This window comes from uncultured Brachyspira sp. (genome assembly GCF_910588665.1).
Classification (GTDB): domain Bacteria; phylum Spirochaetota; class Brachyspiria; order Brachyspirales; family Brachyspiraceae; genus Brachyspira.
Window position 1 is genome coordinate 1 of record NZ_CAJUPR010000001.1, and the last position, 115,343, is coordinate 115,343.

The following is a 115,343-nucleotide window of genomic DNA, read 5'->3' on the forward strand; positions in this document are numbered from 1 at the left end:
TAATAATTATTAATTCAAGAATGATGATGAATTATAACATAAAAGATATATTATTTCTATGCTTATGCTTTGCCGATAAAGACTATATTTTTTAGATGCTAAATTTTTATTATTTCATACTTTTCTGCTTTTCTTTTTTATCTTTCATAGACCTTCCTGCAAGCTCATGTTTTATATCATTTATAGTTATATTTTTTTCAGCCATCAATACTAATGTATGATATAATAAATCTGATATTTCATATATAGTTTCTTTATTAGAGTTATTTTTAGCCCCTATTATAACTTCAGTGCATTCTTCACCTACTTTTTTTAGTATTTTATCTATTCCGCTTTTAAAAAGATATGCAGTGTAAGAGTCTTCCATATTGTTAATTTTTCTTTCTTTTATTAATTCGTATAATTTATCAATGGAAAAATCTTTATAATCTTCTTTTGAATATAAGTCGTTAAAAAAACATGACTGCGAAAGAGTATGACATGCAGGACCTTCTTTTATAACTTCTATAACTAATGCATCATTATCGCAGTCAGATTTTATGCTTTGTATATGCTGATAATTTCCAGATGTCTCTCCTTTTCTCCATAGTTTTTGCCTGCTTCTGCTGTAGAAACAAGTTTTTCCTTCTTCAATAGATATTTTAAGACTTTCTTTATTCATATATGCAAGAGTCAATACTTCTTTTGTATAGTAATCTATAATAATGGCTGGTATTAATCCTTTATTATCAAATTTTAAATTTTCTATATTAGCTGAATTTTCCTTCATAAAAATAAATCCTTTTAAATATTATTAATAGTATGCTATAATTATAATTTTTTGCAATATTTTTTGATAATTTTATTTTTGTATTTAAATATTATAAAAAATTTTTTTTATTTAATTTTTTTTATTAAAATGATTAATAAAATTTCTACTTAAAAAATCATTTTATTTTAAAAAAATAAAAAAAATTAATAAATTATTATTGATTTTTTTATTTTGTTGCTTTATAATTTTCTCACTTTCATAAAAACGATTAAAGCGTATAGTATGTTTTCTCATTATTAATTAGTTTTTAATACTATAAATTGCTCAGTTTTGTAAATACTGTTTCGTGTTTGAAGTTTTAATTTTACAAATATTATTGCAGTCATTACTTTAAGTAATGTATTGGCTTATAAATAAAAAAAAATTAGAGGTTTTGTATTTTATGCCTACAATTAATCAATTAATAAGAAAAGGTCGCAAGCGTATAATAAATAAAACAAAATCGCCTGCATTAATGAAATGTCCGCAAAGAGAAGGGGTGTGCACCCGCGTAACAACAACTACGCCTAAGAAACCTAACTCCGCTATGCGTAAAATTGCCCGTGTAAGAGTTACAAACGGTATGGAGGTAACAGCTTATATATCAGGTATAGATCATACGCTTCAGGAGCATAACCGTGTTCTTATAAGAGGCGGACGTGTTAAGGATTTGCCGGGATGCCGTTATCATATAGTCAGAGGAAGCAGAGAAGCTACAGGTGTGGAAAAAAGAATGAAGGCTAGAAGTAAATACGGTACTAAAAAGCCTAAGGCTTAATGGAGTAAATTAATATGGCTAGAAGAAGAAGAGCACAAACTAGAAAAATAGATGCAGATCCTGTTTACGGCAGTGTTGTTATAAGTAAGTTTATTAATAAGCTTATGTATGACGGTAAAAAAAGTAAAGCTGAAAATATATTTTATAAAGCTATGGATTTGGTTAAAGAAAAAACTGGTAAAGGCGGTTTAGAAGCTTTTAATGAGGCTATAGAAAATATCAAGCCCCGTGTAGAGGTGAAATCAAGAAGGGTAGGAGGATCCACATATCAGGTTCCTGTTGATGTTAGACCTGACAGGCAGAATTCATTAGCCTTTACATGGCTTATAGACGCTTCAAGAAAAAGAGGCGGAAGAAGTATGATAGAACGTTTATCAAATGAAATAGTTGATGCTATAGGCGGCAAAGGTCAGGCAGTTGCTAAGAGAGATACGGTTCATAGAATGGCTGAAGGTAATAAGGCATTTGCACACTTTAGGTGGTAGTTTTTAAGGAGAGAGTTTAGTGGCACGTCAAATTTCATTAGAGAATACGCGTAATATTGGTATTATGGCGCATATTGATGCGGGTAAAACTACTTTAAGCGAACGCATTCTTTATTTTACAGGTAAGACTCATAAAATCGGAGAAGTTCATGAAGGTGCGGCGGAGATGGACTGGATGGATCAGGAAAGAGAAAGAGGAATCACTATTACATCTGCTGCTACAACATGTTTTTGGAACGGCAACAGAATTAATTTAATAGATACGCCGGGACACGTAGACTTTACTGTGGAAGTGGAAAGATCTTTAAGGGTTTTAGATAGCGCTATAGGAGTTTTTTGCTCCGTAGGCGGAGTTCAGCCTCAAAGCGAAACTGTTTGGAGACAGGCAAGCAATTATAAAATTCCCAGAGCTATTTTTGTTAATAAAATGGACAGAATAGGAGCTAATTTTTATGCTGTCTTAGATCAGACTAGGGACAGATTAAAAGCCAATAGTCACCCTGTGGTTATACCTATAGGTGCGGAAAGTAATTTTGAGGGTGTTGTTGACTTAGTGAATATGAAAGAAATAATTTGGGTTTCTGAAGACGGTATGAAGATTGAAGAGAAAGAAATCAGACCTGAATTAAAAGAAAAAGCGGAAGAATATAGAAATTCATTATTGGAAGCTATTGTTGAATATGATGATGATGCTATGAATAAGTTTTTTGAAGGTGAGGAAATTGATGTTTCTACTATAAAAAGACTTATAAGAACAGCAACATTAACTGCGGATTTCTTTCCGATGTTCTGCGGTACTGCATTCAAAAATAAGGGTATTCAGGTATTGATAAATGCCATAATTGATTATCTGCCTTCTCCTTTAGATAAATCAGAAATAGAAGGCACAGACTTAAACGGGAATGAATTAAAAAGAAAAATATCTGATGATGAAAAATTCAGCGCATTGGCATTTAAAATAATGACGGATCCTCATGTAGGAAAAATAGCTTTTTTCAGGGTTTATTCTGGAGTATTGGAAGCTGGTTCTTATATATTTAATGCTACAAAAGGTAAAAGAGAGCGTATAGGAAGAATACTTCAGATGCATGCAAATAAAAGAGAAGAGATAGATACCGTATATGCGGGAGATATAGCGGCTGCGGTTGGTCTTAAGGAAACAACAACAGGTGATACATTGTGTCCTGAAAATGCTCCTATAATACTGGAGGCTATAAACTTTCCCGAGCCCGTAATCAATGTAGCTATAGAGCCTAAAACAAAAGGCGACAGAGATAAAATGTCGGTGGCTTTGTCCAGACTTGCCGAAGAAGATCCTACATTCAAAGTAAGTTTTGATGAGGAAACAGGTCAGACAATCATAGCAGGTATGGGTGAGCTTCACTTGGAAATTATCTGCGATAGAATGAAAAGAGAATATAAAGTTGAGGCGAATGTGGGGCGTCCTCAGGTATCTTATAGGGAAGGTATTAAGAAAACTGTTGAAGTTCAAGGTAAATTTGTGCGTCAGTCTGGCGGTAAGGGTCAATACGGAGATGTATGGCTTAGAATAGGGCCTAATGAGCCTAATGCTGGATTTAAATTTAATAATGAAATTGTAGGAGGAGCTGTTCCCAGAGAATATATACCTGCTGTGGAAAAAGGCTGCGCAGAATCTATGAATACTGGGGTTCTTGCCAATTATCCTATGCTTGATGTTGTTGTATCTGCTTATGACGGTTCTTTCCATCCTGTGGATTCTTCTGAAATGGCATTTAAAATAGCGGCTTCAATGGGATTTAAAGAAGGCTGTAAAAAAGCAGATCCGTTTTTGCTGGAGCCTATGATGACTGTAGAGGTTGTAACCCCTGAAGATTATATGGGTGATATTATAGGCGATTTAGCTTCAAGAAGAGGTCAGGTTCATGGATTTACTGATAAATCAGGATATAAATCTATCAATGCTACAGTGCCTCTTGCCGAGATGTTCGGTTATACCACAAGTATAAGAAATGTTTCTCAGGGAAGAGCCAGCTATACTATGCAGTTTTCTCATTATGAAGAAGTGCCTAAAAATGTGGCTGAGGAGATAATAGGTGCTAGAATGGGTAATAGTAAATAATTAATTAAAATTTTATAAATTATAAAAAATAAATTTCCTAAAGTATAAATAATTGGAGGATTAAAATGGCTAAAGGAACTTACGAAGGTAAAAAGACACACGTAAATGTTGGTACTATCGGACACGTTGACCATGGTAAAACAACATTAACATCGGCAATAACATCAGTATCATCTGCTATGTTTCCTGAAACAGTGCAGAAAGTTGCTTATGATTCGGTAGCAAAAGCTTCTGAAAGTCAGGGAAGAAGAGACCCTACAAAAATATTGACAATCGCAACATCTCATGTTGAATATGAATCAGATAATAGACACTATGCCCATGTGGACTGTCCAGGTCACGCTGACTATATTAAAAATATGATAACAGGTGCTGCTCAAATGGACGGTGCTATATTGGTAGTATCTGCCGAAGACGGTGTAATGCCCCAGACAAAAGAACATGTGCTTCTTTCAAGGCAAGTAGGTGTAAATTATATAGTAGTATTTTTGAATAAATGTGATAAATTAGATGATCCTGAAATGGCTGAAATAGTTGAAGCAGAGGTAATAGATGTATTGGATCATTACGGTTTTGACGGTTCAAAAACTCCTATCATTAGAGGTTCTGCCATTAAAGCTATTCAGGCTATTGAAGCAGGTAAAGATCCTAGAACAGATGCTGATTGTAAATGCATATTGGATCTTTTAAATGCTTTAGATACATATATTCCTGATCCTGTACGCGAGGTTGATAAAGACTTTTTGATGTCAATTGAAGATGTATACTCAATTCCGGGAAGAGGTACTGTTGTTACAGGAAGAATTGAGAGAGGCAAAATCAAAAAAGGCGATGAGGTTGAAATTGTGGGTATCAGAGCTACTCAGAAAACAACTTGTACAGGCGTAGAAATGTTCAAAAAAGAAGTTGAAGGTATAGCTGGTTATAATGTAGGCTGTCTTTTGAGAGGTATTGAGCGTAAAGCTGTAGAAAGGGGTCAGGTATTAGCTAAGCCTGGTACTATTACTCCTCATAAAAAATTTGAAGCTGAAGTTTATATTTTGAAAAAAGAAGAAGGCGGAAGACATAGTGGTTTTGTAACAGGATACAGACCTCAAATGTATTTCAGAACAACAGATGTAACAGGCGTAATTAATTTGCAGGAAGGTGCTCAAATGATTATGCCAGGAGATAATGCCAACTTAACTATTGAACTTATCACTCCGATAGCTATGGAAGAAAAACAAAGATTTGCTATCCGCGAAGGCGGTAAAACAGTAGGCAACGGTGTTGTAACAAAAATATTAGAATAATAAATTAATAAATAAAAAGGGTATGCCTTTTATAAAGATATACCCTTTAATAAATTAAGAGAAAGCGAGTAATTCAAACTATGAAAGAACAGAAAATACGAGTTAAACTAAAAGCCTTTGATATTGAGCTTATTGATCAATCGGCTCAGTCTATAGTAGCCAGTGTAAAGAAAACTGGTGCCAGAGTGTCTGGACCTATACCATTGCCTACAAGCATACGAAAGGTAACAGTAATAAGAAGTCCGCATGTAAATATTAAATCAAGAGAGCAATTTGAGATGCGTATATATAAAAGATTAATAGATATCTTTGATGTTACATCTCAGACAACGGAATCTCTTAAAAAATTGGCGCTTCCTGCTGGGGTTGATGTTCAGCTTAAATAGGCGTTTAATTAAGGTATTAAGATAAAGCTTTACTACGTTTTATCTGTAATAGTTTGAAACAATGGAAAAGTAGTAAGTAAAATCATTATAGAGGATTCGCCGATGGTAGGAATAATTGGCAGAAAATTGGGTATGACGACAGTTTTTGATGAAACTGGAAATGCTATAGCAGTAACAGTTGTAGAAGCTGGTCCATGCACAGTTATGCAGATAAGAGATAATGAGAAAGATGGCTACAGTGCTATTCAATTGGGTTATGGTGCCGTAAAAGAAAAGCATTTAAAAAAGCCACAGATAGGTCAATTTAAAAAAGCAAATTTAGAGCCTAAGAAATATTTAAAAGAATTCAGAATGGACAATACTAGTTCATATACTGTAGGTCAGGAAGTTAAAGCGGATATATTTCAAGCAGGCGATTTTATAGATGTTAGTTCTTTGAGTAAAGGTCGCGGTTTTGCGGGAGTAATGAAAAGACATAATTATGACGGAGGTCCTATGAGCCATGGATCTAACTTCAGAAGAAGAGCAGGTTCTATAGGATGCAACAGTTATCCTGCAAGAGTCTGGAAAGGTAAAGGTATGCCTGGACACTTAGGTGATACATTAACTACTATACAAAATTTGAAGGTAGTTGAAATAAGACCTGATGATAATTTAATTATGATTAAAGGAGCAATACCTGGTGCAGTTAATAGTATAGTAAAATTAACATCAGCTGCTAAAAAACGCAATAAGAAAAAGAACTCAATGAATTGATTTATAGCAATAACAGGATGATAAAATGGAAGTAGTTATACTAAATGAAAATGGAGATAATGCAGGCAATTTGGAAATTGTTGATGAGATATTTAAGTCGGAAGTTAACAATAATCTGCTTTATGAAGCAATTAAAAATGAATTGGCTAACAGAAGACAGGGGACTCACTCTACAAAAACCAGAGCGGAAGTTTCAGGAGGCGGTAAAAAGCCTTGGAGACAAAAAGGTACAGGAAGAGCAAGAGCTGGTTCCACAAGATCTCCGATATGGGTGGGAGGAGGTAAAACTCATACTCCTAAGCCCCGTGATTATAGTTATAGATTGCCTAAAAAGATGAAACGCAAGGCTCTTCTGTCTGTTTTATCTTTGAAATATGGAAGTAATGTTCTTAAAGTTTTTGAGGATTTCACTTTTGATGCCCCTAAAACAAAAAGAATGGCTAGTTTTATAAGTAAGGTTAAAGAACCAAGCACAAGAAAAGTGGCGTTTGTAGTAGGTAAAGATGAATCTTTAGGTGATAATTATAATAGATTATTATTATCTTTAAGAAACATTAAGGATTTAAAGCTTGTAAATGCAGACAGCATGTCTATACATCCTTTATTTTATGCCGACGAAGTATATTTTACTAAAACGGCTTTATCTAAATTAAATGCTAGAATTAAGGGTTAAAAAATATGAGTATGTATTCACTTTTAATCGAGCCTATACTTACAGAAAAAAGTAATATGCTTAGAACCGAGCCTAGAGGAACAGAGAAGCGTTATTATGTATTTAAAGTAAGACAGGACGCTAATAAGCGGGAATTAATGAAAGCGGTTGAAAAAATATTTAATGTGCATCCGCTGGATTGTAAAATAATAAATGTTAAGCCTAAAAAGAAAAATCGAAGAATGAGCAGACGCGGATATACCCGCAGTTATAAGAAAGCGATTATAGTTCTTGACGGCAAAGAATCAATAGATATAGTAAAATAATTAAGGATAACCGATGGCTATTAAAAAATTTAAACCGACAACACCAAGTTTGCGTTATCGTACTGTAGTGGATTTTTCGGATATTACAACAAATGAGCCTTGCAAATCATTAGTATGCGGTAAAAAGCGTATAAGCGGACGCGGTTCTAACGGGCGTATAACTATGCGTCGTAGAGGAGGCGGGCATAAAAAACTTTTTAGATTTGTGGATTTCAGAAGAGATAAACATGATGTGGAAGCTAAAGTTGTTTCTATTGAATATGATCCTAACAGAAGTGCTCATATAGCGCTGCTTCATTATACAGATGGCGAAAAGAGATATATAATACAGCCATCAGGATTAAATGTAGGCGATAGAGTGGTAAGCGGCGAGAATGCAAAAGTAAAAATAGGATGCAGTTTGCCGTTGAAAAAAATTCCGTTAGGCACTATAATACATAATATTGAAATAACTCCTGGAAAAGGCGGTCAGCTTGTAAGGGCTGCAGGCGGTGGTGCTCAGATAACTGCAAAATCCGGAGGTTATTGCGTAATAAGACTTCGTTCTGGAGAAGAGAGAAGAATATTGGAAAATTGCTATGCCACTATAGGGCAGATTGGAAATTTAGATCACTTTAATACAACAGATGGAAAAGCAGGCACTACAAGACATAAGGGCAGAAGACCTAAAGTAAGAGGTGTTGTAATGAACCCTGTAGATCACCCTCATGGCGGAGGCGAAGGCAAAAGCGGACAAGGTAATCCGCATCCCGTTTCTCCGACTGGCATACCTACTAAGGGTTATAAGACTAGAAAAAAACATAAATATTCTGACAGATTAATAATTAAAAGAAGAGGGGGTAAAAAATAATGTCTCGCTCTATTAAAAAAGGACCTTTTGTAGATAAAAATCTATTTAAGAAAATACAGGCTGGAGATAATAAGCATCAGATAAAAACATACAGCCGTGCTTCAACAATTATTCCAGAAATGATAGGCTTCACTATAAATGTTCATAATGGAAAAACATTTGTAGCTGTTTATATACAAGAGAATATGATAGGTCATAAATTAGGCGAATTTGCACCGACAAGGAAATTTATATCTCATGCAGGTGCCGCTAAAGTAGGTAAGAAATAAGGATTTAGACTATGGATTATAAAGTAAAGGTACGTTATTTACGCATTGGTCGCAGAAAAGTGGCAAGGTTGCTTCCGTTTGTTAAAGGTGAGTATGTAAATCATGCTGTATCTAATCTTACAGTTATGCCGCAAATGTCATCGGTAGTTCTAAGAAAAGCTATTAAGAGCGGAATAGCTAATGCTATATTCCAATCAAGAAATATTAACCCTGATATATTATGGATAAAAACTGCTTATGTGGATAAAGCTCCTACATTAAAGCGAATACGTGCAGCAAGCAGAGGAAGTGCAGATCCTATATTAAAAAGACTTTCACATATTACTATAGTGTTAAGTGATGATAAAAAACCTGAAAAGAAAAAAATTAAAGCTAAGAGTGCTAAAGCGGAAGAAGCACCTAAAACAGCGGAGGTATAAACTATGGGTCAAAAGGTTAGTCCAATAGGCTTAAGACTCGGAATTAATAAAACTTGGTCTAGTAAATGGTTTGAAGATAACAGAACTTATGCTGACAGCCTGCATGAGGATTTATCTATCAGACGATATATAATGAATTATTATTATAAAACATTAAAAGAAGAGCAAAAGAAAATCGGCGGAAAAAAAGAGTCGTTTGATCCTGCCATATCCGATATACAAATAGTGCGTTTTCCTGATAGAATCAATATTTTCATATCTACTGCAAGAGCAGGGGTTGTGATAGGACCAAAAGGTCAGAGAGTTGAAACTATAAAAACAACGGTTCAGAAAATAGTAAAAAAACCTGTGCATTTTTCTATTACAGAAATAAGAGATGCAGAACTGGATGCAGCTTTAGCAGCTCAGAATGTTGCCCGTCAATTAGAAATGCGCATTGCTTTCAGAAGAGCTATGAAAAGTGTTATAACTCAGGCTATGAAGAAAGGCGCTAAAGGTATAAAAGTAATGTGTTCAGGACGCTTAGCAGGAGCCGATATCGCAAGAACAGAACAATATAAAAATGGTTCAGTACCATTACATACATTAAGAGCTAATATAGATTACGGCACTGCAGAAGCGCTTACTACTTTCGGTATTATCGGAATAAAAGTGTGGATCTATAAGGGGGAAATTCTTGATAAGAAAGAACATAGACAAGATGATGCAGGTAAAGTTATCAGTGCCAAAGGAGATAGATAATGTTACAACCTTCAAGAATGAAATATCGTAAGCATCATAGAGGCAGAATGAAAGGTAAATCTAAGAGAGGAAGCAATTTAACTTTCGGAGATTACGGCTTAATGGCATTAGAACCTGTATGGCTTACCGACAGGCAAATTGAAGCTGCCCGTATTGCCGTATCAAGACATGTGAAACGCGTGGGTAAGATGTGGATAAAGGTATTTCCTGATAAGCCTTATACTAAAAAACCTGCTGAAACCAGAATGGGTAAAGGTAAAGGTAATGTTGAATATTGGGTGGCTGTAGTTAAGCCAGGAAAAGTAATATTTGAAATAGCGGGTGTTCCTGAAGAGTTAGCTCAATCGGCTTTCAGATTAGCAGGCTTCAAGCTTCCTATCAAAACAAAGTTCATTAAGAGGGAGGCTATATAATGGCTAAAGATAAAAAAGATTATAGATCATTGTCTTTAGAAGAACTTAAAACTGAACTTCTAAAATTAGAGAAAAAATATCAAGATCATAGATTTGAAAAAGTTGTAGGCGATGCAAGACAAACTCATCAGCTTAAAAAAGCCCGTAAAGATATAGCCAGAGTTAAGACATTTATTCGTCAGCATGAACTTGGCATGAAAAAATAGTGAGGTATTACTGTGGAAAGCAAAGCAAAAAAATATAAAAGAGTACTTGAGGGAATTGTGGTTTCTGATAAAATGGATAAAACCATAGTTGTAAAAGTAGAAATCAGGCAGAAACACCCTCTTTACGGTAAAACTATTAGCAAAAATAAACGCTATAAAGCCCATGATGAAAAAAATGAATGCCATGAAGGTGATTTGGTAAGAGTAATAGAATGCAGACCTATTAGTAAAGATAAAAAATTCAGATTGACAAAAATAATCAAGAAATCGGATCGTATAGAAAAAGATTCTATAGACAGCGATGTAGAGAATGTATTAAAACGTGAAAAACATGCTTCTGAATCGGCAGTTTCTTCACAGGTTGAAGGAGAGTAATAATTATGATACAGGTACCAAGTACTCTTAATGTAGCCGATAATACCGGTGTTAAAAAGCTAAAATGTATTAAGGTATTAGGCGGAAGCAGACGCAGATATGCTACTTTAGGCGATATAATTGTTTGCTCTGTTACGGATATAATACCTACTTGTTCTATAGAAAAGGGTAAAGTTGTTAAAGCTGTAATTGTAAGAGTAAAAAAAGAAGTTAGACGCCCTGATGGTTCTTATATAAGGTTTGATGAGAATGCTGCTGTTATAGTGGACGATAAGAAAGAACCTAGAGGAAAACGCATATTCGGACCTGTTGCCCGTGAACTTAGGGACAGAGGCTTTATGAAGATAGTATCACTTGCACCAGAGGTAATATAATTATGATAAAAAAACAAGATTTAAGTAAGACAAAATATAAAGTAAAAAAAGGCGATACTGTTGAAGTAATAGCAGGCGAACAAAGCGGAGAACGCGGCGAAGTATTATCAATAGATAGAGCAAGAGGAAGAGTTTTAATTAAAAATATAAATATGGTTAAAAAAACTATGCCTAAAAGTCAGGAGAATCAGAAGGGCGGTATAGTTGAAAAAGAAGCTTCAATACATATATCCAATGTAATGGTAGTAAGTAAATCTGGTAAAACTACTAGAGTTGGAAGAAAAGAAGTAGACGGTAAATTAAAAAGATATGCCAAAAAATCGGGTGAAGTTCTTGATAAGTAAGTAGGAGAAATAAATTATGTCAGTATTGAAAGATAGGTATGAAAAAGAAATTAAGCAGTATCTACTAAAAGATATGAATTTAAGTTCTGTAATGGCTATTCCTAAAATTGAGAAAATAATAATCAATATGGGAATAAGTCAGGCTGTAACAGATAAAAAATACGTTGATTCTGCTGTAGAAGAACTAAGCCAGATAGCTGGACAGAGAGCCGTTGTAACAAGAGCCAAAAAGTCTATAGCCAACTTCAAATTAAGACAAGGTATGCCTATAGGATGCAGAGTAACTTTAAGAGGCGATAGAATGTATGATTTTCTTGAAAGATTAATATTTATAGCATTGCCTAGAGTAAGAGATTTTCAGGGTATTCCTAGAAAAGGTTTTGACGGTAATGGCAATTATAATTTGGGAATAAAAGAGCATACTATATTTCCAGAGATAAGTTTTGATAAAACAGATGCCGTAAAAGGCTTAAATATAACAATAGTAACTACTGCAGATAATGATGAAATGGGACGTACTTTATTGGAAAAAGTCGGACTGCCGTTTCGTGCTGCACCTAAAACTCAGGAGAATAAATAATGGCTAGATTGGCACTTAAAGTTAAAGCTGAAAAAAAACAAAAATATAAAACAAGACAATATAATCGCTGCCCTATATGCGGAAGACCCCGCGCTTATATAAGACAATATAAGATGTGCAGAATATGTTTCAGAGATTTAGCAAATAAAGGTTTGATACCAGGGGTAACTAAATCTAGTTGGTAATTTTAAGGAGAATTATAAATGAGCGTACATGATCCAATAGCAGATGCTTTAACTATAATAAGAAATGGATGTAGAGCAAAAAAAGATTCTGTTACTATACCTTTTTCTACAAAAATGGAAAATATACTTGCAATTTTGAAGAAAGAAGGATATATTAATGACTTCAAAAAAGCAGAAGTAAAAGATAAAAATTTTTTCCGCATAGAAATAGATTTGAAATATTATGAGGGAAGTTCTGTAATAGAAGGCATTAAAAGAGTATCAACTCCGGGCTTGAGAGTTTATACATCGGTAGATACTATACCTCAAGTTAAAAACGGTTTCGGTATATCTGTAATATCAACAAGCAAAGGCGTAATGACAGACAAGGAAGCTAAAAAAGAAAATGTCGGCGGCGAAGTTTTATGCTACATTTGGTAATAAATTATTTAGAGGGTATTGATAATGAGTAGATTGGCAAATAAACCTATAGCGATTCCTCAAAATGTTGAAATAAAAATAGATGGAAATAAGGTAATCGTAAAAGGTAAAAGAGGGGAGTTGACAAGAGAGTTTTTTGATTATATAATAATTAAACTTGAAAATAATTCTATTTTTGTTAAACCTCCTAAGATTGACAGTACTGATGAAACAGCTATTAAAGAAAATAGAACTAAATATTCCGCACAGTTAGGTTTAGTGTGGAAGCTTATTTCTAATATGATAGAAGGTGTTAGCAACGGATATAAAAAAGTTCTTCAGTTGGAAGGTACAGGTTATCGTTCTAATGTTCAGGGTGATATTATAACATTGCAGTTAGGCTTTTCAAGCGATATTAAGATGAAAATACCTGAGGGCATAAAAGTAACGGTGGAAAAAGACACTAAAATTATTATTGAAGGCAATGATAAAGAACAAGTGGGTGAGCTTGCTATGAATATCAAAAAGAAAAGACCTGTTGAGCCTTATAAAGGCAAAGGCGTCAGATTTGAAGGCGAGTATGTAAAATATAAAGAAAGTAAAAAAGCTGCTAAGTAAGGGGTGGTTTATGAGTTTAAGAGAAAAAATTAAAGCTCAGCGAGAAAGAAGAAAAAGAAGCATTCGCATTAAAATAGAGGGAAGTTCAGAGCGTCCTAGACTTACGGTTTATAAAAGTCTTAAATATGTTTCCGCTCAGATAATAGATGATAGCAAAGGATTAACTTTAGTATCGGCATCTTCTCAGGAAAAAGATTTAAAAAGCGGTAAGAATACGGATATAGCTAAAGAAATAGGTAAAGTTTTGGCTGTCAGAGCAAAAGAAAAAAATATAAATGAAGTTGTCTTTGACAGAAACGGCTATATATATCATGGAAAAATAAAATCCTTAGCTGACGGTGCCCGCGAAGCAGGATTAAAATTTTAAGGAGTATAACTTTGGCACACGATATAAATAATAACGAAGAAAAAAGTATGTATGAAGAGCGTCTGATAACTTTAAATAGAGTTGCTAAAGTTATGAAAGGCGGAAGACGTTTTAGATTTGCAGCTTTAATGGTTTTAGGCGATAAAAATGGTCATGTAGGCTTAGGTTATGGAAAAGCTAATGAAGTGCCTGATGCTATCAGAAAAGCTATAGAACAGGCTAAAAAAAATATGATAGAAGTTAATTTGAAAGGTGAAACTATACCGCATAATACTATTGGAGTTTTTAGAAGCAGCAGAATAATAATGAAGCCCGCTTCAAAAGGTACGGGAGTTATTTCGGGCGGTCCTGCACGTGCGGTATTGGAATTGGCAGGAGTTAAAAATATTCTTTCAAAATCTTTAGGTAATAATAATTCTATGAATCTGGCTAAAGCTACTTTTGAAGGCTTAAAATCTTTGAAAACAGTAAAGTATATGGCTAATAAAAGAGGCATAAGTATAGAACAGATTTATGGGAGGGCAAAATAATGGCTAAAGTTGTAATAACATTAGTTAAATCTCCTATAGGTTATGAAAAATCTCAAAGAGATACTGTTGTGGCATTGGGTTTTAAAAAGAAAAAAAGAGTTGTGGAACATGAAGCAACTCCTCAGATAAACGGAATGATAAATAAAATATCACACCTTCTTAAAGTAGAGTATAAGTGAGGTCTTAGAAAATGGCACAGGAAAATACAAAAATATTAAGAGCTCCTAAAGGATCAAGCAAAAAGCGTCACAGAGTTGGAAGAGGACAGGGTTCAGGCTGGGGATGCACTGCAGGCAGAGGTAATAAGGGTGCTCAATCCCGTTCTGGATACAGCAGAAGAGCAGGTTTTGAAGGCGGACAAATGCCTTTACATAGAAGGATTCCTAAAAGCGGTTTTAGTAATGCTGCTTTTAAAAAATGTGTTGATATTATTAATGTCGGTGATTTGGATTCAATAGGCACTAATGAAATAACAAGAGAAACTTTAATAAAATTAGGATTTTTATCTTCTAAGAGAGATTATATAAAACTTCTTTCTATGGGTGAGGTAAAAAATGCAGTAACTATTACAGTTGATATGGTTAGTAAAAAAGCTATAGAAAAAATTGAGAAATCAGGCGGTAAAGTTATAATACATGAGCGTAAAAAATATATTAGAAAAAAAGAAGATAAAAAATCTTAAGGTAAATTATAATGCTGAAATCATTAACTAATATATTTAGAGTACAAGAGTTAAGAAGCAGAATTCTATTTACTATTGCAGCAATATTAGTTTATAGAATAGGCAGTCATATCCCAACTCCCGGCATAGATCCATCGGCTCTTTTAGGCTTTCTTTCATCATCGCAGGGCGGTGCGGGTCTTTTAACTATAATGGATCTATTTTCAGGAGGTGCTTTATTTAGATTTTCTATATTGGCGCTTGGTATTATGCCTTATATTTCCGCTTCCATTATAATGCAGCTTCTAGGCGTGGTAATTCCATCGCTTGAAAGAATGCAGAAAGAAGGAGAAAGCGGACGTAAGAAGATAAATCAGTATGTCAGATATCTGACACTTGTTCTTTGTATAGTACAGTCTGCAGCTATGGCTAGCTGGATTCAAAGTATAAATGAAGGTACTATGATATTTATGAGTCCGGGAATAGGCTTCATAGTTCTTGTAGTTGTAACAGCTACTGCCGGTACCATGTTCTTAATGTGGCTAGGTGACCAGATTACAGAGCGCGGCCTTGGTAATGGTATATCTGTTATAATTTTTGCAGGTATTGTTGCGCGTATTCCTGCAGGCGTTTATGATGTTATACAGAAAAGAGATAGTGAATATATGAATTCTTTAGTTATAGTTCTTTTCTTTATAATTTTTGCAATAGTAATATTCTGTGTGGTTTATGAAGAAAGCGGACAAAGAAGAATTCCTGTTCAGTATGCTAAACGGGTGGTTGGAAGAAAGGTTTTGGGAGCTCAATCAACTCATATACCTTTTAAAATTAATCCGTCTGGTGTTATACCTATAATATTTGCTTCAGCTTTAATGGCAATTCCTGCGCAAGTAGCTAGTTTAACTAGAGGGGTTCAATGGAGATGGCTTGATGCTTTGCTTAGATTCTTTTCTTATGGAAGCTGGGCATATATAATCCTTTATTGTCTTTTAGTTATAATGTTTGCTTATGTTTATACATCTGTACAGTTTAATCCTGATGATATAGCTGAGAATCTTAAAAAATCAGGAGGTTTTATACCAGGATATAGACCAGGTACTCAAACTGCGGAATATTTAAAAACGGTATTAAGTAGAATTACTATAGGCGGTTCAATATTTTTAGCTGCTATAGCAGTATTTCCAGATTTGATGTCTAAGATTCCTGTATTTGCTCCTTTTAGAGGTACAAATAATTCGCTTGTATATCTAATGGGAGGAACTTCTGTAATGATTAGTGTAAGCGTTGCTGTTGAATTATTAAAACAAATAGAATCCTATCTGCAAATGCATAATTATGACGGTATATTAAAAAAGTCTAAAGTGAGAAGGTAATAATATGGCTGAGAGAGAAACTATAGAGGTTGAAGGTACGGTTGTAGAACCTCTTCCGAATGCCACTTTCAGAGTGGAATTAGAAAATGGTCATAAAATATTGGCTCATATATCAGGTAAAATGCGTATGAATTTTATCCGCATACTTCCCGGTGATAAGGTAACTATAGAAATGTCTCCCTATGATTTAACAAAGGGCAGAATAATTTATCGTTATAAGTAATAAATTAAATGGAGATTAGTTACAATGAAAGTAAAAAGTTCTATAAAAAAGCGCTGTAATGACTGCCAAATAGTTAAAAGAAAAGGCATCGTTAGAGTAATATGTAAGAAAAACCCAAGACATAAACAAAAACAGAAGTAATTAATTTAAGGAGATAATTAATATGGCACGTTTAATGGGTGTTGAAATAAGAAATAATAAAAGAATAGAAATAGCCCTTACTGATATATATGGTATAGGACGCACTCTTGCTCATGTTATTTGTGATAAAGCCAATATAGATTATTCTATTAAAGCTAAAGATTTAACAGATGCACAAATTACAGCATTAAGAGATGCAATAGAAGCCACCACTAAAGTGGAAGGTGATTTGCGTACAGAACTTTACAATAATATAAAACGTCTGAAAGATATTCACTCATATCGAGGTATGCGTCATATTAAAAGGCTTCCTGTACATGGTCAGCGCACCCGTACTAACTCTCGTAATGCCAGAGGCGGCGGTGCAAGAAAGGCTATTGCCGGTAAGAAAAAAGCACCGGGTAAAAAATAATTAATGGGGGATAATAGTGGCTACTCAGAAAGGTAAAAAAAATTTAAAAGATAAAAAAATCAGAAAAGATAGAAAAGTTGAAGCTTTTGGTATAGTACATATAAAAGCTAGTTTTAATAATACAATAGTTACTATAACAGATAGAAACGGAGACACTTTATCTTGGGCTAGTGCAGGTTTGGATGGAGATTATAAAAGCAGTAAAAAATCAACTCCTTTTGCAGCTCAGGTTGCAAGCGAAAAGGCATCTAAAAAAGCTTATGATATGGGTGTTAGGGAAGTAGAGGTTTATGTAAAAGGTCCTGGAATGGGCAGAGAAAGCTCTGTAAGAGCAGTTGAAGCTTCAGGTCTTAAAGTTAAACTTATTAAGGACGTTACACCAATGCCGCATAACGGCTGTCGTCCTAAAAAAAGAAGAAGAATATAATAGTTAATTAATAATTGTATTTATAGGAGATGAATAATTATGGCAAGATATAGAGACGCTAGCTGCAGATTATGTCGCCGTGAAAAAATGAAGCTTATGTTAAAAGGCGATAGATGTCTTACTGCTAAATGTGCTATAACAAAAAGAAGAGATGTACCAGGTCCTAGTAACCGTAAAATGAAGCAGTTATCAGAGTATGGTATTCAGATGAGAGAAAAGCAAAAAGTTAAAAGAATTTACGGAGTTTTAGAAAAACAATTTAGAAATTACTATCATGAAGCTATAAGAATAGCTGGCGTATCAGGAGAAAATTTGCTTAGATTATTGGAACTTCGTCTTGATAATGTAGTTTACAGACTTGGACTTGCTAAAAGCAGAAATCAGGCTAGACAATTCATAACTCATGGTTTCATATCCGTTAATGGCAGAAGAATGACTATTCCTTCATATTGTGTTAAAGTAGGGGATAAAGTTTCCATAACTGAGAGAGGAAATGCAGTATCTGAAGTAAAATCAATAGTGGAAGTTTTAAAAAGCGAATATGTTCCAGCTTGGCTAAGCTTAGACCTTTCAAGTAAAACAGGTGAAATAGTAACTTTGCCTATAAGAGAGCATATAGAGTATCCTATTAATGAACAGCTCATTATTGAGTATTATTCTAAATAATGGAACTCTTTTATAAGGGGTATTATAATAATGGCATTAAAAGAAATATTAGAATCTATTAGACATCCTCATAGAGTTACTTTTGAAAAAAAAGATTTAACTCCTACTTATGGTAAATTTATAGCTCAGCCTTTTGAAAGGGGATATGCAGTAACGGTCGGTAATGCTTTAAGGAGAGTGCTATTGTCTTCTATACCCGGTTATGCTATTACTACTATTAAAATAGATGGTGTTAGCAATGAATTTGAAAATGTACCGGGAATGAAAGAGGACACTATAGTGATGATCATGCATCTTAAAAATGTTGTAGTATCTCTTCCTAATCATTTGGATACTAAAACTATTCATATGAAAAAAGAAGGTCCCTGCATTATTACAGCAGGAGATTTAGCTGCAGATGATGCAGAAGTTCAAGTGCATAATCCTGATTATTATATAGCAACTATTGCAGAAGGATATACTTTTGAAATGGATATTCAAATTGAAGGCGGTTATAGTTATGTTCCTGCTGAAATGAATATTGAATTATTGGAAGATATTAATGCTATAGCTATAGATGCTATATATTCGCCTATCGTGAGTGTTAAATATAATGTTGATCCTATAAGAGTCGGTCAGCGTATAGACTATGGAAAACTTACCCTTGAAATAGAAACTAAAGGAAATATAGCTCCTGATAAGGCTTTATCTCAAGCCGCTAAAATTTTAAGAGAAAATCTAAAGCATTTTATGGATCCTGAAGAGGCTAACGGAGATGATGAAAAAATTGAGGAAACTCCTAAAGATTCGGTTCTGGATTATCTTAAGGGGAAGCATATTGAAGAGGTTGAATTTTCTGTTAGAACAGCTAATTTCTTAATGGCTTCCGATTTAAAAACTTTAGATAAAGTAGCTGAAAAAACAGATACGGATCTATTAAGACTCATAGGTTCAAATGAAATGATTATAGAAGAAATTAAAGAGAAATTAGCGGAATATAATGCTCATCTTGGTATGAGGGGTTAACGATTAATATAGAAGTTAATAAACTTTAAGGATAGTAAAATGAGACATAGAGTTACAGTAAAAAAATTTAATAGAACAAGCGCACATAAAAAAGCTATGCTTTCAAATATGCTTACTTCTCTTTTTAAATATGAGAAAATAGAAACAACTAAAGAAAAGGGCAGAGCTATAAAGCAATTAGCCGATAAAATAATATACAGAGCTAAAGTTGATAATGTTCATAATAGAAGAACTATTTCAAAATATGTTAAAGATAAAAATGTACTTGCTAAGCTTTTTAAAGATATAGCTCCCAGATATGTTAATAAAGGCGGCGGTTATGTAAGAAAAATTTTATCGTATAAAAGATTTGGTGATGCTGCCGATATGTGTGTAGTAATGCTTTGTGAATCTGACGGCTCTTCTGTTAAAACTGAAAATAAATAAAATATAAATCAAGTTTATAAATCTAATATAAGCAAGTCAAGATAAATCTTACTTATGTGTTTTAGTTATAGCGATTATTCGCTATAGCTTTGCATAGTTAATTTTATCGGAGGAATTATTATGCCTTTTCAAACTAAAAAACACATTAAAGCTTTAGGCAAAAATGAAGAATTAGATACGCCTCAAGTTGTTAAAGTTAAAAGCGTAAGAAAAAAAGTAATTAAGCAAACAGCAGGCTCTTCTGAAACTATTAATGCTGAAGTTGAAAAATCTAAAAATGAAATAAATAATAATGAAGAGAGCAAAACTATTGAAGATATTAAAAAAATAAACAGACCGCATAATATACTTTATATCAGTAAACTGAGTGTTTTAACTTTTGAAGAATTATTAGAGTTTGCAGAAGCTTACGGAATAAGAAAAGATGCCAATAATAATATTAGAAGACAAGAACTTATGCATGCTATATTAAAAGCTCAAATAGCATTGGAAGGAAAGATAGTAGCAGAGGGTACATTAGAAACTTTACAGGACGGATTTGGTTTCCTTCGTTCTAAAAATAGTAATTATTTGGTTGGACCTGATGATATATATATTTCTCCTGCCCAAATAAGACTTTTCGGACTTAGAACAGGAGATCTTATTACAGGAGAGGTAAGACCTCCTAAAGATAATGCAGGAGAGAAATTTTTTGCATTACTTAGAATAGAAACCGTTAATGGAGAAGAGCCTAATAATCTTTATAAAAGACCCCATTTTGATAAACTTACTCCTATTTTTCCTAATGAGCGTATAGATTTAGAATTTGAGTCTAATAAAATTTCAACCCGTATTATTAATTTAGTTTCTCCAATAGGCAAGGGACAAAGGGGGTTAATTGTAGCACCTCCTAAAGCTGGTAAAACTATGATGCTTCAGGAAATTGCAAACTCTATTTGTAAAAATTATAAGGATATAAAGCTTTTTATACTTCTTATAGATGAGCGTCCTGAAGAAGTTACCGATATGAGAAGACAGGTTCCAGAAGCTGAAGTTATTGCATCTACTTTTGATGAAACTCCAGATAAGCATTGTCAGGTTTCTGAAATGGTACTTGAGAAAGCAAAAAGATTAGTAGAAAATAAACATGATGTAGTTATTATACTGGATTCTATTACAAGACTTTCAAGAGCTTATAATTTAGTAGTTCCTGCAAGCGGTAAAGTTTTAACAGGTGGTGTTGATTCTAATGCGCTTCATAAACCAAAAAGATTTTTCGGAGCTGCCAGAAATATAGAAGAAGGCGGTTCTCTTACCATTATTGCTTCTGCTTTAGTTGATACTGGAAGTAAAATGGACGATTATATTTATGAAGAGTTTAAAGGTACAGGAAATATGGAGCTTCATTTGGACAGAAAGCTTGCAAATAGAAGACTTTTTCCTGCTATTGATATTGATTCTTCTTCTACCAGAAGAGAAGATTTGCTTCTTACAGATGAAGAAAAAACTAAGATGTGGGCTTTGAGAAAGTTTATGCAGGCTCAGGGTATAGATGAGGATCAGTTAATAGAAACTGTTGTTGATAAAATGAATTCTACTAAAGATAATGCCGAGTTCTTAAAATTATTAAACTCATAAAATTGTTATTTAGGATTTATTATCATGTCAAAAGATTCTGAAGAAGATAAAAGACTATTTTTATTTTATTTAGAACATGGATATTTTCCTGATGAAAAAAATACAGAGCATAACAGTAAAAAATATGTAAATAAAAAAAATAAAGAATATAAAAAATATTTAAAAGAAGAATTAGCTTATACAAAAGAAGATGAAGATATGTTTTTAAATGCGGTTAAAAATCTTGACTGCACCAATCATTCTAAAAAATATATTTATGACAGAAAAATTAATACTAAGTTCAAACCGAATATTAAAAATGCGGTTCCTAAAGACAGAATTGATTTGCATGGATTTACAAGTGAAGCTGCTTTAATAGAAATTAAGAGTTTTATTTATGGATGTATGAAAAATAAGTTAAGCCCTGTATTAATTATACATGGGAAAGGTTTTGGAAGTGAAAATAAAATACCTGTACTTAAAAATTTAGTTGAGTATTATTTAGCAACTGATGGTAAAAATTATATAAGATATTCTTCAGACGCTCCAATACATTTAGGAGGAAGCGGGGCTAAAATAGTTTATTTGAATATATAAAATTAATATTTATTATAAGAAATTAAACTAAATCCTTTTTTCTTAATAGGAAGTATTAATTTTGAATGTGTTTTATGATTTTCATCATATATTTTTAAATGATCTTTAGGCTCTAAATTCTGATTAAAAAGTCTTAAATCGCATAATGCAAGTCCAAACCCTGCACTTTCAGTATTATCTAATTGTTCCGTAAAAAAATTTTCTATTAAATTCTGCATATAGTATTCTTTAAAAGTTAATCTTTTTGAGTCTATTCTTGTTCTGCTTATCATAGTGAGAGGAGCATCATTAACTATTTCTAATTCTATATTATTTTTATTTAATCTTATTATTAAATTTATTGTGAGTTTCTTTTTTTCATCGCAGCTGCATAATAATAATTTGGAATATTTATTTTTATCTATCTTTATATTATTGTCTATATCTTTAATAAGTTTATTTTCTAATTTTATGAATTCTTTTAGTTCTTTTAACGATTCTTTGTCTTTAATTATATTAGAATACTCTCCCATTATCTCATAATCATTAAAATATTCTCCGTTGTCTATTTTTACTAAGAAATCAGGAAATTTACTTATTAGTTTATTTATAGTAATAATATGAAGATATCTTGCTTTTATAGCATTGGAAATAAGCTCCATTATAATATATATGCAGTCGTCTTTATATCTGCTTATATTATATTTTTTTAATATTTCTTCCAATATGAAACTTATTCTATGCTTAGCTGTATTATTAAGCCAAGTAATATTAAACTTAATCGGACTTTTTTTATGATTTTTAATATATTTTTCTATTTCTTCTATACTAGTGTGAGTATCTATCATTAATTTATAATCTCTTTTGCTATACGCTCAAGCACATTTTTCTCGCCTAAAGTTTCTCTAACTCTAAGCAGATTATTGCTTGTTTTTCTGTAATATTCTTTATCAGTTAAATATTTAATAATATGACTTGCAATAGCATTAGGATTGCAATCGTTTTGAAGAAGTTCAGGGGCAGCTTCCTCATTAAGAAGAACATTCGGCATACCCACATATTTTATATTGGTAAGCAATTTTCCTAAAATAAAAGTAATATAGGATATTTTATAGCATATTACCATAGGCTTACCGTAACATGCAGCTAAAAGGCTGGCAGTACCGCTTGACATTATAAGAGCATTAGAATAAGAGTATACATATTCCTTTTCTTCTTCATATAATAGAGAATATGAAATTCCTTTAAGCAAGTCCTTATATTCATTTAGAATTTTTTTGATAGGTTCCACATATTCAGGGTATGCAATTGGTATTATAAATCTTATATTTGATAAGAGCGTGTCATTGAGTATCTTCATAGATTTAATAAATACTGGGGCTAGTTTTCTTATCTCCTGATTTCTGCTTCCGAATAGAACTCCTACAGTATATTCTTTTTTAGGCATATTTAATTCTGGTATATCTTTATTATAATCCAAATCGGCAAATGGATGACCACTGTACATTACATTACAGCCGTATTTTTTATATACTTCATAATCAAATAAAAAAGGCGTAATTAATTTTTTAGCCGAAAGCAGTCTTTTAGCATTCCAAGCTCCCCATATTCCTACATGCGGTGGAAAATAATAAATGTAATCTATTTTATTAGCCTTGCAGTATTTGGCTAATAAAAGATTAACGCCTTGATTATCTACAAGAAGCATAATATCAATTTTATTTTTTTTCAGATAATCTTTTAATATATTAAAAGAACCAAGTTTTTTAAAAGCTGTTTTAGGATTAACACCTTCGAATATTCCTATAGTGGATAATGTTGACATATCGGATAATATATTAACATTTGCCTTTTGCATTTCAACTCCGCCGAAACCGTCTAAAACTATATTAGGATTTAACTCTTTTATTTTTTTTGCTAATAAGGCACCTTGAATGTCGCCCGATACTTCGCCTGTAGCTATAAATATTCTCATACGGTTTTTCTGGGAGTTATTCCTCTTTTGGCTTTAGATATAAACTCTACAATATTTTTAGCTATATCATTTAATGAATCGTTATTTAAATATGTATCTAAGAATTCTTGTTTAGTTTTATTCCAATTATACCACATATCATAAGCCTCTTCAGCCTGAGAAATTTGCTCGGATGTAAAACCTGCTCTTCTCATTCCGACTAAATTAAGTTTATAAACAATAGCTTCCCCGGCATGGGAGGTTAATGCGAAAGGAAGTATATCTCTTCCTACAGCAGACATACCGCTGATCATAGAATATTGTCCTATGGCGCAGAATTGATGCACAACACAGTTTCCAGATATAAAAGCTCCCTTTTCAGCTCTTACATGTCCTGCAAGCAAAGCACCGTTGCAAATTATAACATTATCATGTATTTCGCAGTCATGGGCTATATGACCAGTAGCCATTATATAGCAGTTATTTTTTATAATAGTTTTTCCGTTTTCTTTACTGGCTCTATGCAAATTGGCAAATTCTCTGATTTCATTTCCATTTCCTATTTCAAGAAAGCTTACAGTTTTTCTATTAAAGCTTATATCCTGCGGTAAATTTCCTATTACTGCATGATCATGTATTATATTATTTTTTCCTATTGAGGTATATTCTTTTATTACGCAATGAGAGCCTATAATAGTATTTTCACCTATATTTACTTCTCCTTCTATAACAGCATAAGGACCGATTTCCGCACTGTCTGCAATTTCAGCAGAATCTGATATTACAGCCGTTTTATGTATATTATCTGACATTTTTGTTTCCCGCTTTTTTAATTTAAAATAAAAATTATTTTTATATTTTCATAGCTTCTTTATCTACCAAAAATAAGCCTAAATCTGCAGAGCATGCTAATTTATCATTAACTTTTACCTCGCCATGTGTTTTAAGCAGATTGCTGCTGAATGCCTGAACTGTAACAAACATATCCATTATATCTCCGGGTATTACGGGATTTTTAAACTTTACATTATCTATTTTGGCAAAAAACATAAATTTTTTTCCGTATTCATTTTCTTTTAATATGTTGATATAGCAGTATATTCCTGAAGTTTGTGCTAATGCTTCCACCATTAATACACCAGGCATAATAGGGCTTTCTGGAAAATGCCCTGTAAATTGAGGTTCATTAAAAGTTACATTTTTAACCGCATGAATTTTTCCGTCTTCAATACTTTCTACTTTATCAACAAGCAGAAAAGGATATCTATGAGGTAATAATTCCATTATTTTATTTATATTGATTTTTTCCATTTTTTATAATTCCTAAATAATATAATAATTAAAATATTTATACAGCAGAATTATATCATAAGAATAGTAAAGTTACAAGTATAAAAAATTATATTATACTGCCTATTTATAAATAGTTTTCACTGTAAATAAAACTCTGATATTATGCCGCAGCATTTTATTATAAATAATTAAATATTAGCCGTTTTAAAAATATTATAAACATCTTCTCTATTTAAAGCTCTGAAATGATTAAACTTAAGCTTTCCGTCTTTTATGCATCTTCTTGTTAGATCTTCAATTACTTCTTCGCTTTGAACTCCTATTCCCAATTCTGTAAAATTTGTAGGCATATTTATCTGCTTAAAATATTCTATAGTTTTTTCTATTCCTTTTAATCCCGTATCATCATCATTTATACCCCAGACATTTTTTGAATATTGAATAAATCTTTCTTTTTTGTCTTTTAAGCAGTATTTAGCCCAAGAGCCCCAAACAGCGGAAAGACTTGCTCCATGCGCACAATCGAATTTGGCGCTTAATTCATGACCGAATTTATGAGTAATAAAATCTGAAGATAGTCCTAATCCAGTCAAAGTATTATGAGATAAACTGCCTAACCACATAAGCTCGCTCATAGCATCATAATTAGTTTTATCTTTCATAGCTATTAAGCCGTTTTTTAAAATAGTTCTTAAAACTGCTTCCGCTATTGCATCGGTTGTCTGATTATTATCTCCGTTTACAGAACCTTCGCTGTCGCCGAAATATCTGTCAAGCGTATGCATAAGCATATCTGTTATACCGCATCCTATTTGATAATAAGGCAAAGTAAATGTAATGCATGGATTCATTATTGCAAATTTAGGGCGGTTAAACTCAATTGGAAGTCCTCTTTTATCTAAAGTTTCTTCATTTGTAAGAACTGCCGACATACTTGTTTCGCTTCCTGCTGCGGCTATTGTAAGTATGCATCCTATAGGAAGGCTTTTTTTTACTTCTTTTAATCCCATCCAAAAATCCCATATATCATCATTAGGATTTGCAGCTCCATGCGCTACAGCTTTTGCCGTGTCAATAACGCTTCCGCCTCCTATGCCCAATATAAAATCTGCTTTAAAATTTACTGCTTTTTTTATTCCTTCTCTGGCATAGGATAATGTCGGATTTGCTCTTACATTTCCGAATAATTCATATTCTATATTTTCATTTTTTATTATGTTTTCTATTTTTTTTAATAATCCGCTTTCTTTTATGCTTTTAGAACCGTATACTATAAATACTTTTTTACCTCCGAAATTTTTTATTTCTTTTGCAGTATTTTCTTCAGCATCTCTTCCGAATATTACTTTTGTAGGATTGTTATATATGAAACTCTGCATATTATTTTCCTTAAATAATAGTTATCAAAAATATTATATGCTTTTTTGTCTATAATACAACACTAAAAGAATATTATTATTAATGAATTATCAAAATGTATATCAAATTTAAAAAAAAAATTATATATTGTACTTGATTTTGTATTATACTATATTATATTATACTTAGGCTGCAAGTGTACTTTAAGGATATTTGATTATGAAGAAAAACAATGTTACTTATTTGTTTATCTATTTAATGATATTTTTAGTGTTATTTAATTTTTATGCATGTACAAAACAATCAGCCGTAAATCCTATAAATACTCCTAATAAAACTTTGGAAATAATATTTGTAGATGATAACGATAATATTTCTAAAAATAAAACTAATAATATACTAATGCAATTAGAAGATGATGATAGCGGGTTTTATATGTTTTCTACAAAAAAAGATGATAAAGATTATGTAGCATATTTAATTGATTCCAAAAATAATTCTTCAATATCAATGTATTATGAAAACGGCTCTTTATTTCCATATAAAATAATGCTGGTTCAAGGCAATGAATCTTTAGTTGGATATACTTCAAAGCATCGCAGAGATAGTGAGGACTTTGATATTATTTGGTATTCAGAATATGGATCAGACGAAACTGTAAAAAATATACCTTTAAAAAATTCTATATATGATCATAGTCCTAGTGTAGGAGTTGAGTCGGATACTGATTATCAAATAAAAACTATAAAAATTAGTCTTAGAATATCTGATGCTATTAATAAATATGTTGATAATAATGATACAATTAAACCTATGGCTAGATCATTGTTCAAATCTTTTTCTAATTTTTGGAAAAAAGTATTTGCTGCAATTGTAATAGTTGTTGCGGTAGTTATTGCTATTTTTGTACCTCCGCTAGCTCCTACTATGATAGAAGTTATAAGTAATGCTATGGAATATATAAAAGTTCTTGATATAAAAGCAGTGGAAGAAGATAAAGAGAAAGCAGCTTCAGGAGTAAAAAAATTATTTATATCAAAAAAAGTTGATGATATTTCTGAAGTTAATTTATATAAAAATAATGATGAAATACGCCTTGATAGATTAGGAGACAGCTTTTATATATTTTTTGATATTGTAGAAGCCGAGATTGATAAATTTAAAATTAAAGCTGAAATGGAAAATGAGCCTAATGGATATAACCTTATAGGTGCTTATTATAAAATAAGTAAAGATAATGATGGTAAATGTTATTCTGTTGATAAAGATAATGTTTTATTACCTGAAACAAAATTTAACAATAATCAAGACTTTTATATAAAAATAGAAAAAGCGTACAATGATGTTGGAAATAATAAAATATATATGGATATTGAGGTTGGTGCTAGTACTATGATAAATGGTAATGCAGCATCTTCATTTAGATTAATATTAAAACCTTAAATTAAAAAGGACAATTTATGAAAAATGTACTTTTAATGTTTCTTTTGGCATCAAACATTATATTCGCCTCTTCATTTGAATTTGATTTTTCCGTTTCTTCAGGAGCTACATTTGATTTTAGTTATCAAGATGGAAACTTTTTAAATGATTTAGATGGTTTTAGAATAGATTCAGGCCTTTCCTTAAGTATATTGTTGTCATTAGGAAGAAATGATAAAATTAATAATAATATTTTAACCAGTATAAGCAGTATGATTGAAACAGGATATAATTATTATATGAGGGAGAGAAGGAGATATAAAGATTATTATACCGATCAGGATTATTATATATATGATTATCATAGTATTATTTTAGGCTATTTGCTTAGATTAAATTTTCACAATAAAGTTTCTTTAGGTATAGGAGGCGGAATTTTTATTCCTTTATACAGCACAGCTAATAAGGAAGATTATTTCCTTGGTGTTTACGGCAAGACTACAAATTTTAGTAAAAAAGATATTGATTTTGTGTATAAGCTTCCTTTTATGCCTTATGTGAAATTAAATGTTGTAAGGTATTTTTATTTTTCAGACAGATGGTCTTTTAAGATAGGAGGAAATTTAATATATAATTTCGGTATGGAGCTTGATTTTGATAGATTGGGTGCTTATCCGTATAATGCTTATGATAAATATAATTTTTCTGCTTTCGCTGTAGAAATTTATGCTGGTATTTCTTTCGGAAGGTATAAATAATTGCTTTATATAAATAATTATTATTTCTGAATTTTAATTATTAATTTTTTATTGTACTTGATATTTATTTATTATCTAATATACTTAAATATATTATTTATTTCCTAAGACAGGAGTATGAAAGGTGAAGCATATTAATTTTTTAGTTTTATTTTTAACTTTGAGCTATTGTGTATTTGCATTAAATACTAATGAAGCTGATTTATTTAATGCTGTTAATGAAAAAAATTTTGATAATGTGTCCAATATATTAAATAATTCTATTGATATAGATATAAATGTATTGGATAGTGAAGGATATACACCTTTGCATAGAGCTGTTTATAATAGAGATTTAAATACCGTAAATACTCTTTTGAAAAATACAAATATAAATATTGATTCTAAATTAGATATGAAAGTAAGTATAGACGGCTGGTATTTAGGAGGTGCTAGCTCTTTAATATTGGCTTCATATATAGGCGATTTGGAAATAGCTGAAGTTTTGCTTAATAATAATGCGGATATAAAAGCTAAAGATAATGTTGACGGAAGTATGGCTGTACATATGGCTTCGGCTAACGGAAATAATGACATTGTAAAACTTCTCCTTTTAAAGGATCCTTCAGTTATAAATGATGTGGATAATAGAGGAAATACCCCTTTGCATTGGGCTGCTATGAAAGATAAGCCTGATACTATAAAATTATTAATGGAAAACGGGGCAGATATAGAAGCTAAAGACGAAGACGGGTGGACTCCTCTTCATTATGCCGCTGCTTTTTCATCTATTCAAACTGTACAGACTCTTGTAGATTTGAATGCCGATAAAGAGAGTATTACTAAAGACGGAAATATACCAGCATATTATGCAATACGAGATGATATTAAAAATTATCTTACAGGCAATAATAATATATCAAGAGAAATTTCAGACATAGATAATAATACCAAAGAAGAAATTACAGATAAAGATGTTCAAAATGAAATAGATACTGAATCGGTTTATGATAATTCTATACAGAAAAGAGGAGAATCATATAAGGAAAGCGGGGATTTAGATATAAAACAGCTTGAACTTTTAGTTGCCGTAAAAAATAATGATTTAATAGCATTAAATACTTTGATTAAAGAAGGAGTTAATCCTAACTTTGCAGATGAAAGCGGATATTATCCTCTTCATTTGGCTGTTATTAATAATAATTTGGATTCTGTAGAGATTTTGCTTTCATATAAAGATATAAATAAAGAGGCAAAGCTTCCTTATGATGCAGTTTTGGATAATTGGTATTTAGGAGGAGCTACTCCTTTGATAACTGCTTCCTATATAGGTAATTCCGATATAATTCATACTCTTATTAATGCAGGCTGCAATATAAGAGCGAGAGACGATATAGACGGCGCTATGCCTATACATGTTGCTTCTGCAAACGGCAATGATGATGCTGTTATATTATTATTAGAGAAAGATAATACATTAGTTAATGAAACGGATAATAACGGAAATGATACTCCTCTGCATTGGGCTGCTATGAAGAATAAGCCTTCTGCAGTTGATATTCTTTTAAAATATAATTCGGATGCTGAAATAAAAAACTCTGACGGAAATACTGCTTTGCATTATGCTTCAATGTATGCCGATTCTGGTATTGTAAGAAGTATAGCCTCTTATAATAAATCTATTGTTAATACGGCAAATAACGAAAATATGTATCCTATTCATTATGCTGCTTTGGAAGACAATGCCGATTCTTTAGCTGTTTTAGTTACAGAAGGAGGCGCCGATGTTAATATAAAGGATTCAAATAATAATACTGCTTTGCATTATGCATCAGCTTACGGAAATATGAATAGTGTTGCTGTTTTGGTTGAAAAATGCAATGCTGATAAAACTTTAAAAGATAAAGACGGATATACAGCTGCCGATTTAGCCTACAATAATGGTTATGAAAATATAGCTTCTTATCTGAGAGGCAATTCGCAGTATATTCCTAAAAATACCAATGAAAATATTGAAAATATATATGAACAAGAATTAATGCTTCCTGAATATAAAAGAAAGCCCGATTTGAATAAAAAATGGTGGTAATTAAATTAATATAGCAATTATAAATAGGCTTGATATTTTTAATAGATTTCAAGTCTATTTTTATTATTAAATATAAAAAATATAGTATTAAAATTTGCAATAGAAATAAATATATAATACAATAGATGCAATATATTAATTTAAGAGGAATGAAAAATATGTTTAAAGGCACTACTATATGTGCAGTATGCAGGAACGGAATTACGGCAATAGCGGGAGACGGACAGGTTACATTAGGCGAAACGGTTATGAAGCCTAATGCAGTAAAATTAAGAAAATTATACGGCGGAAAAGTTATATCTGGTTTTGCAGGATCCACTGCAGATGCTTTTACATTATTTGAAAAATTTGAGAAAAGACTTCATGAATTTTCAGGTGATTTAACAAGAGCCGCCGTTGAACTTGCCCGTGAATGGAGAACGGATAAAATGCTTAGAAATTTACAGGCTTTGATTATAGTTGCCAGCAAAGATAAAATGCTTTTACTTTCAGGTAATGGCGATGTTATAGAAAGCGAGAATAATATTCTGGCTATAGGAAGCGGAGGTCAGTATGCTAAAGCCGCCGCTATAGCTTTGAGTGAAAATACAGACCTTTCAGCACAAGAGATAGCAAGAAAATCTCTTGAAATAGCTTCTAAAATATGTATATACACTAACAGTAATATTTCTTTGGAGGTAATAGAGTAAATATGTTATTTGACGCAAAATTAGAAAGCGAACTTACACCTAGAAAAATAGTAGAAGCGCTTGATCAATATATAATAGGACAAACGGAAGCTAAACGCTCGGTTGCAATAGCTTTAAGAAATAGATATAGAAGAAGACATTTGCCAGAAGAATTAAAAGATGAAGTGGCTCCTAAAAATATTATACTTATAGGTCCTACAGGAGTTGGAAAGACCGAAATAGCCAGACGGCTTGCCAAATTAGTTAATGCTCCTTTCATTAAAGTTGAGGCTACTAAATATACGGAAGTCGGTTATGTGGGACGAGATGTTGAGAGTATGGTAAGAGATTTGGTAAATGTTGCCGTATTTGATTTAAAAACTTTTATGATGAAAGAAGTTGAAAAAGAGGCTACCGAAATAGCATTAGATAAATTAGCTAAGCTTCTTCTTCCTTCTATAAAAAAAGAAGATGATGAAAATATATCCGAAGAAGATATGGAAAAGAAAAAGTCAGCTAAAGAACAGATAAAAAAGCGTATAGCAAACGGCGATTTTGACGATAATTATGTTGAATTAAAAATATCTGGCGGCAATAATAGAATGTTTGGTATAATTCCGGGTATGGGCTTTGAAGAAAGCGATATGATTCAGTCTATGGTAGGAAGTATTATGCCTCAAAGTAAAAAAAATAAGCGTCTTAGAGTTAAGGAAGCAAAAAAGTATCTTATTAATGAGACTTCAGAATCTCTTATAGATATGGATAAAATTACTTCAGATGCTTTAAGTATTACTGAAAATATGGGTATAATATTTTTAGATGAAATAGATAAAATAGCCAGCGGAAGCAAAACAGACAGCTCTGATGTTGCACGTCATGGGGTTCAAAGGGATTTGCTTCCTATAGTAGAAGGTACTACAGTTAATACAAGATATGGTCCTGTAAAAACAGATCATATATTATTTATTGCTGCCGGAGCTTTTCATATAAATAAACCTTCGGATTTGATTCCTGAACTTCAGGGAAGATTTCCTATAAGAGTGGAATTAAAAGCCTTATCTAAGGAAGATTTTAAAGATATACTTATTAATCCTAAAAATGCCATAACTAAGCAATATCAGGAGCTTTTGAAGACGGAGGGAGTTGCCATAGAGTTTGATGATGCCGCTTTAGAGTCAATAGCGGATATGGCTTATGATATTAATTCTAATGTAGAGAATATAGGTGCCAGAAGACTTTATACTATTATGGAAAAAGTTTTTGAAGAAATTTCTTTCAGTGCAGATGAACATAAAGGTGAATTTATAAAAATAAATGCCGATAATATTAAAGATGCTATGAAAGATATAGAAGATAATAGAGATATAAGTAGATATATATTATAATACTGTTTTTTTATACAAAATAGATTTTTTATTATTTTTTTATAAAATAGTAAGATATAATAAAATAAAAAAGGAGTGAATGATGGATAATAACGAACAAGAAGAGGCTGCCGTATTTATAAAATGGGTGCCTTTATATGAAACCAGACATAAACTTATAGACAGCCAGCATAAAGAATTAGTTAATATTGTTAATGAACTTTATTTGGCGACAACCAATAACGGAGACAATACTAATGAAGCATTTATCAAAGCTATTAAAAAATGCATAGACTATACTCAGTATCACTTTAAAACAGAAGAAAAAATAATGGATTTGATTAATTATTCAGATGCTAAGAATCATAAAGCTATGCATAAAAGTTTTTATTTGGAAATAGTGGATCAAATTAGAAAATATGAAGAAGGTCAGCCTTTTGTAGCTAATAAGTTTATTAAGTTTTTAAAAGATTGGCTTTTAGAGCATATAGGCTTCCAAGATAAAAAATTTGTAAATGAGATAAAAGAAGCTTTGAAGAAAAAAGAAGGTAATTGATAAAGTACTGCTTATGAATATAGTTTTGTAAATATCAGATATTTATATTTTGTTATTGCCCCTTTTGAGTAATATTGCAGTGAATAAAAAGTGGAAGGGATTTATTAAGTGTCGAAAAGTAATTCATATATAGTTGGCGTAATTATATTAAGTATCATAAGTGCCGTTCTTTTATCTTTGGCTTTTCCTCCTTTAAATTTATTTCCAATATCTTTTATTGCTTTATTGCCGCTTAATATAATAATATATAAAGCAGATAAACTTAGATATTATGCGGCGGCATCGTCTGTATTTGTACTTTTATTTTTCGGCTATCTTTTAATGTGGATAACTTCTTTTATGCTTAAGGAAACAGGGGCTGTCATTTCTTTTTTAACATTATTTACCATATTGTTTTTAATGATATTTTTGTTTTATTTTCCTGCAATGCTCTTAAGCGGTTTCCTTTCTAAAAAAATTCCTAGTTTCAGATTTATAATTGTACCGATTGTATTTACATTTATGGAATATATGCGTAATATAGGATATCTTGCTTTTCCTTGGGGAATTATCGGATATTCTCAATGGAATTTTTCTTTATTTATACAGTCTGCTGATATATTCGGTGTATTAGGAATTAGTTTTTTTATTTATTTTAGTAATTCCGTTATTGCTCATTATCTGCTTTTATATGCCGAGAAAGACAAAAAATATAAAATATCATATATTCCTGCATTAGTTTTTATATCATCATTTTTATTGATTATTATATACGGAGCTATTAAAATAAATATTGAGGAATCAAGAAGAGTTTTTCAGCCTAAAACATCTATAGCTCTTATACAGCAGGCTTTTGATCCTAATATTCCATGGAACAGTATATATACGGGTGAGCCTTTAATAAAATCACATAAGGGTATACAAGGTGTTGCGGAAAAATTTCTTCTAAGATCCGATAAATTTAAAAATGAAGAGAAACCTGACGGATCTACTCAAAACGGCACCATTTGTATGCAGAGAATAGCCAAGCTTGTAGAAGATGCATCTTTATATGAACCTTCTTTAATAATATATCCTGAATCTGCTATTGCTGACGGATATGGTTTTTATATTAATGAATACAAAAAATTTTTTGATTATAATACATATCCGAGTTCTGCATATTCTGGAATACATAATATATATATTATTTATGATATGATTAAATATACTCAAACCTATCATTTACTTGGAACTACAATTATAAAAGAAAATACAAATAGAGACGCCTATAATAAATTTACATATTATAATGGTATAGAGTTCGTTAATAATATGGGTAATGTGATAGATGAATATTCTAAAATAAAGCTTGTACCCGGGGGAGAATCATATCCTTTTCAGGATAATGAATTTTTGCTTAATACATTTCCTTTTAAAAATATAATTAATTTTATGTATAATCAGTTTGATAAAGCAGGGGCTAATAGATGGAGCAGAGGAAAAAAAATTACGGTATTCAATCATCCGAATGGTTATAATTTTTCCAGTGTAATATGCTTTGAAAGTGCATTCGGAGATTTTGTAAGAAAATTTGCCTATGATGGAGCTCAGACTTTGGCAGTTATTACCGAAGATTCTTGGTCTTACAGCGACGAATCATTAGTTCAGCATTTTAATATGTCAATATTCAGAGCTGTAGAAAATAGAAGAGATATTGTGCATAATGGAAATTCAGGAGTAACAGGGCATATATCAAGTACAGGTAAAATTATTTCAGCTCTTCCTTTTTGGAAGCCAAGTTATATGATTGCTAATGTTGCCCTTAATGACAGAATTACAATATATACAAGATTTGGAGAGTGGTTTGTATACCTTTGCATTATAGGGATTTTACTCTTTATATTTATTTCTGCCGCAAAAAGCTTAATTGAATTAAAGGAAAACATAAAAAAACATTTCTTTGCCGCCGCAAAAAATGATGCCGTACTGCCTTCGTATAAAAGAGTTGATGAATATATTAATGATGATAATAATTATAATTTGCCTAGCTTGGATGATATAGAATATTCTGTTAATAAAAAAAGGAAAGATAATAATGAAATTAAAGATAATGTATTAAAAAATACTGATAGATTTTCGGATTATACTAAAGATAGGCAGGAGATAAAAAACGGCTCTGAAAATTATAATATATTTGATGATAATCGTTTTGCATCGGACATATCTTCTGTTTTAACTAAGATAATAGAAGAAAATGAGGAAAGTATCGGCAGTAAAGATATTAAGAAAAATAAAAGTAATTTGAAAAAAAGATAATTAAAGGTTTTGTATATGTTGGGATCTATTAGAGTGCTTATAGCTGAAGATTCTAAAATGGTCAGTGTACTATTAAATGATGTGCTTTCTAATCATTATAAAATAGAAGTTGTATGTGCAGTAAATAACGGCATAGACGCTTATAAATCTATAGTATCATTAAAACCTGATTTTGTAGTAATGAATATAGATTTGCCTTTAATGGGAGGCATAGAGCTTCTAAGACTTCTGAAAAAAGAAAAAATAAAATCTAACATTTTAATTATGAGTTCTTTAGCTAAGGATAAAGATTTATCTTCAAGAGCTTTATATTTAGGGGCCTCTTATATGATATATAAGCCTAGAAACATGTCTGCGGATTTTATTAAAGAAAATATAGTTCCTAAGATAATTGAATGTGCAAAAAATAATGAAAGCGGCAAAATATCGGATTTAGATTATAATATAGGTATTTCAAATGTCAGCAATAATTCTAAAGATACATTAATAGAAGAAGATAAAAAAAATTATATGGATAAATTTGACGACAATATAAAAATTATTCCTTATGATCAAAAAGAAGTGGCATTGGCTTTAAGCAAATCTTTAAGAGCCGATTTTAAAGTTCCTGTTATAGTTGCTATAGGTATATCTACAGGAGGCCCCAGAGCTCTTAGAATAATGCTTCCTAGTATTCCTAAAGATTTTCCTCTTCCTATACTTATATCTCAGCATATACCCAAAGAATTTTCATCTTCTCTTATTTCCAGTCTGCAGGATATATGCAAAATTAAAATAAAAGAAGCTCTTGTAGATGAAGAAATACTTCCATCTATTGTATATATATCGCCAGGAGATAAAAATATGGGCGTATATATGGATAGTGCGGGAAGGCTTAGAATAAAATTCTATCCTGATATTAATAAGGAGTTTATATATACGCCTTGCATAGATTATTTATTTAATACAATTTTTAATGTGCTGAAAGATAAGGCTATTCTAATTATAATGACAGGTATGGGAAATGACGGCACTGACAGTATGATTAAACTTCATAATGCTAATAATTTAACTATAGCTCAGAATAAAGCAACTTCCACAGTTTTCGGCATGCCTAGAAATGTTATAGAAAATAAGGCTGCATATTTAGTATTATCGCTTTATGATATTGCAGAATTTTTAGTACAATACCTGAGGGGTAAATTGCAGTGAAAAATATTTTTATTATAATATTATTTATTTTTGCATCTTCATGTAAAAAGGAATATAGTACCGAATACAGTCTTTATGAATATGAAAGCTATATATCTTCTTTAATATCAAATAAGGATACTTTGGAGTTTACTTCAAATTTTATTCAAAATTTAGACGGCAATATAATAAACACTTTAAATGAGATGAGTTTAATATATGAGCTTACGCCTATTAATATTATAGAGTCAGTAAAAAATAGGGGAGCTTTATATCAGAGAATATTTTCAGATAATGACGATTCGCTTTGCAATTATCTGCCTAAAGACGGCGGATATTATGATGTTAATATTACTTATAAAAAATATAAAGATGTTATAATTGCTCAAATTGAATATCCTTCTTTTAATAAAATTTCTGAAAATTCCATAGAGCTTGTTGCCTTGTATTCAAATAATAAATGGAATTTGATTACCATTAATTTTTTAAATATTTAATTTTGAAAATAGGATTTTTTTAATGAAAAAATTTTTTATTATATTTATTTTTGTATTATCGGTTTTTGTATCTTGTTTGGAAGATTTAGACAGTATTAGGAAAAAAAAATTATTTGAATTCTATGATAATATTAAGTCTGAAATATTAAATGATAATATAAATTGGATAGAGAAAAACTCTGATATTGAAAATATTGAGGATATGAAAGATATATTAATAAATAATAATGATTCTTTAAAAAAATTCATATTATCTTCAAATGGAGAATATTCTGTAACTGTAAATTATACAATAGGAGACAGCAGCAATTCCTACAGCGGATATTATATTATTAGAAATACGGAGTTTTATCCTGTATACTACTATATAAGGCTTGTTTATAAGTCTAATAGATGGGTAATAGAATCTGTAAATAAACTTCCTTTAGAAAAATAAAATAGCTTTATAAATATATTCAAGAAATAATAAATATACTTCAGCAAATATAATTATTTTTAAGGAAAATATATGCCTGTAATAAAAGCCCCATGCAAAATAAATCTTTCTCTTGATATAACTTCAAAAAGAGAAGACGGCTATCATTTAATAGAGTCTTTATTTCATACTGTAAATTTATATGATATTATAAGTATAGAAAAATCTTATAAATATAATATATCAACTTCTGGAAAGTTTGCATTGCAGGATAAAACGGAAGATAATACGGCAACAAAAGTATTTAATTATTTTAAAAGCAATATGAATCTTAAAGATAATTATAATATTCATATAGAGAAAAATATCCCAACAGGTGCAGGACTTGGCGGAGGATCTTCCGATGCTGCATCTATTATTAAATTTTTTTTAGGAGAACTTAATATAGAAATTACTGACGGTTTAATAGAATCTTTTTCAAAGTTTGGGGCAGATATACCTTTTTTTATAAGGGGAGGCTGTGCTTGGGTTTGCGGAATAGGAGAAAAAATAATAAATTATGACTTTACACTGCCTTATAATATTATTTTAATATATCCTAATATTCATATACCCACAAAATTAGCTTATTCAAGATTTGTAAAAGAAGACTTTTCTAAATCGGATATTTTTTCTATAAAAAAAATGCTTGACAGTAAAGATATTGATTTTAATAATATAGTATTTAATACTTATAATATATTTGAAAAAAATGTTTTTAATTTAGAAAAAAAAATAGAGGAAATAAAAATACAAACTGAAAATATAATAAAAAGAAAAGTTTCTATGAGCGGTTCTGGTTCTTCTCTTTTTTCTTTATATGAAAAAGATGATGAAAGACTGGATATAGATTTCAGAAAATTAAAATCAGAAACTGATATGAGTATTTATAAATTAAGTTTGATTTAATGCTTTATTATGATATAATCATATATTATAAAAGAGAATTGCAGTAAAAATGATTAAAAGAACATTTGCTTTATTATTGATATATGCTTTCCTATTTCATTCAAAGCATTTATTTTCGGTATCTTCAAAGCATTCTTTATCTGTTTTGGAAACAAGCAGTACAAGGTCAAGAGGAATGATGAACTCGGGTTTTTTAACAGGAAACGATTCATCTGCCGTATTTTTGAACTCATCATCTCTTATGAATGTTTTAAGAGACAGTATTAATTTAAATTATACCTTATCTTCAAATCCTGAAAATGAGTATATATTTAATGCTTCCTATGCGCATATAGGAGCCTCTTATGCTGTAGGAATTGGCTTTGCATCCGAGATTAATAAAATATATTCTTATGATAATTTTGGAATTAAAAAAAATAATATATATAATGGGCTTTATTTAATAAATCTGTCTGCCGCCTATGCTGTCAGCGAAGGCTCTTTTATAGGGGCTAATATAAAAAGCATTATTAATAACAGCAGAAGAGATAATAATTTTGGAATGTTTTTTGATTTATCATATATGCAGTCTGTTTTTACTCCTAATTTTAAATTAGGAATGGTTATTAGAAATTTTGGATTTTATGATAATGTATTTGCAAAGGTAGATACCGAGATAACGGCTTCTTTAGCATATATAAAAAGCGATAATAGTTTTTCAATATCTGCTCAATATACAATATCCGTTCCTTCAGTAAGTCATAATGCATCATTGGGACTTGAGGCTATGATTGTAGATTTTAATAAATTGGGATTATTTGAAGAGAAAACGGCTTGGTATGACGATTTACCTGAAGAAGTATTGGATAAAAAAAGATTTTCATCTAAATTGCCGAGCGGTATTTTAGCAAGAGTCGGAGTGGGAAATAAAGGCGTTTCTTTGGGCTTATCTGTTTATGTGAAATTGTTCAGACTTGATTATGCTGTTATTTTTGATAATTTCAGCAAGGATAATATTTCGCATGATATAGGCATGAGTTTTATTTTTTAATTTAAGTATTTAATTATGGCTATTTGTAAAAGAATTATATCTAATACTGGAAACTGCAGCAGGGAAGAGTATAAAGACGGTTTATGTATTATTCATCATAACAGTAATGATAAACCTGAAGGACTTTTCAGAAGAATTATAAGAGATGATATTTATAGAGGTTTTTATAACTTTTCTTATATGATAAGCTATGACGGATTTAATTTTGAAGGGTTAAAAATAGAAAAAAATTCCGATTTGCTTTTTAGAAATTCATCTTTTTACGGTCCTTTTATTATAAGAAATTTTGATTTAAATGCCTCCTTAGATTTTACAGATTCTGATTTTGACAGCGGTATTATAATTAATATGTCTAATGTGCATAAAAAAATTATAATGAAAAACTCTAAAATTAATATAGATTTTAATATGTCTTTATCAAATATTTATTCTCTTGATATTGATAATATAAATACAGAGTGTAATTTCAGTATATCCAATTGCAATATAATAGATAATCTTAAATTTAATCATATTCGCTTAAAAAATAATCTGAGTTTTCTTAATTCAAGTTTTCAGGGAGATGCATACTTTGAAAATATTATTATAGAAGGCGATGCAGATTTCAGAAATATAAAGTTTTATAAATCGTTAAAATTTGAGAATGTTGAAATAAGAGGCATCACAATACCTAAAGAACTTATGCAAAATAAAAATATAGAGTTTATAAATACGGCTATAAACGGAGTTTTTATAAAAGATAATCAAAAAGAAAAAAAAGACAAAGAAAAGAAAGAAAAAACACTGAAAAAAATAAAAGAAGCTAAAAATAAAAAAATATAGCCTGAATATGATGAAAATAAATAATAATATTTTAATTTAAGTTAAAGTAAATTTCTATTATCTTTCAATTCATCTTTTTCTCTTATATCTTTTAATATTTCTTTAATTTTAGAGTCTTCATTATTAGGATAAATTAAAAGCACATTGTCGGATTTTACTATTGTAAGATTATGAATTCCATCTGCCGCTATAAATGTTTTCTTATCATCATTTATTATAATATTGCCGTTTGATTCTTTTGCATACACATTTCCTACTATTACATTTTTATTGCTATCTTTATTATGTATTCTTCCAAGCGCAGAAAATGCTCCTAAATCGTCCCAAAAGAAATGAGATTTTATGCATATAATATTTGTTAATTTTTCCATTATGCCGAAGTCAAAAGAGATTTTATCTATAGTATTGAATATTTTCAGCTTTTCATCATCATTTTTATTTTTTAAAGTTTCTATTATTTTATTATATGTGTCAGGGATTAATGTTTTTATCGATTTAATTATATTATCTATAGACCATATAAACATGCCGCTGTTCCATAAATAATTTCCGTCTTCTAAGAATCTGCATGCATTTTCATAATTAGGTTTTTCTATAAATTTATCAACATTATAAACATCATAAGCAATATTATCTTTTATTTTAATATATCCGTATCCTGTTTCCGCTCTGTCAGGATTAACACCTATTATAACGATATTATTAGTATTTCGGCTTATATCAATTGCATTTTCTATAGCTTTTATATATAAATCTTCTTTTCTTATAATAGGATCTGCAGGAAGTATTGTAATAATGGCATTTCCTATTTTTTCTTCTATTAAGATCATTGCTAAACCTATTGCAGCAGCCGTGTCTCTACCCGCAGGTTCATATATTATATTTTCTTTTTTAAATGACGGTATATATTTGCTGAATGCCTCCTTATATCTTTTTCCTGTAACTATAAATATGCTGTCTTCGTCTGTAATTCTTAATGCTCTGTCTATTGTCTGTTCTATTAAAGTTTTATTTTCTACAATGGTTAAAAATTGTTTAGGTTTGTTTTCTCTGCTTAAGGGCCATAGTCTTTCGCCTATTCCTCCGGCAATTATAAGTACAGCTTTTTTCATTATATATACCTTTTAATGATATTTATTTTTTAATTATATCTAAAAATTAATTAAAAAACAATAATATTTTTATGCATAAAATATAATTCTTAAACTGCGTTAATAAATGAAATGCTTATTAACATAAAAGATAATTTTTATATTTTTATTTGACAAAAACTATATTATATATTAATCTTGTACGGGTTATTTTACTTTGAGAGGTTATATGAATAATATTGAAGAGTTAATATACGATGATGATGATATGCTGTCTCCTATTGATGCTGCTGAGATTGTGGGGGTTTCAAGAACCACTGTTAACTATTGGATTAGACATTACGGATTAAAAGCTGATGTTACGCCCGGAAAAAGATATAAAATACGCTATGCTGACTTAAAAGCATTTTTGGCTTTTAATAAAAAAGAAAAAAGAATAAAATTAAAAAGAAAACAATCTAAATATAAGATTGCAATAATGGAGCCTATGGATATTACAAGAAAAAATTATCTTGAATGGCTTAAAGATGATTATGATGCTGTCTGCATTGCAAATTTACTTAATCCTCTAAAGGAGCTTAAAAAATTCTCTCCCGATGTTATTTTAATGGATATTAATTTAGCTGACGGTAAAGATTATTTTTATTTATTAGATGAAATAAAGAATGAGATATCTTTAAGAACTGCATTAATAATTATCATTACAAAAAAATATAATGAAGACGATGTTGTAAACGGACTTGAGAAAGGCGCCTGCGATTATGTGAAGAAACCTGTGGGACAAAATGAGCTTAAAGCAAGAATAAAAAATGTAATTAGATTTTATGTAGATATTTGAGTATATTAAAGCATATTTATAGGATCTATGTCTATTTCTATGTAATTTCCGTTTTGAGCTTTAAAAGTATTTTTTAATTTATAAAAGAAGTCTTTTAATAAAGAATGAGACGGTGTTTTTATAAGAATATTCCATCTGTAATATTTATTTAATTTACTTATAGCGCATGCCGAAGCTCCTAATATTATAATTTTATCTGAATATTTATAAGTTTCCATTCTAAGCATATCTGCTATAATATTCGCATCGCTTTCTGATTTTTTTTCATCTATTCCCCTTATGACAAGTCTTACTAGTCTTGAAAAAGGAGGATAATTTAAAGGAGCTTTTCTATTTTCTATTTCTCTATTATAAAATGATATATAATCATGATTTTTAGCACATTCTATGGTGTAATTATCAGGAGTATAGGTTTGAATATATACGATTCCTTTTTTTTCTCCTCTTCCGCTTCTTCCTGCAACCTGAGTTATTAAATTAAAAGTTCTCTCAGCACTTCTGAAGTCTGGTATATGAAGAGACATATCGGCAAGCAGTACACCCACTAAAGTTACATTAGGAAAGTCAAGTCCTTTAGCTATCATTTGAGTGCCTATCAATATATTTATTTCTCCTTCAGAGAATCTTTTAAATATTTTTTCATAATTTTTAGTTCCTCCTACGGTATTCTGATCCATTCTTTCTATTACCGCATTTGGAAAGAGTATATTTAAATTTTCTTCAACTTTTTCCGTTCCGCCTCCTATCCGTTCAAAATGACCTATCCTGCATTCGCTGCAGAGATCTTCTAAAAACTGAGTATATCCGCAGTAATGACACATAACAACATTCTTCTTCTTATGATATGTCAAAGAAACGGAACAATTAGGGCATTCCAATACTTTCTGACAATGCGAGCAGCTTACAATAGGGGCATATCCTTTTCGATTTAAAAATAATATTATCTGTTCTTTTTTTTCCAGTTTTTTATTTATTTCTTCAACTAGTTTTTGAGTGATCATAGGAAAAACTTCTGCTCTTTTTTCTTTTTTTAAATCTAATATTTTTACTTCGGGCATATTAACAGAAGCGGCTCTTTTATTTAAGCTTACAAGATCTATTTTTCCGCTAAGCGCATAATAAAAACTTTCTACAGAAGGTGTGGCGCTTCCTAAAATAAGTGTGGCATTTTCATGATTTTTTCTGTAAAATGCAACCTGTCTGGCATGATATCTTGGAGTATCGCCCGCTTTATAGCTGGTTTCATGTTCTTCATCTATAACTATTATTCCTAAATTTGAGGCAGGTGAGAATATGGCGCTTCTCGCTCCGATTACAATCTTTATCTCATCTTTTTTTATCATCTGCCAGTATTTGTATTTAGATGCAGGAGATAATTTGCTGTGAAGAACAGCTATTTTTCCTTCAAATCTTTCTGCAAATTTTTTTATAGTCTGAGGAGTCAGAGAAATTTCAGGAAGTATAACTATAGCCTGCTTACCCATATCAACTGCTTTTTTAATTGCCTGAATATATACTTCGGTTTTTCCGCTTCCTGTAACGCCATGCAGCAGAAAAGTTTTTGATAAATTAGATTCTATGCTTTTATTTATTTCTTTCAGTACATTTTGCTGTTCATCATTAAGTTTCAGATATGGTTTTTGCTTTGCGGCAATGAGCTTTGCTTTTTTTTCTTTTTTAGCAGGAGTTCCTACTGGAAGAGCTGCAAATAGAGCTTCTCCGAAAGATGAATGATAATAATTACTCATCCATTTAGCTAAATTAAATTCTTTATCCGAACATATAGGTTCAAGATCAATTCTAGCCTTGATAGGATATATTTTATAGTTACCCTCAGCTGTTTCTGTTTCTTCTATGACAATGCCTTTATTGTTTTTTCCTTTAATAGGAGCAATAACCCTACATCCTATCAAGCTATCATTAATCTCATCTGGTTTTTTGTATGTAAGTATTTTGTCTATAGGCAGATTAAAAATAACTTTAACATACATTTTTACATTTTTTCTCGTCGTTTTTTATCTTCATATTTAGACATACAATTTACGCATCTCAAAGTATACGGCAATGCTGTAAGTCTTTCTTCGTTTATCTCTTCTTTACAATCAATACATTTTCCGTAAATGCCATCTTCTATTCTTTTGAGAGCATTATTAAGCATTTCTAATTTATCTTTTTCTTTTTGAGAGAAATTCATTAAATTTTGTTTTTCATAAGCCTGAAATGCTATGTCTACCACATCTCCGTAAGAATCATCTTTAAGAGCTTCATAAGTTTCATTTCCGCTTAATAACTCATCTAAAGTCTTTCTCTTTTCTTCCAATAACAAATCTTTAAATTTTTTCAATTTTTTAGCAGTCATATAATAAAACCTTTAAGCAATAGTAACTAAAATAGAAGTTTAACGTTTTGAGAATTGGAAACGCTTTCTAGCGCCTGATCTTCCGTATTTTTTACGCTCAACAACACGGGGATCTCTGGTAAGAAATCCGTTTCTTTTTAATGTAGTTCTGAAATCCTGACTTTCGCCTACTAAAGCTTTGGCAATTCCATGTCTTACGGCATCAGCCTGAGCCGAAACTCCGCCTCCATGTACATTAGCAAGCACATCATATTTTCCAAAATTACCGGTTACTTTTAAAGCATCTTCAACTACCTTAAGAAGAGCCGCTCTGCCTGAAAAATATTCTGTATAGTTTTTTCCATTTATTAAAATTCTTCCGCTTCCTAAAGTTATGCGTACTCTGGCATTAGCTGTTTTTCTTTTGCCTGTAAAAATAGTTAATTGTTTAGCTGCCATGATTATCTCCTAATTATATATTTACTATGGTAGGTTTATTAGCTTCATGAGGATGCTCGCTTCCTGCATACACTTTTAACTTTTTAAGATGAAGTCTTCCCAACGGATTATGAGAAAGCATGCCTTTTACAGCTATTTTTACCATTCTTTCAGGTTTTTTTTCTAATAATTCTCCGTAACTTACGGCTTTAATACCGCCCGGATAACCTGTATGTCTGTAGTGAATTTTATTTTTCTTTTTGTTTCCTGTTAAAACTATGTCTTTAGCATTTATTATAATAATATAATCTCCATTATCTAAGTTATAGGCATAGTCAGTTTTATGCTTGCCTTTAAGCATATAGGCTGCCCTGCTTGCCACCCTTCCTAATGACTTACCTTTAGCATCAATTATAAGCCAATTCTGCTTAATATCTTTTTGCGATAAGACATAGGTATTATTTTTTGTTTTTAATGTTTTTTTATCCATAACATACACACCTTGATTTAACTTTTTAAAAATTTGGTAGTTTCATAAAATATTAAAATGTAACGGTTGTTTATTATAACATGAAATGATTGTAAAGTCAAATTCCATATATAAAATATTTTTTTAATACTTTATATAGAGAATTTATTATATATAGTTAAAAATTAATATAAGTATTATTTTTTTCTCTTTATTTTTACTCCGAATCTTTCTTCAACTAACTCTATAAGTTCTGGTAATTTCTGTTCGGCAATCATTTTTAATTTTTCTCTATTTATATTTTGGGCTGGAACTCCAAGCATTATAGAATTTGAAGCTATTTTTACATTCGACATTACGCCTGATCTTCCTCCGAATATTACTCTGTCTCCTACGCTTACATGATCTGCTAAAGCAGCTTGTCCTCCCAATATGCAATGATGCCCTATTTTAGAACTTCCTGCAATTCCGACCTGAGATACAATAATAGAGTGTTCTCCTATATCACAGTTATGAGCTATTTGTACTAAATTGTCTATTTTTACACCCTCTCTTATGATTGTTGAGCCCAAAGTTGCCCTGTCCACGCATACATTTGCCCCAAGTTCTGCATCATTTTCTATTATGACATTTCCTCTCTGAGGTATTTTCATCTGCTTTCCATTGACTTCAAAAAATCCGAAACCGTCATTTCCTATAACAGAAGACGAGCCTATAATGACTCTGTCTTTTATTATGCATTCGTCATGTATAGAAACATTTGAATATATAATGCATTTTTCTCCTATAACAACATTGTCGCCCAAAAATACATTGGCCTCTATAACGGTTCCATTTCCGACTATTGTATTTTTTCCGATATGCACATTATCTCCTATATAGGCATTGTCAGAAATTTTTGTATTTTCTTTTATTACGGCAGAAGGCTCAATTTTGCCTAACGGGTATTTTTTATCTTCAAATAAAAAATAAAGCAGTTTAATAAAGGCTTCTTTAGGATTGTTATGTACTATTAAAGTTTTATTATTGAAATCTTTAATAGTACAGGCATCATCTTCTCTTAATATTAAAGCATTTGCATTGCTTTCTAAAGCTGTTTGAAGATATTTATTATTGTCTATGCATACTATAGAATCATCGGATATATCATTTATTGGAGAAAGAGCAGATATTTCTTTATTATCATCTCCTATTATTTTTTTAGCTTGAATAATATTGCTTATATATTTTATTTTCATAAGATTTTAACTCCTTTTTAGGAAAAATAAAAAAATATATTATTTTTGTAAAGACGCTTTAACTTTTGCTATAACAGGCTCCGTAATATCAAAAGTTCTGTCAGCATAGAGTATGGCATGTTCGGTTCTTTCAAGTATCAGAGTATATCCTTCTTTTTTTACTATAAACATAAGAGAAGAGGCTACCTGTCTTTTTACTTCTCCTCTTAAAGAATAATCTCTGTTATTTTGAACTATTGAAGTATCCTGCATATTTGTCTGCATATCGTTCTGAGCTTTATATTCTTCTAATTTAGTTTTTAATTTTTCCACAAATTCGTCATCGCTTGTAAGTTCTTTTATGACTCTTTCAAGATCTATATATCCTACTTTTGTAAGTCTGTATGACTGCGTAAATACTCTGGGACTGATAATAGATACTGCAAGTAAGGCTATAAATAATAAACTCATAATATAATATTTTTTCATTTTTAATCTCCTTATTTATTTTAATAAATTTATAAAATTATTATAAAAAAGCATATATTTTTTAATAGAACGGATGGTTCATAGTAAATGCAATTCCCCAGCCTCTTCCAAGCCAAGCTCCCAGAGGTGTAAAAGTATCTCCCTCAAAATCTTTAAGACCTTTTCCAAATCCTACATTGTCTTTATTATATACAAATCTTTTTGCAATATAGAATCTTACATTAAATATAGGTATTGTTAATCTTACTCCGAATCCTACGGAATATATATACTGAGAAGGATCAAACATATCTTTTATATTCATAAACTGAGAAGGATAACTATGTGCATCGCCGTCTTGATTCCAGCCGCTGCTTGCAGGCATCCATAACTGACCTGCATCTAAGAAAGTAACAAATCCCAGAGTTTTTGGTATTATAGGTATGCGGAGCTCTGCAAAGAATCTTACCTTAGCTCTTCCGTAACTCCAAGAATCTGTTGAACCGTTTTCTCCTTTCATGTCATAAGTTGGAAGCCCTCTGTTTTTCTTAAATACAGTATATGCAGAAGTATCCCAGCCACGAATATCTTCAAACGGATTAAGATAATATAAAACATCCGCATCATTTCTAAGACTGAGTCCGGGAGTTGCTATTATCTGACCTATTTCGCCATAGAAGGCAAATGAAAGCCATTCGGTAGCTGGAACAGCTAAGAATCCTGTTAAATTTAATCTTGTAAGCTGAGTATGTCCGAAATATAAATCAATCATACCTCTTAAGAAGCTTCCCCTTGTAGGATTTAAATAATCATTTCTGCTGTCTCTAAGAAGAGAATACGATATTATGAATGTTGTAAACCAATCGCTTTCCCATCTTTCAAAAGAACCGTTCTTTTTATTTACTTTATGAATTAAATATTTTTTTATATCGCTAAGTACATAATTAGGACTATTGCCGTTAGCTCCCTGATCATGCCATTGCTGATACTGCTGTACTATAGTATCAAATGTTATAAATGTAGAATAATAATCGGCAAAATAGTAACCAAGTCTTACTATGCCTTCAAAACCATGTCTTGTATAGTATGAATATTTAGGTATGCCGAATTGATCCGTTCCTATTCTGTAGCCTGTATTTACTCCTTCATTAAAATATGACAGATCAACTCCTATATATATAGGTAAATTGAGTAAATAAGGTTCTGCAAAGTTTACGGCAATACGCTTTTGCTGCTGTCCAAGCTCTCCGCTTAATCCTAACTGCAAACCTCTTCCCAAAAAATTATTTTCTCTTATGGATGCAAATATTTTGAATCCTGAACTTGTGGAGAAACCGCCGCCTCCAGACACCATAGCAGTTTTGCCTTCGGATACATTTAAATTTAATTCCATTAAACCTTCAGCAGTGCCTGGTTTTACTCCGATATTAATATTATCAAAAAATTGAGTATTATAAAGTTTTTCCTGAACTCTTTGTATTTTTGCAGTATTGAATATCTCTCCTGGTTTTATATCAACATATCTTTCTATAACAAAGTCTTTAGTTTTTGTATTTCCCGTTATAGTGATGTTTTCTATATGAGCTTTATCATTTTCTACTATATCATACATTATACTTACTATTTTATTTTCTTCATTAACATTAATTACAGGTATAACTTGCCTAAATATATATCCTCTTTCCGAGTATTTATTTTGTATACCTTGAAAATCCGTAATATGATATGTGTAATTATATAAAGCTCCCTTTTTCGATTTTATATCTTTTTGTATATTGTCGGAAGAAATAATAAAGTTTCCCTTAAATCCTATATCGCCGAAATAGTATTTATCCCCTTCCGTAATATATATGTCTATAATTAAATCCTGCTCATTTTTTATTTCAGGATCTCTCCATTGATATGTAAATTTTACATTATCTACCTTAGCCCTGTAATATCCCCTATCTGCATAGTATTTTACAACTTTAGCTTTATCATCTTCAAATTTAAACTCATTGAATTTTCCAAGCGTTAAAAATCCGTTTTCTTTTGTGGACATTTGTCTTTTAAGCTCATTGGCTGAGAAATATGTGTTTCCATGAAATCTTATGCTTGAAACTTTTACTTCATTTCCCTCCACTATATCCATTTGAATTACAACATCGGAAGTTCCCGCATTTTCCGTAACTTTCGGCTCCACATACGCTTTTAAATATCCCTTGTCCTGATAATTGGTAATAATAGCATTTACAGCTTCATTAAGTTTCTGCGGCATATACGGATCTCCGAGCTTCATTATAGGTTTTATAGCATCATTAAGAGCCGTTCTGCTTAGTCTTTTATTTCCTACATACTGTATATCTTTTATTATGAATCTTTCAGCTACTATAATATTTAATACAACGCCTTTTTCATCTCTGTTGGCATCAACTGAAACTCTGTCAAATAACTGAGTATCAAATAATTTTTTTATAGCTTCATTTATTTCTATTCTGCTGAATTTGCTTCCAGTTTTTATAGGAAAGTTATTTATTATTTGTTCTTTTGTGAGTCTTGTCTCACCCGCAACATCTATACGATTTATGATGAGCCCTTCATATACAGCTATATTTTTTGCCGTCTGCAAATTTTTAAAATCACTTTCAGCTGCTATTAATAATGCCGCCGCAAGTATAATAGATGAAAATAAAATAATAAAATTTTTATTGATAAAGTACACTAAAATCTCCACCGAGTAACAATATTAAAATCTTGTCCTTTTCCTTTTATATTGAAAGGATTTATTTTATATTCAAAAACAAAATTTGCAAGCTTATAATTTTTTAATAATGATACTTCAAAACCGAACTGATGATCAAAATAGTAAGGATCCAAGTTTCTTCCGTTTAAGCTTGGTCTTGATGTATCATTAACTCTGTAGGTAACATCATATTTCAGATATAAATATTTTGAAACATATTTGCCTATGCCTACGCTTGTATTGTCCCATACGGATGTAGGACTTATATTATTATAGTTATTTGTAACAAACAGCAGATTATTTACAACTGTAGGGCTTAAATTTATATAATCTATACCTAAAAACTGCCTTACCCATCTTTCCACAGGCCTTAAAACGGTGCTTCTTAAAATTAAATCGCTGTAATTCATAGTAAGCTGCTGAAGCTGCTGCTGATTATTATTGATGCTGCTTCTATTTGCAGTACTGTCTGCAAACATTTGATCCTCTCTGCTTCCGAAACTTCCCTGAGGTATTCCCGCAAGCTGATTAATCTGATACTGCCCTAAAGCAGGTATAGTATAAAATTTTACAGGCGACAGTCCGCTTTCTTCAGAAGATACTAGCTGAGACAGTCTTGCATCCATTTCCATATATAATGTTACATTTTCTCCCGATAATTCATTTTCATACGATTGAGAAGATATATTTCCGATTGTAGGATAATATTTTTTATAAGTGTATGCGGTGGCTTTTATTATAGGATCTAAACTATTATTAGGCGGAAAGGTAACAGAGCCATTTTCCAGCTGATATACATTCTGAAGATAATATATGCTTCCTCTGTCTACATTTATAGTTCCAGCAAGTTCTATACCGTCAATTAAAGTATTATAAACCCTCATTTTTGAGCCATCTTCCAAATATACATCACCTGCTAAATTATGTGCAACTCTAACCTGGCGCCAAGCTTCTATTGTGAAATCCCAATATATTTTATTTAATATGCCGTAAACTCTTTCTTTATATGTGCTTCCTGAAGGCAGAGTAGACAGCTGAACATCGCTTTTCATAAGAGTGAGTATTCCTCCTATTCTGGGGGCTTTTATATTTCCTCCTATTACAAGGTCTAAATGTACAGGTCCTCTTACTTTAGCTATACCTAAATTTATATTCCCGTCTAAAAGTCCTAACTGTTCATCAGATGAAAGCAAATCAAATGCCATATAATTTATATTGTTTTTAAAAATTTCTGCTTCGCCTGTTATTGTCAGATTTTTCTTTTTCTTTGATGTAAATGTCAGATTATTAACATTAAATGTATGCTTATTAAAGCTGAAGTCCACTACTACATCATCAAATATATCTGTAAAGTATGATATTTTTACTTTCTTTCCATGTCCTAAGAATCTTCCGTCTATAGATACATTGTCTGCATCTCCGTATATTCTGGCATACAAAGTGTACGGCTTTCCGTCTATATTAAAGTTTGTAGGAGATGATTGTATTTCCGTAAATAGAACATTAAATAATTCAAAAACTTCAACATTTATCAAATCTGATGTTAAAAGCAAATCTATTTGATCTTTTTTTGTATTTTTTATTACGCCTTTCAGATTCAGCATATTATTGTCATTATATACATAAATAAGATCCGTTTTAGTATTTTCTTCTGCTGAAGCAATATGTCCTTTTATTCCATGATCTCTTGTGTTTGTAAATAATATGCTTTCTCCGTCATAGACTACAGTAGTTCCAAATTCCGGCAGATTTCTTTTATTTATTGTTATAGGAGTTGTAAGTATTCTGTATTCATCTTTGCCGTTTGGTAATTTTCTCATATTATAATCTATTGTACCAGAATATGAACTTATTATATCCATATTATTTACTTCCACAGTCATAGTTTGTCTTTCTTTTGAGAAATAAGCATAAGGAATTTTTATCTGCTGTTTTTTGGCAAATGTTTTTGTGTTAAGCATTCCTAAATTGCCTGTTTTGGTTATAAGCATATCTTTAACTTCAATTTCATTTTTTTTATAGTATCCATTTAAAGATACATGAAACTGCATTCCTGGAACTTGAAAATCATTTACATCAAATTTTTCTATATAAATTACAGGATTATTCATTAAGCCTATTATGGTAGCATTAGCGCTTAATATACCGTAAGCCTGACCGCTTATATCAAAAGGTAATTGACTTATGGTTAATTTTCCGTATATATTATTTTTATTTATTGAAGCGTCTGCTGCAAATATGCCGTTATTTTCTAAATCTTTTAATAATACAGTAAATTTTCCTATACCGTCGGCAGAACTTAGAATTCCGCTTCCCATTACTCTATTCTCGCCGTAATCTAAAACAATATTGGTTATCGCTATATTTTGATTAGAGAGCTCAAATTGCATATTTAAAGCAAATATAGGAGCCAAATTCTTTTTTGCTTTAATGTTTCCATACAGATATAACGGCTTCTCCGTATGATTGTTTATATCAACATCTATATTTAAATCTATATCTTTTATGCTTAAAGTTTTAGGTGTTTTTATATTTAAATCTATTAAACCGTTTGTGGCTATTACTCCATTGGCGATTATTTCCGATTTATCTGTGGAAGCGTAAATTATTTTGTTTCCATTAGTGGATTCTGCTGTAAATCCGCTTAATCCGTAATTTCCTGCAGGCGTATTAATATTTCCGTTTATTTTTACATTAAAATTTTTATCATACTCTATTTTGGCATCGGCGCTTATTCCTCCGTCTTCCGAAAGTCTGTAATAAATATCATTTATATCTATAATGTTTTTATATGCCGTCATCGCTATTCTTATTAAATATTCTTCTGTGTATATTTTTTTAGATGATGCTTTTAATATATGTATATTTCCGTTTCCTGATGTGTACTTGGCATTGCTCATACTGTAATCTATATTCAGAGATGATAAATTATCTATTATATTTTGTCCTAAAAATACTACAAATATATCTTGCGGTATTACGCCTTTAGCTTTTGCTATTACAGGTTTATTATTATCAAAAGAATAACTGGCGAAAAAAGGTTGGGCATATCTTTGAGCTATTAAATTAAGCGATATTTCTTTTTCATGTTTTTTATATAAAAAATCAAAGGCAATAGGATCCGACATAGAATTCGCATAGCTTAATGAAGATACTGTAAATATTGATCTTACCTTATTATTATCGGAGTTTACGGGTTTTAAATATGCCTTTGCGGATAAATAATTAACTCCTGCTTTTATATTATTTATATTTAAGTATATTAAACTTGAAATAGGATCCGATAAAGGCACAATTCCGCTTGCTATAATATCTCCTTCCAAAATATTAATATAGGCGTTTGATAATATTATGCTGTTATTAGTAAGTTCGGCATTTACCATTGCATTAAATAATTTATCTCTTATATTTAAATCAAAATCAATATATGATTTTTCTTTTTTTTCAAATGAGTAATATCCATAAGCATTTATTTCAGCATCTCTGAATGTGTTTATGTAATTGCTTATTCCTGATATTGTTTTAACATCTGATTTTACAAATTTATAAATTATAGGCGTATCCAAAGCTATATTCATAATTTTATATATAGAATCTTTTTTTATTTTTATATTTGTTGCAGAGAAATTTATATCTTTATTATCAAAATTATATTTGAAGTTTATAAAATCATTTTTATTTTCATTTTGCAAATTTGCGGTAAGTACATTGCAGTTATTGGTTAAAAATAATGTATAATCAAATAAATCTTCATGTTCGTCTTCAGCATATATTCTTGCATTTATTTCCGATAAATTAGTTTTGCTTTCTAATAAAAAATGTATCAATGTTTTATCTGGTAAGTTTAAGTTATACGAAAGAAAATAACCGTAATTTCTGAAATTACCATTTAGAGAATTAAGCGATATTTCTGTAATATTATTATCATTATCCGATATTTTAGCTGAAAAATTATCAACATTGATATTTTTATCCATAAATACAGGACTTATATTATTAACTATTTCTATTATATCTTCTATTGAAGTTTTATTTGTATTGCCGCTTTGAAATACAGACATATCCATTAATATGGGATAAAATACTGCATTATTAATATTTATATCGCTTAAAAGATATAACGGATCTCTTTTTACAAATATTCTTAATAAATTAAATCTTAAAGAAGCTCTATCCATATCAAAGAATGGTTCTGTTTTGTTTTTGGAATAGAGCTTAACATCATCTAAAACTAATTCTAATTTATACGATACGCTTATATCTGATATATGTATATTTACAGGGCTTACTTTATTTACATACTCTATAACATTATACAAATATTTCTGCTTATTTGATAATACAATAGAAACACTGAAAAGCGTAGGTATCATAAAAGCTATAAAGGTTGTAGCTATATACATTTTGAATCTAGAGTATTTCTTTCTTTTGCGCAATAAAATATCCCATTCTTATCAATGTTTATTTACATTATATAGTATAACCTATTTATATACAAATATGTTATATTTCAGATATTTATTTTCGGAATTTAGGCATATATATTAAAATTAATATTTTGAAGCTTTTTTACATATAAAAAATATTAATTGACAAATAATAAAAATAAAAGTATAATATTATTCTTGCTGAAAAGTTTATTATTTAAGAGGCAGTATGTTAAAAGAACTTATAAAAAACAAAATAGATATAGTTGATAGTCTTGACAGCTGGGAAGATGCAGTAAAAAAGGGTGCGGAGCTTTTACTTGAGAATAAATGCATAGAGCCGAGATATGTAGATTGTATTATAAAAAATATAAAAGAAACTGGTCCTTATATTGTTCTTGGGGACGGAATGGCTATGTCTCATGCAAGACCTGAGGACGGAGTTATAGAAAACGGAATTACCCTTTTAAAGATAAAAAACGGAGTTGATTTTTTTGATGAAAAAAATAGGGTTTTTCTTTTATTTACATTAGCCGCTGAAGATAATGAACAGCATCAGGATTTAATGGGTGAAATAGCCGATTTATTGAATGAAAGCGAAAAAATTAAAAGAATAATGTATGATGAATTAACCGATTTAGAAATATACAATATTATTCTGCAGTGATTTTTTATATAAATCTTTATTATCTTAAATAAATAATATTCCAAAATATTATATTGCTGAATACAAAAAATTGCGGAACTGAGAACGGAAAACTCTATTTTAAATAGTAAGGCAGCGGCAGGTTTCTGCCGTCATAAAATTCTAATCAGGATTTTTTAATATATAAACAAAAATAATAATATATTAGAATTGAAAAACATATAAAAATTATTATACTTAATAATAGGCTTAATTATTAGCTGATGCGTTAAAAATGAATGGCTGAATTGATTTTATCAGGCTTATTAAAAAGCATATCTGCTCGGCATATTTAAGCATACATATTTTTTGTACAATGATTATGAATTAAATAAAGATGATAAAAGTATATCTTAATAATTTAAGAGGAGGAAATTTTATCACTGCTGTAAAAATAATTTAAATAAAAAAAGGAGAAAATATGAGCAAAATTGATTCAATTAGCAGAGAAGGCTGGATATTGGATAGTTTTCCTGAATGGGGGACTTGGCTAAATGAAGAGATAGAAGAAGAAGTTGTGGCGCCTAATACATTCGCTATGTGGTGGCTCGGCTGTGTGGGAATTTGGGTAAAAACTCAGGAAGATGCTAATATATGCATAGATTTATGGTGCGGTAATGGAAAAAGAACAAAGAAAACTAAAAATATGGTTGCAGGACATCAAATGGCTAATATGGCAGGTGTGAGAAAACTTCAGCCTAATCTTAGAGCTTCTCCTTTTGTTATAGATCCTTTTGCAATAAAAAAATTAGATGCCGTATTATCAACTCATTATCATAATGATCATATAGATATTAATGTTGCGGCTGCTGTTATGAAAAATATTAAAGAACCTATACCTTTTATAGGTCCTAAATATTCCGTAGATAAGTGGATTGAATGGGGAGTTCCCGCAGATAGATGCATAGTTGTCAGGCCAGGCGATTCTTTAAAGATTAAGGATACTGAGATAATAGCTACAGATTCTTTTGACAGAACATGCTTGGTAACCGCACCGCCTGATGATTTAAGAAATACAGTTCCTGAAATGGATACTAAAGCCGTAAACTATATTATTAAAACATCTGGAGGAAATATATATCATAGCGGAGATTCTCACTATTCAATATATTTTGCCAAACATGGCAAAGATTTTGATATTGATGTTGCTTTAGGCTCTTACGGAGAGAATCCTGTAGGCATAGCTGATAAAATGACTTCAGTTGATATACTCAGAATGGCTGAGGCTTTAAGATGTAAAATTGTTATTCCTATACATTATGATGTATGGACTAACTTTATGGCTGATACGAAAGAAATAGAAGTATTATATGAAATGAAAAAAGACAGACTGCAGTATAAATTTAAACCTTTTATATGGGAAGTGGGGGGAAAGTATGTTTATCCCAGAGATAAAGATTTAGTAAGATATCATCACCCTAGAGGTTTTGAAGATTGTTTTGAATATGAGCAAAATATTCCTTTCCGTTCTATGCTTTAATAGAAAACTAATTAAATTTTTAAGGAGATAATAATGCAAATTTTATTAAAAATATGGACATATTTTGCCCAAAATATTTTAATTCAGCCGGCATATTTTATAGGTTTTATAGTATTGATAGGCTATATACTTTTAAAAAAACCTTGGTATGAATGTTTGGCAGGATTTTTAAAAGCCACCGTAGGTTATCTTATACTTTCGGTAGGTTCTGGAGGGCTTGTGAATAACTTCAGACCTATACTTGTGGGCTTGAAAGATAAATTTAATCTGCAGGCTACAGTTATAGATCCTTATTACGGACAAAATGCAGTTCAGTCGGCAATGGAGCATATAGGAAAGTCTTTTTCTCAGGTAATGCTTCTTCTTCTTATTGCTTTTATATTTAATATTATTTTAGTTGCTTTCAGGAAAGTTACAAAAATACGCTCCATATTTACTACAGGAAATGTTCAGATACAGCAGGCTGCTACGGCTTTTTGGCTGATATTTTTCTGTTTTCCTAAATTAGGAGATACTCCTATGCTTATAATGATGAGTATACTTCTGGGTTTATATTGGGCTGTAGGCTCTAATTTAACGGTGGAAATTACTCAGGATTTAACAGAGGGTGGAGGATTCTGCGTAGCTCATCAGCAGATATTTGCCTTAAAAATATTTTCCACTATAGCCGAGAGACTAAAAGGCAAGTGTGAAGGTAAAAAGTTAGAAGATATTAAATTTCCGGGATTTTTATCTATTTTCAATGAAAATATGGTATCAACTTCAATACTGATGCTGGTTTTTTTCGGAATTATATTAATAACTTTAGGAAGAGATTATTTAGTAGCTAATAAATTTATGAAAGAAGGTCAGAGTTTCTTTTTCTATACATTAACTACAGCTTTGAATTTTGCTGTGTATTTGGCTATACTTCAGTTAGGAGTTAGAACATTCGTTACGGAATTAACTCAGTCTTTTCAGGGCATATCTACAAGACTTCTTCCCGGAGCTGTTCCCGGTATTGACTGCGCAGCTACTTTCGGCTTCGGATCTCCGAATGCCGTTACAATAGGTTTATTATTCGGAGCTGCAGGACAGTTTCTTGCTATTATTACATTGATACTTATGAAAAGCCCAGTTATAATAATAGCAGGGTTTATACCTGTATTTTTTGACAATGCAACTATAGCCGTATTTGCAAACAACAGAGGCGGTATTAAAGCTGCCTGCATACTTCCTTTTATATCAGGATTATGTCAGGTATTCGGTTCTGCTTTTATAGCTTATTGGGTGGGTCTTGCGGCTTACGGAGGTTATTTAGGTATGTGGGATTGGGCTGTATTATGGCCTGGATTTACAGTTATTATGAAATATTTAGGTTATGCAGGTGTAGGCATCATAATATTAATATTGATTGCCATACCTCAGATACAGTATAGAAGAAATAAAGATACATATTTCTTAATTACCGATGATTATGAAGCCTATAGACAGAAAATGAAGTAATATATTTTATTTTAAGGAGATTATATTTTATGTTAAAAGTTTTAGTTGCCTGTGCTAATGGATCGGGTACTAGTTTGATGATGAAAATGACTGCTGAAAAAGCTCTTAAGTCATTGGGTATTAACGGAGTAAATGTTCATCACTGCGCTTTATCAGAAGGTAAGAGTACAGCCGTTAATTATGATCTGGTTTTTTGTCCTTTAAATTTTATTGATATGTTTAAAGAGTCAATTGAAAAAGGTGTAAGAGTTATAGGAATTAAAAATGTTCTGTCAGAACCTGAGTTTAAGCAGAAACTTAATGAATCAGGATATTTGGAAGAATTAAGAAATAAATGATAATTTTGAAGCAGGGAAGTATTTATTAATTATTTCTCTATTTTTTACTTGAATATCGGAGGTTGATTATCAATAATTTATTTGGAATATATGAAAAAGCTTTGGAAAAGAACACTTCTTGGCATCAGAAATTATCGGACGCTAAAGAATTGGGTTTTGATTTTGTTGAGATATCTATAGATGAAACCGATGAAAGACTTTCAAGATTGGACTGGACTAAAAAAGAAAGAGAGGAATTGTTAATATCAATATCGGAAACAGGCATAAAAATACCTACTATGTGTTTCAGCGGACATAGAAGATTTCCTATGGGCAGCAAAAATCCATATACTAGAAAGAAAGCTATGGAGCTTATGGAAAAGGCTGTAATATTTGCAAGTGATATAGGAATAAGAATAATACAATTAGCAGGTTATGATGTTTATTATGAGAAAGGAGATGATGAAACAAAACAATTATTTATAGAAGGATTAAAAAAATCGCTTGAAATAGCTTCAAAATATCAGGTAATGCTTGCCGTAGAAATTATGGATACTCCTTTTATGAACTCCATAACTAAGTTTTTAGAATATGATAAAATTTGCAATAGTCCTTGGCTTACAGTATATCCTGATTTGGGAAATTTAACTGCTTGGGGAAATGATGTTGAATCTGAGATAAGGAAAGGATTTCATAAAATTACAGCAATACATATTAAAGATACTTTAGCCCCTAAAGAAGGTTTTGAAGGTAAGTTTAAAGAAGTGGCTTTTGGGGAAGGATGCGTTGATTTTGTGAAATGTTTTAAATTATTAAAAGAACTTAATTATAATGGAACTTTTATGATGGAAATGTGGTCTGAAAAATCGGATAATCCTAAAGAATATGTAATAAAAGAAAAAAAATGGGTTCTGGAAAAAATGAAGGAGGGAGGATTTTATTAAAATATGCTTGAAGAATTAAAGAGAATAGTATTTGAAGAGAATATTGAACTTGTAAAAAAAAATCTTGTTATATATACATGGGGAAATGTCAGCGGTTTGGATAGACAATCAAAAACATTTGCTATTAAACCAAGCGGTGTGGATTATAATATAATGAAAGCGGAAGATATGACGGTTTTAGACTTGGAAGGTAAAAAATTAGAAGGAAAGTATAATCCTTCTTCCGATACCGCTACGCATATAGAGTTATATAAAGCGTTTCCTGAAATAGGAGGCATAGTGCATACTCATTCAAGCTATGCCGTAAGCTGGGCTCAGGCTGTAAAAGATATACCAGCTTTCGGTACAACGCATGCCGATTATTTTTACGGAGATATACCTTGCACAAGACCTTTAACGAAAGAAGAAATTGAAAAAGAATATGAAAAAAATACGGGATTTGTTATTATAGAAACTCTTAAAAAAAGAAATATTAATCCTATGGACATACCCGGTATTATAATAGCGTCTCATGGTCCTTTTGCTTGGGGCAGAGATGCTAAAGAGGCTGTTCATAATGCCGTTGTTATGGAAGAGATTGCTAAAATGGCTTACAGAACTATACAAATAAATCAGGAAGCAAAATCCGTACAGCAGTATTTACTTGATAAGCATTATTTCAGAAAGCATGGTTCAAATGCTTATTACGGACAAAATTTATAATACAGTTATTTTTTAAGGAGAATAAATATGGCTATACCTTTACTGCAGATTGCATTAGATAATACCTCTTTAAGCGGAGCTTTAAAATCGGCAAAAGCTGTCGGAGATGAAGTTGATATTATAGAGGCAGGCACTATATTATGCTTGGCTGAAGGAATGGAGGCTGTAAGATGTCTTAGAGCTTTGTATCCAGATAAAATTATATTAGCCGATACTAAATGTGCCGATGCGGGGGGCACTGTTGCTAGAATGTGTGCTGATGCAGGCGCCGATTGGATGACTGTTATATGTTCCGCCACAATACCTACTATGAAGGCGGCTTTAAAAGAGATTAAAGAACTTCAAGTTGAGCTTTACGGCGATTGGACCTTTGAAAATGCAAAGGCTTGGAAAGAAGCGAATATTACGCAGGCTGTTTATCATCAAAGCAGAGATGCACTTTTGGCTGGACATACTTGGTCTGACGGTGATTTGGAAAAAATAAAAAAATTAACCGAAATGGGATTTAAAGTTTCCGTTACAGGCGGGCTTGAAACGGACACTTTAAAACTTTTTAAAGATATTAATGTATTTGCATTCATTACTGGAAGAAGCATAAGAGATGCTGAAGATCCTGCTGAGGAAGCCAGAAAGTTTAAAGAAGAGATATTAAAATATTGGAGATAGTTATTGAATAATATTAAGCTTATAGCCACAGATTTAGACGGTACTTTATTAAATAATCAACATAAAATAAGTGAATATAATAAAAATGTTATAAAAGCGGCTTGTGAGATGGGCATAAAAATAATATTATCAACGGGAAGACCTGTATCTGCGGCTTTAAAATTTTTATATGATTTAAATATTGATACCGAGCTTATATCATTTAACGGAGCTATGATAACGGATAAGAATTCCAATATTATATACAATCAGAGTTTAAATGCCGATATAGGAAAGGAGCTAATAAATATTGCTGAAAAATATAAAATATATTATCAGGGATTTTTGGCTGATAGATGGAATATAGGTTTTTTTGATAAAAAATGGCTTGATTTTTATATATCAATAGCCGAAATAGATAATTATACAATTGGTTTTGATGATATAGAAGATTTTTCTTTCAGTAAATTTATGTTTATAGGCGAAAATAGTACATTGAAAAATATAGCCGAAGAATTAGAGCAGACTTTTGGAGATAAAATATATTATACATTTTCAAGACCCGTTTATTTGGAAGTTCATAGCCCTAATGTATCTAAGGCTAAGGCATTAAAGTATTTGTCTGATAAATATAATATTAATGCAGATAATATAATGGCTTTCGGTGATAATAATAATGATTTAGAAATGCTTGAATATGCAAATATATCCGTTGCTGTTGAAAATGCTGAGAATATAGTAAAATTAAAGGCTAAATATATTACAAAGAGCAATGAAGAAAACGGAGTTGGAATATTCATTAATAATATGCTTAATTTGAATATTTAATATATATTTTCTTTTTTATAAGCTTCTTTGATATATTTTTTTACTGTTAATAGTAGGAGTTTAATTATGCAGGTATTTCAAGAGAAATTATTAAAAGCTTTAGAAATGTATCAGAATGATTTTGATAATATAGTAAAAACATTTTTTGATGATAAAGATAAATATAATAATTTGATAAATAAATATTCCTGCGATACTGAGGATAATGTTGATAAGAATTATTTGCTTAGAGCAAGGCTTTCAATTTCTATTATTTATTATAAAAATCTAAAAGCTTTAAATAAAGAAGGTCTTAGAAGCATAATCATTTATTTATTTGAAGAGGAATTAAAAGACAGGGAAACATCAAAATATAAGGGAATAGGAATAGCATTAAAAGCTTTATCATTCCTGCTTAATAAATACGGCAAAGATAATAAAGATTTATTTGAGAAAGCGAAAAAAATAAATACAGACTGCGCCATAGGATATGACAGTAATATAAGGTTTGAAACGGATATTGAAAAATTAGATATTCATTACTGCATACATTATGCTTTGGAATTGGGATTTAAAGATTTATATTATGAACTTATAAATATATGGAAATCAAGTATAAATAATTGGGATAGAATTAATTTGGAGAGATTAAGAGATTTTGAAATTGAAGCAGGAAATAAAGACGGAGAATTAGAGGCAAATAAAAAACTTTTTAATATTGCTAATGAAGATTATGAAAAAAATAAGCAAAATCAGATGCTCTCTAAAAAATATTTATTTTATTTAGTTTCATATTTAAGCAGCTATATAGAAAATTTAATAAAGCTTTTTAATTATGATGAGGCTTTGAATATCATTTTGACTAATATTGAAGATATAAAGTCTGTAAATAATAATGCTTTTTATAATATTCATGCTGGAATATCAATAGTGGATAACGGATTAAAAATTTTACTCAATACGGAAATTAATGATAAAACTAATATATTATGGCAATTTATAAAGATAGCATTTGATAATGAACATTTAAATTATTCAAGATCGGTATATGATAATTTAATAAAGTGTGCTGATAAAATGAACGATTCAGAATTAAAGGATAAAGTTTTAAAAGAGATTAAATAAAGTATTTATATAAAAATAAGTATAATTAAAACAGCATTAAATATTTAAGTACGGGCTACCGTAAGCAAGCCTATTTTATTTATGCATTCTAGTTTTTTTATCTCTTTAGAAATTTCATTTAAAGTGCTTCCAGTAGTAAATACATCATCTATAATAAGCAAATTTATTTTATTTTCAGTATTATAGATTCTGCTTACAGTAAATGCATCTTTTATCATATTAATTCTCTCTTCCTTGCTTTTCAGCATACTTAATGCCTGAGTTTCTTTTTTCCGTGCGATTATATCATTGATTAAATTTATATTTAGAATTTTTGATAATGTTTTTGCTATAAGTTCGCTTTGATTATATCCTCTATCCAAAAGCCTGTTTTTTCCAAGAGGCACAAAACTAACCGCATCATAGCTTTTAATATAATCTTTATAATAGTAACTAAGCATAGCGGCAAAATCTTTACAAATCAAATATCTATGAGAGAACTTCATTTTATGAATTAAGTCTGTTGTATGATTACTATAATACAGCATAGATCTGCATTCATCAAAATAAAGTTCTTCGTTTTTGCATACGCATAATGAATCTTCACTTTCTAAGACTTTTCCGCATTTAATGCATCTTATATATCTGTCTTTATGTATATAATCCAATTTTTTATTTATACATTCTATGCATATATAATTCATATTGACGCTTTGAATTAAATTACCGCATATTATGCAGTGATTTGGAAATATAAGATGCATTATATTAGAAAAAGTTTTTTGTATTTTATTTATCATTTTATTTGTATCATAGGAGAGATGCCTGAGCCTGCAACCTGAGGCATTTTCCCGTCCCATTTTTCTATATACATTCTCTGTATTAATAAAGGTGTCAGAGATTCCTGCATTATTCTGTTAGCCTCTGAAACACCTTTAGCTTTAGTAATTTCAGCTTCAGCTTCATAACGCACTTTTTCTAAAGCATTCTGAGCAGTAAGAGCGTCCTGAGAAGCTATTAATTTTCTTTCTATAGCCTGATCAAACTCATCTGAAAAATCATGTTCTATTATGGAACATGCTGCAACAGTTATGCCGTAGTCGTTAAAATCAGCCATAACTTCTTTTAAAAGCTCCTGAGCCATTTCGTTTCTTTTTGTTATAAACTCTTCTATAGTATATCTGGCAGAAACGGCATTTAAGCTTTCGGATATTCTCGGATTGATTAATTTATCCTTATAATCAAGCCCGAATTTTTTATATAAATCCAAAGCATCGCTTCCTATAGAATACTGAACATTGAGTGTCATCGATATTGTCTGCATATCTTTTGATGATACGGAATATATTTTTTCTACAGTCTGCTCTCTTACTTCCATAATTTTTATAGTATCTATAAAAGGTATTCTAAAGTGAAGCCCAGGCTCTTCCTGAGATATGGCTTTTCCTAATCTGCTTCTTATTCCTATTTCGCCTGTAGAAACTATTGTAATACTTGAAAATATAAAAAATCCTATAGCCGCTATTACAGGCAGCATTATAAAAAGTATGCGATGAAGTTTATTTGAATTAAATCCGATTATTCTCATTAAAGTTGAGGCCTCCTTAAACAGTTTTAAATCATATTAAAATATAAATATGTTTTTTGCAAGTATGCCTATATTTTATGAATGAAATTAATAATTATTTAAAGAGGTTAAAAAAATATATTATATAACTTGAAAATAATTTTAGATTTTATATTATAATTTTATGAAAAATAGGTTATATAAATATAATATTTTTTAGTAATACAGGCGGATAAATTAATTTTGGAGGATTTTATGGAAATTATTAATAAAGTTATTACTCTTGAAGATGGACATAAAATGTACACATATACATTTATACCAGATTTAAAGCCTAAAGCAGCTGTGCAGATAGTTCATGGACTTGGCGAGCATGCGGGAAGATACAAAGAGTTTGCCGAAAAATTAAATAAAGCGGGTTTTTTAGTTTATGCAGATGATCATAGAGGATTTGGAAGAAGCGCTCTTAATAAAGATAATATGGGGCATATTGCAGATAATAACGGACATAATCTTATAATAGAAGACATGAAGCGCTTAATGGAAAATACAAAGGCTGATTATCCTAATATACCTTATTTTATAATAGGTCATAGTATGGGCTCTTTTCTAACAAGAGGATTTTTGATAAAATATTATAAAGAATTAGACGGCGCTGTTATAATGGGCACAAGAGGAAAATATAAAGGAATAGAAAATTTAGGAAAAGCTATAGCAAAAATACAGAAATTAATATTCGGCGGAAAAAAAAGAGCTTATTTAATAGATAAATTGTCTGTAGGTGGATATGGTAAAAAATTCTTTCCTGAAGATGAGTCGGATTTAGCATGGCTTACATCAGATAAAGAGGAGATTAAAAAAACTAATGATGATGAATATTTTTTGGATAAGCCTGCAAGTATAGAGACATATATACAATTATTTGAGCTTATTGATAAAATTTCAGATAAAAATAATTATTCTTCTATGAATAAAGATTTTCCTATTCTTTTAATATCTGGTGATAAAGATCCTGTAGGAGATATGGGAAAAGGCGTTACTTGGGTTTATGATATGTATAAATCTTTGGGGTTTGAAGATGTAAGTATAAGTCTTTATAAAGACGGAAGACATGAGATACTTAATGATATTCAAAGAGATGATGTTTCCAAAGAGATAATAGAGTGGATTAATGCCCGCATAAAATAATTATAAATTAAAGATTGCTTTATATTAATTATCATAAAAATTTATTTCTAATATATATTTGTCTTTTTTATCTGCGGCGGCTTCATTTGATATTCTGTTAAAACCGTAAGGCTTTAAATATAATGCCGATATGTTTTTATCATTGCATGAAGAAGTTATTACAGGTATTTTATTTCTTTCATACAGAGGTATTTTCAAATCTATAAAAATTTTCCTTAAAATTTTTTTATTATTATTCGGATAAACTCTTATAAAATCGCCGTCTTTTCTGTTTCTTATTATAATGGGATATTCCGCTTTTATATAAATATTATTTTTATAATCAATATTTTTATTTAAAATAGTTTTGATTTCAATTGTTTTATCTAAAAAATTATATATTCCGTCTTTTTCTATTTTTATATAATTATTTATTTCTATATTACAGCTTTTTTCAGTATATGAATTAGGCTTTATATTAATTAAATCATATTCTTTTATCAGATAAAAATTATCAAGTCTTAATTTTATATTTGGCTTATTTGATTTTATTATATTCAGTATTTCTGAAATCCTTTTTTCGGTAATTTCTATGCCGTTTTCTGCAAGAAACTTAATAATAATTTTTTTTATAAAAGTTTTGCTTATATCTGCTGTTTTTTTTATATTCAGAGACTTATTGTCATCAGATATATTTTTTATGTATATCTTATTGGTTTTTTTTCTTAATAAAGCGGTTTCTTCGTATATTCTTTTGGAAAATAAAATAATATTATCCTTTGCCTTTGTATTAATATCTTCAAGCATAGGTATTATTAAATTTCTTATTTTATTTCTTGCATAATAATTTTTTTTGTTTGAAGAATCTTCCCTATAAGAGAGATTATTATTTTCAGCGTATTTTTCAATATCTTTCCTGCAGAAACTGAGCATAGGTCTTAATATATATTCTTTTTTCTCTCTCATGCACTTATAAACATTAGTTCCAGCTCCTTTAATAATTCTGTAAATTATAGTTTCGGTTAAATCATCTTTATTATGTGCTATAAGCAAATAATCGTATAGATTCTTATTATAAAGTTCTTTAAAAAAATTATATCTGTCATGTCTTGCTTCAAGCTGTATATTTTTTCCTTTATAACTATTATGCTCTATTTCTTTAACATATATTTCAGCATTGTATTTATATGCCATGCTGCGTGCAAATAATTCGTCATTTATCGAATCTTCTCCTCTTAAGTTATAGTTTACATGTATTATTATCAGATTAAATAATAATTTTTGTTTTAACTTGTATGCGGCATCAAGCATAACCTGAGAGTCTATTCCTCCTGAATAGGCAACGGCTAATGTTTTATTTTTTATATTGTATATATTTGAAAGTAAAAAAGATTCTATTTCTTTTAACATAAAAATATCCAAAATTTTTTATGATAAATATATCATATATATTTAATTGAATTAAGTTTTTTATTTTTTTATGCTTTTATATTTTTTAATTTGAACTTTAACATAATTATTTTAATATATTTAAAAAAGCGTTTGATATGAAGGTTAAAATACTCCCATTTTTTTTTCTATTGGATAATTTTACTCCGTAAGCATCATGTCCGGGATACAATAAAGTATCATCGTCTAGAGCAAATATTTTTTGAGATATGCTATTTTCCAATACTGAAAAATCTCCTGTAGGAAAATCGGTTCTTCCTATTCCGTAAGCAAATATAGTATCGCCGCAGAATAAATGTCCTTCAGTATAATAACATACTCCCCCTCTTGTATGTCCGGGCGTATGTATTACCTTAAACTCTATATCTTTTAATTTAAAAGTATCCCCGTCATTAAATTGTATTTCGGGACTTTGACATTGAATTATACTTCCCAAATAGGAGCTTACATTTAAATTGCCGTCTTGAAAAAAATCATAATCTAAATTATGAACGCAATGATTAGTATTCGGAAATTCTTTTCTTATGTCGTCCGCTCCTGATATATGATCAAAATGTCCATGCGTATATATTACTTTTACTAATTTTTTGCCTTCTAATAATTTTTTATAGCTTTCATATCCCTGCGGTAATTTGCAGGCGTCTATTATAACAGCCTCATCATCGGCAGATACTACATAAGAATTCATTCCATACATATTTCTGCATATACAGTCAATTTTTAATTCGCTCATTATATGTCTCCTATTTTTTTACTCATTTTTTATTTTATGCCCTATTTTTCAGTTTCTATAAGAAAAATATCAATATAGTCAAGCATTCCCAATAATGTGCTGTATTTTATTATTTTTCTAGTTTCATCATCTTTTTCAATATATGCGGCTATTTTCGGAAATAATACAGCAAAAGGCATTCCCTCTATTTTTATCTCCATTTCATAGCATTCTTTTTCTTTATCATTGATTTTTATTTTTTTTAATCCGTTATTTAATACCGATACCTTTAATTTGCTGTTTATGGAAGCGAAAGGCATAATAATATTCATTTGATTTGTACAGTCAATCGGAAATGTTCTTGCTATCTGATATATTCCGTACATAGAAAATATAGCCAATGTTCCGTTTTCATTTGTGTAATTTATAATATTCCTTATATCAAATGTATTTTCTATCTTGCCGAAATCATAATAATCTACGGTTTTATTGTAAACTGTTCTCATATTTTCCAAATCTATAATGGAATGCATCTGAGATTTTCTGATATTAGTCATCATCTCTTCTTCCAGAAGAAAGGGATCTTTTGATTTATTTGTTAAAGAACCTCTTATATATGTTTCTTTAATATTCCAGTATCCGTTATTATCTATTAAAGTTTCAGTATATACTATTAATGCATTATTTTTTTTCTGAGATATTCCTTTATGAACAAAATATTCTTTTTTCTGAAAAGAAGGAATATTGGTATAAGAATAATACTGTGCAAATAAAAATGAATTAAATATAAAAATTATTATTAATATGTTTTTCATGTTAGTATAATAAACCTTAAAAATACAAATTTCAATATATATTTTATACATTTTTTGTTTTTATTATATTGCCGTCTTTATCTATAATGATAATGCTTTTATTAATTTCTATTTCATATTTATTTTTTCTTTTTGCTACTTTATATATATTGAAGTCTCTGTATTTGTCTTTTATTGTTTTTATGATTTCTTTTTCTATAATATTATCTTCTGCGAATTTTTCTATAATTTCAAAAGGTATTTTATTTCCGTTTCCTATAACAGCATTCCATTCGCCTTTCATATTAAAAATAATAGAACTTCCGCCTTTAAATACTGCATTATATGATGATGAAAATGTTATTTTAAATACATAATATGAATAAAAATATTTTTCTATAAAATCTTTTGCTTTATCAGGAAGTTTCTGATATGGTATATTATCCATAGTTTTGCCTTAAAATATATTGTTTTTTTATAAGCATTAAATATATATAACATTTCAATGTATTATTTTTTAAGCTTTTTTTATTTTTACTATATTTCCGTCATAGTCTATATAAATATATTCTTTATTATCAACTCTAAACTCATAGCCTTTTCTTCTTTTGTATATATTATTTATGCTTGTATATTTATTTTTTATAATATTTATAATTTTACTGTCTATAAATTTCTGAGCTGTACTAATCTCTATTATTTTTCTGTTTCCTATTACAGAAGTCCATTCTCCTTTTCTGTTAAAATGTATTGATGAGCCTCCCTTAAAAATAACAGCATAATCTGAAGAGATATATGAACTATATACTTCATATTCATTAAAATATATATTTACAAATTCCTGAATATTATTAGGCATAGAAGTGTAGGGTATAAATTGAATATTGCATCCGTCATCAAAAAATGTGAAAGAAGAAAATAATATATATAATATTAATATAAGAGAATAAAATTTTATCATAATAGTTTTAAGCCTCTCCTGCAATTCTAAATATATATTAAAAACAAGATATTTCAAGATTAATAAAAAAGTAAAATTTCGTACTTTTTCTATTGACAAATAAATAATAATAGTATGAAATTAGACTAAATTCTTATAAAGAAGTGTAAAAATGTTGTAGACGGTTTTTTATAGGCAATTCTATGGGTGTATAGGGGTTACAGCAATTAATTTAGTTTATCCTATAGGCGGCTGTAGCTGTTATGCTTGGTATGGGAGGCTCTGTTATAATGTCAACATATCTTGGAGAAAATAATATGCATGGATTTAATAAGGATAAAGTAAATACTTTTATTTCTTTAAGTATTAGCAGGTATAGTATTAACAGTTATTTTATTTTTATTAAAAAACATACTTTTGTATTTGCTTGGTGCAAGAGATGAGGTATTTAAGCAGGCTGATTTATATATTACTGTTATCATTTTGGGAGGAGGATTTCAAATAATATCATTCGGATGCATGCTTATAATAAGAAATCTTGGAAAAACTATTTATGCTATGAGTTTTATGAGTATAGGACTTATAACAAATATGGTAATATAAAAATTGCAACTCCATGCATTTGCAATAATGTCAAAATAATAAACAGAGCTGATAATTTAAGTTATCAACTCTGTTTTAATTATTTAAAGCCTGTAATTTACTATGCAATTATTGAAGATATAAGCATAGAAACAAGCTTTATTATTATTAAAACAAATAAGGCAAATACCGCGGAAGTCAGTATAAGTTTATTAGCCTTTTCTATATGAAAATATTCTAAATCTTCTAAATATTCTCCGACTATAGGTCTGTAATATATTTCACCGTCTTTTATATATTCGCCTCCAAGCTCTATATTTAAAGCTCCCGCTATGCCTGCCTCCAATCTGGATTTATTATTTTTACCATACTTAAGCAGTACCGCAAAAGCATTTTTAAACTCATAGTTAAAAAATTTAGATGCTATGATATTTATAAATGAAGCAAAGAAAGAAGGTATTATATTTAATATATAGCAGAACTTTATATTGAATATTCCGAAATTATCTTTGCTTTTATTTTCATCTATGAACGCTGTATCCGATGAGCTTGTGCAAAGAACATAAAGAGTTTTATAGGCTATGCAAAGAGGAGCACCTCCAAGCAATAGGAATACAGCAGGATATATATAATCTTCTGCGATACTTATTGCTGTATATTCTATAGTATTTTTAATAATTTGTTCTTCTTCCGCATCTTCAGTATCTATATCAGTATTTTCTTTTATAAGATACTTTGCTTTTTTTATATCATTATTTTGCAGACTATGATATATATATGAACTGATTTCTAAAGGTTTTCTTATTCCCAATGCCGCATAGGATAATACTAATTCTATTATAAGACCTAAAATAAAATGTATCTTGTACAGCAGCATTAAAATAAAAAACGGTATTATAAAACCAGCAGCTATTATTATTAAAGATGATAATGTGCCTATTGTAAATGACAGTATATTATTTTCATGACTGAATTTTTTTCTGAACAGATCTTCAGATATAAAGTGCAGTCTTGATATAAAAATAAAAGGATTAAATTTAATATTTTTAACGAATATATTTAAAAGAAAAGATATAGGCAGTATTAGAAGTATTTTCATAATAATTAATTCCAATAAAAGTTGTTTATTATATAATCATCGTAAAATTAAAACTTTTCTGTAATAGTTATATTATTTTTACCGTCTATTTCTGTATAATATCCGCATCCGTTTTGCAGCAGATATTCATAAAATCCCAGTTTTTGTTTATCATATTTGCTGAATATCGACATAATAACTCCTCCATGCGTTACAACAGCGGTATAATCTAAGTTATTATTTTTCATATCTTCTATTATATATAAATATGCATTTTCAGTTCTGTCAAAGAAACTCTGAGATTCTTCGCCGTTAGGAACATTGCTTTTCCAATTAGTTTTAAAAAATTCTTTATAATATGGATTATCTTTTAATTCATTATGATTTCTGCCTTCAAAATCGCCGAAGCTTCTTTCTTTTAAATTAGGCACAATATTTTTTTTCATATCATTAAAGTATATATCCGCCGTTTCCAGGCATCTTTTCATAGGACTGCAATACAGTTTTTGTACAGGCTTATAACTGCTTATTATATTTTTTCTGTCTTTTAAAACTTTTTTTCCAGCCTCGCATAATGGCGCATCTGTTGAGCCTAGCCATTTTCCATCAGCATTTAATTGGGTTTGCCCATGTCTTATAAAAAGAATCTTCATAATGATAACTCCCAACTTTAAATAATTTTCATAATATCTGCATTATAATAGCAGTTCATTTTTTTTCAATAATATTATTTCTGATTTCAGAAGTAAAAATATATTAAAATAATTGACAAATATAATTATAATGTATATAATATCAGATGAATTAAAATAGGATATCTATGACAACCAACACAACTAAATTAATACCATCACAAAATAATAAAAAATTTGCTTATTCATACATCATTATACTATTTATTGCAGCCGTAACTTTATCAGCTTTATCTTTATTAGGAAATATTGAAAGGAAAGGTTATTTATCAGAATTTGAAAATATATTAGAGGATAAATATTACTGCCGAATAAAATATTATAGTAAAATATTCAGAAATAATGACATATATGGAGTATATCCGAATTTACAAAATAATGATTATGAATATATACCTCTCTATATAGAAGGCTCCCCATTTGGAGAAATTATTATTGATAAAGATTTAAACTATGATGAAAAAATAGATATTCAATACAAACTGAAATTAAAAAAGAATATTATATTTCTGTCTATAATATTTCTTTTTTCCTATTCTATATTTCTATATAATACCTAATATAATTAAAAATTATAAGTTTTATATTTTATTTCTTTTAATAAATACTGTAATTTATTTTATTATACCTGTAATATTGGAAAAGTTCAATGTTATAAAATTGAAATATAATTATGCTGATATATTGTTATCATATATATTTTTAATGACGGCATTTAATCTTCTTAATAAAAAGTTATTATATACTTTATTGTTTGAAATCATTAATGTATTTTCATTTTTTATAATTGAGCCTCTTGCTTTAACATTTCAAAATAAAATACTTATTCCCGCAGATATTCCGTATTTATATCCGTCTTTATTGGCAGTGCTGTCTAATAATATGAAAATTATAACTATAATTATCACTATTATATATTTTTCTATAATAATATTACTTATAATATTGTCTATATATAATTTAATAAAAATGAAAAGAAGTACATCTGTAATTATAATATTAAGTATTTGTATTTTTACATTCGCAATATTTTTTAGAAGTACAAATTTAGAAATATGGGGAGTAGATTTCATATCTTTTAGCAATAGGAATGGTATAATAGATACTATTAATTATAGAATAAATTATGACAGAATTACAAATATTAAGCATTCAAAAGAAGATGTGCTAAATGCTGTTAATATTTTAAAAAAAATTGAAAATGAAAGAAATTATTCTGATATAATATTGCAAAATGATATAAACTCTAAAAGAGATATATTTTTGATATTTTTGGAATCTTTTTATGATTATTCTCATTTTACTAACTTATTTAATAAAGATCCGTTTCCAAAAGAATATAGAGAGTGGGCAGATAATTCAAGAAAAATAGCACCAAATGACGGAGGAGGAAGTTTTAATGCAAGACTTGCAGGTCTTACAGCATCAAGTCCGTTAAATCCTAAAATGCAGAACTCTAAAAATAAATATACTTTGCCTTATTTGCTGCATGATATGGGATATACATCAATAGCTCTTGAAGAAGCTGCAAATACATATAATTTAAAAACTTTTCTGCCTTCTATATATTTTGATGAAATAGTATTTAATATAGGAACTGCAAATATAGATGCATACTTAAATACCAATATTATAAATTATAAAAGCCCTATATTTGTATACGGATTTACTTATTTAGGTCATACAGGAGTTCATATAACTAATGATTTTAATGTAGAATCTAATAATAAACGATTTATTAATTATTTTTCTAATGATGATAAATTTAAAATTATAGAAACTATTGATAATTCTGTTATGACATCTATTGAAGTATTAAAAACAAGAGATATTATTTTAAAGCATTCTCCTAATGCTCTTATTATATTTAAGCATGATCATTTATATCCGCATTTAAAGAGTATAATAGAAAATTCTTCTATAGATGATAATATTAAAAATAATTTTTTAAATGATAATACTCCGACACCTATATTAATTTGGGACGGTACTAACGGAGCATATAAAGCACCTGTAAATTTTATGCCTGAAAATATACCTATGTTTATAGCTTTAAATGCTGCTATTACTAACTATGAAAACAGTATAATTTCTCTATTATATAAAGATGAAATAGACGGTATAATAAGTACATATCATAAGTTTTATAAAGTTAGTAATGATACTTTAGTATTGGAAAATGATATTAGTAAGGATTCTGCAATATTTAAATATGAAAATGCTCAGAGAATTTTATCGCAGGATATTTTTCAGGGCAAAAAATATTATTATGAATTAAAAAAATAGAGTTAAGGATAAATTATGTTTTAGTTTTTATTATAAAAATATTCAATATATGTTTTTTAAACAAAAATACTTTATAAAATCAATTGACAATTTATATACTAATGTTATAATGCAAAACTGTAATATTTTTATCAAAATTTAAAAAATAGGGTATGTGTATGAATTATGAAATATTAGCTGAAAATGCCCGCTTTTTTACTATATCAGCGGCAATACTAACATTGTTTTTTGCGTTCTATTTTTATAAATGGATGCGCAGACAAGACGAGGGTAATGAAACTATGAAAGAAATAGCTTCGCATGTACGCTCGGGAGCTATAGCTTATCTTAGACAGCAGTATAAAGTTATAGCTTTCTTTTTTGCAGGGGCTTTCATTATTTTTGCTGTTCTTTCTTATGCATTAAAAGTTCAGAATCCTTTCATTCCTATAGGTTTTTTAACAGGCGGTTTTTTCTCAACTTTATCAGGTTTCTTAGGAATGAAAACCGCTACTTATGCATCGGCTAGAACTGCAAATGCCGCAAGTAAATCTTTAAATGAAGGCTTAACTATAGCTTTCCGTTCAGGTGCTGTTATGGGGCTTACAGTTGTAGGTCTTGCTTTGCTTGACATTTCTTTATGGTTTATAGTATTAAATATATGGCTTGATAACAGTCTGTTTGGTACTGACTTTCTTAATTTGGCGTCCACAGGCATAGCTAAAGGAACTGCGGAATATACTGCAGTTAAAATGCATTTTGTTACAACTACAATGCTTAGTTTCGGAGTAGGAGCTTCTTTCCAAGCCTTATTTGCCCGTGTCGGCGGAGGTATATTTACTAAAGCAGCAGATGTGGGAGCCGATTTGGTAGGTAAAGTTGAGGCTGGAATACCTGAAGACGATCCAAGAAACCCTGCCGTTATAGCCGATAATGTCGGAGATAATGTGGGAGATGTTGCTGGTATGGGAGCTGACCTTTATGAATCTTATGCAGGTTCAATACTTGCAGCTATGAGTTTAGGTTCAGCCGCTTTCGGATATATTAATCCTGATATAAGCCCTATATTTGCAGTTTCTCTTCCTATGATACTTGCTTCTATCGGTACTCTTTCATCTATAATAGGCGTATTCTTTGTTAAAACTAAAGAAGGTGCTTCTATGGGAGAATTATTAAAATCTTTAAGAGTCGGGGTTTATGTAAGCAGCATTATAATTATAGCTGTGTCTTTCCTGCTTGTAAAAACTCTTCTTCCAAATAATTTAGGATTATTTGTTTCTATAATCGTAGGTCTTATAGCGGGAAATGTTGTAGGATTCTTCACCGAATACTATACTGCAGCAGAATATAAGCCTACTCAATGGGTTGCAGAACAATCTAAAACAGGTCCCGCTACCGTTATTATAGGCGGGCTTGCCGTAGGTATGCAGTCTACTTTGATACCTGTTGTTACTGTTGTTATATCTATAATATTGGCATTCGGTTTTGCAGGAGGTTTCGGTTCAGGAATTTCTTCTTTCTCCCAGGGATTATACGGTATTGCTTTAGCTTCAGTCGGCATGTTATCCACTTTAGGCATTACATTAGCTACAGATGCTTACGGCCCTATAGCTGATAATGCAGGGGGTAATGCTGAAATGTCAGGGCTTCCTGAAAGTGTGAGAGAGCGTACAGATGCTTTAGACTCTTTAGGAAATACTACTGCCGCTACAGGCAAAGGTTTTGCAATATGTTCCGCCGCTTTAACAGCTATGGCTTTAATAGCAGCTTATATAGAAGAAATTAAAACCGCTTTGGGAAGAATGATTAATTCTGGAAATCTTACATCTATAAATATAGGTACAGTACAGTATACGGCCAACAGCGCTAAAGAATTATATGACAAAGTTGTTTACAGTTTAGGTATGAATGAGTTTATGAATGCATTCAATATTCACTTGATGAACCCTAAAGTATTAATAGGCATATTTATCGGTGCTATGCTTGTATTTTTCTTCTGTGCTTTGACTATGAAGGCAGTAGGACGCGCAGCTGCTGGTGTTGTAGAGGAGGTTAGAAGACAGTTCAGAGAAATTAAAGGTTTATTAGCAGGAGAAAAAGGCGTAAAAGCCGATTATGAAAAAGCTGTTCAAATTTGTACTAAATCCGCTCAAAAAGAGATGATAGTTCCTTCCGTGCTTGCTATAATTGTACCCGTTATTGTAGGCTTCTTATTCGGAGTGCCTGCCGTTATAGGTATGTTGGTCGGAGGATTAACTGCAGGTTTTGCTATGGCGGTTATGATGTCTAATGCAGGAGGGGCTTGGGATAATGCTAAAAAATATATTGAAGCTGGCAATTTAGGCGGTAAAAAAATTATTGATGAAAAAACAGGAGAAAAAATTACTAACCCTAATCATGCGGCTGCAGTTATAGGCGATACTGTAGGAGATCCTTTCAAAGATACTTCAGGACCTTCAATAAATATTCTTATTAAATTAATGAGTTTGATAAGCGTTGTATTTGCAGGGGCTATAGTGGCATTCTCTCCGAAAATTCAGGCAATATTGGGTATAGCCGATCAAATTATTAAGTAATTTAATTATTATTTTTATATTAGGCTGTCTGACTTAATTTAAGTTAGAAGTTAGACAGCTTTTTTTATTAAAAATAAACTATAATTCTTATTTATATATTAATTTATTATTATTAATTTTAAGGTAATTTATGAAATTGATATGCATTTTTATGATTATTTTAACATTATTTAATTTATCAGCATGTACAAAACATAAATATACGGTATATTATCCAAATACTCCAGAAAACCTGAATATTTCTGACTGTCCATCTGTTCTTGATAATGTCAAAGATATTAATTTATTATATCTGGATAGTAATTATAATTCTGTAGAAAATAAAACAGATATTATTAGTATGTTTTTTAAAGATATTCAAGATATAGTTATCTTTTCGGAAAAAGAAAATAATAATGAATATCTGGTTTCTATTACATCAAAAGATGATACATCAGTTTTAATGAGATATAAAAATAAAAAAATATTTCCTGAAACAATTAGCTTTCATAAAAATGGTACTATAATAAAAGGTTTAGTAAAAATAGATTTAGTTAATTATAATAATATTGATATAACATTTTATATGAATAATATAATGGAGTTGATATCTGGTGTAAAATTAGAAAAAGGTATAAATAATTATAAATATAACTCAAATTTAGATAAAGATGAAAATTATAATCTTAATATAATGATGAATAGTTTATTTATATTAAATTCAATTAATAATCATATTCTGAATAATAGTCAAGTTCAAATAGTTATATTTACTCCTATACTCCAAGCATTAGGGATCATTGTAACAGGTATAGCAAAAGGTGTAATGGCTAGTGTTGCTTTATTAATTGCTCAAACTATAGTTGGAATTGCTGTAATAGTAGGATTAGCAGTTTTAATTGATTGGTCTATAAAAAATAGAAAAAATTCTAAAGATGCAGATAAAAAATTTGTTATAAATTATAGAAAAAGTTCTGCTTTAGTATTGAAAGATAGTCAGGATATTGTATTTGATGGAGATTTGTTTGGTGTTAATAATGTGCTTAATTTGGTAATACCTTTAAAATCAGATTTGGCACCTATCAGATGGTATATAAAATATAAACCTAATAGTATGAGTTATACAGAAATCAATCAGTATTTTTTATTTAAAAATTATAATAATCCTATTAGAGTTCAATCAGATGGTTTAATTACAAGACTTATCATTTCAGGAGGAATGCCAGACGCTACATTTTATATACAATATGAGAAAATTAAGAATCTGCCAGACGGCAAATCTATAATTGTATGTTTTGAATTATCAAAATATTCTACAGTTAATGGATATTATACTGATAATATATGTATAGAAATAAAATAGTAGAAAAATTGTGTTTATAATAAATGGGAGTTATATTTATGAAAATATTAAAATATTTTTTACTTGTAAATATTTTAATCATAACTTTTGCATATAATGCTTTTGCTGGTTTTGAAATAAGTACGCAGGGGCATTTCGGAATTGCTTTTCCATTTAATTCTATAGAGGTTAATAATAATTATAAAAAAACTATTTATGACAGTGTTGATGGTACTTTAGGGTTTGAAGGAAATCTGTTTCTTCAAATGGGAAATTATTTTAAATTGTTTGAAGATGATTATACCAGCATTATTAAAGGAGTAAGTTTATTTGCAGATATAGGTTTTAGTATAAATGCTTTGATGTCTGATTATAAGCAAAATAATAAAGAATATACAGAGCTTATGGCATTTTATTCTATAATGGCTGGAGCTTCAGTTAAATTAAATTTCAGTAAAATATCTGTAGGACTAGGCACTGGAGTATTAGCACCTCTATATGCTGCTGTTGCTTCAAGTAAATACGGAGGTGTTATAGCTGCACCTAATTTACATAATTGGAATGTTGATGATATGAGGCATTTATTTAAAGCTCCTGTAATGCCCTATATAAAACTTACTGTCGAGGGATTTTTATATTTATTTAATAATTATGCCGCTGGTTTTGGAGGATATATAATGTATAATTTCGGTATGCAGTACAAAACCGATGCTGTTAATAATAATTTTGGAAATAATATATATAATAAATATAATTTCTCTGCTATTTCTATAGGGCTGATATTTGGCGTGTCTATTGGAAGAAGCGATGGTTATAATTAATATTATGATTATATAACTATTTAAATAATTTTTATAAGCAATAATACAAGACAGTAATTTTAAATATTGATGTTGCTTAAATCTATTTTTTATTTGAATATTATGCATTCGCCACTTTTATTTATAATAAAAAGTTTAATAATATTTGCATTTCTTTTTATTTTGCTTTATAAATATAATAAATAAAAAGGATAAAATTATGAAAGAGATAAATATAACAGATATAGAAAATATTAAAATAGGTAATGCCGAAAACAAAGAAGCTGCAACAGGCTGCACCGTTATAATATGCGAAAGAGGGGCTGCTGCTGGATTAGATGTTAGGGGAGGGGGACCTGCTTCTAGGGAGAGCGAGCTTACAAAACCGCTTGCAAGTGCCGAAGTTATACATGCAGTTTTGCTTAGCGGAGGGAGCGCTTTCGGGCTTGATGCTTCAGGCGGTGTAATGAAATATCTGGAGGAGAGAAATATAGGTTTTGATGCAGGCATTACAAAGGTGCCTTTAGTATGCCAGTCTTCTATATTTGATTTGCGTATCGGAGATTATAAAGTAAGACCAGATATAAATATGGGATATGAGGCTTGTATTAATTCAGAGAATAATAATCTTAAAATGGGAAATTACGGAGCTGGTACAGGTGCTGTTATAGGTAAAATATTAGGCGCTGATTATGCTGTGAAATCAGGACTTGGATTTTATGCCGTTCAAATCGGAGATGTTAAAGTAGGCGCTGTGGTTTCAGTTAATGCTTTCGGAGATATATATGATTATGACAGCGGTAAAATGATAGCTGGACTTCTTAATAAAAATAAAGACGGCTTTAGAAGTTCAGAAGAAGAGCTTATAAAAATGACTCAAAACAGTAATTTATCTTTCGCTTCAAATACAGAAAATACAACAATAGGTGCTGTTATAACTAATGCTAAGTTTACGAAATCTCAGATGTGTAAAATAGCTTCTATGGCTCATAACGGATTTGCAAGAACTATAAAGCCAGTTCATACCACATTAGACGGCGATAGTATTTATGCTATGAGTACGGGTGATATTAATGCTAATTTAGATGCTGTTGGAACTATTGCCGCTGTAGTTATGGGAAAAGCTATTAATAATGCGGTAAAAAGCGCAGAGTCTTTGCATGGATTTAAATGCTTTAATGATATCAAAAAATAATTAGGCTTATTTAAAGCTGCGGCATATAAAAATATAACGCAGCTTGTATATTAAAAAAATTATTCTTCAGTTGTTTTTTTCTTTCTGCCTGAAGAAGCCGATGTCTTTTTTGAAGCGGTATTTTTCTTTGCCGTTTTTACTTCATCTTCCTTTATATTTTCTGATTTTTTTAAAGGCTTAATAGGTGTATTAAAAACTTCTTCTTTTATACTTTTTACTTCATTTTCCTGATAATCGGACGGATCCTCAAGTTCATCGGTGCCTCTTTTAGGATCTTTGCCTGCATAAACCAGCTTATCTTTTACTTTATCAAGCTTAACATCGCATATTCTTTCAATATCCTCTATATCAAGAGATTCTTTTTCAAATAATTCTCTTGATAAGGTTTCGAATTTGTCAGCATTTTCGGCTATTAATTTTTGTGTTCTTTCATAGGCTTTCATTACAAGTTTATGCACTTCTTCATCTATTTTTTGAGCTGTTTCTTCGCTGTAGTCTTTATGTCTTGCAATTTCCTTACCTAAAAATATAGGCTGTTCTTTTTGCCCGAATGATATAGGACCTAGTCTGCTCATACCCCATTCACATACCATTCTTCTTGCAAGTTCTGTAACTCTTTCTATATCGTTAGAAGCTCCTGTTGTAACCGAATCCTCTCCGAATTTAAACTCTTCGGCAACTCTTCCTCCTAAAAGCAAAGACATTTCATCAATAGCTTTTTTTCTCTGAAGCGTATATCTTCCGTCGGCTGGAAGAGTCCATGTAGCTCCTAAACTTCTTCCTCTAGGCACTATTGTAACTTTATGCAAAGCATCAGTATTTTGAAGAAGTACAGCCATTAAGGTATGTCCTGCTTCATGATAAGCCGTATTTAATTTTTCCTTTTCGCTTATTAAAATGCTTCTTCTTTCAGGTCCCATCATAACTTTGTCGCGCGCTTCTTCAAAGTCGGAAAGCTCCACTTTTGATTTATCATTTCTTGCGGCAATTAAAGCAGCTTCATTAACCATATTGGCAATATCAGCTCCTGAAAATCCGGGAGTGGCTCTGGCTAAATGATACAAATCTATTGAAGGATCATGCTGTATTTTTGAAACATGCACTTTAAATATACCTTCTCTTCCCTTAATATCGGGTAAATCAACAACAACCTGTCTGTCAAATCTTCCTGGTCGAAGCAAAGCAGGATCAAGAACATCTGGTCTGTTGGTAGCAGCAAATATGATAATTCTAGTATCTGTATTGAAGCCGTCCATTTCAACCAGCATTTGGTTTAAAGTCTGCTCTCTTTCATCATGACCGCCTCCGTATCCTGCGCCTCTGGTTCTTCCCACAGCATCAAGTTCATCTATGAATATTATACAAGGAGCGGATCTTTTTCCCTGTTCAAATAAATCCCTCACCCTTGATGCACCGACACCGACAAACATTTCAACAAACTCGGAGCCCGACATACTGAAGAAAGGCACATTGGCTTCACCTGCAACCGCCTTAGCAAGTAAAGTTTTACCAGTTCCGGGAGGACCTACCAATAGCACTCCTTTAGGTATTTTAGCGCCCAGTTTTGTAAACTTACTTGCATCTTTTAGAAACTGCACAACTTCCTGCAGCTCTTCCTTAGCTTCTTTACATCCTTCAACATCTTTAAAAGTTACTTTTACATCTTCTTTAGTTAAAAGTCTTGCTCTGCTTTTTCCGAAACTCATAGCCCTGTTATTAGAGCCCTGAACCTGCCTGAACATAAAAAACCATAGTAAAAAACCAATAAAAAGTATAGGAAGCAGATTAACTAGTATTAAACTTAAATAACTGGGTTTTTCAGCCTCTCCTCTTACTTTTACATTATTATCTATAAGCAAATTAACAAATCCGACTGCAGTAAATGGTATGAATGAATAAAAATTTATTTCAGTTATTTTACCGTTTACAGTTTCTATGGCTTTGCCGTTTCTTATGTTTTGATCTACTATAGTTACTTCTTTAACAACGCCTTCTTTAACTTTCTGAACTACTGTAGAATAATCCCATTCATGAGCTTTTATCTGCGGTGTTTTTTGAAAGTACATTATAGCCATTACCACCACCATTGTAAGAAGCAGTATTATTATAATTTGATTTCCGCCGCCTCCGCCAGAATGAGGCATATTATGTCTTCTATTATTTTTGTTTTTTTTATTATTCATGTATTCTCCAAAATATATTGTAAATTAACATATAAATAAATATTAATAAAATATCAAATAATTGCAAAGCTGTTATATCTTAGCTTAATATATTAAAAAATTATTGCTTTTCAGGTATATCTAATATGGTGCCGTAGCTGTTAAAACAATAAGATGCCAAAGCTTCTGCTCCTCCTCCTCTTTTTAGATAACTATTTATTATTTTGCCGTCTTTTCTAGCCAAATCAGGATATTTTAAATTTATATATCCTATAATCAATCCCTTACTTGTGGAAGCATGTATATATGATACAGTTTCATCTTCTTTATCAATATCTATTACTATACCTGCATGAGTAAGTTTTTTATCATCTGATGTAGTTCTGTCAAACATTACTATATCGCCTATATTCGGTAAAACGCCGCTGTATATCTTTTTATATTTTGATAAAGTAGCGTATATAGTTTTTACTCCTCCAATATCTAAAATCGCCTGTTTTTCAAATACGGCTATATTAGAAGTCCAGTAAACTGCAGCAACATACCCTGAACAATCAAAATTAAAAGTTTTTTGCTCTTTCGAAAAAGGGTGCGTTAATACGGCTTTTTCATTATACTTATAATGTTTTTCCAAATAAAAATTAGCCCATTTGCTTATATCTTTTCTAAGCTGCTCTTTTTGTTTTTCATTTATTTCCACTGCGCTTTCTTTCAGCTGCTTTTGATATTCTTTGTCATATCCGTATGTTTGAGCAAATGATATTGAAGATAACGGCATTATAAACAGTAATATAATAATATTAAAACACATAATACACTCTTATAATAAAAAAATATTTTATAGAATATTGTCAAAAAGTCAAGGCAATTTATAATATTCTTGCTTTTTTATAATTTATTAATTTGGTTTTTCAAAAATAGTGCCATAACTATTAAAACAGTATGATGCAAGAGAATCCGTACTGTTTCCGCCGCTTCCTCTTCTAAGATGGCTGTTAATCACTTTTCCGTCTTTTCTAGCCAAATCAGGATATTTTAAGTTCATATACCCTATAATCAATCCTTTGCTTGTGGAAGCATGTATATATGATACTGTTTCGTCTTCTTTATCAACATCTATAACTATTCCAGAATGCGTAAGTTTTTTATCTGGAGATGTGGTGCCGTCAAAAAATATTATATCTCCTATATTTGGAATAGAGTTCTTATAGGTTTTATTTTCTTTGGATAATATGTAAAATATATTTTTTGTTGATCCGCTGATTGCTATGCTTGGGTTTTCTACTGCCGTCCAGTAAACTGCCGCAACAAAACCCGAACAGTCAAAACTGACTTCCTTTTTTTCATATGAAAAAGGATTTACTATAATGTCTCTTTGATTATATTTATAATGTTTTTCCAGGTAAAAATTAGCCCATTTTACTATTTCATATCTTGTATTTTCATTGCAGAATACCTGCGAAAAAAATGATAATGCTACAAATAAAAAGGCGGTATAAAAATGTATCATATAAACTCCGATAAACTTACATAATAAATTATATTGTTATAATAAATCGGATTTTTAATTATAAATAATAGCTACATGCTGCTGTAATATAATTCCTTAATTCTGAATTCCTTAGATTTTAACCATTTTATTCTGTATTGTATAGGCGTCATTATATTAAAAAATACTGATAAATAAGGATATGAATTTTGAAACTGCATTGATAATCTTGTTTTAAACAGATATATTACATTTTTATTTAATTTATTTATATTTAAAACCTCAATTCTATTAACTTCTGAAATATTGTTTATTAAAATTTGAAGATTGGTATTTCTTGTTTCACTCATAGTTTCCGAATTTAATACGGCATATTCTTTAGTAAGAAAATCATAATATAATTTTCTGTATATATATATTTCTCTTACATTATCATAAGTAAATAAATTCTTTTTCATTAGATCTATTCTGTAATTAATGAATATTATAATTCCATTATCTAAGTATTTTTTTATATTTTGATAAACTAATGAATATGAAGTCTGAACATCAACATACAGCATATCATTATGTATATAACTTCTTGAAAAATTTAATCTTAATTCATAAGGATATGATATATTTGAAATTGCAGCTGTAAAAAATAAAAGGGTAAGTATATGCTTCATATTAATTTAAGTATATACTTGAGATATTAATAAGTCAATAATATTAAAGTTATACAATTGTATAAAATAACCGATTTTTTATTAATAATATGTTTTTGCATATTTAAGAATTATTAATGAATCTGATATATTTTTATATTTTATGATTTTGTTATATTATTGAAATAATGCCGTGTAATGATATAATTACTATATAAAATATGGAGTTTTTTAATATGCAGGTTAAAAATTTTGGAAACGGTTATCTTTTATATGAACTAAAAAATAAAAATGGCATGATATTAAAACTTACAGATATAGGAGCATCAATAACGGGTGTATTTTTTAGAGATAAAAACGGAAATGAAATTCAGGCATCATTCGGAAGCGATGATTATTCTTTTTATTTAAAGCCTCATGATTATATAGGTGCTTCTGTAGGAAGGGTGGCTAATAGAACTATAAATGCAGAGTTTTCTCTTGATGGCATAGCTTATAAATTATCAAAAAATGATGGCGTCAGACATCATTTGCATGGCGGCATTGAAGGAATATCTTTCAAAAAATTTGATTCTAAAGTACTTGGCGGTAATTTAGTATCATTTACATATTTTTCAAAAGACGGAGAAGACGGATATCCTGCAAATGTAAATATAGAAATAATATATTCTTTAACAGATGATAATGAAATATTGATAAATTATTTTGCAGATGCCGATGCTCCATCTCCGTTAAATTTTACCAATCATGCATATTGGAATCTTAACGGGGAAGGTATTATATACAATCATGATTTATTTATTGATTCTTCTTTTTATCTTCCTGTAACAGATGAATGCATATCTACAGGAGAGATTTTGAAAACAGAAAATACGCCTTTTGATTTTAATAATACAAAAAAAATAGGTGCTGATATAGAAGAGGCAAAAGGTTATGATAATTGTTTTATATTTAATGAAAAAAATATATTGTCCAATAATAAAGAAGATAATTTCAATAAACTGAGAGCCTCATGCTATAGTGAAAATACAGGAATATATTTAGAATTATACACAACAAAGCCAGCTATGCATTTTTATTCTGGAAATATGCTTGATAACAGAGCGGTAAGAAATACTGTTTTGAATAAGCATAATGCTTTTTGCTTTGAAACAGAGTTCCTGCCTTCTTCTATGAACTTTCCTCACTTTCCAAGCATAATATTTGATTCTGATAAAAATTATAATCATAAGACTATGTATAAATTAGGATTAAAATAACAGATAATTATTTTCGGAGTTATTTATGAATGATAAAAAATCAATTATAATAGAACATTATATAGAAAGAGTGAAAAACTTTAATATACCTGAGTATCAGGTTTTGGATTGGGAATCTGAAAATGCTCAGGAAGCCAGATTTAACGCATTATTGAATAATTTTAATATCAGAGATTCCGTTTTGCTTGATGTAGGATGCGGACTTGGACATTTGGCTGAGTATATAGATAAAAAAAACATTAATATTCATTATGTAGGTATAGATATAATGCAGGAAATGATTGAAAGGGCAAAGAATAAAACTTTTAAAAATATTCACCCGCAATTTATGACTATGGATTTTTTTAAAACTTCTGATATAGAAGATGATTTTGATTATATATATTCTTCAGGCATATTTAATCTTAATCTTGGAAACAATGAAGAGTTTTTAAAAAATGCCGTTAAAAATTTTTTAATTGCAGCCAGAAAAGGCGTATGCTTCAATCTTCTTGATATATCATATAAAGAAAAGTATGGAAATAATTACTATTACTATAAAAAAGAAGATGTGTTTAATATGGTTTCAGATATAGTAAAAGATTTGAATTTTAAATGCAAAATAAAAATATCCGATGAGTATTTAAGCCATGATTTTTCAGTATTTGTATATTTATGTTAATAATATATATTTTTATTTAGAATGATATTATTTTATTAATTTATAATAAAATAAAGTATGAAATAAATTTGAAAAATTATTAAAGTTTTGCTATAATATTTTATGTTAAAAGTATTCTGGGTTTTATTATGAAAAGACTAATATTATTTGCAGGATTATTTCTATCTTTATTTACAGATATGATATTTGCTAAGTTTGATTCAAGCATATATTCTCAATTATCATTTTCTACAACGATTCCTATTTTTGATGTGCAGAATATTAATATAGGCAGGATTAGAGGAAATAATAGTTTTTCTGCTGGTGTTATAGGCAATTTTGGTCATCAATTTGTAATTAAGGACGGCAAATATTCCATAAGTCTTTTAACTGAATTAGGTTATTACAGGCAGACTTTTTCCGAATCATATTCTTATTCAATGAATTATTTAGATATAAATATTAAAGATAATCTTTCATTTGATACATTATTGTTAGGAATTATGCCTAAATTAAATATAGATTTAAGAGATTTATTGACTTCAATCGGCATAGATTCTAAAACAAGAATGATGAGCATAGGAATAGGCTTCGGAATGAAAATACCTTTAGGAGGAAAATCATATAGTTATATTAATAATATAGAGTATGATGAAAAAATATCTTTTAACGATATAAATAGAGCTTTTACTTATGCTGTCATACCGTATATAAAATTTCAAATAGATGATTATTTTTATTTCAGCGAATATGCGGCATTTTTATTTGGTGTAAGTATTGTTTATGATTTCGGCATATATTATGATGTCAAGCAATTAGATGCCCCATTAAGTAATTTTATGAATAAATACGGCTTAAGCAATTTTGAGGTATCTTTGAATTTGGGTATAAAGTTCGGAAAATAATTTGTAAATTAAATTATTTTTATTAACTTGATACTTTTATTTATTAATAGTTCTCATATCTATTACATATCTGAATTTTACTCTGCCGTCTATAACTTTTCTGTAAGCTTCCGATATAGTTTCGGCATCCGCTTTTATTATTTCTACATCAGGATAAATATTATTTTTTACGGAATAATCAAGCATTTCCTGAGTTTCTTTTATGCCTCCTATTAATGAGCCGAATAATTTTTTGCTTCCATGCTGTCCTATCATAGCCGCAAGAGTTGGCATTTTTGAACTTCTGGGAAGTCCAAGCAGACACATAGTTCCTCCTCTTTTAAGCATGCGCATATACATATTAACATCATAATAAGCTGGTATTGTACTTATAATATAGTTAAGAGTATTATTAACATCTTTCAAATCATTATTATTATTTACATTAACATATTTTACAGCCCCCATATTTAAGGCGTCCTCTCTCTTATCTTCCGTAATATCAAAAACCGTAACTTCAGCCCCCAATTTTACTGCATACTTTACAGCCATAGATCCGAGTCCTCCAAATCCTGCAATACCTATTTTATCGCCTTTTTGCACATTCATAGCCTTTATAGGAGAATAAGTTGTAATGCCTGCGCAAAGAAGCGGAGCTGTTCTATCAAGTTCTGCATATTCAGGTATAAGTACAGCAAAATCTTCAGACAATACTATACTATCGGAATATCCGCCCTGAGTTATCTCATTGCCATGAAATCTGTCTCTTGAACCGTAAGTATAAACCGTCCTGTTTAAACAGTACTGCTCTTGATTATCCAAACAGCTTTCGCATATTTTACAGGAATTTACCATACAGCCTACTCCTGCAAAATCTCCTACTTTAAATTTTGCAACAGAATTGCCTACCTGAATAACTCTTCCCGCTATTTCATGACCTACAACAAGAGGGGTATTGCCTGATTTTCCTTCAACAACATGTATATCGCTGTGGCATATCCCTGCATAAAGTATTTCTATCAAAATATCGCCGCTTCCAACTGAATGCCTTGTAAATTCATGATATTTAAAATCCATATCTGCAGAAACAGCCGCAAATCCTTTTGATATTATTTTTCCGTATGCATTAGTCCTTATATTGATTTCAGCCTGAGATAATTGTCTGCTATACATTATATTAGAATAATTATTTTGAACTTCATTGTTATTTTCCGAATTTTCTTTTGTCTGGGCATTTGAGGAATTATTGCATGACAGAATATATAATATTGATATTATGCTTATTAATATGGCTTTCTTCATTTTTAATCTCCGTTTATAACTTTATATTATTCAGTTTTATTATATTATATTGTATCATTTAAATAAACTCCAGAGTCAATATATTAATTAATTATATCTGTATTTTCTGCATATGCGCTTTTTACCTATTGATAAACTTTACATTTTTACTTATTGCTGTATAATTATATTTTTAGAAGAAAATCATTAAAAGCAGGATAAAACTATGAATCTTAAAGAATATATGAATATAAGACTTGAAGATATTAATAAAATTATTGAAAATATATTTGATAAAAGCGATATTGAATTAGAAAATAGTTTTATAGAGATGCTTAAATATCCGCTGGATGCAGGCGGTAAAAGATTAAGACCCATACTTACTTGCTTGGCATGCGAGCTTTTTAACGGAGATTATAGGAAATCATTAATACCTGCAGTATGTTTAGAGCTTATACATACATATTCTTTAGTTCATGATGATTTGCCTGCTATGGATAATGATAATTTAAGACGCGGAAAACCTACAACGCATATTAAATATGGAGAGGCTAATGCCATACTTGTAGGCGACGGACTTTTAACATATTCGTTTCAGCTGCTTTCAAAAGCTGAGGTTTCAGATTATACATTGAGAAAACTTCTTTTTGAATTGAGCTATGCGGCTGGAATTAATGCAATGGTTATGGGGCAGTTTATGGATTTATATTATGAGGATAAGGATATTAATTTTGATATGCTTAAAGTTCTTCATGCAAAAAAAACTGGCGCTATGATCAGAGGAGCTGTAAGACTTGGGGCTATTTCCTCTGAAAATATAAATGAAAATGATATTGAAAATATAACAAAATATGCCGAAGCTATAGGGCTTGCCTTTCAGATACAGGATGACATACTTGATGTTGTTTCCGATAATGAGACTTTAGGAAAAACTGCAGGAAAAGATGAAAAAGAAGGAAAGCTTACATATATAAAGCAATTCGGACTTGACGGTGCAAAAGATGAAGCTAAAAAAGTGGCTGATAATGCTTTGAAATATTTAGATTCCTATAAAGATAATGATGCTAAAAATATTTTAAAGGAATTGGCTCTTTATATAATAGAGAGAAAATCTTAAAATATTTTATATATTCAAATAATTAATTTTTTTGCAATAAAATATTATAAATATTATATTACTATGAATGAAATTAGAAAAATAAATTTAGAATCAATATATAAAAATATAAAAGCCTATCCGTATAATTTTATTGATATGCTTGAAAAAAGCGTACAATCTGATATAACTTTGCAGATTATAGAAACAAAATCTCAAAAACTTTCGGCAAAAGCAGAAAAAAACGGAAAACATATACTTCTTCACAGCGCTTATGATCCTGTAAAAGAAGCTGATGCTTTGGTAAAAGAAATTGAAGGCGATTTGGATTTAGTATTTATATTCGGCATAGGCGGAGGTTATTTGATTAATGCTGTTAGAAAACTTAATATTGCGGCAGCTGTAATTGAACCTGATATAAATTTTTTTAATATTTTAATAGACAGATTCAGACTGGATAAAATACTTGAAGACGGAAAAATAACTTTTTTTATAGGCGGAAATGATGATGAAGATATTGAAAAGTTTATATCCGTTACTGCTACAAAGAAAGTAAAGTTTTTCATCACAAGATCTTATGCTGCTCTTTTTGCTGATGAGGCTATGCATTATCAAAGCAAAGTTCTGTCGGTTGTTGATAAGAAAATTATAAATATAAATACGGTTTCAAGATTTGATAAGCTTTGGGCTTATAATATAGCCTCTAATACGGTTGAAATTGCAACTCATTACGGAGTTAATAAATTTTTTGATAAATATAAAAATATTCCTGCAGTCATAGTATCCGCAGGTCCTTCGCTTGAAAAAAATATAAGAAAATTAAAAGAGATTAAAAAAAAGGCAGTTATAATAGCTGTTGATACTGCAATGAAGCCTTTATCATCTCATAAAATATCGCCTCATTTTGTTATTACTATTGATCCGCAGAAGAAAAACTCTAAATATTTCAGAAATATTTATTTTGAAGATTCGGTATTGATTGCGGAATCTTCGGTTGATCATGAGGCTTTAGAATCTTTTAAAGGAGCAGTATATTTTATAGATTCAATATTTCCTCTTGCAAAATATTTCATGAAGCCTCTCGGAGACAGGGGAGATATTACTATGGGCGGAAGCGTTTCTACTGCTGCTTATGATTTTGCTGTGAGAATAGGCGCTAATCCTATAATAATGACAGGTTTGGATTTATCTTTTCCCAATCATCAGACTCATATAAAAGGAAGCTACCATGAAGAAAATTTCTTTACTGAAATAGGAAAGCTTGATTCTTATGACAGCAGAATATATAAAGTGCTTATTGCAGGAAACTTAAGAGAAGAAAAAAATATTTACGGTGAAAGCGTATTTACTGATTCAAGATTTGATATGTATAGAAATTGGTATGAGGCGCAATGCACTAATAACAGTAAAATAAAATTCTATAATGCTACAGAAGGAGGAGTTATAATTAATGCTATGGAAAACATAGCCCTTCAGGAGCTTATAGATAAATTTGATGATATTAATATAAATACAGATAAAAATGACAGAAATACGGAAGATAAAATAAAAATACTTGAAAATATAAAAAACGGATTAATAAAAATAGATAAAGAAATAACTGCATTAAAGCCTTATGTTGAAGATGCAATTAATTTATGCTATACAATAAATGATGAGTTATCAAGGCATAGAAAAGTTGACAGGCTTATTTCAAAATTAGATGAAGCCGATATAAAAATATTAGGCATAAGCAAGGTTAATGAGTTTTTAGGAATTACTATGCAGAAAACTATAAAAACTATTACAGAAGGTTTTGAGTTTAAAGATGAGACTATGAATAAAGCTATAATAGGTTCTTTTAAGTTATATGAAGCTATGAAAGAGAGCATTGATTTTAATCATTACATAATAGAACGTTCTTTAATAAAGATAAATAAAGAATTATCTTAAAAATGCATAATTATTAAGCTGTATAAAAATTATAATAGATTTAAGCAATAAATAAAAATGCAGATATTCTTTAATTAAATTACTGATATTTATGTTTTTTTAACAGCAAAATATATATAATTTATTTTTATTTTTTTCCGATAAAATATTATAGTAATATTTTTTAAGGTAATGAAACATGAAATATAGAATATTATTACTTTTATTTATGATTATTAATTGTTCTAATATATTTTCCCAAAATGATAATTTTTTAGACACAATCATGTTAGATGAAATTAAAAGAGTTTATCCCAACGCTAATGCCGCCGCTCCTTCTAGCTATGTTATAAGTATGAGTTTTGATTTGAATAGATACAGATTAAATGAGCCTATAACTATGGAGATAAAAATATATGCTAAGAAAGGCACTATAAGCTTTACTAATTCAGTCAACCCTTTTAATAATTATAATTTTACAGTTTATGATAATTATAATAATGCCGTGTCATCGTCGGATAGTTATACAATTTGGAAATATAAAAATGAAGTTTCCGAAGATACATCTAAAGACAGAATTGTAACCTTAAATGAAGGCGAAAGTTTTTCATATTATGTGGATTTAAATAATTGGTTTTATTTTAATAAAAAAGGAAGATACAGAGTGGAATGCAGTTTTAATCCTATGCCTGAAATAAGCGATAATTTTTCTATGACGGCTGATACCTCCTACTTTTTATTAGATGATGCCAGAGTATATAAAAATAATGATATGAATATTCTTACTGCAGATAACACTGCTGCAAATCAAAGTGATCCTGAAAATTATTCTTCTTTCGGCGTTATATCTAATACTTTATTAGCTATGAAAAACAGAGATTGGACTAATTATTTTAAGTATATGCATATGCCTTCTATAATAAGTATAAGTCAGAGATATTATGAAGCTTATAGAAATAATTACAGCAATACATATCTTGAAGATTTTACTGATACAGGAGTAATGCAGAAGGCAAGAACTTTAAGTTTTGAAGCATTTTTAAAAGATCAATTCTCAGATACTGTAAGCGTTAATATGATAAGGACAAACTTTGGAAATAATTTCTTAAATAATTTAGAGACGGCTTATAAATCAAGCAATATAAGAGAGCTTGCCATAAGATTTGATATTCTTTATAGAACTTCTTTGCCTGAGGATAGAAAAATATTATTTGAAGAGTTTAAAAAATATCTATCATCGGCTTATGACAGGCAAGTAAGAAATAAGTTTATAGCGGAGCTTCAGAGAGATATTATATCAGCTAAAGATTCGAAATTAAAAAATCATTACAGTTTAGTATTGGATATGATTAGAAGAGAATATAATCCTGCTGTAACTTATACTCTTTTAAATTATGTGATAGATAAAATAACGGTGACGGAAGAATACGGTCTTCAAAGAGCCGAAGTAGATACCAGACTTTATCATAGGTATTTTAATGCTGATACGGGAGATATTTATGATCCCGTTGTAAAAAGAACTTTTATTCTAAGAAGAATGGGACAATACTGGTATATAGTTAATTACTATGACGCTGTTGTAAATTAATAAATTCTTACAGGTTCATAAGCTGGCTTAAATAAATTAAGTCATAGGTTCATAGCAAGTTTATAGCATTTAAAAATTATTATTATATGCTATTGCAAAAATAAGTATTTATAATATAATATACGCTACCTATGATTTATTATTTTACTTTTTAATGGAGATGCAAAAATGAAAAAAAATATACATCCACAATATTTTGAAACAGATGTAAACTGTGCTTGCGGAGCTAATTTTAAAATTCACTCTGTGCAAAAGAGTTTGCATGTAGATATTTGTCATAACTGCCACCCTTTCTTTACAGGCAAACAGAAAATTCTTGACACTGCAGGAAGAGTTGATAAGTTCAAAAAACGTTACGGCTTAAAAAAATAATTCATTATAAAGAATTAATGCCGATTTGCATTACAGTAATTAGTTTAAGTTTAAATTATTATAAGTTTAAACTAATTATACAGTTATCATAAATTAGTTTTTATATTTGAATATCAAAGCCTCTGATTTTTATAGTTCATTCTTTTATTACTTACAGTTTATCATTAAATCATTGTTTTAAGGAATTATTATGAAATTTATTATAGAGAATAAAGTATTTGAAATTTTGGATAATTTATGCGTGGCTTTAGTTATTGCTGAAGGAATAAATAATACTGAAAAAAATGATGAAATATCTTCTATCTTTAAGGAAAATATTTTAAAAGCTCAGTCCGATTTTGAAAATATTAAAGTAAAAGAAATCAAATCTATTAAATGCTACAGAGATGCTTTTCAGAAATTAAATATAAATCCTAATAAATTTATGTGTTCTATAGAAGCCCTTCTTACTAGAATATCAAAGAAAAAAGGAATGCCTGAGATAAATTCAGCGGTGGATTTAGTTAATGCCGTTTCCATTAAATATAAGCTTCCTATGGGAGCTCATGATTTAGATTCTATGAATAATCAAGATTTCTGTATAAGATATTCAGTTAATAACGATTCATTTATTCCTTTTGGAGAAACAAATTCAGAAAAGGTTGATAATAATGAATTAGTATATGCAGTATCGAATGATGTAAGAACTAGAAGATGGATATGGAGGCAGAGCGAACATGGGAAAATTACTGAAAGCTCTTCTAATATAATATTTCCAATAGATGCTTTTGCAGGTATTAATGATGATATTGCTGTTAAAGCCAGAGACGAGCTCAGCGTATTATTATCAAAGTTTTTTAACTGCAGTATAAAAACTGCATTTATAGATTCTGAAAATAATTATACAGAGTTTTAGTATAAAAAAAGAGATAGTTATTTTTAATATTTTAATAAAACTATCTCTTTTATTATTATTTAAGCTTCGGTTTCTTTTTTTATTTTAGTTTTATAGAACCAATCTATAAATACTGCTATAGCATTATCTCCCGATACATTAGCTGCTGTGCCGAAAGAGTCCTGAGTTAAATATAATGCAATCATAAGTCCCTGCAATTCTTCTCCCGTAATTCCAATCATATACAGAAAAGGCAATGCACTCATAACTGCGCCTCCTGGAGCTCCCGGAGCTGCTATCATAGCAATTCCAAGCATAAGTATAAAAGGAAGTATGGAATTGTAAACAGGATTTTGTCCTAAAATTAATATAACGGCAGTAGAACAGCAGATTAATGTTATCATAGAGCCTGCCAAGTGTATAGTTGCGCAAAGAGGTATTACAAAATTTCTTATTTGTTCGCTTACTCCGTTTTTTTCGGCTGCTATAAGACTTATAGGTATTGTAGCGGCGCTGCTTTGAGTACCTACAGCGGTAAAATAGGGAGGTATTTGATTTTTTATAAGCATTATAGGAGATTTTTTTCCTATAGCTCCTGCAATTATAAATAAAGCTGTTATATAGAGTATATGAAGAACAATAACTACAGCAAATACTTTTCCGAATATTATAAGTATATGCTGTATGCTTCCCGCATAAGCCAGATTTGCAAATGTTCCTAAAATATGCAAAGGCAGTATGGGAATAATAATATTTTTAAGTATTGCCTGTATAACTTCCTCAGAATCTTTTATTATAGAAAATAATTCAGCGCCCTGTCTTTTAGGTCTAAGCATTGTTATTCCTATTCCAAGTATAAATGCAAATATTACGGCAGAAGTAACATCAAATAATGGTTTAAGAGGTATTGTAAAATAGCTTTGCAGTCCAGATTCTATTTTTACACTGTTTAGGCTTGCTGCTCCCAAAAGCGACGGAAATAGATTTGAAGCTGTGAAAAATGCTATGCTTCCAGCTATTAATGTGGATGCATAAGATATAATTACAGTAATTCCTATTAGCTTTGAAGCTCCTTCAGTTAAACTTGATATGCCATATCCTATAAAAGCAACTATCATCAAAGGTATTATAAAATTCAGAAATAAACTGAATATACCGCTTATAGTTATAAATATTCTTACTGCAGGTGCAGGAAGAAATATACCTATTAATATACCTAAAATTATGGCTATTATGATCCTAGGTAAAAGACCTATTTTTTTCATTTGATGTCTCCATTATATTTTTCTATGTAAAGTAGTATATAATTTTTTTTTATGTATTCAATTTAATATATAATTTTTTTAATCTATTTGATTATTTTAATTATTAATTAATTAGTATTTAAATATTTATAATACACTTAATACATATTAATGATTCATAAAATAATTTGACAAATTAATCTATTTTTGTATAATTTATAAATATAAAAAACATGGAAATTACTAAATGAGAATAGGTTATGGTTATGATTCGCATATATTTGCAGAGAATCGTAAGCTTATATTGGCAGGTATCGAAATACCTTATGAATTCGGTCTTAAAGGACATTCTGATGCTGATGCGGTAATTCATTCATTAATAGATTCTATATTTGGGGCGTTGGCATTAGGAGATATAGGAAGTCATTTTTCGGATAATGATAATAAATATAAAGATATATCATCTGTAATATTACTTAAAAAAACGGTTTCAATAATGAAAGAAAATAATTATTCTATTGTTAATACTGATATTACAATTATTCTGGAAAAGCCTAAATTAAGAGATTATACGAACTCTATGAGAGAAAATCTATCTGGAATTTTAGAAACCAATATAAAAAATATTTCCATAAAAGCTAAAACTAATGAGAAAATGGATTCTATAGGCAGAGGAGAGGGGGTTGCTGTTCATTGCGTATCATTGTTGAAAAGAATAAAATAAAGACTTAGGAAAATATATGGCGACAAAAATTAATACAAAATATTTACTTGACTTAGTTTCAAGAAGTTTTGCTCTTACTATACCATTGCTTGATAAAAATAAAAAGAATAAGGTGGAAATACAATATCTGCTTGCTAGAATAATAGATACTATAGAAGATTCAACTCATAGTGCTGAGGATAAAGAAACATTGATAACAGGTTTTATAAATATATTAAAAACGGAGAATATAGATAATTTAGAAAATTTAAAAAAAATAGTTATAGAAAATTCCATTAATGAAAATGATAAAGTATTAATAGAAAATATTGATATAGTATTAAAATCATTTTTCACTTTCAGGTATGATATAAAAAATATGTCTGTTTCATATTTAAGAGAAATGGGATACGGTATGATTTACTATCAGGATCATATTATATCTTCATTTGAAGATTTAGACGATTATTGTTATTATGTTGCAGGAACCGTTGGGCTTTATCTTACAGAACTTGCAAAAATATTGGATAATATGGAATTAGATAAAGATAAAGCTAAAAGTCTTGGAAGGTTTTTGCAGAAAGTAAATATTATTAAAGATGCTAAATTGGACTATAAAGAAAAAAGGGTATTTTGGCCGCTGAGTTTATTTGATAATGAGAATCCTGCTCCATATTTTGAAGACGGCGCTTATATGGATAAATCTATGGAAATTCTGTCAAAAATGATAGATTCTGTTATGACTGAGTTTAAAGATTCAATTGAATATATTATGTCTATAGATAAAAAAGCTTTAGGGTACAGGCATTTTTGTTTAGTTGCGGTTTTAATGGGTTATGAAACAATAAAACTTATGAAAAATAATTATAATATATTTATGGGTGAAGCTGTAAAAATACCTAAAAAAAATGTTTTGGAAATAGCTGCAAAGGTTAAATCTGATTTTTACACCAATAAAAAATTAGAAGATTTATTGGAAAAAGAAGCGGAAATAAAAGAATCTTAAATTCATAAAAATATTAATTTTTTATTATTGCCAATAAAAATTGTTCGCTTAAAGTTTCTGTCATTCTTGCGAATGCCAGAAGCTCACAATTTTCATAATTTAATCTTAGTAATATTTAAAAATTATAATTTACTTTTATTTTTTTGCTTCTATTTTCTTTTATGGCATCTATTACGCTGTTATACAGAGTTTTCATTTTCTCATTATTTTCTATTAAAGATTTTTTGGTATAATTATGATGTATTCCTTTCAAATGCAGTACGGAATGTATAATTAATTTCAATATAGCTTTTTTCACTTTAGTTTGAGGATATCTATTTATAACCCACTCATAAGAAATAACTATATCTCCGCCTTCGTCAATACCTCCCATAGAAAATGTTAATACATCTGTTGATTTATTTTTATTTCTAAAATTATTATTAAGCTTTTTTATATACTCATCATAACAAAAAAGTAAATTTACATCTCCTTTAATTTCTGCTTTTTTCAATGAAAAATATAAAAAATATCTGTAGTATTTTAAATCAATATTATAATCCGTTTCATTAAAAACATTAATTTTCATAATTTTATTTCTTAATAGTTTCTTTTGTATATTTTTTACTATTGCCGTATTTTAATTCTTTTTCTTCTTTTTCATTTTTATGTTTTATCGGAGTCTTTTTTGATATTTTTTCTTTTATATTATCCGCTCTTTTTTTTACTTTACTAATATTTTCTTTAGAATCCATATCTTCATTATCTTCTTTAGACTCTTCTTCTGGAAGCTTAGGATATTTAATTCTTTCATGAAGAGAAATTATTATTTTTTGGAATGTAATTCTTTTAATTATTTCTATATCTTTTAAAGTAAGTCCGCTGTCATTTAATTCACCCTGAGCCATTTTATCATCAACAATATTATCTATAAGCATCTGCAAATCTTCTCTTTTAGGCGAATCTAAAGTTCTGCTTGCGGCTTCTACGGAATCTAATATCATAAGAATAGCAGTTATTTTAGACTGAGGAGCAGGACCCTGATATGTGAATAAATTCAAATCAACATCTGGATTTTCTTTTAAAGCCTCTACATAAAAGTATTTTATCAAACTAGTTCCATGATGCTCCCTTATCGCCGCAATAACCTCTTTAGGAAGTCTGTATTTTTTAGCTATTTCAATTCCCAAACGGACATGGGCTTTTACTATAGAAGCGGAAAGAGTAGGCTTTAATTTATTATGTCTATTCTCATTTCTATTTGAGTTCTCTATATAATATAAAGGATTTTCCATTTTTCCTATATCATGATAGTATGCAGATACACATGCAAGTCTGGCATCTTCGCCTATCTCTTCTGCTATAGTTTCAACCAGATTAGCCATGCTTATTGAATGGTGATAGGTACCAGGAGCTTTCATCTGCAATTGTCTAAGAAGCGGGTTATTCAAATCTGAAAGCTCCTGAAGTCTGAATATAGTAGCAGTTTCAAGCATATATTCGCAAATCGGAAGAAATATCATAACAAATATAGACTGAGTAAATCCGCTTGCAAAAGAAAATACAAAAGTTAAATAAGTTATCTTCATATTGCTGTTAAGAAACATTCCAACTAAAGACATAACACTCAAATATGCCCCTATGAGCAATCCTATCCAAAGAATAGCATATCTATTATTAATTTTTCTTGACAGTATAGACACAAATACGGATATAACAAATAATGCAGATATTTCAAATATGCCTGCCTGAGCTATATTAGCTGCAAGCACTGTTATGCATAATGTTATTATAGATGATATACCTCTTTTAGCTCCAAGCAAAGAGTTTATAATGCTGAACATAGGTATAAATGTGTAAATATAAAAAGGCATAGAAATATCTGGTATCTTATATGATATATGATTATAGAATATATATGATATTGCAATTATGATGGCATACTCCGCCGAAAACAGAAGAAAATTTTTAAAATTGATATAAAAAGGTATTTTATATTTAAAAATAATAAATCCTATAAATATAAAAAGCATTAAAATAAATAAAGCCTGACCTACCAAAACAGATATATTATAGCTTTCAAAATTATTTCCGAATAAATCTCTTATAAATTCTGCTTTTTCTTCGGTTACTCTGTCTCCTACTTTCAAAATAGAAAAACCTTTTTTTATTAAATTATAAACAGGCTCAACACTGTATTTTATAGAATTAATTTTTTCTTTAGTTTTTGCAGAATTATATATCAGATTATCTCTTAAAAATACATTTACTATAGAAGATATTGTGTTTATATGATTAATGCTTAAATTCCTGTATTTAGCTGCTATAATTGAAGGAAGCTCAATTCTTAAATCCTCCAAAAAAAACACTCTGTTTCTAGGAAGCAGTTTTTCTTCAATTATATAATTATCAAAGCTGTATATAAATATTCCATTATCCAATATTAAACTTAATGTATCTGAACTTAAGCTCACCCTTGATATAATTCCAACATCAAATAATTCTTTAATGGTTTCTATTACCTTGTTTTCATAACCAATATTAAGTTCATTAACTACAGCATTAGAAAATACGGATTTATTTATAGGCTCATCATATAGAATAACGAATTGATTATATATTTCATCAATAGGAACTTCATTATCATACGATATTCTCATAAAAGAAAACATATTGCTTATTTTTGATATGATTTCATACTCTATACTTTTAGGCATATCAAATACTGGAGATATGGTTGATTCCATATAATAAATAACTCTTTCTGTTTCTTCTTTATTTTCATATTTAACATTTTGTTTTACTATTAAAGGTTGTTTTACAATATCTCCAACAGGCGGAATTTCAACTTTCTGTATATATGTAGGAAATACCAGAAACAAAGTAAAAGCATACAATATTACAGAGATAATTAACTGCATAATCCTTTCTATATTCGGCGGTTTATTTAAAACTGATTTCATTGCTTTTTTATTAATATTCATAATCAACAATACCTTTTTTTCAAAAATATAAAATTTATTTATTATAAATCGGCATTATCATAAGCTTCTAATATTTTAGAAACTAAATGATGCCTTATAACATCTTTTTTTTCAAAATGATGAAAACCAATTCCTTTGATATCTTTTAATATTCTTAAAGCATGCTCAAGACCTGACTGCACATTATTAGACAGATCGCTTTGAGATATATCCCCTGTAATAACTGCCTTAGATTTATAGCCTATCCTGCTTAAAAACATTTTCATCTGAGATATGGTAGTATTCTGCGCCTCGTCAAGAATAATAAAAGATCTGTTTAGAGTTCTTCCTCTCATATAGGCTAAAGGGGCAGACTCTATTTTACCCTCTTCCATATATTTTGATATCATATCGTTTGAAAGAATGCCGTATAATGAATCGTAAATAGGACGCATATAGGGAGAAATTTTTTCTTTGAAATCCCCTGGTAAATATCCTAAGCTTTCCCCTGCCTCCACAACAGGTCTTGTTATTATTATACGCTCTGCTTTTCCTTCTGCAAGTAAATTTACTGCAAAAGCAACAGAAAGAAAAGTCTTTCCCGTACCTGCGGCGCCTGTAGAAAATACTATATCATTTCTCTGCATTTTATATAAATACTCGCCTTGAGATATAGTTTTCATTTCTATGCTTCTTCCTAAATACGGAAGTTTTATATGCATTGATATTAATTGATTTTCCTTATCATTATTAACATTATCAGCTATGCTTATAACTTTTTGCGGATTTATCTCTGATGAAGAGTTATATAAATCTTTTAATATATATAAAACTTTGATTGTATCTTCTACTTTACCGAAACTGCCTTCAATAGTTAACTCATTTCCCTTAGGATATATGGAAACATCAAATTTTTCCTCTAATATGCTTATATTAGAATCGTTAATGCCGCATATTGAAATAAAAGATTCATTATCTTTAAATTTTACTTTATTATCTAATATATTTCTGTTAATTATACAAAATCCTTCTAATTAAAATCAAATCATATTATAATAGTACATAAAATTATACTATTGTCAATATAAACTAAAAAAATATCTTGATTTTATATTGAATAATTATTGATTTAAATATAACAAAAAATATATTGAAATTATAATTTCTTATTATTGCTAATAAAAATTGTTCGCTTAAAGTTTCTGTCATTCTTGCGAATGCCAGAAGCTCACAATTTTCATAATTTAATCTTAGTAATATTTAAAAATTATAATTTATTATGAAAAAATCCGCTGAAAAACTTTTATAATATAATGCTGGTATTGCGGAAAAAGATGAAGATAAAATTTCAAAACCTGCTGAATATGATGTTACATATATTTCTGAAAAAATTCTAATCCCATAAAATAAAAAACTGTAAAATAAAACTATTTTGTATATTCATCAAAAAATTTTATTATATCATCTCTTTTCTTTTTTGCAGCTATTCTGTAAGCCGTATTTCCGTATCTGTTTCTGTCTTTAGGATTTGCTCCGGCTTTTAAAAGTTCTTCTATTATATTTATAGGAGTGCCTATAATTCTGTATACTTTTTTATTTAAATTAGTATCTTCAATAGGTGATTCATATTCATACATTACAGCCCTTATTAAAACATTATTCCCATTTCTGTCATGGGCATTAACATCAGCTCCAAGCTCTATTAATTTCTTTATTAATTCAAAATCAGTCTGCTTTTTTTCTATTAAACACATAAGCAGAGTTTTTCCGTCGCTCATACGATATGAATTGATATCCGCCCCTAAATTAATATATTCGTTAAATATTCTGCTGTCAAAATTTGAATCTGCATTGTATATAATACTTTCGTTTAAATTGCTTGCACCTGCATTAACTAATTCTCTTATTATATCAATATTAGTAGAAGCTGTTAATGGCGATTTTCTCTCAGCTCCTTTATAATCTCTGTACAATTCTATATATGCCATTGTATTAACATTAGCCCCCAATTCTATCAGATATTTTACAACCTCAAGATTATTCCCTTCACATGCCGATACTAAGGCTGAATTAATATCTTTAGCCCCCAAATCAATAAGTTTTTCAGCAATATTTAATTGTCCTCCGAAAGCGGCATAGGATAAAGCAGTATTATAATTAACCGTTCCTGCATTCATTATCTTTTCAGCAATATTCCAATATCCTTGCGCACAGGAGATATAGAATGCAAATTCAAAATCTTTTGCGCCGAAATCTAATAATTCATTAACTATTTCTATATTTCCAATCTGAGCAGCATACATTAAAGGACTCATACCATATTTTATATTATACCAATCTAAATTAACACCGTCTCTTAATAAAGTTCTTATTTTATCAATATCATTATTTTTTATGCCTTCCATTAGATCATCATTCTGAGAAAATGAAAAATTAAATGCTATAAGTAATAGAGTAATTATTTTTTTCATTATAAAATCCAAGCTGTAAATACCGTTTCTATTATCGGAAATAATATAAATTTATAAAATTATAAATAAAATCCGCTAAATAGTAAACATAACATCAAATATAAATATAATGCATATTGATATTTATTTGTATAGGTTTATAATTTATTTATTATGGGTAGCAGTGATAAAATTAAATATTTAAGAGGTATAATATTTTATGGAAATAAGTATTCGTAATAATGCCCCTTATATGAGAAATAACAGCACTGTAAAGAATAATATTAATAATATTGTTCAGGAAGCAAGCCAGAAAACTCCGATAAGTGAGGTCGGAGTATGTAAAACTTGTTCCTCAAGAACATATCAGGACGGCTCTAATGATATAGGCGTATCTTTTAAAAGCCCTACCCATATAGATCCTTCAAGCGCGCCTTCTATGGTTGCATCGCATGAACAGGAGCATGTTGCCAATAATAAAAGAGCTGCAGAAAAAAGCGGAGGCGAAGTAATTTTCCAAAATGTAACATTATCCACTAATATATGTCCTGAATGCAAAAGAGTTTATGTTTCAGGAGGAGTTACGAAAGCTGCTATAGCAAGCTTTTCTTCTAAAGGAAATGTCATTGATACCTATGCTTAAAAATATTAAATAAACTTCAAATTATATTAAAGTTTTTATAATCATAATTTAAAGAAAATATAAAAATATTTTTATAAAACTTTCATTGATTTTTATTTTTTTAAATTATAGAATATCTGACATAATAACTTTTGGAGTATCTGTCAAAATGAGAGAGATTATTAATTTCAATACCAATTGGAAATTTTATAAAGAATGGAATGATAATATAAAAACCAATGCGCAGTTAAAAGGAGAAAATATAACATTACCTCATACGGTTTCGGAAATACCTCTTCATTATTTTGATGAATCAAGTACTTGGCTTGTTTCAGGCTATCAAAATATATTTAATTATAATAAATTAAAATTAAAGAATAAAAGAATACTTATTAATTTTGAAGGTGCTATGGCTCTAGCCGAAGTATTTGTAAATAATAAAAGTTTCGGCGAACATAAGGGCGGGTATCTGCCTTTTATATATGATATAACGGAAGTTTTGAAGGAAGGAGATAATATCATAGCCGTAAAATTGGACAGCACGGAAAGAAAAGATATACCTCCGTTCGGAAATGAAATAGATTATTTATGCTATGGGGGAATATACAGAGAGGTTCAGATAATTATAGCAGATGAGGTTTCTATAGAAAATGTAATGCTTTCAGGTACAGCTGAAAAAAATATAACTGGAAAAATAAGAATAAGAAACAGTAAAAAAGAAAGTTTAAAATACACAGTATATATTAATCTATATAATAAAGAATATCATATATGCGAAATAAAAAAAGAAATAATATTAAAAAAAGATGAATTATTTACAGAAATTAAAATAAATGAAAATATAAACTCAGATAAAATAGAACTTTGGAATATTAATAATCCGAAGCTTTATAGACTGGAAGCATGTATTTCTAATGAAGATAATAAAGATTTAGTTTCCATAAAAATAGGCTTCAGAGATGTCAAGTTTACGGAAAACGGTTTCTTTTTAAATGGAGAGAAAATAAAATTAATAGGGTTAAACAGGCATCAAAGTTTCCCTTATACAGGATATGCTATGCCTGAAAGAATACAGAAAAAAGATGCGGACATATTAAAATTTGATTTAGGGCTTAATATAGTACGCTCATCTCATTATCCAGCTTCAAGACATTTTTTAGACAGATGCGATGAAATAGGATTAATGGTTTTTGAAGAGATACCTGGCTGGCAGCATATAGGCGGTAAAGAATGGCAGAAAATTTCTATAGAGAATGTAAAAGATATGATAGAAAGAGATTTTCATCATGCTTCAATAATTATATGGGGTGTAAGAATAAATGAAAGTCAGGATAATCATAATTTTTATAAAAAGACCAATAAAACAGCGCATAAATTAGATGAAACCAGACAAACAGGCGGAGTAAGATATATAACTGGAAGCGAACTTTTAGAAGATGTATATACTGTAAATGATTTTAATTATGACGGTATCGCAGATCCCATAAAAGCTCAGAAAAATGTAACAAAATTGGATAAAAATGTTCCGTATATGATAACTGAATATAATGGACATATGTTTCCTGCAAAAATGCAGGACTGTGAAGAGAGATTAATAGAACATACAAAAAGACATTTTGAAATAATTAATGCCGTTGCAATAGACGATAATATTTCAGGCTGCACAGGCTGGTGCGCTTTTGATTATCATACGCATTATAATTTCGGTTCGGGAGACAGAATATGCTATCATGGGGTTTATGATATGTTTAGAAACCCAAAGCCTGCGGCAAATGTATATTCTTCTCAGATTAGTAAAGAAAATAAAATAATATTAGAGCCCATAACCATATATGCCAGAGGAGAAAGATCTATAGGAGGAATATCTCCTTTAACTGTTGCTACAAACTGCGATTATGTTGAACTATATTACAGAGATAAGCTTTTACTGAAAGAATATCCTGCAGCCGGAAAATATCAGGGATTGAAACATGCCCCTGTAATATTAACTATGGAAGTTAATGTACCAGGTGTAAGTGATATGGGCTGGGGAGATCTTAAAATAATAGGATATATAGACAAAAAAGCTGTTATAGAAAAAAACTATTTAAGCAATCCCATATTTTCAAGTTTAAAATTAACCGCAGATGACTATGAAATAAAATCCGTAAATAAAGGTTCTTCTTGGGATTCTACCAGAATAACAGTAAAAGCATCGGATACGGCAGGAAACAGACTTCCTTATATAAACGAAGCTATATGCATAAAGGTAAAAGGATGCGGAGAGTTAATAGGAAATGATAATCCTGTACTAGAAGGCGGCTATTATTCTTTTTGGGTAAGATCAAATACTAAAAAAGGAAGTATAAAAATTACCGTAAAAAATAAAAGAGTTAAAGCTTCTTCAATTGAAATAAAAGTAAAATAATATTTATTATTACTGCTGATAAATTAATGTAATAATGTATAATAGGAAAAATTATGAAAAATGAAGATATTAGAGAATATATAAAAATAATATATGATTTTTGGTATACATCTGATAGATTTTATTATTTATGGGCTAAGCAATACGGAATAACGGATTTGGCTTTATTTACATTATCTATAATTTACAGCAGCAAAGAATGCGTTCAAAATACTATTACGGAAAGATTATCCGTTCCTAAGCAGACCGTTTGCTCAATATTGGATAACTTTGAAAAAAAAGGATATATCAAAAAAAAGATTAATCCGCAAGATAAAAGAAACAGATTAATAAGTTTAACCAAAAAAGGAAACACATTTGCAGAGCCCATATTAAAAGAATTAGAAAAATTAGATATCTCAATGTTTAAATGCATGTCTGAAAATGAAATAAGAAATTATATTGAATCTCAGAAAAAACTTATAGCATTTATGGAAAATTATTTTAATAATTAAAATATTGAATTTAACAAAATAATTAATATAATAATTAAATCAATTATTTTAAAAGGCGGTTTGATTTTGAAAGTTAATTTATTAAAAGACAGAAAAGAAAAAGTAAGCGAAAAATTATGTGCAGACTGCAATTCATTATGCTGTCATGATTTGGTTATGGAAATATCTCCTCCTAAAAATGAAAGCGAGCTTAATACATTAAAATGGTATCTGCATTTCAGACATTCTTTTATTTTTATATATGAAAATACTTGGTATCATATGATAAGAAGCGAATGCAGGTATCTTGATAAAAAAACTTATTTATGTAGAAATTATGAAAACAGAAATGAGATTTGTTCAAAACATAGTCCGCCGAAATGCGAAAGATATGAAGAGTGGTATAATATAATATTTGACGATCAATATGCATTAGAACAATATGTATATGAAAATAAAGTTATTAAGAAAAAAGGAAGCAGCTCAAAAAGAAAATCTGACAAAAAAATTAAATAGTTTAAAACATGAAAAAAAAAGAAATAAAGAAAGTCTGCATAACATATCCTCCTTTTGAATATAATAACGGATATCCGCTGATGTCTTTAAATAGGCAGTTTCAATGGCTGAAAAATCCGTCATACTCATATCCTATAATACCGTCTTATGCCGCAACATTATTAAAAAATAACGGAATCAATGTAGTATTCCTTGACACTATAGTAAGAAATATAACAACTATAGAATGGTTTAATAATATCAATGAAATAATGCCCGATATCATATTTTTTGAAGTAAAAACTCCAATTATAAATTATATTTGGGATACTGTTGAAACATTAAAAAATAAATATGAAAATATCTATATAGTTTTAGCGGGAGATCATGTCACCGCTTTACCCGAAGAAAGTCTGCAGAAATCTAAAGCGGATTTTATATTAACTGGAGGCGATTATGATTTTCTATTTTTAAGTTTAGTTAATCATATTAATAAAGGCGAAAAATTAGCTAAAGGAATATATTATAAAACATCCAACGGCAATATAAAAAATACGGGAAAATTTGAACTTGAAGAATCTTTGGATATGCTCCCATTTATAGACAGAAATCTTACAAACTGGAAATTATATTCAAAAAGAAATGAATATTTCAAAAAAACACCTGGTACTTTTATAATGTCTGCAAGAGGCTCCATATACAATAGTTATAACAGCAACTCTTCAAGTATTCTATTTAATAATGTCAGAGTAAGAAATCCGATTAATGTTATAGATGAAATAGAATATTTAAATAAGAGATATGCGATAAAAGAAATATTAGATACAAGCGTATATTTTCCTACAAATGAATGGCTTTCGTTATTCTGCGAAACTATGAAAGAAAGAAAACTGCATAAGAAACTTTATATAGACTGCTATGTTCATTTCGGCTCATTAGAATATCATGATTATAGAATGATGAAAAAATCTGGATTTAAAACAGTAATATTTAATTTGAATTCTGTAAATGCTGATATTTCAGAAAAATTCAGAATTGCCAATATGGAAGATATGACAGAGTCTATAAAAGCGGCAAAAAAAGCAGGATTATTTACAGATATAATGGTAAAAATAGGATATCCTTGGCAGACCGATGAAGATATCATAAGTACATTTAATATTATAAAATATTTAATGCTTAACGGATATGTAAATTTAATGAATGTTTCTATAATAATACCATATCCGGGTACAAAACTATTTCAATACTGCAATGAAAACGGGCTTATAAATACAAAAAATTGGTTTGACTATGACATGAGAAAAAGCATTATAAAATTGAATATAGATGATGAGGCAATATTTAAATATATAGGATATTTTTACAATTTATCTTTTAATCCTATATATATTATGCAGAAAATAAAAAACATAAGAGATATATATGATATAAAATATCATATAAAATTATTAAAAAATATACTTTCATATTATTTAGCTAATAATCAATATAAATAATGTAAATAAAATTTATACTTGCATATAATTTATTTTGATGATATCATTTTATTTAATAATTATAAGGATTAGTATTTATTGATGAAGAAAATATTTATTTTTGTACTATCTGTTATTTTTATACAAAGCGGCTTATTATTCAATGATGTAGTAAACAGCATTGTAGGAGTAGTAGGATCTATACCTATTACTTATGAAGATTTTTTAAGCAGAAAATCATTTCTGACATTACAGGCTAGATCCATAGGAAAAAAAATCAATGATGATATGGTTTATAAAGATTTAATAGAAGAAAGAATAATGTACTTAAAGCTGAAAGAATATAACTATGTAATAGAAGAAAATGATGTAAATAAAAGATTAGAAAATATGGCAAAACAGTATAATATGAATTTAAATCAGTTAAAAAAACAGCTTATGGCTGAAGGAATTTCTTATGAAGAATATAAAAATACTATAAAAAAACAGATAGCTATTGAAAATTTAAATGGACTGGTTGTTAATAATACGGAAATTACAGATGAAGAAGCGGACGAATTTTATAATAATACTAAAGATAAGTCGGAATTTGAAGCAGACACTATAGTGGATCTTTCTTGGATATTATTTAAAGCCGCAACTTTCAAAGAAAAAGGAGAAAAACAGGAATTAGCAGGAAAAGTAAGAAATATGGCGGCAAGAGGGCTTGATTTTGCAGAACTTGCTAAGAAATACAGCGATGATGAAGCTACAAAAAATAACGGAGGCAGTTTGGGCTACAACCTGCTTTTTGATGCAGGTAAAAGATCTTTGCCCGCTCAGATAAATGCAGGTCTTAATTTGGCTAAAAGAGGATATAAAGAAGGTACTGTAAGCAGCGTAAGGGAATTGGTTGGAAAAGGATTTTATATAGTAAAAATAGTGGCAATAGAAAAGGATATGGAAAGCATAAGGGCAAGAGTAAAAAACTATCTTGCAGAATCTCGTATGAGAGAATCATTTATAAAATGGCTTGATGAAGAAACTAAAAGAGTATCCGTTCAAATTTATAAATAATATTTACTGTAACTTTATCTTTATACTAAAATATTAATTTTATAAAAAATAATAATATTTCTTATAAAATTAAAGATTAAGATAAAAAAATATTGTAAAATAAATTATTATATGTTATAGTATGATAAAAAATTGAGAAATATATTATGATTTTAAAAAAGCTTAAAATAAAACAGATTCTGCAAATAATGCAGTTTTTGATAATTTAAAAAGATTGGGGATTAATTTTTTATTGATTTCCAATCTTTTTTATTTCAAGCAAAATATAAAAAATTAGAATAATTTAGGAAGGTGGAATTTTGAAAAGATATTTAATACTTGAAGATGAAAGCCACTATGAAGGCACAGGTTTCGGATCCGATAATTTCAGAATTGGAGAATTGGTATTTAATACATCTATGACGGGTTATCAGGAAATACTCTCTGATTTATCATACTGCGGACAAATAACCGTTATGACATATCCGCTTATTGGAAATTACGGAATAAACAGAGATGATTTTGAAAGTTTAAATCCAGCCATATTCGGGCTTATAGTTAAAGAGGCTTGTAAAAATCCGAATAACTTTAGGAATGTTGAAACTATAGATGAGTTTTTGAAATTAAAAAATATACCTGCTATAGAAAATATAGACACTAGAGCCATAACAAAAAAAATAAGAGAGATTGGTACTCTCAAAGCAGTAATGAGCGATACTATAGACAATAAAGATGATATAGTAAAAATGCTTAAAGAAACGCCTTATATGAATGATCATGTAAAAACGGTATCTACCAAAAATGCTTTTCCTATACCAAACAGAGGAAAAAAAGTTGTATTAATTGATTTCGGGGCAAAACTTGGAATAATAAGAGAACTCAGCAAAAGAAACTGCGATTTAATAGTCGTGCCTTATAACACCGATTTTAAAACTATAATGAGTTTAAATCCTGACGGTATAATGCTTTCAAACGGACCTGGAAATCCTAAAGATGTAAAAGAGTCAATAAATACAATAAAAGAACTTATAGGCAAAGTACCTATATTCGGTATATGCTTGGGACATCAGCTTATAAGCTTAGCATTAGGAGCCGACACTGTAAAACTAAAATTCGGACATAGAGGAGGCAATCACCCTGTTAAAGATTTAGAAACTGGAAAAATAAGCATAACAAGTCAAAATCACAGCTATGCGGTAGAAACGGATAGCTTAGTCAATACTGATTTGATTATGACTCATATATCTTTAAATGACAAAAGCTGCGAAGGTGTCAAGCATAAAAAATATCCTGTATTTTCAGTTCAGTATCACCCCGAATCCAATCCCGGACCAGAAGATACTAAATATTTATTTGACAAGTTTATTAATATGATGAATGAAGGGGTTAAAAATGCCTAAAAGAAATGATATAAAAAAAATATTGGTAATAGGTTCTGGACCAATAGTCATAGGTCAGGCGGCTGAATTTGATTATGCAGGCACTCAGGCATGTCAGTCTTTAAAAGAAGAAGGCTATGAAGTTATACTTATAAATTCAAATCCTGCAACCATAATGACCGATACCGCTGTAGCGGACAAAGTTTATATTGAACCTATTAATTTAGACTTTGCTAAAAGAATAATATATAAAGAAAGACCAGATGCTGTATTGGGCTCTCTTGGAGGACAGACGGGGCTCAATTTGGTAGTTGAGCTTGCCGAAAGCGGAATATTAGATGAATATAATGTTGAAGTTTTGGGAACAGATTTGAATGCCATAAACTGCGCAGAAGACAGAGAACTTTTTAAAAAATTGATGAATGATATTAATGAACCTGTACCTAACAGTGTTATTGTTCATAGCGTGGAGGAGGCAATTGAGTTTGCAAATGAAATAGGCTATCATTTAGTTGTGCGTCCTGCATATACTTTAGGAGGTACGGGAGGAGGATTTGCTTCTAATGAAAAAGAGCTGATTAAAATATGCGAAACTGGATTAAAAATAAGTCCTGTGCATGAATGTTTGGTTGAAAAAAGCATCGCAGGATATAAAGAGATAGAATATGAGGTTATAAGAGATAATAATGATAATGCTGTTGTTGTATGCAATATGGAAAATATAGATCCTGTAGGAATACATACGGGAGACAGCATAGTAACGGCACCTTGTCAGACATTAAGCGATACTGAAAATCAAATGCTTAGAAATGCAAGTCTTAAAATAATAAGGGCTTTAAAAATCTGCGGCGGATGCAATGTACAGCTTGCACTTGACCCTGATAGCTTTAAATATTATATAATAGAAGTTAATCCCAGAGTATCTCGTTCAAGCGCTTTGGCAAGCAAGGCTACAGGATATCCTATTGCTAAAATAAGTGCTAAAATAGCAGTAGGTATGACTTTAGATGAAATACTCAATCCTATTACAAAAAAAAGTTATGCATGCTTTGAGCCTTCAATTGACTATATAGTCACAAAATTTCCAAGACTTCCTTTTGATAAATTTCCTAATGCAGACAGACAATTAGGAACTCAGATGAAAGCTACAGGCGAAGTTATGAGTATAGGGCGCAATTTTGAAGAATCATTTTTAAAAGCCGTGCGTTCTCTTGAAATAAAATGCGATCATATAACACATAAAGATGTATCTAAATATAATACTGAAAAGTTATGGGAGTGTATAAAATTAAGAGACGATTTGAGAATATTTATTATAGCAGAGCTTTTAAGACGAAAAGAAAATATTGAGGATATAATAGATATTACGCATATAGACAGATTCTTTTTGGATAAAATAAAAAATATAATAGAATTAGAAGAAAAGCTATATAGAAATAAAACAGACATTGATATTTTAAGAGAATGCAAGGAGAGAGGATTTTCAGACAGCTATATATCAAAAATTTGGGATATTGAAGAGATTGATTTGTATAGATTAAGACATAAAAATAATATTATACCAATATATAAAATGGTGGATACATGTGCGGGAGAATTTGAAAGTAAGACGCCTTATTTCTATTCTACCTATGAGAAAGAAAATGAATCTTTAAAAAGCGAAAAAGAAAGCATAATAGTATTAGGTTCAGGTCCCATAAGGATAGGTCAGGGAGTAGAATTTGATTACTCTACTGTTCATTCGGTTATGACTATAAGAGAGGCAGGATATGAGGCTATAGTTATAAATAATAATCCAGAAACAGTATCAACAGATTTTTCCATATCAGACAAACTTTATTTTGAGCCTTTAACTATAGAAGATGTTATGCATATAGTAGAATTAGAAAAACCGAGAGGAGTTATAGTACAGTTCGGAGGACAGACTGCTATTAACTTAGCTGAAAAACTTGTTATGCATGGGGTTAATATACTAGGCACTTCATTAGAAAATATAAATAAGGCTGAAGACAGACATGAATTTGAGGAAACTCTGAAAAAACTTGATATACCTCAGCCTAAAGGAAAAACTGCATTTACTTCCGATGAAGCTGTGATAATAGCCAAAGATATAGGCTACCCTGTTTTAGTGCGTCCCAGTTATGTGCTTGGAGGACGTGCTATGGAAATAGTTGATAATGACGCATCTCTGAGAGTTTATATGGAAACAGCTGTAAAAGAAATAAGCAATAAGGCACCCATATTGATTGATAAATATATCATAGGAAAAGAAATAGAAATAGATGCTATTGCAGACCATGAAAATAATGTATTTATTGCAGGAATTATGGAGCATATAGAAAGAGCGGGCATTCATTCGGGGGATTCTATAAGCGTATATCCAACTCAAACTATTTCTAATAAGGTAAAAGATACCATCATTGATTATACAAATAAAATAGGTAAAGGATTTAATTTTATAGGGCTTTATAATATACAGTTTATAGTTGATAAAAATGAAGATGTTTATGTGCTTGAGGTTAATCCGAGAAGCAGCAGAACCGTACCTTTTTTAAGCAAGATAACTAATGTTCCAATGGCAAATGTAGCTACTATGTGCATACTTGGAAAATCTTTAAAAGAACAGGGATACAATAATTTGTATAAAAAAGAATCTGATAAAGTATTTGTTAAGGCTCCCGTATTTTCTTTCGCTAAATTGGGAAAAGTTGATACTATACTAGGGCCTGAGATGAAAAGTACAGGAGAAGCTTTAGGATTTGATATTAATTTTGAAAAGGCATTATATAAAGCATTAATAGCAAGCGGCGTAAAAATACCTCTTCAAGGAAATATTATTTTCACAATAGCAGATAATCATAAATCTGAGGCTTTAGATTTAGCGAAGAGATTTTCAAATATAGGATACGGAATATATGCCACAAAAGGAACAGCTAATTTCTTAAGAAAAGAAGGGCTTTATGTTAAAGAAATTTCAAAAATTTATGAGGAAGGACTAGAAAATATAATAGATATTATAAGACTAGGCAAAGTTGATTATGTTATAAATACAATAGAAACTAATAATCAAACTAATTCAGACAGTTTAGAATTAAGAAGGGCTTCAGCCGAAAATAATATATCATGCCTTACTTCATTAGATACGGCTTATGCACTGCTTAGGGTTATTGAATCTATGAACTTCAGCATAATGCCTATTGCCTGATTATAATTAATAAAAGATGAACAGATTCATTTTTCTATTCATCTTTTTTTTAATTTAAAATTATATTATTCAGTATAAATCTTTCCGTTATGTTTTTCTTTTATTTTTTGAATGGTATCAGTCATCATATTTAAGCTTTCCATAATATCAGAAAATACATCTGGCTTCACAGACTGCGCTCCGTCGCATAAGGCATGTTCTGGATCATTATGAACTTCTATTATCATACCGTCAGCTCCCGCTGAAAGAGCAGACAAGCTAAGAGGAAGAACCATCCAAGATTTACCGCTGGCATGAGAAGGATCTCCTATAACGGGAAGATGACTTAAACGCTTTATAACGGGTATTGACCCTACATCAAAAGTGTTTCTGGTATAAGTTTCAAATGTTCTTATTCCCCTTTCGCATAATACTACATTTTCATTGCCCTGATTAAGTATATATTCCGCACTCATAAGAAGTTCTTCTATTGTGCTTGATAATCCTCTTTTTAGGAGAACTGGTTTTTTTAACTTTCCGACCTCTTTTAAAAGCTCAAAGTTCTGCATGTTTCTTGCACCTATTTGAATCATATCAACAGTATTTTCAAACTCCTCTAAATGTCTTACAGATACTATCTCGCTGACTATAGGAATGTCTGCCTCCTCTCTGGCAAGCTTTAATATTTTCAGTCCGTCAAGAGCCAGACCCTGAAAAGCATAAGGAGAGGTTCTGGGCTTGAAGGCTCCGCCTCTAAGTATGGAGGCACCTGCGGATTTTACGCTTTTAGCAATATTGATAACCTGATCCTCGCTTTCAACTGAACAGGGACCTGCGATAATTACAGGCTTTCCATCCCCTATTTTTACGCCATTAACATCTACAACAGTATCTTCTTTTTTGAAAGCCCTGTTTGCTCTCTTAAAAGGCTCCTGAACTTTTAATACTTTGGATACTCCAGGAAGAGAGGAGATTAATTCTCTGTCTATCTTTGAAGTATTTCCAACTATGCCTATTACAGTACAATCAATTCCGACTATTTTATTAGTGCCGAGACCAGCTTCAATAAGTCTGTCTGTTATATTATTTATATATTCCTCTTTAGTATTTTGTTTCATTACAATTATCATAATAATTATCTCCTTAAATATTAAGTTAATTTATTGTTTCATTGGTAATTAAAAAATTAATTTATATTATGCTTATAGTTTTTAATTTAAAAAAATAGAATATAACGGCGTATTAAACGCCAAAGAAACTAAACAAGAAAAAGTTATTTATTTTAAAAAAGATATTATATTTCATACAGAATCATTATATATATAAATCGTTAAAAGTCAATAAAAAAAATTATTTATTAGATATTTAAAAGCCTTAATAAATTAAAGCTAGTCTGATGCTATTAGTCAGAAGCATAGCGGTAATACGGTTCAGACAATAATCAAATAATAATTTTAACGAATTTCAAAAGAGTATGGAAAGCGGTACAAGTTTCAAAATTTTCACTAATCGACATAATAAAAAATCCAGTATGTGTTAATCGCATACTGGATTTTAAACAAAATCATTTTTTTAAAATCTCGAAAATAAAAGCAGATAAAAAGTTTTTTTATAACTTTTTTAATATAAATCTGAGCATATCTTTTAACTACTTCTCAGTTAAAAAAATACTAAATCTATACAATAAAAATTTATCATTCGGGCAGTTCTTTGCTTTAATAATTTTATCACTGCAAAAGAAGGAGGAATATAAAAAAATAATTATGGATGGGACAGTTTTATGATAGTACGGAAATTGACTTATAAAAAATATTATGGGGTGAAAAAATGGCAGAGTTGGAAAAGTTTATAATACTTTACGGGAAGATAGATTATCCTGCGGATTTGTTAACTATTCCTTTTGAAGTTCTTGAATACAGCAACAGATTAGGATTAAGTGCAAGCGAGTTTAAATTTATATGCTGGATATTTCATTTAACAAATATAAATATAGAAAATATAAAAGACAGATATATGACTAGCAAAAAAACTAATTTTGTAAGACAGAGAAAAAGTTTAATTGCA

119 protein-coding genes and 2 pseudogenes (1 of these 121 running past the window's edge) are annotated in these 115,343 nt (G+C 29.7%); 86 read left to right on the forward strand and 35 right to left on the reverse strand.

From position 1 onward, the window contains the following. Window positions 1-109 precede the first annotated feature (109 nt). Window positions 110-769, reverse strand: coding sequence for a bifunctional phosphoribosyl-AMP cyclohydrolase/phosphoribosyl-ATP diphosphatase HisIE (hisIE, locus tag QZ306_RS00005; protein ID WP_295159339.1), 660 nt, complete (start codon window positions 767-769; stop codon window positions 110-112). A 424-nt stretch (window positions 770-1,193) separates the two neighbouring features. Between hisIE and rpsL the strand changes: the two genes are divergently transcribed. The 35 genes and pseudogenes from rpsL to QZ306_RS00180 all read left to right on the forward strand — a co-directional run bounded on the left by rpsL (window position 1,194) and on the right by QZ306_RS00180 (window position 21,763). After that, window positions 1,194-1,568, forward strand: coding sequence for a 30S ribosomal protein S12 (rpsL, locus tag QZ306_RS00010; protein ID WP_295159341.1), 375 nt, complete (start codon window positions 1,194-1,196; stop codon window positions 1,566-1,568). Between the two features lie 14 nt (window positions 1,569-1,582). Continuing rightward, entirely contained in the window at window positions 1,583-2,053 is a 471-nt protein-coding gene (gene rpsG / locus QZ306_RS00015) for a 30S ribosomal protein S7 (protein ID WP_295159343.1), read from the forward strand. Window positions 2,054-2,072: 19 nt separating this feature from the next. After that, a complete protein-coding gene (gene fusA / locus QZ306_RS00020) occupies window positions 2,073-4,154 on the forward strand; it encodes an elongation factor G (RefSeq protein WP_295159345.1) in 2,082 nt (693 codons plus the stop codon). A gap of 65 nt (window positions 4,155-4,219) precedes the next feature. Further along, window positions 4,220-5,446 carry an elongation factor Tu gene (gene tuf / locus QZ306_RS00025; RefSeq protein ID WP_295159347.1) on the forward strand — a complete coding sequence of 409 codons (1,227 nt, stop codon included), beginning with the start codon at window positions 4,220-4,222 and terminating at the stop codon, window positions 5,444-5,446. An 80-nt stretch (window positions 5,447-5,526) separates the two neighbouring features. Next, window positions 5,527-5,832, forward strand: coding sequence for a 30S ribosomal protein S10 (gene rpsJ / locus QZ306_RS00030; protein WP_295159348.1), 306 nt, complete (start codon window positions 5,527-5,529; stop codon window positions 5,830-5,832). Between the two features lie 102 nt (window positions 5,833-5,934). Continuing rightward, a complete protein-coding gene (rplC, locus tag QZ306_RS00035) occupies window positions 5,935-6,588 on the forward strand; it encodes a 50S ribosomal protein L3 (protein WP_295159349.1) in 654 nt (217 codons plus the stop codon). 25 nt (window positions 6,589-6,613) lie between these two features. Then, window positions 6,614-7,261 (forward strand): 50S ribosomal protein L4, encoded by a 648-nt coding sequence (rplD, locus tag QZ306_RS00040; protein WP_295159351.1) that lies wholly within the window; start codon window positions 6,614-6,616, stop codon window positions 7,259-7,261. 11 nt (window positions 7,262-7,272) lie between these two features. After that, the gene (rplW, locus tag QZ306_RS00045) at window positions 7,273-7,566 is read left to right on the forward strand and encodes a 50S ribosomal protein L23 (RefSeq protein WP_295159998.1); all 294 of its coding nucleotides are present in this window, start codon (window positions 7,273-7,275) and stop codon (window positions 7,564-7,566) included. A 13-nt stretch (window positions 7,567-7,579) separates the two neighbouring features. Then, window positions 7,580-8,416 carry a 50S ribosomal protein L2 gene (gene rplB, locus QZ306_RS00050; protein WP_295159353.1) on the forward strand — a complete coding sequence of 279 codons (837 nt, stop codon included), beginning with the start codon at window positions 7,580-7,582 and terminating at the stop codon, window positions 8,414-8,416. Further along, the gene (gene rpsS, locus QZ306_RS00055) at window positions 8,416-8,685 is read left to right on the forward strand and encodes a 30S ribosomal protein S19 (RefSeq protein WP_008723378.1); all 270 of its coding nucleotides are present in this window, start codon (window positions 8,416-8,418) and stop codon (window positions 8,683-8,685) included. The genes rplB and rpsS overlap by 1 nt, the downstream gene beginning before the upstream one ends. An 11-nt stretch (window positions 8,686-8,696) precedes the next feature. Then, complete coding sequence (rplV, locus tag QZ306_RS00060) at window positions 8,697-9,104, forward strand: 50S ribosomal protein L22 (RefSeq protein WP_295159355.1); 408 nt, start codon at window positions 8,697-8,699, stop codon at window positions 9,102-9,104. Window positions 9,105-9,107: 3 nt separating this feature from the next. Further along, window positions 9,108-9,845 (forward strand): 30S ribosomal protein S3, encoded by a 738-nt coding sequence (gene rpsC / locus QZ306_RS00065; RefSeq protein WP_295159357.1) that lies wholly within the window; start codon window positions 9,108-9,110, stop codon window positions 9,843-9,845. Continuing rightward, entirely contained in the window at window positions 9,845-10,258 is a 414-nt protein-coding gene (gene rplP / locus QZ306_RS00070; RefSeq protein ID WP_295159359.1) for a 50S ribosomal protein L16, read from the forward strand. The genes rpsC and rplP overlap by 1 nt, the downstream gene beginning before the upstream one ends. Beyond that, window positions 10,258-10,464, forward strand: coding sequence for a 50S ribosomal protein L29 (rpmC, locus tag QZ306_RS00075; RefSeq protein WP_295159361.1), 207 nt, complete (start codon window positions 10,258-10,260; stop codon window positions 10,462-10,464). Before rplP ends, rpmC begins: the two co-directional genes overlap by 1 nt. Window positions 10,465-10,476: 12 nt before the next feature. Next, window positions 10,477-10,734 (forward strand): annotated as a pseudogene (gene rpsQ / locus QZ306_RS00080) (30S ribosomal protein S17); the annotation flags it as partial. Window positions 10,735-10,844: 110 nt separating this feature from the next. After that, on the forward strand, window positions 10,845-11,213 hold the full coding sequence (gene rplN, locus QZ306_RS00085; protein ID WP_295157605.1) for a 50S ribosomal protein L14: 369 nt from the start codon (window positions 10,845-10,847) through the stop codon (window positions 11,211-11,213). 2 nt (window positions 11,214-11,215) lie between these two features. Continuing rightward, window positions 11,216-11,557, forward strand: a complete 342-nt coding sequence (gene rplX, locus QZ306_RS00090) for a 50S ribosomal protein L24 (RefSeq protein WP_295159363.1) — start codon at window positions 11,216-11,218, stop codon at window positions 11,555-11,557. Window positions 11,558-11,573: 16 nt separating this feature from the next. Then, window positions 11,574-12,137: a 50S ribosomal protein L5 gene (gene rplE, locus QZ306_RS00095; RefSeq protein WP_295159365.1), complete on the forward strand. Its 564-nt coding sequence runs from the start codon at window positions 11,574-11,576 to the stop codon at window positions 12,135-12,137. Beyond that, a complete protein-coding gene (locus QZ306_RS00100) occupies window positions 12,137-12,322 on the forward strand; it encodes a type Z 30S ribosomal protein S14 (protein WP_295159368.1) in 186 nt (61 codons plus the stop codon). Before rplE ends, QZ306_RS00100 begins: the two co-directional genes overlap by 1 nt. Before the next feature lie 18 nt (window positions 12,323-12,340). Then, window positions 12,341-12,742: a 30S ribosomal protein S8 gene (rpsH, locus tag QZ306_RS00105; RefSeq protein ID WP_295159371.1), complete on the forward strand. Its 402-nt coding sequence runs from the start codon at window positions 12,341-12,343 to the stop codon at window positions 12,740-12,742. A gap of 24 nt (window positions 12,743-12,766) precedes the next feature. After that, a complete protein-coding gene (gene rplF / locus QZ306_RS00110; protein WP_295159375.1) occupies window positions 12,767-13,339 on the forward strand; it encodes a 50S ribosomal protein L6 in 573 nt (190 codons plus the stop codon). 10 nt (window positions 13,340-13,349) lie between these two features. Beyond that, complete coding sequence (gene rplR, locus QZ306_RS00115; RefSeq protein WP_295159377.1) at window positions 13,350-13,706, forward strand: 50S ribosomal protein L18; 357 nt, start codon at window positions 13,350-13,352, stop codon at window positions 13,704-13,706. 47 nt (window positions 13,707-13,753) lie between these two features. After that, window positions 13,754-14,236, forward strand: coding sequence for a 30S ribosomal protein S5 (rpsE, locus tag QZ306_RS00120; protein WP_295160000.1), 483 nt, complete (start codon window positions 13,754-13,756; stop codon window positions 14,234-14,236). Next, window positions 14,236-14,415, forward strand: coding sequence for a 50S ribosomal protein L30 (rpmD, locus tag QZ306_RS00125; RefSeq protein ID WP_295159381.1), 180 nt, complete (start codon window positions 14,236-14,238; stop codon window positions 14,413-14,415). The genes rpsE and rpmD overlap by 1 nt, the downstream gene beginning before the upstream one ends. Before the next feature lie 11 nt (window positions 14,416-14,426). Beyond that, the gene (rplO, locus tag QZ306_RS00130; RefSeq protein ID WP_295159383.1) at window positions 14,427-14,918 is read left to right on the forward strand and encodes a 50S ribosomal protein L15; all 492 of its coding nucleotides are present in this window, start codon (window positions 14,427-14,429) and stop codon (window positions 14,916-14,918) included. An 11-nt stretch (window positions 14,919-14,929) separates the two neighbouring features. Then, window positions 14,930-16,270 (forward strand): preprotein translocase subunit SecY, encoded by a 1,341-nt coding sequence (gene secY / locus QZ306_RS00135; RefSeq protein ID WP_295159385.1) that lies wholly within the window; start codon window positions 14,930-14,932, stop codon window positions 16,268-16,270. Window positions 16,271-16,274: 4 nt separating this feature from the next. Continuing rightward, window positions 16,275-16,493, forward strand: coding sequence for a translation initiation factor IF-1 (gene infA, locus QZ306_RS00140; RefSeq protein ID WP_012671636.1), 219 nt, complete (start codon window positions 16,275-16,277; stop codon window positions 16,491-16,493). A gap of 24 nt (window positions 16,494-16,517) precedes the next feature. After that, complete coding sequence (rpmJ, locus tag QZ306_RS00145) at window positions 16,518-16,634, forward strand: 50S ribosomal protein L36 (protein WP_137999362.1); 117 nt, start codon at window positions 16,518-16,520, stop codon at window positions 16,632-16,634. A gap of 22 nt (window positions 16,635-16,656) precedes the next feature. After that, complete coding sequence (rpsM, locus tag QZ306_RS00150; protein ID WP_008723417.1) at window positions 16,657-17,046, forward strand: 30S ribosomal protein S13; 390 nt, start codon at window positions 16,657-16,659, stop codon at window positions 17,044-17,046. Between the two features lie 58 nt (window positions 17,047-17,104). After that, on the forward strand, window positions 17,105-17,473 hold the full coding sequence (gene rpsK / locus QZ306_RS00155; RefSeq protein ID WP_300485249.1) for a 30S ribosomal protein S11: 369 nt from the start codon (window positions 17,105-17,107) through the stop codon (window positions 17,471-17,473). 39 nt (window positions 17,474-17,512) lie between these two features. Next, a complete protein-coding gene (gene rpsD, locus QZ306_RS00160) occupies window positions 17,513-18,139 on the forward strand; it encodes a 30S ribosomal protein S4 (RefSeq protein WP_295159393.1) in 627 nt (208 codons plus the stop codon). A 30-nt stretch (window positions 18,140-18,169) separates the two neighbouring features. After that, the gene (locus QZ306_RS00165) at window positions 18,170-19,144 is read left to right on the forward strand and encodes a DNA-directed RNA polymerase subunit alpha (protein WP_295159396.1); all 975 of its coding nucleotides are present in this window, start codon (window positions 18,170-18,172) and stop codon (window positions 19,142-19,144) included. A gap of 39 nt (window positions 19,145-19,183) precedes the next feature. Continuing rightward, complete coding sequence (gene rplQ / locus QZ306_RS00170) at window positions 19,184-19,570, forward strand: 50S ribosomal protein L17 (RefSeq protein ID WP_295159398.1); 387 nt, start codon at window positions 19,184-19,186, stop codon at window positions 19,568-19,570. A 120-nt stretch (window positions 19,571-19,690) separates the two neighbouring features. Further along, window positions 19,691-21,187, forward strand: coding sequence for a transcription termination factor Rho (rho, locus tag QZ306_RS00175; protein WP_295159400.1), 1,497 nt, complete (start codon window positions 19,691-19,693; stop codon window positions 21,185-21,187). A gap of 24 nt (window positions 21,188-21,211) precedes the next feature. Continuing rightward, entirely contained in the window at window positions 21,212-21,763 is a 552-nt protein-coding gene (locus tag QZ306_RS00180; RefSeq protein ID WP_295159402.1) for a Smr/MutS family protein, read from the forward strand. Between the two features lie 2 nt (window positions 21,764-21,765). Here QZ306_RS00180 and QZ306_RS00185 read toward each other — a convergent pair whose 3' ends face one another. The 5 genes from QZ306_RS00185 to QZ306_RS00205 all read right to left on the reverse strand — a co-directional run bounded on the left by QZ306_RS00185 (window position 21,766) and on the right by QZ306_RS00205 (window position 26,368). Then, the gene (locus QZ306_RS00185) at window positions 21,766-22,590 is read right to left on the reverse strand and encodes a hypothetical protein (RefSeq protein ID WP_295159405.1); all 825 of its coding nucleotides are present in this window, start codon (window positions 22,588-22,590) and stop codon (window positions 21,766-21,768) included. Next, window positions 22,590-23,717: a lipid-A-disaccharide synthase gene (gene lpxB, locus QZ306_RS00190; RefSeq protein ID WP_295159407.1), complete on the reverse strand. Its 1,128-nt coding sequence runs from the start codon at window positions 23,715-23,717 to the stop codon at window positions 22,590-22,592. Before lpxB ends, QZ306_RS00185 begins: the two co-directional genes overlap by 1 nt. Continuing rightward, window positions 23,714-24,508, reverse strand: a complete 795-nt coding sequence (gene lpxA / locus QZ306_RS00195; RefSeq protein ID WP_295159410.1) for an acyl-ACP--UDP-N-acetylglucosamine O-acyltransferase — start codon at window positions 24,506-24,508, stop codon at window positions 23,714-23,716. Before lpxA ends, lpxB begins: the two co-directional genes overlap by 4 nt. 40 nt (window positions 24,509-24,548) lie before the next feature. Further along, window positions 24,549-25,007 (reverse strand): 3-hydroxyacyl-ACP dehydratase FabZ, encoded by a 459-nt coding sequence (gene fabZ, locus QZ306_RS00200; RefSeq protein WP_295159412.1) that lies wholly within the window; start codon window positions 25,005-25,007, stop codon window positions 24,549-24,551. 170 nt (window positions 25,008-25,177) lie between these two features. After that, window positions 25,178-26,368: an iron-containing alcohol dehydrogenase gene (locus tag QZ306_RS00205; protein ID WP_295159415.1), complete on the reverse strand. Its 1,191-nt coding sequence runs from the start codon at window positions 26,366-26,368 to the stop codon at window positions 25,178-25,180. A gap of 199 nt (window positions 26,369-26,567) precedes the next feature. On the opposite strand from QZ306_RS00205, the gene QZ306_RS00210 reads away from it, so the two are divergent. From QZ306_RS00210 to QZ306_RS00270, 13 genes are all read left to right on the forward strand, one after another. Next, window positions 26,568-27,791 (forward strand): hypothetical protein, encoded by a 1,224-nt coding sequence (locus tag QZ306_RS00210; protein ID WP_295159418.1) that lies wholly within the window; start codon window positions 26,568-26,570, stop codon window positions 27,789-27,791. A gap of 17 nt (window positions 27,792-27,808) precedes the next feature. Continuing rightward, complete coding sequence (locus QZ306_RS00215) at window positions 27,809-28,528, forward strand: hypothetical protein (protein WP_295159421.1); 720 nt, start codon at window positions 27,809-27,811, stop codon at window positions 28,526-28,528. Window positions 28,529-28,652: 124 nt separating this feature from the next. Further along, window positions 28,653-30,596 carry an ankyrin repeat domain-containing protein gene (locus tag QZ306_RS00220; protein WP_295159424.1) on the forward strand — a complete coding sequence of 648 codons (1,944 nt, stop codon included), beginning with the start codon at window positions 28,653-28,655 and terminating at the stop codon, window positions 30,594-30,596. A gap of 158 nt (window positions 30,597-30,754) precedes the next feature. Beyond that, a complete protein-coding gene (gene hslV / locus QZ306_RS00225; RefSeq protein ID WP_295159427.1) occupies window positions 30,755-31,285 on the forward strand; it encodes an ATP-dependent protease subunit HslV in 531 nt (176 codons plus the stop codon). Between the two features lie 2 nt (window positions 31,286-31,287). After that, window positions 31,288-32,649, forward strand: a complete 1,362-nt coding sequence (gene hslU / locus QZ306_RS00230; RefSeq protein ID WP_295159430.1) for an ATP-dependent protease ATPase subunit HslU — start codon at window positions 31,288-31,290, stop codon at window positions 32,647-32,649. A gap of 82 nt (window positions 32,650-32,731) precedes the next feature. Continuing rightward, window positions 32,732-33,184, forward strand: a complete 453-nt coding sequence (locus QZ306_RS00235) for a bacteriohemerythrin (RefSeq protein WP_295159432.1) — start codon at window positions 32,732-32,734, stop codon at window positions 33,182-33,184. Between the two features lie 108 nt (window positions 33,185-33,292). Continuing rightward, entirely contained in the window at window positions 33,293-35,461 is a 2,169-nt protein-coding gene (gene lnt / locus QZ306_RS00240) for an apolipoprotein N-acyltransferase (RefSeq protein ID WP_295159435.1), read from the forward strand. A gap of 15 nt (window positions 35,462-35,476) precedes the next feature. Continuing rightward, the gene (locus QZ306_RS00245; RefSeq protein WP_295159438.1) at window positions 35,477-36,652 is read left to right on the forward strand and encodes a chemotaxis protein CheB; all 1,176 of its coding nucleotides are present in this window, start codon (window positions 35,477-35,479) and stop codon (window positions 36,650-36,652) included. Continuing rightward, window positions 36,649-37,128: a hypothetical protein gene (locus QZ306_RS00250; RefSeq protein WP_295159441.1), complete on the forward strand. Its 480-nt coding sequence runs from the start codon at window positions 36,649-36,651 to the stop codon at window positions 37,126-37,128. Before QZ306_RS00245 ends, QZ306_RS00250 begins: the two co-directional genes overlap by 4 nt. Window positions 37,129-37,150: 22 nt before the next feature. Next, a complete protein-coding gene (locus tag QZ306_RS00255) occupies window positions 37,151-37,564 on the forward strand; it encodes a hypothetical protein (RefSeq protein WP_295159443.1) in 414 nt (137 codons plus the stop codon). A 72-nt stretch (window positions 37,565-37,636) separates the two neighbouring features. Beyond that, window positions 37,637-38,491 carry a 4-(cytidine 5'-diphospho)-2-C-methyl-D-erythritol kinase gene (ispE, locus tag QZ306_RS00260; protein ID WP_295159446.1) on the forward strand — a complete coding sequence of 285 codons (855 nt, stop codon included), beginning with the start codon at window positions 37,637-37,639 and terminating at the stop codon, window positions 38,489-38,491. 49 nt (window positions 38,492-38,540) lie between these two features. Continuing rightward, window positions 38,541-39,521: a hypothetical protein gene (locus tag QZ306_RS00265; RefSeq protein ID WP_295159448.1), complete on the forward strand. Its 981-nt coding sequence runs from the start codon at window positions 38,541-38,543 to the stop codon at window positions 39,519-39,521. 15 nt (window positions 39,522-39,536) lie between these two features. Beyond that, window positions 39,537-40,343 carry a hypothetical protein gene (locus tag QZ306_RS00270; RefSeq protein WP_295159450.1) on the forward strand — a complete coding sequence of 269 codons (807 nt, stop codon included), beginning with the start codon at window positions 39,537-39,539 and terminating at the stop codon, window positions 40,341-40,343. A 41-nt stretch (window positions 40,344-40,384) separates the two neighbouring features. Here the strand turns inward: QZ306_RS00270 and QZ306_RS00275 are convergent, their stop codons facing one another. Beyond that, window positions 40,385-41,455, reverse strand: coding sequence for a mannose-1-phosphate guanylyltransferase (locus QZ306_RS00275; RefSeq protein ID WP_295159453.1), 1,071 nt, complete (start codon window positions 41,453-41,455; stop codon window positions 40,385-40,387). 208 nt (window positions 41,456-41,663) lie between these two features. On the opposite strand from QZ306_RS00275, the gene QZ306_RS00280 reads away from it, so the two are divergent. After that, window positions 41,664-42,272, forward strand: coding sequence for a response regulator (locus tag QZ306_RS00280; protein ID WP_295159456.1), 609 nt, complete (start codon window positions 41,664-41,666; stop codon window positions 42,270-42,272). 5 nt (window positions 42,273-42,277) lie between these two features. Here QZ306_RS00280 and priA read toward each other — a convergent pair whose 3' ends face one another. From priA to QZ306_RS00320, 8 genes are all read right to left on the reverse strand, one after another. Continuing rightward, on the reverse strand, window positions 42,278-44,263 hold the full coding sequence (priA, locus tag QZ306_RS00285) for a primosomal protein N' (RefSeq protein WP_295159458.1): 1,986 nt from the start codon (window positions 44,261-44,263) through the stop codon (window positions 42,278-42,280). A gap of 2 nt (window positions 44,264-44,265) precedes the next feature. Beyond that, complete coding sequence (locus tag QZ306_RS00290) at window positions 44,266-44,631, reverse strand: TraR/DksA C4-type zinc finger protein (RefSeq protein ID WP_295159460.1); 366 nt, start codon at window positions 44,629-44,631, stop codon at window positions 44,266-44,268. A gap of 39 nt (window positions 44,632-44,670) precedes the next feature. Beyond that, a complete protein-coding gene (gene rpsI / locus QZ306_RS00295; protein WP_295159462.1) occupies window positions 44,671-45,069 on the reverse strand; it encodes a 30S ribosomal protein S9 in 399 nt (132 codons plus the stop codon). Between the two features lie 13 nt (window positions 45,070-45,082). Beyond that, window positions 45,083-45,538, reverse strand: a complete 456-nt coding sequence (gene rplM / locus QZ306_RS00300) for a 50S ribosomal protein L13 (protein WP_295159465.1) — start codon at window positions 45,536-45,538, stop codon at window positions 45,083-45,085. Window positions 45,539-45,714: 176 nt separating this feature from the next. After that, window positions 45,715-46,755 (reverse strand): UDP-3-O-(3-hydroxymyristoyl)glucosamine N-acyltransferase, encoded by a 1,041-nt coding sequence (gene lpxD, locus QZ306_RS00305; protein ID WP_295159469.1) that lies wholly within the window; start codon window positions 46,753-46,755, stop codon window positions 45,715-45,717. A gap of 39 nt (window positions 46,756-46,794) precedes the next feature. Further along, complete coding sequence (locus tag QZ306_RS00310) at window positions 46,795-47,223, reverse strand: OmpH family outer membrane protein (protein WP_295159471.1); 429 nt, start codon at window positions 47,221-47,223, stop codon at window positions 46,795-46,797. A 61-nt stretch (window positions 47,224-47,284) separates the two neighbouring features. Continuing rightward, window positions 47,285-49,903, reverse strand: a complete 2,619-nt coding sequence (gene bamA, locus QZ306_RS00315) for an outer membrane protein assembly factor BamA (RefSeq protein ID WP_295159474.1) — start codon at window positions 49,901-49,903, stop codon at window positions 47,285-47,287. Further along, the gene (locus QZ306_RS00320; protein ID WP_295160003.1) at window positions 49,903-54,297 is read right to left on the reverse strand and encodes a hypothetical protein; all 4,395 of its coding nucleotides are present in this window, start codon (window positions 54,295-54,297) and stop codon (window positions 49,903-49,905) included. Before QZ306_RS00320 ends, bamA begins: the two co-directional genes overlap by 1 nt. Window positions 54,298-54,580: 283 nt before the next feature. Between QZ306_RS00320 and QZ306_RS00325 the strand changes: the two genes are divergently transcribed. From QZ306_RS00325 to QZ306_RS00365, 9 genes are all read left to right on the forward strand, one after another. Continuing rightward, window positions 54,581-55,018, forward strand: coding sequence for a PTS sugar transporter subunit IIA (locus QZ306_RS00325; RefSeq protein ID WP_295159477.1), 438 nt, complete (start codon window positions 54,581-54,583; stop codon window positions 55,016-55,018). Window positions 55,019-55,457: 439 nt separating this feature from the next. Continuing rightward, window positions 55,458-56,516 (forward strand): L-ascorbate 6-phosphate lactonase, encoded by a 1,059-nt coding sequence (ulaG, locus tag QZ306_RS00330; protein WP_295159479.1) that lies wholly within the window; start codon window positions 55,458-55,460, stop codon window positions 56,514-56,516. A 33-nt stretch (window positions 56,517-56,549) separates the two neighbouring features. Further along, window positions 56,550-58,001, forward strand: a complete 1,452-nt coding sequence (locus QZ306_RS00335) for a PTS ascorbate transporter subunit IIC (RefSeq protein WP_295159482.1) — start codon at window positions 56,550-56,552, stop codon at window positions 57,999-58,001. 29 nt (window positions 58,002-58,030) lie between these two features. Next, window positions 58,031-58,339 (forward strand): PTS sugar transporter subunit IIB, encoded by a 309-nt coding sequence (locus QZ306_RS00340; protein WP_295159484.1) that lies wholly within the window; start codon window positions 58,031-58,033, stop codon window positions 58,337-58,339. 62 nt (window positions 58,340-58,401) lie between these two features. Next, window positions 58,402-59,262, forward strand: coding sequence for an L-ribulose-5-phosphate 3-epimerase (locus QZ306_RS00345; RefSeq protein ID WP_295159487.1), 861 nt, complete (start codon window positions 58,402-58,404; stop codon window positions 59,260-59,262). A gap of 3 nt (window positions 59,263-59,265) precedes the next feature. Next, the gene (locus tag QZ306_RS00350; protein WP_295159490.1) at window positions 59,266-59,964 is read left to right on the forward strand and encodes an L-ribulose-5-phosphate 4-epimerase; all 699 of its coding nucleotides are present in this window, start codon (window positions 59,266-59,268) and stop codon (window positions 59,962-59,964) included. Window positions 59,965-59,991: 27 nt separating this feature from the next. Continuing rightward, complete coding sequence (locus QZ306_RS00355; RefSeq protein WP_295159493.1) at window positions 59,992-60,630, forward strand: 3-keto-L-gulonate-6-phosphate decarboxylase UlaD; 639 nt, start codon at window positions 59,992-59,994, stop codon at window positions 60,628-60,630. A 3-nt stretch (window positions 60,631-60,633) separates the two neighbouring features. Continuing rightward, on the forward strand, window positions 60,634-61,437 hold the full coding sequence (locus QZ306_RS00360) for a Cof-type HAD-IIB family hydrolase (RefSeq protein WP_295159496.1): 804 nt from the start codon (window positions 60,634-60,636) through the stop codon (window positions 61,435-61,437). A 66-nt stretch (window positions 61,438-61,503) separates the two neighbouring features. Next, window positions 61,504-62,541, forward strand: coding sequence for a hypothetical protein (locus QZ306_RS00365; RefSeq protein ID WP_295159499.1), 1,038 nt, complete (start codon window positions 61,504-61,506; stop codon window positions 62,539-62,541). A gap of 44 nt (window positions 62,542-62,585) precedes the next feature. Here QZ306_RS00365 and QZ306_RS00370 read toward each other — a convergent pair whose 3' ends face one another. Continuing rightward, entirely contained in the window at window positions 62,586-63,320 is a 735-nt protein-coding gene (locus QZ306_RS00370; protein WP_295159502.1) for a ComF family protein, read from the reverse strand. After that, window positions 63,317-64,108, reverse strand: coding sequence for a prohibitin family protein (locus QZ306_RS00375; RefSeq protein ID WP_295159505.1), 792 nt, complete (start codon window positions 64,106-64,108; stop codon window positions 63,317-63,319). Before QZ306_RS00375 ends, QZ306_RS00370 begins: the two co-directional genes overlap by 4 nt. Before the next feature lie 234 nt (window positions 64,109-64,342). Between QZ306_RS00375 and QZ306_RS00380 the strand changes: the two genes are divergently transcribed. Further along, window positions 64,343-65,275: an alpha/beta fold hydrolase gene (locus QZ306_RS00380; RefSeq protein WP_295159508.1), complete on the forward strand. Its 933-nt coding sequence runs from the start codon at window positions 64,343-64,345 to the stop codon at window positions 65,273-65,275. Window positions 65,276-65,299: 24 nt separating this feature from the next. Here QZ306_RS00380 and tilS read toward each other — a convergent pair whose 3' ends face one another. From tilS to QZ306_RS00405, 5 genes are all read right to left on the reverse strand, one after another. Next, complete coding sequence (gene tilS, locus QZ306_RS00385) at window positions 65,300-66,664, reverse strand: tRNA lysidine(34) synthetase TilS (protein WP_295159513.1); 1,365 nt, start codon at window positions 66,662-66,664, stop codon at window positions 65,300-65,302. Between the two features lie 106 nt (window positions 66,665-66,770). After that, window positions 66,771-67,436, reverse strand: a complete 666-nt coding sequence (locus QZ306_RS00390) for an MBL fold metallo-hydrolase (protein WP_295159516.1) — start codon at window positions 67,434-67,436, stop codon at window positions 66,771-66,773. A gap of 41 nt (window positions 67,437-67,477) precedes the next feature. Continuing rightward, window positions 67,478-68,230 carry a hypothetical protein gene (locus QZ306_RS00395; protein ID WP_295159519.1) on the reverse strand — a complete coding sequence of 251 codons (753 nt, stop codon included), beginning with the start codon at window positions 68,228-68,230 and terminating at the stop codon, window positions 67,478-67,480. Window positions 68,231-68,273: 43 nt separating this feature from the next. Continuing rightward, entirely contained in the window at window positions 68,274-68,657 is a 384-nt protein-coding gene (locus tag QZ306_RS00400; RefSeq protein WP_295159522.1) for a PepSY-like domain-containing protein, read from the reverse strand. A gap of 69 nt (window positions 68,658-68,726) precedes the next feature. After that, window positions 68,727-69,170: a PepSY-like domain-containing protein gene (locus QZ306_RS00405; protein WP_295159524.1), complete on the reverse strand. Its 444-nt coding sequence runs from the start codon at window positions 69,168-69,170 to the stop codon at window positions 68,727-68,729. A 164-nt stretch (window positions 69,171-69,334) separates the two neighbouring features. Between QZ306_RS00405 and QZ306_RS10625 the strand changes: the two are divergent. Continuing rightward, window positions 69,335-69,749, forward strand: a pseudogene (locus QZ306_RS10625) (MATE family efflux transporter); the annotation flags it as partial. A gap of 103 nt (window positions 69,750-69,852) precedes the next feature. Here QZ306_RS10625 and QZ306_RS00420 read toward each other — a convergent pair. Then, window positions 69,853-70,830 (reverse strand): cobalamin biosynthesis protein, encoded by a 978-nt coding sequence (locus QZ306_RS00420; RefSeq protein WP_295159531.1) that lies wholly within the window; start codon window positions 70,828-70,830, stop codon window positions 69,853-69,855. Window positions 70,831-70,877: 47 nt separating this feature from the next. Further along, window positions 70,878-71,462, reverse strand: a complete 585-nt coding sequence (locus QZ306_RS00425; protein WP_295159533.1) for a histidine phosphatase family protein — start codon at window positions 71,460-71,462, stop codon at window positions 70,878-70,880. 167 nt (window positions 71,463-71,629) lie between these two features. On the opposite strand from QZ306_RS00425, the gene QZ306_RS00430 reads away from it, so the two are divergent. The 6 genes from QZ306_RS00430 to QZ306_RS00455 all read left to right on the forward strand — a co-directional run bounded on the left by QZ306_RS00430 (window position 71,630) and on the right by QZ306_RS00455 (window position 79,658). Continuing rightward, window positions 71,630-72,061 (forward strand): hypothetical protein, encoded by a 432-nt coding sequence (locus QZ306_RS00430; protein WP_295159535.1) that lies wholly within the window; start codon window positions 71,630-71,632, stop codon window positions 72,059-72,061. A gap of 100 nt (window positions 72,062-72,161) precedes the next feature. Next, window positions 72,162-73,787, forward strand: coding sequence for a hypothetical protein (locus tag QZ306_RS00435; protein ID WP_295159538.1), 1,626 nt, complete (start codon window positions 72,162-72,164; stop codon window positions 73,785-73,787). A 158-nt stretch (window positions 73,788-73,945) separates the two neighbouring features. Further along, entirely contained in the window at window positions 73,946-76,342 is a 2,397-nt protein-coding gene (locus tag QZ306_RS00440; RefSeq protein ID WP_295159539.1) for a sodium-translocating pyrophosphatase, read from the forward strand. Between the two features lie 130 nt (window positions 76,343-76,472). Further along, window positions 76,473-77,684: a colicin lysis protein gene (locus tag QZ306_RS00445; RefSeq protein ID WP_295159542.1), complete on the forward strand. Its 1,212-nt coding sequence runs from the start codon at window positions 76,473-76,475 to the stop codon at window positions 77,682-77,684. 38 nt (window positions 77,685-77,722) lie between these two features. Further along, complete coding sequence (locus tag QZ306_RS00450; protein WP_295159545.1) at window positions 77,723-78,484, forward strand: hypothetical protein; 762 nt, start codon at window positions 77,723-77,725, stop codon at window positions 78,482-78,484. A 199-nt stretch (window positions 78,485-78,683) separates the two neighbouring features. Further along, on the forward strand, window positions 78,684-79,658 hold the full coding sequence (locus QZ306_RS00455; RefSeq protein ID WP_295159548.1) for a P1 family peptidase: 975 nt from the start codon (window positions 78,684-78,686) through the stop codon (window positions 79,656-79,658). A gap of 59 nt (window positions 79,659-79,717) precedes the next feature. On the opposite strand, the gene ftsH is transcribed toward QZ306_RS00455, so the two are convergent. The 4 genes from ftsH to QZ306_RS00475 all read right to left on the reverse strand — a co-directional run bounded on the left by ftsH (window position 79,718) and on the right by QZ306_RS00475 (window position 83,977). Beyond that, entirely contained in the window at window positions 79,718-81,841 is a 2,124-nt protein-coding gene (ftsH, locus tag QZ306_RS00460; RefSeq protein WP_295159550.1) for an ATP-dependent zinc metalloprotease FtsH, read from the reverse strand. Window positions 81,842-81,941: 100 nt separating this feature from the next. Next, on the reverse strand, window positions 81,942-82,631 hold the full coding sequence (locus QZ306_RS00465) for an NlpC/P60 family protein (protein WP_295159553.1): 690 nt from the start codon (window positions 82,629-82,631) through the stop codon (window positions 81,942-81,944). Between the two features lie 87 nt (window positions 82,632-82,718). After that, window positions 82,719-83,330, reverse strand: coding sequence for an NlpC/P60 family protein (locus QZ306_RS00470; RefSeq protein ID WP_295159555.1), 612 nt, complete (start codon window positions 83,328-83,330; stop codon window positions 82,719-82,721). A gap of 71 nt (window positions 83,331-83,401) precedes the next feature. Continuing rightward, on the reverse strand, window positions 83,402-83,977 hold the full coding sequence (locus QZ306_RS00475) for a DUF4390 domain-containing protein (protein WP_295159558.1): 576 nt from the start codon (window positions 83,975-83,977) through the stop codon (window positions 83,402-83,404). 215 nt (window positions 83,978-84,192) lie between these two features. On the opposite strand from QZ306_RS00475, the gene QZ306_RS00480 reads away from it, so the two are divergent. The 3 genes from QZ306_RS00480 to QZ306_RS00490 all read left to right on the forward strand — a co-directional run bounded on the left by QZ306_RS00480 (window position 84,193) and on the right by QZ306_RS00490 (window position 86,760). Further along, window positions 84,193-85,215: an aldose epimerase family protein gene (locus QZ306_RS00480; RefSeq protein ID WP_295159560.1), complete on the forward strand. Its 1,023-nt coding sequence runs from the start codon at window positions 84,193-84,195 to the stop codon at window positions 85,213-85,215. 25 nt (window positions 85,216-85,240) lie between these two features. Next, window positions 85,241-85,876, forward strand: a complete 636-nt coding sequence (locus QZ306_RS00485; protein ID WP_295159562.1) for a class I SAM-dependent methyltransferase — start codon at window positions 85,241-85,243, stop codon at window positions 85,874-85,876. A 128-nt stretch (window positions 85,877-86,004) separates the two neighbouring features. Next, window positions 86,005-86,760 (forward strand): hypothetical protein, encoded by a 756-nt coding sequence (locus tag QZ306_RS00490; RefSeq protein WP_295159565.1) that lies wholly within the window; start codon window positions 86,005-86,007, stop codon window positions 86,758-86,760. Between the two features lie 36 nt (window positions 86,761-86,796). Here QZ306_RS00490 and QZ306_RS00495 read toward each other — a convergent pair whose 3' ends face one another. Continuing rightward, window positions 86,797-88,041: an NAD(P)-dependent alcohol dehydrogenase gene (locus tag QZ306_RS00495; protein ID WP_295159568.1), complete on the reverse strand. Its 1,245-nt coding sequence runs from the start codon at window positions 88,039-88,041 to the stop codon at window positions 86,797-86,799. Between the two features lie 205 nt (window positions 88,042-88,246). On the opposite strand from QZ306_RS00495, the gene QZ306_RS00500 reads away from it, so the two are divergent. The 5 genes from QZ306_RS00500 to QZ306_RS00520 all read left to right on the forward strand — a co-directional run bounded on the left by QZ306_RS00500 (window position 88,247) and on the right by QZ306_RS00520 (window position 93,882). Next, complete coding sequence (locus tag QZ306_RS00500; RefSeq protein ID WP_295159570.1) at window positions 88,247-89,137, forward strand: polyprenyl synthetase family protein; 891 nt, start codon at window positions 88,247-88,249, stop codon at window positions 89,135-89,137. Between the two features lie 63 nt (window positions 89,138-89,200). Further along, window positions 89,201-91,048 carry a 6-hydroxymethylpterin diphosphokinase MptE-like protein gene (locus tag QZ306_RS00505; RefSeq protein WP_295159572.1) on the forward strand — a complete coding sequence of 616 codons (1,848 nt, stop codon included), beginning with the start codon at window positions 89,201-89,203 and terminating at the stop codon, window positions 91,046-91,048. A 178-nt stretch (window positions 91,049-91,226) separates the two neighbouring features. Next, entirely contained in the window at window positions 91,227-92,615 is a 1,389-nt protein-coding gene (locus QZ306_RS00510) for a hypothetical protein (RefSeq protein ID WP_295159575.1), read from the forward strand. A gap of 168 nt (window positions 92,616-92,783) precedes the next feature. Further along, window positions 92,784-92,987, forward strand: a complete 204-nt coding sequence (gene rpmE, locus QZ306_RS00515) for a 50S ribosomal protein L31 (protein ID WP_295159577.1) — start codon at window positions 92,784-92,786, stop codon at window positions 92,985-92,987. 190 nt (window positions 92,988-93,177) lie between these two features. Beyond that, window positions 93,178-93,882 carry a phenylalanine--tRNA ligase beta subunit-related protein gene (locus tag QZ306_RS00520; RefSeq protein WP_295159580.1) on the forward strand — a complete coding sequence of 235 codons (705 nt, stop codon included), beginning with the start codon at window positions 93,178-93,180 and terminating at the stop codon, window positions 93,880-93,882. A gap of 59 nt (window positions 93,883-93,941) precedes the next feature. On the opposite strand, the gene QZ306_RS00525 is transcribed toward QZ306_RS00520, so the two are convergent. Beyond that, entirely contained in the window at window positions 93,942-95,126 is a 1,185-nt protein-coding gene (locus tag QZ306_RS00525) for a cation:dicarboxylase symporter family transporter (RefSeq protein WP_295159583.1), read from the reverse strand. Between the two features lie 226 nt (window positions 95,127-95,352). On the opposite strand from QZ306_RS00525, the gene ispF reads away from it, so the two are divergent. Together ispF and QZ306_RS00535 are read left to right on the forward strand one after the other, a co-directional pair. Further along, a complete protein-coding gene (ispF, locus tag QZ306_RS00530; protein ID WP_295159585.1) occupies window positions 95,353-95,829 on the forward strand; it encodes a 2-C-methyl-D-erythritol 2,4-cyclodiphosphate synthase in 477 nt (158 codons plus the stop codon). A 16-nt stretch (window positions 95,830-95,845) separates the two neighbouring features. Next, window positions 95,846-96,814, forward strand: a complete 969-nt coding sequence (locus QZ306_RS00535) for a squalene/phytoene synthase family protein (RefSeq protein ID WP_295159586.1) — start codon at window positions 95,846-95,848, stop codon at window positions 96,812-96,814. A 115-nt stretch (window positions 96,815-96,929) separates the two neighbouring features. Here the strand turns inward: QZ306_RS00535 and ybeY are convergent, their stop codons facing one another. The 3 genes from ybeY to QZ306_RS00550 are packed head-to-tail and all read right to left on the reverse strand — an operon-like array spanning window position 96,930 to window position 100,478. After that, complete coding sequence (gene ybeY, locus QZ306_RS00540; protein ID WP_295159588.1) at window positions 96,930-97,382, reverse strand: rRNA maturation RNase YbeY; 453 nt, start codon at window positions 97,380-97,382, stop codon at window positions 96,930-96,932. A 4-nt stretch (window positions 97,383-97,386) separates the two neighbouring features. Further along, window positions 97,387-99,777, reverse strand: a complete 2,391-nt coding sequence (locus QZ306_RS00545) for an HDIG domain-containing metalloprotein (RefSeq protein WP_295159591.1) — start codon at window positions 99,775-99,777, stop codon at window positions 97,387-97,389. A 41-nt stretch (window positions 99,778-99,818) separates the two neighbouring features. Beyond that, window positions 99,819-100,478 carry a PhoH family protein gene (locus tag QZ306_RS00550; protein ID WP_295159594.1) on the reverse strand — a complete coding sequence of 220 codons (660 nt, stop codon included), beginning with the start codon at window positions 100,476-100,478 and terminating at the stop codon, window positions 99,819-99,821. 43 nt (window positions 100,479-100,521) lie between these two features. On the opposite strand from QZ306_RS00550, the gene QZ306_RS00555 reads away from it, so the two are divergent. Continuing rightward, a complete protein-coding gene (locus QZ306_RS00555; protein WP_295159597.1) occupies window positions 100,522-100,794 on the forward strand; it encodes a hypothetical protein in 273 nt (90 codons plus the stop codon). Between the two features lie 389 nt (window positions 100,795-101,183). On the opposite strand, the gene QZ306_RS00560 is transcribed toward QZ306_RS00555, so the two are convergent. Next, entirely contained in the window at window positions 101,184-102,227 is a 1,044-nt protein-coding gene (locus tag QZ306_RS00560; RefSeq protein ID WP_295159600.1) for an ankyrin repeat domain-containing protein, read from the reverse strand. Window positions 102,228-102,426: 199 nt separating this feature from the next. Between QZ306_RS00560 and QZ306_RS00565 the strand changes: the two genes are divergently transcribed. From QZ306_RS00565 to carB, 8 genes are all read left to right on the forward strand, one after another. After that, the gene (locus QZ306_RS00565) at window positions 102,427-102,849 is read left to right on the forward strand and encodes a hypothetical protein (RefSeq protein ID WP_295159602.1); all 423 of its coding nucleotides are present in this window, start codon (window positions 102,427-102,429) and stop codon (window positions 102,847-102,849) included. A gap of 148 nt (window positions 102,850-102,997) precedes the next feature. Beyond that, window positions 102,998-105,235, forward strand: coding sequence for a glycoside hydrolase family 2 TIM barrel-domain containing protein (locus tag QZ306_RS00570; protein WP_295159605.1), 2,238 nt, complete (start codon window positions 102,998-103,000; stop codon window positions 105,233-105,235). A gap of 53 nt (window positions 105,236-105,288) precedes the next feature. After that, entirely contained in the window at window positions 105,289-105,729 is a 441-nt protein-coding gene (locus QZ306_RS00575) for a MarR family transcriptional regulator (protein ID WP_295159607.1), read from the forward strand. Window positions 105,730-105,795: 66 nt separating this feature from the next. Continuing rightward, a complete protein-coding gene (locus QZ306_RS00580) occupies window positions 105,796-106,224 on the forward strand; it encodes a YkgJ family cysteine cluster protein (RefSeq protein ID WP_295159609.1) in 429 nt (142 codons plus the stop codon). An 8-nt stretch (window positions 106,225-106,232) separates the two neighbouring features. Next, a complete protein-coding gene (locus QZ306_RS00585; RefSeq protein ID WP_295159612.1) occupies window positions 106,233-107,702 on the forward strand; it encodes a radical SAM protein in 1,470 nt (489 codons plus the stop codon). An 81-nt stretch (window positions 107,703-107,783) separates the two neighbouring features. Continuing rightward, window positions 107,784-108,737 carry a peptidylprolyl isomerase gene (locus tag QZ306_RS00590; protein ID WP_295159615.1) on the forward strand — a complete coding sequence of 318 codons (954 nt, stop codon included), beginning with the start codon at window positions 107,784-107,786 and terminating at the stop codon, window positions 108,735-108,737. A gap of 299 nt (window positions 108,738-109,036) precedes the next feature. Continuing rightward, window positions 109,037-110,116, forward strand: a complete 1,080-nt coding sequence (gene carA / locus QZ306_RS00595; RefSeq protein WP_295159618.1) for a glutamine-hydrolyzing carbamoyl-phosphate synthase small subunit — start codon at window positions 109,037-109,039, stop codon at window positions 110,114-110,116. Continuing rightward, window positions 110,109-113,300, forward strand: coding sequence for a carbamoyl-phosphate synthase large subunit (carB, locus tag QZ306_RS00600; protein ID WP_295159621.1), 3,192 nt, complete (start codon window positions 110,109-110,111; stop codon window positions 113,298-113,300). Before carA ends, carB begins: the two co-directional genes overlap by 8 nt. Before the next feature lie 65 nt (window positions 113,301-113,365). On the opposite strand, the gene aroF is transcribed toward carB, so the two are convergent. Then, window positions 113,366-114,409: a 3-deoxy-7-phosphoheptulonate synthase gene (gene aroF, locus QZ306_RS00605; RefSeq protein ID WP_295159623.1), complete on the reverse strand. Its 1,044-nt coding sequence runs from the start codon at window positions 114,407-114,409 to the stop codon at window positions 113,366-113,368. A 697-nt stretch (window positions 114,410-115,106) separates the two neighbouring features. Here aroF and QZ306_RS00610 point away from each other — a divergent pair. Then, window positions 115,107-115,343 carry the 5' portion of a hypothetical protein gene (locus tag QZ306_RS00610; RefSeq protein ID WP_295159626.1) on the forward strand. 465 nt of this gene lie beyond the right edge of the window, so the window shows 237 of its 702 coding nt (coding positions 1-237); the start codon lies at window positions 115,107-115,109; the stop codon falls past the right edge of the window.

Excerpts from the sequence above, each read along its gene's own strand:
- hisIE (WP_295159339.1), bottom strand. The coding sequence starts at position 769 with ATGAAGGAAAATTCAGCTAATATAGAAAATTTAAAATTTGATAATAAA.
- rpsL (WP_295159341.1), top strand. The coding sequence starts at position 1,194 with ATGCCTACAATTAATCAATTAATAAGAAAAGGTCGCAAGCGTATAATA.
- rpsG (WP_295159343.1), top strand. The coding sequence starts at position 1,583 with ATGGCTAGAAGAAGAAGAGCACAAACTAGAAAAATAGATGCAGATCCT.
- tuf (WP_295159347.1), top strand. The coding sequence starts at position 4,220 with ATGGCTAAAGGAACTTACGAAGGTAAAAAGACACACGTAAATGTTGGT.
- rpsJ (WP_295159348.1), top strand. The coding sequence starts at position 5,527 with ATGAAAGAACAGAAAATACGAGTTAAACTAAAAGCCTTTGATATTGAG.
- rplC (WP_295159349.1), top strand. The coding sequence starts at position 5,935 with ATGGTAGGAATAATTGGCAGAAAATTGGGTATGACGACAGTTTTTGAT.
- rplD (WP_295159351.1), top strand. The coding sequence starts at position 6,614 with ATGGAAGTAGTTATACTAAATGAAAATGGAGATAATGCAGGCAATTTG.
- rplW (WP_295159998.1), top strand. The coding sequence starts at position 7,273 with ATGTATTCACTTTTAATCGAGCCTATACTTACAGAAAAAAGTAATATG.
- rplB (WP_295159353.1), top strand. The coding sequence starts at position 7,580 with ATGGCTATTAAAAAATTTAAACCGACAACACCAAGTTTGCGTTATCGT.
- rpsS (WP_008723378.1), top strand. The coding sequence starts at position 8,416 with ATGTCTCGCTCTATTAAAAAAGGACCTTTTGTAGATAAAAATCTATTT.
- rplV (WP_295159355.1), top strand. The coding sequence starts at position 8,697 with ATGGATTATAAAGTAAAGGTACGTTATTTACGCATTGGTCGCAGAAAA.
- rpsC (WP_295159357.1), top strand. The coding sequence starts at position 9,108 with ATGGGTCAAAAGGTTAGTCCAATAGGCTTAAGACTCGGAATTAATAAA.
- rplP (WP_295159359.1), top strand. The coding sequence starts at position 9,845 with ATGTTACAACCTTCAAGAATGAAATATCGTAAGCATCATAGAGGCAGA.
- rpmC (WP_295159361.1), top strand. The coding sequence starts at position 10,258 with ATGGCTAAAGATAAAAAAGATTATAGATCATTGTCTTTAGAAGAACTT.
- rplN (WP_295157605.1), top strand. The coding sequence starts at position 10,845 with ATGATACAGGTACCAAGTACTCTTAATGTAGCCGATAATACCGGTGTT.
- rplX (WP_295159363.1), top strand. The coding sequence starts at position 11,216 with ATGATAAAAAAACAAGATTTAAGTAAGACAAAATATAAAGTAAAAAAA.
- rplE (WP_295159365.1), top strand. The coding sequence starts at position 11,574 with ATGTCAGTATTGAAAGATAGGTATGAAAAAGAAATTAAGCAGTATCTA.
- QZ306_RS00100 (WP_295159368.1), top strand. The coding sequence starts at position 12,137 with ATGGCTAGATTGGCACTTAAAGTTAAAGCTGAAAAAAAACAAAAATAT.
- rpsH (WP_295159371.1), top strand. The coding sequence starts at position 12,341 with ATGAGCGTACATGATCCAATAGCAGATGCTTTAACTATAATAAGAAAT.
- rplF (WP_295159375.1), top strand. The coding sequence starts at position 12,767 with ATGAGTAGATTGGCAAATAAACCTATAGCGATTCCTCAAAATGTTGAA.
- rplR (WP_295159377.1), top strand. The coding sequence starts at position 13,350 with ATGAGTTTAAGAGAAAAAATTAAAGCTCAGCGAGAAAGAAGAAAAAGA.
- rpsE (WP_295160000.1), top strand. The coding sequence starts at position 13,754 with ATGTATGAAGAGCGTCTGATAACTTTAAATAGAGTTGCTAAAGTTATG.
- rpmD (WP_295159381.1), top strand. The coding sequence starts at position 14,236 with ATGGCTAAAGTTGTAATAACATTAGTTAAATCTCCTATAGGTTATGAA.
- rplO (WP_295159383.1), top strand. The coding sequence starts at position 14,427 with ATGGCACAGGAAAATACAAAAATATTAAGAGCTCCTAAAGGATCAAGC.
- secY (WP_295159385.1), top strand. The coding sequence starts at position 14,930 with ATGCTGAAATCATTAACTAATATATTTAGAGTACAAGAGTTAAGAAGC.
- infA (WP_012671636.1), top strand. The coding sequence starts at position 16,275 with ATGGCTGAGAGAGAAACTATAGAGGTTGAAGGTACGGTTGTAGAACCT.
- rpmJ (WP_137999362.1), top strand. The coding sequence starts at position 16,518 with ATGAAAGTAAAAAGTTCTATAAAAAAGCGCTGTAATGACTGCCAAATA.
- rpsM (WP_008723417.1), top strand. The coding sequence starts at position 16,657 with ATGGCACGTTTAATGGGTGTTGAAATAAGAAATAATAAAAGAATAGAA.
- rpsD (WP_295159393.1), top strand. The coding sequence starts at position 17,513 with ATGGCAAGATATAGAGACGCTAGCTGCAGATTATGTCGCCGTGAAAAA.
- QZ306_RS00165 (WP_295159396.1), top strand. The coding sequence starts at position 18,170 with ATGGCATTAAAAGAAATATTAGAATCTATTAGACATCCTCATAGAGTT.
- rplQ (WP_295159398.1), top strand. The coding sequence starts at position 19,184 with ATGAGACATAGAGTTACAGTAAAAAAATTTAATAGAACAAGCGCACAT.
- rho (WP_295159400.1), top strand. The coding sequence starts at position 19,691 with ATGCCTTTTCAAACTAAAAAACACATTAAAGCTTTAGGCAAAAATGAA.
- QZ306_RS00180 (WP_295159402.1), top strand. The coding sequence starts at position 21,212 with ATGTCAAAAGATTCTGAAGAAGATAAAAGACTATTTTTATTTTATTTA.
- QZ306_RS00185 (WP_295159405.1), bottom strand. The coding sequence starts at position 22,590 with ATGATAGATACTCACACTAGTATAGAAGAAATAGAAAAATATATTAAA.
- lpxB (WP_295159407.1), bottom strand. The coding sequence starts at position 23,717 with ATGAGAATATTTATAGCTACAGGCGAAGTATCGGGCGACATTCAAGGT.
- lpxA (WP_295159410.1), bottom strand. The coding sequence starts at position 24,508 with ATGTCAGATAATATACATAAAACGGCTGTAATATCAGATTCTGCTGAA.
- fabZ (WP_295159412.1), bottom strand. The coding sequence starts at position 25,007 with ATGGAAAAAATCAATATAAATAAAATAATGGAATTATTACCTCATAGA.
- QZ306_RS00205 (WP_295159415.1), bottom strand. The coding sequence starts at position 26,368 with ATGCAGAGTTTCATATATAACAATCCTACAAAAGTAATATTCGGAAGA.
- QZ306_RS00210 (WP_295159418.1), top strand. The coding sequence starts at position 26,568 with ATGAAGAAAAACAATGTTACTTATTTGTTTATCTATTTAATGATATTT.
- QZ306_RS00215 (WP_295159421.1), top strand. The coding sequence starts at position 27,809 with ATGAAAAATGTACTTTTAATGTTTCTTTTGGCATCAAACATTATATTC.
- hslV (WP_295159427.1), top strand. The coding sequence starts at position 30,755 with ATGTTTAAAGGCACTACTATATGTGCAGTATGCAGGAACGGAATTACG.
- hslU (WP_295159430.1), top strand. The coding sequence starts at position 31,288 with ATGTTATTTGACGCAAAATTAGAAAGCGAACTTACACCTAGAAAAATA.
- QZ306_RS00235 (WP_295159432.1), top strand. The coding sequence starts at position 32,732 with ATGGATAATAACGAACAAGAAGAGGCTGCCGTATTTATAAAATGGGTG.
- QZ306_RS00245 (WP_295159438.1), top strand. The coding sequence starts at position 35,477 with ATGTTGGGATCTATTAGAGTGCTTATAGCTGAAGATTCTAAAATGGTC.
- QZ306_RS00255 (WP_295159443.1), top strand. The coding sequence starts at position 37,151 with ATGAAAAAATTTTTTATTATATTTATTTTTGTATTATCGGTTTTTGTA.
- ispE (WP_295159446.1), top strand. The coding sequence starts at position 37,637 with ATGCCTGTAATAAAAGCCCCATGCAAAATAAATCTTTCTCTTGATATA.
- QZ306_RS00265 (WP_295159448.1), top strand. The coding sequence starts at position 38,541 with ATGATTAAAAGAACATTTGCTTTATTATTGATATATGCTTTCCTATTT.
- QZ306_RS00270 (WP_295159450.1), top strand. The coding sequence starts at position 39,537 with ATGGCTATTTGTAAAAGAATTATATCTAATACTGGAAACTGCAGCAGG.
- QZ306_RS00275 (WP_295159453.1), bottom strand. The coding sequence starts at position 41,455 with ATGAAAAAAGCTGTACTTATAATTGCCGGAGGAATAGGCGAAAGACTA.
- QZ306_RS00280 (WP_295159456.1), top strand. The coding sequence starts at position 41,664 with ATGAATAATATTGAAGAGTTAATATACGATGATGATGATATGCTGTCT.
- priA (WP_295159458.1), bottom strand. The coding sequence starts at position 44,263 with ATGTATGTTAAAGTTATTTTTAATCTGCCTATAGACAAAATACTTACA.
- QZ306_RS00290 (WP_295159460.1), bottom strand. The coding sequence starts at position 44,631 with ATGACTGCTAAAAAATTGAAAAAATTTAAAGATTTGTTATTGGAAGAA.
- rpsI (WP_295159462.1), bottom strand. The coding sequence starts at position 45,069 with ATGGCAGCTAAACAATTAACTATTTTTACAGGCAAAAGAAAAACAGCT.
- rplM (WP_295159465.1), bottom strand. The coding sequence starts at position 45,538 with ATGGATAAAAAAACATTAAAAACAAAAAATAATACCTATGTCTTATCG.
- lpxD (WP_295159469.1), bottom strand. The coding sequence starts at position 46,755 with ATGAAAATAAAATATATAAGCAATATTATTCAAGCTAAAAAAATAATA.
- QZ306_RS00310 (WP_295159471.1), bottom strand. The coding sequence starts at position 47,223 with ATGAAAAAATATTATATTATGAGTTTATTATTTATAGCCTTACTTGCA.
- QZ306_RS00320 (WP_295160003.1), bottom strand. The coding sequence starts at position 54,297 with ATGATACCTACGCTTTTCAGTGTTTCTATTGTATTATCAAATAAGCAG.
- QZ306_RS00325 (WP_295159477.1), top strand. The coding sequence starts at position 54,581 with ATGTTAAAAGAACTTATAAAAAACAAAATAGATATAGTTGATAGTCTT.
- ulaG (WP_295159479.1), top strand. The coding sequence starts at position 55,458 with ATGAGCAAAATTGATTCAATTAGCAGAGAAGGCTGGATATTGGATAGT.
- QZ306_RS00335 (WP_295159482.1), top strand. The coding sequence starts at position 56,550 with ATGCAAATTTTATTAAAAATATGGACATATTTTGCCCAAAATATTTTA.
- QZ306_RS00340 (WP_295159484.1), top strand. The coding sequence starts at position 58,031 with ATGTTAAAAGTTTTAGTTGCCTGTGCTAATGGATCGGGTACTAGTTTG.
- QZ306_RS00350 (WP_295159490.1), top strand. The coding sequence starts at position 59,266 with ATGCTTGAAGAATTAAAGAGAATAGTATTTGAAGAGAATATTGAACTT.
- QZ306_RS00355 (WP_295159493.1), top strand. The coding sequence starts at position 59,992 with ATGGCTATACCTTTACTGCAGATTGCATTAGATAATACCTCTTTAAGC.
- QZ306_RS00365 (WP_295159499.1), top strand. The coding sequence starts at position 61,504 with ATGCAGGTATTTCAAGAGAAATTATTAAAAGCTTTAGAAATGTATCAG.
- QZ306_RS00370 (WP_295159502.1), bottom strand. The coding sequence starts at position 63,320 with ATGATAAATAAAATACAAAAAACTTTTTCTAATATAATGCATCTTATA.
- QZ306_RS00375 (WP_295159505.1), bottom strand. The coding sequence starts at position 64,108 with ATGAGAATAATCGGATTTAATTCAAATAAACTTCATCGCATACTTTTT.
- QZ306_RS00380 (WP_295159508.1), top strand. The coding sequence starts at position 64,343 with ATGGAAATTATTAATAAAGTTATTACTCTTGAAGATGGACATAAAATG.
- tilS (WP_295159513.1), bottom strand. The coding sequence starts at position 66,664 with ATGTTAAAAGAAATAGAATCTTTTTTACTTTCAAATATATACAATATA.
- QZ306_RS00390 (WP_295159516.1), bottom strand. The coding sequence starts at position 67,436 with ATGAGCGAATTAAAAATTGACTGTATATGCAGAAATATGTATGGAATG.
- QZ306_RS00395 (WP_295159519.1), bottom strand. The coding sequence starts at position 68,230 with ATGAAAAACATATTAATAATAATTTTTATATTTAATTCATTTTTATTT.
- QZ306_RS00400 (WP_295159522.1), bottom strand. The coding sequence starts at position 68,657 with ATGGATAATATACCATATCAGAAACTTCCTGATAAAGCAAAAGATTTT.
- QZ306_RS00405 (WP_295159524.1), bottom strand. The coding sequence starts at position 69,170 with ATGATAAAATTTTATTCTCTTATATTAATATTATATATATTATTTTCT.
- QZ306_RS00420 (WP_295159531.1), bottom strand. The coding sequence starts at position 70,830 with ATGAAAATACTTCTAATACTGCCTATATCTTTTCTTTTAAATATATTC.
- QZ306_RS00425 (WP_295159533.1), bottom strand. The coding sequence starts at position 71,462 with ATGAAGATTCTTTTTATAAGACATGGGCAAACCCAATTAAATGCTGAT.
- QZ306_RS00430 (WP_295159535.1), top strand. The coding sequence starts at position 71,630 with ATGACAACCAACACAACTAAATTAATACCATCACAAAATAATAAAAAA.
- QZ306_RS00440 (WP_295159539.1), top strand. The coding sequence starts at position 73,946 with ATGAATTATGAAATATTAGCTGAAAATGCCCGCTTTTTTACTATATCA.
- QZ306_RS00445 (WP_295159542.1), top strand. The coding sequence starts at position 76,473 with ATGAAATTGATATGCATTTTTATGATTATTTTAACATTATTTAATTTA.
- QZ306_RS00450 (WP_295159545.1), top strand. The coding sequence starts at position 77,723 with ATGAAAATATTAAAATATTTTTTACTTGTAAATATTTTAATCATAACT.
- QZ306_RS00455 (WP_295159548.1), top strand. The coding sequence starts at position 78,684 with ATGAAAGAGATAAATATAACAGATATAGAAAATATTAAAATAGGTAAT.
- ftsH (WP_295159550.1), bottom strand. The coding sequence starts at position 81,841 with ATGAATAATAAAAAAAACAAAAATAATAGAAGACATAATATGCCTCAT.
- QZ306_RS00465 (WP_295159553.1), bottom strand. The coding sequence starts at position 82,631 with ATGTGTTTTAATATTATTATATTACTGTTTATAATGCCGTTATCTTCA.
- QZ306_RS00470 (WP_295159555.1), bottom strand. The coding sequence starts at position 83,330 with ATGATACATTTTTATACCGCCTTTTTATTTGTAGCATTATCATTTTTT.
- QZ306_RS00475 (WP_295159558.1), bottom strand. The coding sequence starts at position 83,977 with ATGAAGCATATACTTACCCTTTTATTTTTTACAGCTGCAATTTCAAAT.
- QZ306_RS00480 (WP_295159560.1), top strand. The coding sequence starts at position 84,193 with ATGCAGGTTAAAAATTTTGGAAACGGTTATCTTTTATATGAACTAAAA.
- QZ306_RS00485 (WP_295159562.1), top strand. The coding sequence starts at position 85,241 with ATGAATGATAAAAAATCAATTATAATAGAACATTATATAGAAAGAGTG.
- QZ306_RS00490 (WP_295159565.1), top strand. The coding sequence starts at position 86,005 with ATGAAAAGACTAATATTATTTGCAGGATTATTTCTATCTTTATTTACA.
- QZ306_RS00495 (WP_295159568.1), bottom strand. The coding sequence starts at position 88,041 with ATGAAGAAAGCCATATTAATAAGCATAATATCAATATTATATATTCTG.
- QZ306_RS00500 (WP_295159570.1), top strand. The coding sequence starts at position 88,247 with ATGAATCTTAAAGAATATATGAATATAAGACTTGAAGATATTAATAAA.
- QZ306_RS00505 (WP_295159572.1), top strand. The coding sequence starts at position 89,201 with ATGAATGAAATTAGAAAAATAAATTTAGAATCAATATATAAAAATATA.
- QZ306_RS00510 (WP_295159575.1), top strand. The coding sequence starts at position 91,227 with ATGAAATATAGAATATTATTACTTTTATTTATGATTATTAATTGTTCT.
- rpmE (WP_295159577.1), top strand. The coding sequence starts at position 92,784 with ATGAAAAAAAATATACATCCACAATATTTTGAAACAGATGTAAACTGT.
- QZ306_RS00520 (WP_295159580.1), top strand. The coding sequence starts at position 93,178 with ATGAAATTTATTATAGAGAATAAAGTATTTGAAATTTTGGATAATTTA.
- QZ306_RS00525 (WP_295159583.1), bottom strand. The coding sequence starts at position 95,126 with ATGAAAAAAATAGGTCTTTTACCTAGGATCATAATAGCCATAATTTTA.
- ispF (WP_295159585.1), top strand. The coding sequence starts at position 95,353 with ATGAGAATAGGTTATGGTTATGATTCGCATATATTTGCAGAGAATCGT.
- QZ306_RS00535 (WP_295159586.1), top strand. The coding sequence starts at position 95,846 with ATGGCGACAAAAATTAATACAAAATATTTACTTGACTTAGTTTCAAGA.
- ybeY (WP_295159588.1), bottom strand. The coding sequence starts at position 97,382 with ATGAAAATTAATGTTTTTAATGAAACGGATTATAATATTGATTTAAAA.
- QZ306_RS00545 (WP_295159591.1), bottom strand. The coding sequence starts at position 99,777 with ATGAATATTAATAAAAAAGCAATGAAATCAGTTTTAAATAAACCGCCG.
- QZ306_RS00550 (WP_295159594.1), bottom strand. The coding sequence starts at position 100,478 with ATGCATATAAAACTTCCGTATTTAGGAAGAAGCATAGAAATGAAAACT.
- QZ306_RS00555 (WP_295159597.1), top strand. The coding sequence starts at position 100,522 with ATGCTTATAACTTTTTGCGGATTTATCTCTGATGAAGAGTTATATAAA.
- QZ306_RS00560 (WP_295159600.1), bottom strand. The coding sequence starts at position 102,227 with ATGAAAAAAATAATTACTCTATTACTTATAGCATTTAATTTTTCATTT.
- QZ306_RS00565 (WP_295159602.1), top strand. The coding sequence starts at position 102,427 with ATGGAAATAAGTATTCGTAATAATGCCCCTTATATGAGAAATAACAGC.
- QZ306_RS00570 (WP_295159605.1), top strand. The coding sequence starts at position 102,998 with ATGAGAGAGATTATTAATTTCAATACCAATTGGAAATTTTATAAAGAA.
- QZ306_RS00575 (WP_295159607.1), top strand. The coding sequence starts at position 105,289 with ATGAAAAATGAAGATATTAGAGAATATATAAAAATAATATATGATTTT.
- QZ306_RS00585 (WP_295159612.1), top strand. The coding sequence starts at position 106,233 with ATGAAAAAAAAAGAAATAAAGAAAGTCTGCATAACATATCCTCCTTTT.
- QZ306_RS00590 (WP_295159615.1), top strand. The coding sequence starts at position 107,784 with ATGAAGAAAATATTTATTTTTGTACTATCTGTTATTTTTATACAAAGC.
- carB (WP_295159621.1), top strand. The coding sequence starts at position 110,109 with ATGCCTAAAAGAAATGATATAAAAAAAATATTGGTAATAGGTTCTGGA.
- aroF (WP_295159623.1), bottom strand. The coding sequence starts at position 114,409 with ATGATAATTGTAATGAAACAAAATACTAAAGAGGAATATATAAATAAT.